This window comes from Bacillus sp. EU52, from assembly GCF_037964975.1.
Classification (GTDB): domain Bacteria; phylum Bacillota; class Bacilli; order Bacillales; family Bacillaceae; genus Bacillus; species Bacillus subtilis.
In genome coordinates this window covers 3,255,687-3,371,029 of the sequence record NZ_CP150177.1, presented here as the reverse complement: position 1 = coordinate 3,371,029, position 115,343 = coordinate 3,255,687, and the positions used below count along the sequence as shown (strand labels likewise).

Here is a 115,343-nt window from a genome sequence, read left to right as displayed (position 1 = left end):
GAAAATGGGCCGTTCAGCGCCGTTCATGCGCACACGGATTTCCAAACGGGTTTTATCGCCCTTGCGGCAAGGCTAGCCGGAGTGCCGGTCAGGGTATGCCACTCCCACAATACGTCTTGGAAGACCGGCTTCAACTGGAAGGATCGATTGCAGCTGCTCGTGTTCAGGCGGCTCATTTTGGCAAATGCGACAGCGCTGTGTGCCTGCGGAGAGGATGCGGGCAGGTTTTTATTTGGACAGTCCAATATGGAGCGGGAGCGTGTTCACCTTCTTCCTAACGGGATTGACCTTGAGTTGTTCGCCCCAAATGGGCAGGCGGCTGATGAAGAAAAAGCAGCACGCGGCATTGCAGCCGACCGGCTCATCATTGGCCATGTGGCCCGGTTTCATGAAGTGAAAAACCACGCGTTCCTGCTGAAGCTTGCCGCACATCTCAAGGAAAGAGGCGTTCGCTTTCAGCTCGTTCTGGCGGGAGACGGGCCGTTGCGCGGGGAGATAGAGGAGGAGGCGCGCCGGCAGAATCTGCTATCAGATGTTCTCTTTTTAGGCACTGAAGAACGGATCCATGAATTGATGCGCACATTTGATGTGTTTGTCATGCCGTCTCTGTACGAAGGCTTGCCGGTTGTGCTTGTGGAAGCGCAGGCGTCGGGGCTTCCATGCATCATTTCAGGCAGCATTACAGAAAAAGTCGACGCCGGTCTCGGGCTTGTCACAAGATTAAGTCTTTCTGAGCCGATCAGCGTCTGGGCTGAAACCATTGCAAGGGCGGCCGCCGCAGGCAGGCCGAAGCGTGAGTTCATCAAAGAAACACTCGCTCAACTTGGCTACGATGCACAGCAAAATGTAGGAGCGCTGCTGAATGTATACAACATCAGCACGGAAAAGGACCATAACCGATGATTGTATATGCCGTCAATATGGGGATTGTATTTATTTGGTCTTGGTTCGCTAAAATGTGCGGCGGCCGTGACGATTCGCTTGCCACGGGGTATCGGCCGAATAAGCTTTTGATCTGGATTCCGCTCGCTTCACTTGTGCTCGTGTCAGGTCTCCGCTATCGAGTCGGCACGGATTTTCAGACGTACACGCTGCTGTACGAATTGGCGGGCGATTATCAAAATGTGTGGCAGATATTCGGTTTCGGCACAGCGAAAACAGCGACCGATCCGGGGTTTACCGCACTCCTTTGGCTGATGAATTTCATCACGGAAGATCCTCAAATCATGTATTTTACGGTGGCGGTCGTGACCTACAGCTTTATTATGAAGACACTCGCCGACTATGGCAGGCCGTTTGAGCTGAGTGTCTTTTTGTTTTTGGGAACCTTTCATTACTACGCGTCTTTTAACGGCATCAGGCAATACATGGTCGCAGCTGCTTTGTTTTGGGCGATCCGTTATATCATCAGCGGGAACTGGAAGCGATATTTCCTGATTGTGCTGGTCAGCTCGCTCTTTCATTCGTCGGCGCTGATTATGATTCCGGTGTACTTTATTGTCAGAAGAAAAGCCTGGTCACCGGCGATATTCGGCCTATCCGCTTTATTTCTCGGCATGACATTTTTATATCAAAAATTTATTTCTGTGTTTGTCGTTGTACTTGAAAACAGCTCATACAGCCATTATGAAAAATGGCTCATGACGAACACAAATGGAATGAATGTGATCAAAATCGCTGTGTTGGTTCTGCCGCTGTTCCTTGCATTTTGCTATAAAGAACGATTGCGGAGTCTGTGGCCGCAAATCGATATTGTCGTCAATTTGTGCCTTCTTGGTTTTTTGTTCGGCCTTTTGGCCACAAAGGACGTGATTTTTGCCAGATTCAATATTTATTTCGGTCTGTATCAAATGATCTTAGTCCCTTATTTTGTCAGGATATTTGATGAAAAATCGAACGCCCTTATCTATATCGCTATCGTTGTTTGTTATTTTCTTTACAGTTATTTGCTTATGCCGGTTGATTCATCGGTTCTGCCTTACAGAACGATTTTTTCCCGGTAATTTATGCACGAGGAGCCGGTCATTATGGAAACACCTGCGGTTAGTCTGTTAGTCGCTGTTTATAACACAGAAACATATATCAGAACGTGTCTCGAATCACTGCGGAACCAGACAGTGGACAATATTGAAATCATCATTGTCAATGACGGTTCAGCTGACGCCAGCCCGGATATCGCAGAAGAATACGCCAAAATGGACAACAGGTTCAAGGTGATTCATCAGGAAAACCAGGGTCTCGGTGCGGTTCGGAATAAAGGCATTGAAGCTGCACGCGGCGAATTTATCGCGTTTATCGATTCAGACGATTGGATTGAGCCTGATTATTGCGAGCAGATGCTCCGGACAGCAGGCGATGAAACTGATCTGGTCATTTGCAATTACGCCGCAGAGTTTGAGGACACTGGCAAAACCATGGACTCTGACATTGCCCAAACCTATCAGGATCAGCCGAAGGAGCACTATATCAAGGCGTTATTCGAAGGGAAGGTCAGAGGGTTTTCATGGAACAAACTGTATAGAAGAAGCATGATTGAAGCCCATCGGCTGTCGTTTCCGCTCCGAGGCGAGCTGGAGCATGTCGAGGATCAGTTTTTCAGCTTCAGGGCTCATTTTTTCGCCCGCTCAGTATCCTACGTAAAAACGCCGCTCTATCATTACCGAATTCACCTTTCCTCCATTGTGCAGCGCTATCAGAAAAAATTGTTTGAATCAGGACTTGCGCTGTATGAGGCGAATGCGGCGTTTTTACAGGAGAACAACAAACTGGAGGAGTATCGCAAGGAGCTTGATACCTTTATCGTTCTTCACAGCAGCATCTGCATGCTGAATGAATGGAAAACGAGCGGCAGCCGCCGACTGTTTGAAAAGCTTAGAAATGTTGGCGTGATATGCGCGGATCCGGTGTTTCAAGAAAGTCTTTCAAAAACGGGTACTGCTCCTTTTGACGCAAAACGGTCATGCCTGCTTCTGATGGCGAAATACAGAATGATTCCGTTCGTCGCTATGGCATCGGCTGTGTATCAGCGGGTGATCGAGTACAAAATGAGAAACAGAGGGTGAGGACATGTCGTTACAATCGTTGAAAATCAATTTTGCAGAATGGCTGCTGCTAAAGGTCAAATATCCGTCCCAATATTGGCTGGGAGCGGCAGATCAACCGGTAAAGGCCGCAGCACATCAGAAAAAAATCATACTGACCCTGCTGCCGTCCCATGACAATTTGGGAGATCACGCAATTGCTTATGCCAGCAAGGCATTTCTTGAGCAAGAATACCCGGACTTTGACATCGTCGAGGTCGATATGAAGGACATTTACAAATCAGCAAAAAACCTGATCCGCTCGCGCCATCCGGAGGATATGGTCTTTATCATCGGCGGCGGAAATATGGGGGATTTATACCGTTATGAGGAGTGGACGCGCCGCTTCATCATTAAAACATTCCATGACTATCGGGTTGTCCAGCTTCCGGCAACGGCTCATTTTTCTGACACGAAAAAAGGGCGCAAAGAGCTGAAACGGGCACAGAAAATTTATAATGCGCACCCCGGCCTGTTGCTGATGGCGCGGGATGAAACAACGTATCAATTTATGAAACAGCATTTTCAAGAAAAAACAATTTTGAAGCAGCCGGACATGGTGCTGTATTTAGATAGAAGCAAGACCCCCGCAGAACGCGAAGGGGTTTATATGTGTTTGCGCGAGGATCAGGAAAGCGTGCTTCAGGAGGACCAGAGGAACCGGGTCAAGGCTGCGCTATGTGAGGAATTCGGCGAGATCAAATCCTTTACGACAACGATCGGCCGCCGGGTCAGCCGCGATACACGCGAACAAGAACTTGAAGCACTGTGGTCTAAGCTGCAAAGCGCAGAAGCCGTCGTCACTGACAGGCTTCATGGCATGATTTTTTGCGCGCTGACAGGAACGCCGTGTGTTGTCATTCGCTCCTTTGACCATAAGGTGATGGAGGGCTATCAATGGCTTAAAGACATCCCGTTCATGAAGCTGATAGAACATCCGGAGCCAGAGCGCGTAACAGCCGCAGTCAATGAGCTTTTAACAAAAGAAACATCCCGTGCAGGCTTTCCGAGAGATGTGTATTTTAAAGGTCTGCGTGACAAAATCAGCGGTGAAGCGCAATGACCCCGCTCGTCAGCATTATTGTCCCGATGTATAATGTTGAACCATTTATAGGGGAGTGCATTGATTCTTTGCTTCGTCAAACGCTTTCTGATATTGAAATCATCCTCGTGAATGACGGAACACCGGATCGTTCAGGCAAAATTGCAGAGGATTATGCAAAACGGGATGCGAGAATCCGGGTCATTCATCAGGCAAACGGCGGGCTTAGTTCAGCGCGAAATACGGGAATAAAGGCCGCGCGGGGCACTTACATCGGCTTTGTAGACGGAGACGATTATGTATTTTCCGCCATGTTCCAGAGGCTGGCTGAAGAAGCGGAGGAAAATCGGCTCGACATCGTCGGATGCGGTTTTTACAAACAGTCATCGGACAGGCGGACATATGTGCCGCCGCAGCTTGAGGCAAACCGCGTGCTGACAAAACGAGAAATGACTGAACGGCTTAAACATGCTCACGAAACGAGATTTATCTGGTATGTATGGCGTTATCTTTACCGCCGTGAGCTTTTTGATAGGGCGAATCTGATGTTTGATGAAGACATCCGTTTTGCTGAAGACTCTCCCTTCAATTTGTCCGCTTTTTGCGAAGCGGAGCGGGTGAAAATGCTGGATGAAGGATTGTACATTTATCGTGAAAATCCGAACAGCCTGACAGAAATCCCTTATAAGCCGGCGATGGATGAACATCTTCAAAAACAATATCAAGCTAAAATCGCATTCTACAATCACTATGGCTTAGCAGGCGCATGCCAAGAAGATTTGAATGTGTACATTTGCAGGCACCAGCTTCCGATGCTTTTGGCAAATGCCTGTGCTTCTCCGAATTCGCCGAAAGACATCAAAAAGAAGATCAGACAGATTTTATCCTATGACATGGTGCGGCAGGCTGTCAGACATACACCGTTTCAGCATGAGAAATTATTAAGAGGAGAGCGCTTGGTATTAGCACTGTGTAAATGGCGGCTCACTTTTCTCATCAAGCTGTTTTTCGAGCATCGGGGGATAATGAAAGGCAGTGCGAAGCAAGCATGAAATTCACAATAAACTTCAGCGCTAATCTCACGGCTTTTCTCTTGTCCGTTTTCCTATCGGTTTGGATGACGCCTTTTATTGTCAAAACGCTCGGTGTGGAAGCGTTTGGCTTTGTTCACTTGACACAAAATGTGATTAATTACTTTTCGATTATTACCGTGGCGCTCAGCTCGGTTGTCGTTCGATTCTTTTCTGTTGCTGCCCACAGGGGAGAGCGGGAGAAAGCAAATGCGTATATCAGCAATTATTTAGCGGCCTCTGTTTTGATTTCATTGCTGCTCTTGCTGCCGCTTGCGGGTTCGGCTTTTTTTATTGACCGCGTCATGAATGTGCCGCAAGCGCTTTTGGCTGATGTGCGTTTGTCGATTTTAATCGGCAGTTTGCTGTTTATTTTAACGTTTCTGATGGCGGGCTTCGGCGCTGCACCATTTTATGCCAACCGCCTTTATATCACCAGTTCCATTCAGGCGGTGCAAATGCTTATACGGGTGCTGTCTGTGCTGCTCCTGTTTGCATGCTTTGCGCCGAAAATCTGGCAGATCCAGCTTGCAGCTTTAGCTGGTGCTGTTATTGCGTCTGTGCTGTCTTTCTATTTCTTCAAAAAGCTGATTCCGTGGTTTTCGTTTCGTATGAAGGATCTTTCATTCCGTACAAGCAAGGAGCTGTTTCAAGCGGGCGCATGGAGCTCCGTCAATCAAATCGGCGTCCTGCTTTTTTTGCAGATTGATCTGTTAACCGCCAATTTGATGCTGGGGGCGTCTGCATCCGGGAAATACGCGGCGATTATCCAGTTTCCGCTGCTTTTGCGCAGCTTGGCCGGAACGGTCGCATCCCTGTTTGCGCCCATCATGACTTCATATTATTCAAAAGGCGATATGGAAGGATTGATGAATTACGCCAATAAGGCAGTAAGGCTCAATGGTCTTTTGCTTGCACTTCCTGCTGCCTTATTGGGCGGATTGGCGGGACCTTTTCTGACAATCTGGCTCGGACCGTCCTTTTCAACGATAGCACCGCTTTTATTTATTCATGCCGGATACTTGGTTGTCAGCCTCGCCTTTATGCCGCTGTTTTATATATGGACCGCTTTTAATCAACAAAAAACACCGGCGATTGTTACCCTGCTGTTAGGTGCGGTGAATGTGGTGCTGGCGGTCACGCTGAGCGGGCCGGCTCATCTCGGTCTGTACGGCATAACATTGGCAGGGGCCATTTCTCTTATTTTAAAAAATGCCATCTTTACGCCGCTTTACGTATCCCGCATTACAGGCTACAAAAAGCACGTGTTCTTTAAAGGCATAATCGGGCCTCTTTCAGCCGCTGTATTTGCCTGGACGGTCTGTAAGGCAATTCAGTTCATTGTGAAGATTGACAGCTGGCCGTCATTGATAGCGACGGGAGTGACAGTCAGCTTTTTCTACGCTGTTTTCGCTTTTATGCTCGTTTGTACAAAAGAGGAAAGACAGCTGGTATTAAAACGGTTTCGAAAAACGAAAGGAGCTGTGAATCTTTGATCCTGAAACGACTTTTTGATCTGACGGCCGCCATTTTTTTGTTGTGCTGTACGAGTGTGATCATTCTGTTCACCATCGCCGTTGTCAGGCTGAAAATAGGATCACCTGTCTTCTTTAAGCAAGTAAGGCCAGGCCTGCACGGCAAACCGTTCACCCTATATAAGTTCCGGACAATGACGGATGAACGGGACAGTGAGGGAAATCTGCTGCCAGATGAAGTCCGGCTGACGAAAACGGGCAGGCTGATCAGAAAGCTGAGCATTGATGAGCTTCCGCAGCTCCTGAATGTCCTGAAGGGCGATCTTAGCCTTGTCGGGCCACGGCCGCTTTTGATGGACTATCTGCCTCTTTATACAGAAAAACAGGCACGGCGCCATGAGGTGAAGCCGGGTATCACAGGCTGGGCGCAAATCAATGGCAGAAACGCGATTTCCTGGGAAAAGAAATTTGAATTAGATGTATGGTACGTTGACAACCGGTCATTTTTTCTCGATTTGAAAATTTTATGTTTGACGGTGCGAAAGGTCCTTGTTTCAGAAGGGATTCAGCAAACCAATCATGTGACCGCAGAACGGTTTACCGGAAGCGGAGATGTGTCCTCATGAAAAACGTGGCCATTGTGGGTGACGGCGGACACGGAAAGGTGATCAGAGAGCTGATAAACGCCCGCTCAGATACGCGCTTAGCCGCGGTGCTGGATGATAAATTCAAAACGTTCGAAGGCGGAAAAGAATGGTACACAGGACCGCCGGAAGCCGTTACTGAACTGCGCAGGCTCATTCCTGATGTGCTGTTTCTGATTGCTGTTGGGAAGAACAGTGTCAGAAAACAGCTGGCGGAGCGACTGGGACTGAGGAAAGATGATTTTATTACATTGATTCACCCGTCAGCCATCGTCAGCAAGTCGGCTGTCATCGGGGAAGGGACAGTGATTATGGCGGGCGCGATCATTCAGGCGGATGCGCGCATCGGCGCTCATTGCATCATCAATACGGGTGCAGTGGCAGAGCACGACAATCAAATCAGCGATTACGTTCATCTGTCCCCGCGTGTCACGCTGTCAGGAGCGGTTTCCGTTCAGGAAGGCGCTCACGTCGGAACTGGTGCATCCGTCATACCGCAGATCACAATCGGGGCTTGGAGCATTGTCGGCGCCGGCTCCGCGGTGATCCATCCCATACCGGACAGGGTAACGGCGGCCGGTGCTCCGGCACGCATCATTTCTTCCATTCAAACATCAAACAAAGGATGATTCTATGCATAAAAAAATCTACTTATCTCCCCCTCATATGAGCGGCAGGGAGCAGCACTATATTTCAGAAGCCTTTCGCTCAAACTGGATCGCGCCGCTTGGGCCGCTCGTGAATTCATTTGAAGAACAGCTGGCAGAACGAGTCGGTGTAAAAGCAGCAGCTGCGGTCGGCTCAGGAACGGCGGCGATTCATCTCGCCCTGCGTTTGCTTGAGGTAAAAGAAGGTGACAGCGTGTTTTGCCAGTCCTTCACATTTGTAGCAACCGCCAATCCGATTTTATATGAAAAAGCGGTGCCCGTTTTTATTGATTCTGAGCCTGATACGTGGAATATGTCGCCGACAGCCCTTGAAAGAGCATTGGAGGAAGCGAAAAGAAATGGAACACTGCCAAAAGCGGTTATTGCCGTCAATCTATATGGGCAGAGCGCGAAAATGGATGAAATCGTAAGCCTGTGCGATGCATACGGAGTTCCTGTCATTGAGGACGCAGCCGAATCTCTCGGAACAGTCTATAAAGGGAAGCAAAGCGGAACATTCGGGCGCTTCGGCATTTTTTCATTTAACGGGAACAAAATCATTACCACATCAGGGGGAGGGATGCTCGTTTCAAATGATGAAGCCGCAATTGAAAAAGCAAGATTTCTCGCTTCGCAGGCACGAGAGCCGGCTGTTCATTATCAGCACAGTCAAATTGGACATAATTACAGGCTGAGCAATATCTTAGCCGGCGTCGGCATTGCCCAGCTTGAGGTGCTGGATGAGCGAGTGGAGAAAAGAAGGACCATTTTCACGAGATACAAAAATGCGCTCGGTCACTTAGACGGCGTCCGCTTTATGCCAGAGTACGCAGCAGGCGTATCCAATCGCTGGCTCACCACGCTCACACTTGATAACGGGCTCAGCCCATATGACATAGTTCAACGTCTTGCTGAAGAAAACATTGAAGCCCGTCCGCTGTGGAAGCCGCTCCATACCCAGCCGCTGTTCAATCCGGCTTTATTTTATTCTCATGAAGATACAGGAAGCGTATGCGAAGATTTGTTCAAGCGAGGAATCTGTCTCCCATCGGGGTCCAATATGACAGAAGATGAGCAAGGCCGGGTCATTGAAGTGCTACTGCACTTATTCCAAACTGCCGAGGTGAAGAAATGGACAGCAAGCATTCGATGATCAGCCTGAAACAGAAACTGTCCGGGCTGCTCGACGTCATTCCGAAACAATCAGAGATTATATATGCTGACTATCCTCTATATGGGAATGTAGGGGATTTATTTATTATGAAAGGAACAGAAGCCTTCTTTAAAGAACACGGGATTCGGGTCAGAAAACGCTGGAATCCTGACAATTTCCCAATCGGGCGAAAGCTTGATCCGAATCTCATCATCGTCTGCCAGGGAGGCGGAAACTTCGGGGATCTGTATCCGTACTATCAAGGCTTTAGAGAGAAAATCGTTCAAACCTATCCGAACCACAAAATTGTGATCCTGCCGCAATCGATTTATTTTCAAAACAAAGACAACCTCAAACGGACGGCAGAGATATTTTCTAAGCATGCGAACCTTCACATCATGACAAGGGAAAAAGCCTCCTATGCTACGGCACAGGCCTATTTTACAACAAATCACATTCAGCTTCTGCCTGATATGGCTCATCAGCTGTTTCCCGTCATTCCCACGCAGCAGCCGTCCAATCAAAAGCTGAGATTTATCCGAACAGATCATGAAGCAAACCAGGCGCTTCAGGAACACGCAGAAGCGGAAAGCTACGACTGGCGCACGGTGCTGTCAGCTTCAGACCGCCGGACGATTGCTTTTCTCCAAACGCTGAACGTCTTGAATAAAAAAGCAGGCAACCCTTTGCCCATTGCGTATATATGGGAAAAATACTCGGATTATATCGTCCAAAAAGCGATTCGGTTTTTCAGCCGTTACGAATCGGTGGAAACATCAAGGCTGCACGGCCACATCCTGTCTTCTCTTCTTCAAAAAGAAAACACGGTCATTGATAATTCCTACGGGAAAAACGCCAATTACTTTCATACCTGGATGGAAGGCGTGCCAAGCACCCGTCTCATCCAGCACACCTCAAAGAAGGAAAACCTTCCTGCTCACATGTGAGCGGAAGGTTTATTTTGATTCTCCACGTTTGACTTTGTTGTATGCTTCATCTAAATGCTGAATCCGTTTCAGGACAACTGCGTTTTTCGTCAGCTGGTCCTGCACTAGTGTTGAGACGACGGAACGGTAGTAGCTGTTCATCGCGTGGATTTTATCCTCAGACTGATTCATTTCAATATGCTGTTTTAAATTCTCAATAAAATAAGGGACGGAAAAAAGTTCAGACATTTCTTTGGCAGCTCCTTTTTCATAAATGTATACGGTGTGATCTCAATCATGTACAATGAAGAAAGGGGAGTGAGCAAGATGGATATGAAACTTCAGCAAGTACAAGTATTAAAGCCTCAACTGACACAGGAGCTCAGGCAGGCCATCACGCTGCTTGGCTATCATTCGGCAGAACTCGCCGAGTACATTGATGAGCTCTCACTGGAAAACCCTCTTATTGAACGAAAGGAAACAGACACACCGCCACTATCTTACCATAAAACAAACAAAAACAGGATGAATGCACAGGAAGCGGGCCTTCAATTAAGTAATCCGCAAAAAACATTGCAGGATGCGTTAAAACAGCAGTCACTCGATATGAATCTGACCAACACTGAAAAAAAGATTTTTAATTATCTGATTCATTCGCTTGATTCAAACGGGTACTTGGAAGAAGATGTGGAGGAGGCAGCACGGCGCCTATCTGTATCGGCTAAGGAAGCGGAGGCTGTTTTGGCAAAACTCCAGTCATTAGAACCGGCTGGAATCGGTGCGAGATCTTTGCAGGAATGCATCCTTCTTCAATTACAGCGGCTGCCGAACAGAAATGAACAAGCGGAAATGCTGATTTCAGCTCATTTTGATGCTTTTGCGCAAAAAAAATGGAAAGCGCTTTCAGTAGAGACGGGAATTCCGCTCCATACCATTCAAGATATCTCAGATGATATCGCGGCTCTTCATCCTAGACCTGGCCTTCTGTTTGCCCGGCCAGAGCAAGATGTGTATATTGAGCCTGACATTTTTATCACCGTAAAAAACGGGCACATTGCAGCGGAACTGAATACCCGCTCGTTTCCCGAGATCGATCTGCATCCGCAGTACAGAACGCTTTTATCATCCGGCTCCTGTCAGGATACTGTCTCCTATTTATCTGCGAAATATCAGGAGTGGCGCTGGCTGAGCCGCGCGCTGCGGCAGCGAAAACAGACAATCACGAGAATTATCAATGAACTGATCACACGCCAAAAGGATTTCTTTCTGAAAGGGCGAAGCGCAATGAAGCCGCTGACTCTCAGAGAGGTGGCGGACTGTCTAAGCCTTCATGAATCAACTGTGAGCCGGGCCATTAAAGGGAAAACAATACAAACGCCTTACGGGCTGTTTGAGATGAAACTCTTTTTCTCAGCAAAAGCCGAGGCTTCAGGAGAGGGAGATGCGTCGAATTATGCAGTCAAAATGCATCTTGAAGACCTGATCAATCAAGAGGACAAAACAAAACCGCTTTCAGATCAAAAGCTTGTCGATTTGCTGTATGAACAACACGGCATCCAAATCTCGAGACGCACCGTGGCAAAATATCGCGATCAAATGAATATTCCTTCATCGGCAGCGAGAAAGCGATATAAATAAAATCCTCCCTAGACGGGAGGATTTTTTTAAGGAATCATCCAGCTGAATACGTGATGCTGCAAAAAGGTGATGATACAAACGAGCAGCAGCAAAAACAGACTGTGTTTAATGGTAAAGCGGAAAAGATCTGATTCCTTTCCGGCGAGTCCTACCGCGGCGCACGCCACCGCTATCGACTGCGGCGAAATCATTTTTCCTGTGACACCGCCTGAAGAGTTGGCGGCGACAGACAGAACAGGGTCCATACCGACCGATAACGCGGTGACTTTCTGCAGGTTGCCGAACAGCAGGTTGGCGGAAGTATCCGAGCCGGTAATGAAGACGCCGAGCCAGCCGAGGACGGGCGAAAAGAAGGTAAACATCGAACCTGTCAGCGCGAGTGTCATCCCGAGTGTCGTGCTCATTCCCGAGGAGTTGGTGACATAGGCAAAACCAACGACAGAAGCAATGGTCAAAATCGGAAGCTTCAATTCTTGGACTGTTTCTTTAAAAACGGTTCCCCAGTCTTTCCATGAAATCGCCGTGATGAACTTTGACAGCACTGCGGCAATCAATATCGCGGTGCCGGCTGAACCAAGCACCTCCAGCTTGTAAACCGCTTCAATCGGCGTACCGTCAGCATTGACAATCTGATTGTTCAAAAAAGGCACACCGGGGGCAAAAGTCAGTTTTTCTCCAACTGCATTGAGCCACTTCAAGAACACCGCAGAGCCTTCATAATGCCCGGTCAGTGCAGATTTGACAGATGGAATGCCCCATACGGAAATCATCGCCGTCAGCAGCAGAAATGGCGACCAAGCCTTAAAAATCTGTCCGCTGCTGTACGCAGGCGCCGCCGGATTTGTGCGCGCCGTTTCAATTGAGGCGGCCGACTCTTGTTCACCGGCAAACCGGAATGTTGTTTTCGGCTTCCACCATTTCAAAAACACAGCAAGTGCAGCCATTGAAACAAGAGCTGACAAAACATCGGGCAGCTCAGGTCCTAAAAAATTGGAACTGAGATATTGAACAACGGCAAAGGAAACACCGGATACGAGAATCGCCGGCCAGACCTCCAAGGCTCTCCTGAAACCGCTCATGATGATGATTAAATAAAGAGGAATAAATACGGATAAAAACGGCAGCTGCCGCCCGACCATTTGCGAAATCTCCATCGCCGGAATCCCTGTCGGCCCTTCTACGGCTGTAATTGGAATCCCAATCGCCCCAAAGGCAACCGGCGCCGTATTGGCGATCAAACAGATCCCCGCAGCATAAAGAGGATTAAAGCCGAGACCGACCAGCAGCGCGGCAGAAATGGCGACCGGCGCTCCGAAGCCTGCTGCCCCTTCTAAAAAAGCCCCGAATGAAAAAGCGATCAAGAGAGCTTGAAGCCGTCGGTCATCAGTAATCGAGAGAACAGAGCTGCGAATGACATCAAACTGTCCCGTTTTCACAGTGATTTTATACAAAAAAACAGACGTCACAATGATCCAGCCGATCGGCAACAATCCGTATACGGCTCCTTGTGTCGCGGACATCAGCGCTTTTTCCGCCGGCATCCGATAAACCAATACAGCAATGACAAGGGCGATCCCCAATGTGGCCAAGCCTGCTGTATACCCCTTCATCCGTTTAATCGCGAGTGCCCAAAAAAAGAAAATAATCGGTACAAGTGCGGCAAGCGCTGATAATAGCAAATTTCCCCCTATAGGCGTATATGCCTGTGTCCATTGCATCCCAAACCCCTCCTTGAAACATAAACTGGCGCCATATGTAAGCGGTTTCTATAGATGATATGATCATCTGATGACTGGGTAATAAGACCAGTTACCTAGCATTATATTTTGAAAAAAATCAAAGTACAAGACTTTTTGACAAAATAGTCAAAATCTTTTGGCGGCCCAAAAAACAGAGTATAATAGATCGTAAACAGCCAGACCTACAAGTTACGGGGTGAATTGCATTGAAATACAAACAGATTAAAACAAAAAAAATATATGAAGAAGTAGCGGATGCACTATTAGATATGATCAAAAACGGCGAATTGAAGCCGGGGGATAAACTGGACTCTGTTCAGGCGCTTGCTGAGAGCTTTCAAGTCAGCCGTTCAGCGGTTCGCGAGGCACTTTCTGCGCTAAAAGCGATGGGGCTTGTCGAAATGAAACAGGGAGAAGGCACGTATCTGAAGGAATTTGAGCTCAATCAAATTTCTCAGCCGCTCTCAGCCGCCCTTCTGATGAAAAAAGAGGACGTCAAGCAGCTGCTCGAGGTCAGAAAACTGCTTGAAATCGGCGTGGCTTCACTAGCGGCTGAAAAAAGGACAGAAGCAGATCTCGAAAGAATTCAGGATGCACTAAAGGAAATGGGCAGCATTGAAGCGGACGGGGAGCTGGGAGAGAAAGCAGACTTTGCATTTCATCTTGCGCTTGCGGACGCTTCTCAAAATGAACTTCTTAAACACTTGATGAATCACGTGTCATCATTGCTGCTGGAAACAATGAGGGAAACGAGGAAAATCTGGCTGTTTTCCAAGAAGACCTCCGTTCAGCGGCTGTATGAGGAGCACGAACGGATTTACAATGCTGTGGCTGCCGGGAACGGTGCACAGGCGGAAGCCGCCATGCTGGCGCATTTGACGAATGTGGAAGATGTACTTTCGGGATATTTCGATGAAAATGTGCAATAACCAACTCATTTCCCGGGCAATTCCGCCGGTTCCGAATGATACGAACAACTGAGACTGAGCCGCAAATGGTTCAGTCTTTTTACATGGCAGCCAGAGGGCTTTGTGCACTTGACATTTGCGAAAAAGAAAGTAAAATATTTTACTAAAACAATGCGAGCTGAATAATGGAGGCAGATGCAATGGCGACAATTAAAGATATCGCGCAGGAAGCGGGATTTTCAATCTCGACCGTTTCCCGCGTTTTAAATAACGATGAAAGCCTTTCTGTTCCTGATGAAACACGGGAGAAAATCTATGAAGCGGCGGAAAAGCTCAATTACCGCAAAAAAACAGTAAGGCCGCTGGTGAAACATATTGCGTTTTTATATTGGCTGACAGATAAAGAAGAATTAGAAGATGTCTATTTTAAAACGATGAGATTAGAAGTAGAGAAACTGGCGAAAGCATTCAATGTCGATATGACCACTTATAAAATAGCGGATGGAATCGAGAGCATTCCTGAACATACGGAAGGGTTTATTGCCGTCGGCACATTTTCAGATGAAGAGCTGGCTTTCCTCAGAAATCTCACTGAAAACGGCGTGTTCATCGATTCAACTCCTGATCCCGATCATTTTGACTCGGTAAGGCCCGATTTGGCACAAATGACAAGGAAGACGGTAAACATCCTGACTGAGAAGGGGCATAAGAGCATCGGTTTTATCGGCGGCACTTACAAAAATCCGAATACCAATCAGGATGAAATGGACATCCGTGAACAAACCTTCAGATCCTATATGAGGGAAAAAGCCATGCTGGACGAGCGCTATATTTTCTGTCATCGCGGATTCTCTGTAGAAAACGGCTACCGCCTGATGTCAGCAGCGATCGACACATTAGGCGATCAGCTTCCGACTGCTTTTATGATTGCAGCGGACCCGATTGCAGTGGGCTGTCTGCAGGCCCTGAACGAAAAAGGGATTGCCATACCAAACAGGGTAAGCATTGTGAGTATCAACAACATCAGCTTCGCGAAGTATGTCTCGCCTCCTCTGACGACGTTTCATATTGATATACATGAATTATGTAAAAATGCTGTTCAATTACTGCTTGAACAAGTGCAGGACAAGAGAAGAACGGTAAAAACATTATATGTGGGCGCAGAATTAATCGTCAGGAAGAGTATGAATTAAGGATGACTTAGGACACTAAGTCATTTTTTATTTGGGTAAAAAAATTTACTCTATGAAGTAAATAGTTTGTTTACACATTTTCTCAGGCGTGCTATATTATCTTTAAAGCGCTTTCATTCCTACCGAAAGGGTGACAATCAATGAAAATGGCAAAAAAGTGTTCCGTATTCATGCTCTGCGCAGCTGTCAGTTTATCCTTGGCGGCTTGCGGCCCAAAGGAAAGCAGCAGCGCCAAATCGAGTTCAAAAGGGTCAGAGCTTGTTGTATGGGAGGATAAAGAAAAGAGCAACGGCATTAAAGACGCTGTGGCTGCATTTGAAAAAGAGCATGATGTGAAGGTCAAAGTCGTTGAAAAACCGTATGCCAAGCAGATTGAAGATTTGCGAATGGATGGACCGGCCGGCACAGGCCCTGACGTGTTAACAATGCCAGGGGACCAAATCGGAACCGCTGTCACGGAAGGATTACTCAAGGAATTACATGTCAAAAAAGACGTTCAATCACTTTATACTGACGCTTCCATTCAGTCTCAAATGGTAGATCAAAAGCTTTATGGACTGCCAAAAGCGGTCGAAACGACTGTGCTTTTTTACAACAAAGATCTCATCACAGAAAAGGAATTGCCCAAAACGCTGGAAGAGTGGTACGACTATTCCAAAAAGACTGCTGACGGCAGCAAATTTGGCTTTTTAGCCCTATTCGATCAAATTTATTATGCAGAAAGTGTGATGAGCGGATATGGCGGATACATTTTTGGAAAGGCCAAAGATGGGAGCTATAATCCGTCAGACATTGGAATCAATAATGAAGGAGCTGTCAAAGGTGCGGCGCTGATTCAGAAGTTTTACAAAGATGGCCTGTTCCCAGCTGGCATTATTGGAGAACAAGGGATTAACGTATTGGAATCGCTGTTCACAGAAGGAAAAGCCGCCGCAATTATTTCTGGTCCATGGAATGTAGAAGCTTTTTCGAAAGCAGGAATCAATTATGGCATTACGAAACTGCCGAAGCTGGAAAATGGGAAAAACATGAGCTCCTTTATCGGCGTCAAAAGCTACAACGTTAGTGCATTTACAAAGAATGAAGAACTGGCGCAAGAATTAGCCGTTTTCCTGGCAAATGAAAAAAATTCTAAAACACGATATGAAGAAACGAAAGAAGTTCCTGCTGTGAAATCCCTAGCCAATGACCCGGCTATTATGAAAAGCGAGGCGGCACGGGCTGTTACTGAACAATCCCGTTTCTCAGAGCCAACACCAAATATTCCGGAAATGAATGAAATATGGACGCCGGCTGATTCAGCATTACAGACGGTTGCAACAGGGAAGGCGGATCCGAAACAAGCATTGGATCAAGCTGCTGAAACCGCCAAAGGACAAATTAAGGCAAAGCACAGCGGAAAATAAAGAGGAAGCTAGATTTGTATTGTAAGAGAGGTGAAAACGGTGCAGCATCGTCAAGTCGCTTTGTTGCTTTCTATCATCCCGGGGCTCGGGCAATTTTATAACAAGCAATGGATAAAAGGTATTGTCTTTCTTTTCTTAGGCGCATCGTTTTTTGCGGTCTTTGGAGATCTGCTCAATATGGGGTTTTGGGGAATCTTTACACTGGGAACAGAAGTGCCGCGGGATAATTCCGTTTTTCTGCTGGCGGAAGGAATTATCGCTGTCATCGTGACCTGCTTTGGCCTTGCGGTGTATTATGTGAATCTTCGCGATGCGTTCCAAAGCGGAAAACAGCGTGATGAAAATAAGCCATTAAGTTCCTTAAAGGAACAATACCAACATATCATTTCTGAGGGCTATCCTTATGTCGTCAGCGGCCCCTCTTTGTTTATTTTAATTTTCGCCGTGATCTTTCCTATCTTATTCAGCTTTGCATTAGCGTTTACAAACTATGATTTGTATCATTCTCCTCCTGCAAAATTAATTGATTGGGTCGGTTTTCAAACGTTCGCAAATATTTTCACAGTTGATATTTGGAGGTCGACTTTTTTTGATGTACTGGCTTGGACGGTGGTTTGGACACTTGCTGCATCCACACTGCAAGTCAGCTTGGGGATTTTTCTCGCGATCATTGTTAACCAGAAAGACCTTCGGTTTAAACGTTTTTTTCGGACGATTCTGATTTTGCCATGGGCCGTTCCCGGTTTTGTGACGATTTTAATTTTTGCGGGACTGTTTAATGATAGCTTCGGTGCGATGAATCACGACATCTTGGCTTTCTTCGGGATAGATCCGCTTCCGTGGATGACAGATGCCAATTGGTCGAGGCTTGCGTTGATTCTCATGCAGGGCTGGCTCGGATTTCCGTACATCTTTCTCGTCTCAACAGGCGTATTGCAATCCATCCCGGACGATCTGTATGAAGCAGCTACGATTGATGGCGCTTCTGTCTTTTCAAAGCTGAGATACATCACGCTTCCGATGGTGTTCATTGCAATGGCTCCGATTATCATTACCCAGTTTACGTTTAACTTTAATAACTTTAATATTATCTATCTATTCAATGGCGGAGGTCCGGCTGTAACCGGATCAACAGCCGGCGGGACAGATATCCTCGTTTCATGGATTTATAAATTGACAATGCAGTCCAGCCAATATTCTCTTGCTGCGGCTTTAACCATTTTATTATCTGTATTTGTTATCTCCATCGCATTGTGGCAATTCAGACAGACAAAGTCTTTTAAAGAGGGGGCATAAGGTATGCTGGCAGATATGAAAGTCAGAAAATATATCCGTCTCCTTTTCTCTTACTTGTTGCTAGCCTTTATGGCGGTCATCATTGTGTATCCTCTCCTTTGGACGGCAGGCGCAAGCTTTAACCCTGGCAACAGCTTAATCAGTACATCCATCATTCCGAAGCATCCGACATTCGACCATTACAAGGAATTATTTGCGGGCAAAGAAAGCCTTCAATATGTGCAGTGGTATGTCAACTCAATGAAGATCAGCCTGTTTACAATGGCAGGGTCTTTGCTCTGTGTGACATTTACAGCCTATGCGTTTTCGCGCTTTCGCTTCAAAGGCAGGAAATACGCTTTAACGCTCTTTTTATTGCTGCAGATGATTCCTCAGTTTTCAGCTTTAATTGCCTTGTTTGTGCTGGCGCAAATCTTGGGAATGATCAATAGCCATTGGCTGCTAATCTTGCTTTATATCGGCGGCCTGATCCCGATGAATACGTATTTGATGAAAGGGTACATGGATTCCATTCCGATGGATTTAGACGAAAGCGCCAAGATTGACGGAGCCAGCAGCACCAGAATTTTCTTCCAGATCATTCTGCCATTATCAAAACCGATGGCGGCAGTCGTGGCCATGAACGGCTTTACCGGTCCGCTCGGAGATTTTGTGCTGTCCTCAACCATATTGAGAACGCCTGAATCATATACATTGCCCGTCGGTCTATTCAATTTAGTGAATGATGTCATGGGGGCCAGCTATACGACATTTGCGGCCGGAGCCCTGCTTATCAGCATACCGGTGGCCATCATCTTTATCATGCTGCAAAAGAATTTTGTGTCCGGACTAACCGCAGGCGGAACGAAGGGCTAAGAGAAAAAGGAGGAGAATGTGATGTCAAAGCTTGAAAAAACGCACGTAACAAAAGCGAAATTTATGCTCCATGGGGGAGACTACAACCCCGATCAGTGGCTGGATCGGCCCGATATTTTAGCTGACGATATCAAACTGATGAAGCTTTCTCATACGAATACGTTTTCTGTCGGTATTTTTGCATGGAGCGCACTTGAGCCGGAGGAGGGCGTATATCAATTTGAATGGCTGGATGATATTTTTGAGCGGATTCACAGTATAGGCGGCCGGGTCATATTAGCAACGCCGAGCGGAGCCCGTCCGGCCTGGCTGTCGCAAACCTATCCGGAAGTTTTGCGCGTCAATGCCTCCCGCGTCAAACAGCTGCACGGCGGAAGGCACAACCACTGCCTCACATCTAAAGTCTACCGAGAAAAAACACGGCACATCAACCGCTTATTAGCAGAACGATACGGGCATCACCCGGCGCTGTTAATGTGGCACATTTCAAACGAATACGGGGGAGATTGCCACTGTGATTTATGCCAGCATGCTTTCCGGGAGTGGCTGAAATCGAAATATGACAACAGCCTCAAGGCATTGAACCATGCGTGGTGGACTCCTTTTTGGAGCCATACGTTCAATGACTGGTCACAAATTGAAAGCCCTTCGCCGATCGGTGAAAATGGCTTGCATGGCCTGAATTTAGATTGGCGCCGCTTCGTCACCGATCAAACGATTTCGTTTTATAAAAATGAAATCATTCCGCTGAAAGAACTGACGCCTGATATCCCTATCACAACGAATTTTATGGCTGACACAGCGGATTTGATCCCGTACCAGGGCCTCGACTACAGCAAATTTGCAAAGCATGTCGATGTCATCAGCTGGGACGCTTATCCTGTCTGGCACAATGACTGGGAAAGCACAGCTGATTTGGCGATGAAGGTCGGTTTTATCAACGATCTGTACCGAAGCTTGAAGCAGCAGTCTTTCTTATTAATGGAGTGTACGCCAAGCGCGGTCAATTGGCATAACGTCAACAAGGCAAAGCGCCCGGGCATGAATCTGCTGTCGTCCATGCAAATGATTGCCCACGGTTCGGACAGCGTTCTCTATTTCCAATACCGCAAATCACGGGGGTCATCAGAAAAATTACACGGAGCGGTTGTGGATCATGACAATAGCCCGAAGAACCGCGTCTTTCAAGAAGTGGCCAAGGTAGGCGAGACATTGGAACGGCTGTCCGAAGTTGTCGGAACGAAGAGGCCGGCTCAAACCGCAATTTTATATGACTGGGAAAATCATTGGGCGCTCGAGGATGCTCAGGGGTTTGCGAAGGCGACAAAACGTTATCCGCAAACGCTTCAGCAGCATTACCGCACATTCTGGGAACACGATATCCCTGTCGACGTCATTACGAAAGAACAAGACTTTTCACCATATAAACTGCTGATCGTCCCGATGCTGTATTTAATCAGCGAGGACACCATTTCCCGTTTGAAAGCGTTTACAGCTGACGGCGGCATCTTAGTCATGACGTATATCAGCGGGATTGTGAATGAGCATGACTTAACATACACAGGCGGATGGCATCCGGACCTTCAAGCTATATTTGGAGTTGAGCCTCTTGAAACGGACACCCTGTATCCGAAGGATCGAAACGCTGTCAGCTACCGCAGCCAAATATATGAAATGAAGGATTATGCAACCGTGATTGATGTAAAGACAGCTTCAGTGGAAGCGGTGTATCAAGAAGATTTTTATGCGCGCACGCCAGCGGTCACAAGCCATGAGTACCAGCAGGGCAAGGCGTATTTTATCGGCGCGCGTATGGAGGATCAATTTCAGCGTGATTTCTATGAGGGTCTGATCACAGACCTGTCTCTTTCTCCAGTTTTTCCGGTTCGGCACGGAAAAGGCGTCTCCGTACAAGCGAGGCAGGATCAGGACAATGATTATATTTTTGTCATGAATTTCACGGAAGAAAAACAGCTGGTCACGTTTGACCAGAGTGTGAAGGACATGATGACAGGAGACATATTGTCAGGCGACCTGACGATGGAAAAGTATGAAGTGAGAATTATCGTAAACACACATTAGGCTGATGCTCCGCTCGATATGGGCGGATTCTTTTTTCTATAGAATGAAACCGCTTACTAAGTCTTTGGGGGATGAAATCATGAAAAGCAAAGTGAAAATGTTCTTTGCGGCTGCCATCGTGTGGATTGCATGTAGTTCAACAGGATATGCCGCTGCCATTGAGAAGGAGAAGCACGTGTCAGAGCTTCGGGCAGAGGATCTTTTTGTTAAAAAAGTAGAGGGGATGAACAAGGATTTTATCAAAGGGGCAGATGTATCCAGCGTTATTGCTTTGGAAAACAGCGGTGTCATCTTTTATAATACAAGCGGAAAACGCCAGGACATCTTTACAACCTTAAAACAGGCTGGCGTCAACTATGTTCGCGTCCGCATCTGGAATCACCCGTATGATTCAAATGGCAATGGGTATGGCGGGGGAAACAATGATGTTCAAAAAGCCATCGAAATCGGAAAAAGAGCGACAGCGAACGGAATGAAGGTGCTGGCCGACTTTCACTACTCTGATTTCTGGGCCGATCCAGCGAAACAAAAGGTGCCCAAAGCCTGGGTGAATCTCAGCTTTGAAGCAAAAAAAGCAAAGCTCTATGAGTATACGAAACAAAGCCTGCAAAAGATGATCAAGGAAGGCGTTGACATCGGCATGGTCCAGGTCGGAAATGAAACAACAGGAGGATTTGCCGGTGAGACTGATTGGACGAAGATGTGCCAATTATTTAATGAAGGAAGCCGAGCGGTCAGGGAGACAAATTCAAATATTTTGGTCGCCCTGCATTTTACCAATCCTGAAACGGCTGGAAGGTATTCATTTATTGCGGAAACACTCAGCAAAAACAAAGTGGATTATGATGTGTTTGCGAGCTCCTATTATCCTTTCTGGCATGGCACATTACAAAATTTGACCTCCGTGCTGAAGGCTGTTGCCAATACGTACGGTAAAAAAGTCATGGTGGCGGAGACATCGTACACCTATACCGCTGAGGATGGAGATGGGCATGGAAATACAGCACCAAAAAGCGGGCAGACGCTGCCATATCCAATTTCTGTTCAAGGCCAGGCAACTGCAGTAAGAGATGTAATGGAGGCAGTGGCGAATACGGGCAAAGCAGGACTTGGTGTTTTCTACTGGGAGCCGGCGTGGATTCCAGTCGGACCGAAGACACAGATAGAGAAAAACAAAGTGTTATGGGAAACATACGGGTCAGGGTGGGCGTCCAGCTATGCTGCTGAATACGACCCTGAAGACGCCGGGAAGTGGTATGGGGGAAGTGCTGTAGATAATCAAGCTTTATTTGATTTTCATGGACACCCGCTGCCTTCCTTGCAGGTGTTTCAATATGCGGAGTCAGGACATATTCCAAAGAAACGCTGAAACAAAAAAATCCATGAGATGTAACAAATCATTGTTATGTCTCATGGATCATTTTATTTTACATCAACTAATATAAAACATTCGTCATCACTCTTATGATGAGCTTCCTTTTGATGCTGCAGTGATGTAAGGATTTTCTCCTTCAGGTCAGCGATCGGCGAAGCAGCCGGAAAGTAATATAAAGTTCAATAGATCTATCATAACACTCGGATGGTTTGAAGAGTGTATCTTTCTATGAATGTCACAGCAGTTTAAAAGAAAGAGGACATGGGAGATAGAAAAGATGGATGAATTGGAAGATGCAGGAGGAGGATTGCCTAGACACCGGGGTGAGAAAAAAATGACATTTGTCACTCCATCATCATGACACCCCATACTAACATCGTCTTCTCCGTCATTTTACAATCAATGTAAACGATCAGGAGGTGCTCATGTGATGAAAGAAGCAGTAACAGTAAGCAACGTGACAAAACATTTCCAGCGAAAAACCGCTGTAAACCACATCAGCTTCAGTATTGAAAAAGGAGAAATTGCAGCCATTCTCGGGCCAAATGGGGCAGGGAAGACGACCGTCGTCTCGATGATATTAGGATTGCTGAAACCGAGTGAGGGAGAAATCAAACTATTTAACCGGGTTCCCGATGATCAACAGGTTCGTGAAAAAATAGGTGTAATGCTTCAGGAAGTAAGTGTCATGCCGGGCCTTAAGGTGGATGAAATCCTTGAACTCTTCCGGAGCTATTATCCGAATCCATTGTCCATGAAAGAACTCGTTTCGTTAACAGCACTCACCAAAGAAGATTTGAAAACAAGAGCAGAAAAATTATCCGGCGGACAAAAACGCCGTTTGAGCTTTGCTTTGGCTCTTGCCGGGAACCCGGAGCTGCTTATACTTGATGAACCGACAGTCGGCATGGACACTTCATCAAGACACCGATTCTGGCAGACCATTCACGGACTGTCGGACCAAGGAAAAACGATTATTTTTTCAACTCATTATTTACAGGAAGCAGATGATGCCGCACAGCGAATCCTATTTTTTACTGAAGGACAGCTTGTTGCAGACGGCTCACCAATGCAAATCCGCTCAAGAATTCAAAAACAGTCTGTTTCCTTTACGCTTCATTCAAGTGAATCATTGGAAAGGCTGTCTTGTCACCCGGAAGTCGAGAGAGTGATCCACGAGCATGAGAGAACCATCATCCAGACATCAAATACAGACAAAGTGTTGGCGCTGATCTTTCAAGAAAACATACATGCACGGGATATTCGAATTGAGCAAGCAACGCTCGATGAGGCATTTCGCCAGCTGGCTGACGGCAACAGGGAGGCGATGTGAGTGAACGTGCTGCAAAAGCAAAGCATCGCTGAAATGAAAAGGGTGCTTAGGAACAAGTACTTTGTGCTTTGGTCTCTGATCATGCCGATTGCCTTTTATTATTTCTTTACAAATGTAGTGAATACCAACGTCCCTGATCAACGTGCATGGGAAGCCCATTACCTGATGTCGATGACAGTCTTCAGCGTGATGGGTTCCTCTATCATGACGCTTGGCATCCGAATGGTACAAGAACGGTCACAAGGCTGGGCCGCCTTTATCCGCCTTACGCCTCTTCCGGATCATATCTATTTATCAGCTCAGATGATCGGCCAAAGTGTCATTCACGTTTTATCAATTACCGTCATATTTCTGTTCGGCGCAATCATCAATGATATTGCCTTGTCACCGTTTGAATGGATGATGAGCGGACTGTGGATTTTGTTTGGCGCATTGCCTTTTTTAGCATTAGGCACACTAATCGGCCTCATGAGAAAAGTAGAAACAGCGGCCGGAATCAGTAATGTGCTTTATATGCTGCTGGCTTTAGGCGGAGGGATGTGGATGCCGTTTGAGGTCATGCCTGACATGATGCAGAGCATTGGCCAGTGGCTTCCGTCTTATCATTTCGGGAGCGGAGCGTGGGAACTTGTCCGGGGTGGGAGTCCGACTTGGAAAAATATTCTGATATTAATCGCTTATATGATGCTCTTCATGCTACTATCTAAATATATAAGAAGAAAACAAGAAGCGGTGTAATACATGAAAAAGGCAATATCTATTTTCCCGAAGGAATTCGGGTTTTTCCCTTATATCTTTCTGGTGTATACGATTATGCCGTTCCTCTCTTTATTAAAAGAATCAGGGGTCAAACAGGGGATCGGATATGGTATGCTGCTCCTTTTTGTAGCGGCATATCGCCAGTTATTCTGCAGCGTGGGCAAAGCTTCGTTTACATATTGGCTTATCGTGCAAATGGCGGTTATTTTGATGTATAGTGTGTTTTACAATATCACCTATATATACTTAGGTTTTTTTCCGGCAAACTTTGTTGGTTATTACAAAGAGAAAACGAATTTTAACCGTGCGTTCTGCGCTTTAATCTTTATACTGCTTTTTCCATGCCTATACCAATTTATCGCGAATTCGGTCTCGCTTCGGGAGCTTTTTTCTGTTCTCCCGTTTCTCGTCATTATGCTCATTTCTCCATTCGGCATTCGTTCTATGTTTCGGAGGATTGAGCTTGAAAATAAGCTTGCACAAGCCAACGAACAGATAAAAGAACTCTCTAAAAGAGAGGAGCGTGTTCGAATCGCCCGTGATCTTCACGATACCCTTGGCCACACCCTGTCGCTGCTTACATTAAAAAGCCAGCTCATTCAGCGGCTGGCTGCATCTGATCCAGAACGGACCAAGCTTGAGGCAAAAGAAATGGAAACCAGCTCACGCTCCGCACTCAAGCAAGTTCGAGAGCTGGTTTCTGATATGAGGACGGTCACGATAACAGAGGAGCTCGTAAACATTCAGCACATATTAAGAGCGGGGAACATTACCTTTCAATACGAAGGAGCCGACGACTTTTCAGCGATATCTCCCGTCACTCAAAATATTATCAGTATGTGTATGCGGGAAGCCGTGACTAACATTATCAAGCACAGCAAAGCAACCCACTGTGCCATCACCATTTCTCAATTTGCTGACAAAATGAGGATCGTAATACGGGATGACGGAAAGGGAGCGCCGAAGGAGAAAATGTTTGGGAATGGCCTGTGGGGAATGGAAGAACGGCTCATGCTCATTGAAGGGGGATTAACGGTTTCAGATCATAACGGAACGGTTGTGGCACTGACGATTCCGCTTATTAAAAAAGCAGAATGATTGGAGGACGAAAAGAATGATTCGTCTGTTTATTGCTGAGGACCAGCGCATGCTTTTAGGCGCTTTGGGATCTTTGCTTGATTTAGAAGAGGATATGACAGTCATCGGACAAGCATTAAACGGGGAAGAGGCGCTACATGCTATTTTGAAGCTGGAGCCGGATGTATGCATTATGGACATTGAAATGCCGGTTCGAAGCGGGCTGGATGTGGCAGAGGAATTAATGAAAAAAGGCTGCGTCAGCAAGGTCATTATTTTAACCACCTTTGCTCGCCCCGGATATTTTGAACGCGCCGTAAAGGCCGGTGCACATGGCTATCTGCTGAAAGACGGCGAAATTGACGATCTGGCCGATGCCATTCGAAAATGTGTAAAGGGAAAACGTGTCTTCAGCCCTGAGTTGACGTTTAATATGATGCGAGACGAAAATCCGCTAACCGTTAGAGAGCAAGAAATTCTGAGGCTTGCGGCTTTAGGCAAGACAACAAAAGACATTACGCTGGAGCTCTATTTATCTCAAGGCACAGTTCGAAACTATATCTCAGAAATCATCCAAAAGCTTAATGCGAAAAATCGGACAGAAGCCGCCAGCATCGCTGAGGAAAAAGGCTGGATCTAACCATATACTGCACTCCTGGGAGATCGGGAGTGTTTTTATATGCCACAAATGAAAATATCCCTAGAAAACCCTTCCCTTCCATTGTCAGAATAGTGTACGATATTCATATAGTTATTTTAACTCAGGTCATCAGATGACCTGATCATATATTGGGGATGAGAGAGGGGTTCATCATGAAAGTCTCACTTTTTGTCACTTGTCTTGTTGATATGTTTCAAACAAATGTCGGAAAAGCAACGGTTGAGCTGCTGGAGCGGCTTGGGTGTGAGGTTGATTTTCCGGAAGGGCAGATTTGCTGCGGGCAGCCGGCTTACAACAGCGGCTATGTAAATGACGCCAAAAAAGCAATGAAACGGATGATCGAAACGTTTCAGGATTCCGAATATGTTGTCAGTCCTTCCGGTTCCTGCACAACGATGTTCCGGGAGTATCCGCACCTGTTTCAGGATGATCCGAAATGGGCCGATAAAGCGCAAAAGCTGGCGGATAAAACGTATGAATTGACAGATTTTATTGTGAACGTACTTGGAGTAGAGGATGTCGGCGCGACCCTTCATACAAAAGCGACCTTACATACGTCGTGCCATATGACAAGGCTGCTGGGTGTTCGGGAGGAGCCGATGAAGCTGTTGAGCCATGTGAAGGGCCTGCAGTTTACAGAGCTTCCGGGCAAACATAACTGCTGCGGATTCGGAGGAACGTTCTCCGTCAAGATGGCGCAGATTTCTGAGCAGATGGTCGATGAAAAAGTCGAATGTGTGGAGGAAACGGGAGCAGAGGTGCTGATCGGTGCTGACTGCGGCTGTTTGATGAATATCGGGGGACGGCTTGGCCGAAAAGATAAGAATGTCAAAGTGATGCACATCGCCGAAGTGCTCAACAGCAGATAAAACTGGATTCAGAGGGGGAAAGGATCATGGCGATGAAAATTGGTACTGACGCTTTTAAAGAGCGGGTATCACAGGGGATTGATAATGAATTTATGAGAGGCGCTGTTTCGGGTGCACAGGAGCGTCTGCGGACGCGGCGCCTAGAGGCAGCAGAAGAACTGGGAAACTGGGAGGAGTGGCGCTCATTATCAGAGGAAATCAGGCAGCATGTCCTTGAAAACCTTGATTTCTATCTCGGACAGCTTGCCGAAAATGTGGCGAAAAGAGGCGGACATGTCTATTTCGCGGAAACAGCGGAAGAGGCGTCTTCCTATATTCGGGATGTCATTCAAAAGAAGAACGGGAAGAAAATTGTGAAATCTAAATCAATGGTCACAGAGGAAATCAATCTGAATGAGGTGCTGGAGAAGGAAGGCTGTGAAGTCGTAGAAACCGATCTCGGGGAGTATATTTTGCAGATTGATGATCACGATCCGCCGTCACATATCGTAGCGCCCGCCCTTCATAAAAATAAAGAGCAGATACGCGATGTGTTTAAAGAAAGACTGGACTATCAACATACAGAAAAACCGGAAGAGCTGGTGATGCATGCGCGCGCCATTCTCCGGAAAAAGTTTCTGGAAGCGGATATCGGCATTACCGGTTGTAACTTCGCCATCGCTGACACGGGTTCCGTCAGCCTTGTGACCAATGAAGGAAATGGACGGCTTGTGAGCACCTTGCCGAAAACACAAATTACCGTCATGGGAATGGAGCGGATTGTCCCGTCATTTTCTGAATTTGAAGTGCTAGTCAGCATGCTGACAAGAAGTGCTGTCGGACAGCGGCTGACAAGCTATATTACAGCTTTGACGGGTCCGAAGCTGGAAGGTGAAGTGGACGGTCCGGAAGAATTCCATCTTGTCATCGTTGACAATGGACGATCCAATATCCTTGGAACGGAATTCCAGTCTGTGCTGCAATGTATCCGCTGTGCCGCCTGTATCAATGTCTGTCCTGTGTACCGCCATGTCGGCGGACATTCATACGGCTCAATCTACTCGGGGCCGATCGGAGCGGTTTTATCGCCGTTGCTCGGCGGTTATGACGATTATAAGGAGCTGCCGTACGCATCTTCACTGTGCGCTGCTTGTTCAGAAGCCTGCCCGGTCAAAATCCCGCTTCATGAGCTGCTACTCAAGCATCGTCAGAATATCGTCGAAAAAGAAGGCAGGGCGCCGATCAGTGAAAAGCTTGCAATGAAAGCATTCGGACTTGGCGCATCCTCCTTATCGCTTTACAAAATGGGCTCAAAATGGGCGCCGGCCGCCATGACGCCTTTTACAGAGGACGAAAAAATTTCGAAGGGGCCCGGCCCGCTTAAAAATTGGACCCAGATCCGCGACTTCCCGGCACCGCATAAATCGAGATTCAGAGACTGGTTTGCGGACAGAGAAACAAGTGAACGCACGAAGGAGGAGCAGTGATGACGAAGGGAACCATTCAGAATCAAGAGAGCTTTTTAAACCGAATCGTATCCAGCCTGGGCCGTGAACGAAGAACAGGAGGCGTGGCAGTCCCTGAATGGGCGCATCAGCCGCAATATAAAACACTTGAAGGTTATTCAGCGGATGACTTAGTCACAGTGCTCAAAAACCATTGTGTCAAAATCCATACAGAGCTGATTGAAACGGATTCAACCGGCCTTTACGATGCCCTGCGCGAGCAAGTCAGCCGCTTTTCCGGAGGCCCTGTCATCATTCCGAAGGATCCCCGCTTTGAAGAATACGGACTGAAAAGCCTGCTCACCAAGGAATGGCCGAGTGAAGGAACGCCGGTCTGGGAGTGGGATGCTGACAAAGGCGAGGAAAATATCAAAAAAGCGGAGCAAGCCAATGTAGGGATTACATTCAGCGAAATTACATTGGCTGAGTCGGGGACGGTTGTCCTCTTCTCCTCAAAAGACATCGGCCGATCTGTCAGCCTTCTGCCGACGACTTATATTGCGATCGTGCCGAAATCAAGCATTGTACCGAGAATGACACAAGCCAGTGATATCATCCGCCAAAACATTGCGAACGGTGACACTGTTCCTTCATGTATCAACTACATTACCGGACCGAGCAACTCAGCAGACATTGAAATGGATTTAGTTGTGGGAGTGCACGGACCTGTAAAGGCAGCATATATTCTCGTCTCTGACCGCTGAACTCAGGAAGCCCGGCAGGCATATGCCGGGCTTTTTGCTTGAAAAAACTTCAACTTCCAATTTTTTGGCCGATGAGAAGAGTATGACTTGATACAGGAGGAAATGCGATGAAAAAATGGCTGATCATAGCGGTTTCACTGGCGATTGCGATTGTTCTGTTTATGTATACAAAAGGAGAAGCGAAGGCAGCCGGAATGACACTAGGCTACACGACTGGGGATACGGCTTCATACAATTCTCTTACGAAATATCATACATACATGAATGCCATCGCAACCGATACATTTGCGTTTGAAAAAAACGGACGAATCATTGGCGATGCCCCAAGCAAGCAGCTGACATATGCGAAAAAGAAAAAAATCAAGACATGGGCTGTCATTTCAAACTATAATGATGCCATTTATGATTTTGACGGAGATTTAGCGAGTCGAGTCATGAGTAATAAAACAGCGAAAAAACGATTCACAGATCAGTTAATTACACTGGCCAAAAAGCACTCATATTACGGAATTAATATCGATTTTGAAGCAGTAAATCCAGAAGACCGCGCTGCGTACTCGACCTTCATTCAATATGTCTCACAGGCTTTGAATAAGAAACATATTAAAACAATGGTATCCGTTCCGGCCAAAAGCGTCGATGATAAAAATGATGACTGGAGCTGGCCGTATGATTATGCGAAAATCGGCAAATATGCCGACTTCGTACAAGTCATGACCTACGACGAACATGGCATTTGGGGTGAGCCAGGGTCAGTGGCAAGCACAAACTGGATCAAAAGCTCTCTGCAGTTTTCAGTCAAAAAGATCAAAGCCAATAAAGTCATCATGGGAATCCCTGCGTACGGCTATGACTGGGATGTAAAAGACGGAAGTAACAGCACAATAAGGGAATGGAATGAGCTCAAATCCCTCATCAAAAAACAAAAAGCAAAGCCGGCATTCAACAAAAAATCAGGATCGATGACGTTTTCTTATGTTGACAAAAAGAAGCATAAACATGTCGTGTGGTATGAAAACGAAAAAACCGTTCAAACGAAAAGCCATCTGGCAAAGCAATATAAAATAGCAGGTGTTTCAGTTTACGCATTAGGAAACGAGTCAGAATCCTTTTGGAAAGCCATTCGAAAAGGGACAAAATAACAGTTTCTTTTTTCTCTGAAGTTATTGACAGTTAAAAGAGAAGCACGTATATTATGTTAATATATTCAGATCATAAAATTTGAGTTTTTCAGAAAACTAAAACACATAGATTGGGAGCAGTAAAAGAAAGTGATCAGAACAGAGAGCTGCGGGGTGGTGCGACGCAGCCTGATTCTTCTTTGAACTCGCCCGGGAGTGGTAAGACGGAACGGAATAGATTGAATATTCCCTATGTTTTAACGGCTAACCTTCGTTACAGGTCAAAAGCAGGATTCTTCATGAAGAATCAACAAGAGTGGTACCGCGGTCAGCCGAAGGCTCGTCGTCTCTTTATCTATTAGATTAGGTAGGAGATGGCGGGCTTTTTTGTTTTTAAAACGAGAAGGAGAGGTAGAAGAGGATGAAAAACGACAATCAAACGTTAAAACGCACGATGACGTCCCGCCATATTATGATGATGGCGCTGGGCGGAGCAATCGGCGCAGGTTTATTTAAGGGGAGCAGCTCAGCGATCGATGTGGCAGGGCCATCTGTCATTATCGCATATCTGCTCGGCGGGATTATTTTGCTGTTTATTATGCAGGGGCTGGCGGAAATGGCTGTTCGAAACCGTAACGCCAGAACCTTCCGTGATCTTGTCCAGCAGGTATTGGGAAATTACGCCGCTTACTTTTTGGACTGGATCTACTGGAAAATGTGGGTGCTTAACATTGCGGCTGAAGCTGTTGTAGCTGCGATTTTCATTCAATATTGGCTGCCGGGCTGCCCGATCTGGGTGTTGGCATTAGGAATTTCTCTTATCGTCACGATTGTAAACTTGCTTTCTGTTAAAATCTTCGCCGAAACCGAATATTGGCTGGCAATGATCAAGATTACCGTTATTATTATCTTTATTATTCTGGGATTGCTGCTCTTATTTGTATCATTCGGTGATCATACAGCATCCGGATTTTCAAATCTGACAGACCACGGCGGATTTTTCCCGCACGGCGGCACAGGGCTGATCACGGCGATGCTTGTCGTCATCTACTCTTACGGCGGTACAGAAATTATCGGTGTAACGCTTGCAGAGACAAAAAATCCGGAAAAGGTTGTCCCGAAAGCTGTCCGCAGCACACTGACACGGATTGTCGCGTTTTACCTGCTGCCGTTTTTCATCATCGTCAGCCTGATTCCATGGAACCAAGTCAATTCCGTTCCGGAAAGTCCTTTCGTGATGGTCTTTAAAATGGTAGGCATTCCGGGCGCGGATCATATCATGAATGCAGTCATCCTGCTGGCGATCATTTCTTCTATGAATTCAGGTTTATACGGATCATCACGCATTTTGTATACACAGGCAAGTGACGGAAGGCTTCCAAAGGTCTTCTCGAAGCTTTCATCGAAAAACGTACCGATGTTTGCGATTCTGATGTGCACTTCTTCTCTCTATATTGGCGTATTGATTTCTCTGTTCGCAGGAAGCCAAACATTTAATTATTTAATGGGATCATTGGGATATACCGTTTTATTCATTTGGCTGATCATCGGATTCGCTCATTTAAAATCGAGAAAACAGCAAACGGAAACACCGGCCTATTATGTAAAATGGTTCCCGTACACGACATGGTTTGCGATTGTGGCATTACTCGCCATTCTGATCGGGGTCATTATGACAACATCAATTGTCATTACCGGCATTACTGCGGCGATCTACCTTTTGATTACAGTTGCATATTTGGTCAAAGGACGCAAGCATCAGTAAATAAGAAACCCTCTTGCCGCATCCGGTAAGAGGGTTTTTATTATTGTGCAGCTTTCTCGTTTATACCAATCGCCGCAGCTTTCTGCGCTTTTGATTTTGTATTCACGAGACAGATGCTCGTGACAATCAGCAGCAGCCCTGCCAAGAGGCTAAGGGTGAGCGGTTCATGCAGGAAAATGGAGCTGGCCACGATTGATATGAGCGGAATCAAAAAAGTATAAGATGCGACCTTGCTTGCTTCTCCTGAACCGACAAGCGTAAAAAAGACAAGCCAGCCGAGCGCGATAACGAATACGGAGATGAACAGCAGGCTCGTGATAAACGGAGCTGTCCATTGGATCGCCGAAAAGCTTTCTGTCCAAAAGCCGGATATAAGCAGAAACACGCTTCCGATCGTCAGCTGCAGAGCGACCATCCAGATGGAATCGACGCGGCTGCCTGTTTTTTTCATATATACCGTCCCGAGCGCCCAGCTGACTGCGGAGCCGAGAGCCAGCAGAACCCCAATGACAGAAATATGCCCGCCAAAGCCCGCAGCACTAATGACGGCTACTCCCGCAAAACCGAGGATGAGGCCGATCACTTTCATTACAAACATGGATTCGCCGAGCCACAGCCAAGAAAATACACCCATCAGAACAGGCTGGAAGAAGACGATTGCAGAAAACAGGCCGGCCGGAAGATAATTCAGCCCGATCGTTTGCAGGCCGTAGAATAACGTAATATTTAAAAGAGCAGAAACAAGATAAATCGGCCACGTTTCTTTTAAGCGTAATTTATGAATACGCGGCAGTGCGACAATGACTAATAAAAGCCCGCCGATCAGCGTTCGGATGCCCGCGAACAATAATGGCGGAGAATAGGCGAGCGCGGCTTTGGACAGCGGCCAATTGACGCCCCACATGATGACGAGAAATGCGAGCAGGAGAGCTGTCCGCGTTTTTGAGAGCTGCTTCATTGTTCATTCACTCCTTGTAGAACTTTTCCATCATATGATACGGTAGAACATAAGATAAATAAAATGAATCTTTTTTATAAGGAGCATAAGTAAATTGTTATGACCATTACACAATTAAAGGTTTTTGTGAAAATAGCTGAAACGGGAAGCTTTACAAAAGCGGGTCAGGCGCTGAACATGACACAGCCGGCTGTCAGCCATGCGATTTCTGCGATCGAAGCTGAGCTTGATGTAAAGCTGATCATTCGTGACCGCCGCAATGGCCTGATGCTGACGGATACGGGAAAACAGATCTTAGTACACATTAGAGAAGTCTTAAAAGGCATTGAAAAAGTTGAGCAGGTAGCAGCAGCAGAAAAAGGGCTTGAACTGGGAACGATCCATATCGGCACATTCTCAACTGCCTCGGCTTATTTTATGCCGAAGCTGATCAGTGCATTTAAACAAAAATATCCGAAACTTGAGCTCGTGCTGCACGAGGGAACTGTAAATGAAGTCAAGGAGTGGCTTCATACGCGGATGATAGATGTCGGGATTCTTCTGTATCCAACAGAGGAGATGGAGTACATTCATTTGAAAAAAGACAAAATGGCTGTCGTGCTCAGGGACGATCACCCGCTTGCCAGTCATTCGGCCATTACGCTGAAAGATCTTGACCATGAACCGATGATCGTCTGTGACGGAGGCTATGAATCACCATTTGTCGATATGTTCAGGCAGGCGGGCGCTACGCTGCACCCAGCTTTCACGGTCTATAACATCAACACCTCGATCAGTATGATCAGAGAAGGACTGGGCCTGGCCATTTTATCAGAAATGTCCATGTCGGGGATGCCGCTGCCGGAGCATGTGGTGACCCGGGAATTGGACCCGCAGGTATACCGTGATGTGCAGCTTGCTGTTCCGTCGCTAAAGGAGGCTTCTCTGGCGGCTAAGCTCTTTATTGAGATGGCTAAGGAGTTGTTTGGAGCAGAATAATGTTCCAAACCGTTCGTTTTATATTGTTCGAATTTCATCGAATCAAATTCTTTTATTCCTGAATGCAGTTGTGTTATGGTGTGATAGAAGTTCTTTCAATCATGACCTGACAGCTTTGGGCTGTTTACTGATAACACATTTGCAAAGGAGAACAATATGTCTAACAACCAACGCAAAGATACCTTGCTTTCTGTCTTGAATTTATCTCCGGTTGTTCAGGGAGGAACGATTGCAGAATCATTCCGAAACAGTATGGACTTGGCGCGCCGGGCAGAGGAATGGGGCTATCACCGTTACTGGCTTGCTGAACATCATAATATAGAAGGTGTTGCAAGCTCTGCCACCGCAGTTTTGATTGGCCATATTGCCGGAGGCACGAAGAAAATCCGCGTCGGTTCCGGCGGCATTATGCTCCCGAACCACTCTTCATTAGTCATTGCTGAACAATTCGGCACACTGGAAACACTGTATCCCGGGCGGATTGATCTGGGGCTTGGACGTGCGCCGGGAACAGACCAGTTGACAGCCAGAGCACTCCGCAGAAACATCAACAGCGGGGAGGATTTTCCAGAACAATTAGAGGAACTGCGCAATTATTTTAAACCGTCAGGAAATGTGCGCAATCAAGTTCGCGCCATTCCCGGAGAGGGCATAGATGTGCCGATTTGGCTGCTGGGCTCAAGCGGCTTCAGCGCCCGTCTGGCAGGTGAATTAGGTCTTCCGTTTGCCTTTGCCGCTCATTTCTCACCGGCGAATACGGTTCCCGCTTTGGAGCTGTACCGCAATTCCTTCACGCCGTCAGACGTGCTCGACGAACCGTATGCGATGGTCGGTGTCACCATTATCGCGGCAGATACAAACGAGAAAGCGCAGCACCTTGCGACTTCGCATTATCAAAGGTTTCTTGATCTTGTCCGCGGTACGCCGAACCAGCTTAAACCGCCTGTTGAGGATATGGACCAAATCTGGAGCCCGTATGAAAAAGCGATGGTCAATGAGCAGCTGAGCTCCACGATTGTCGGAGGTCCGGAAGAAGTGAAGGCGAAGCTTGAAGATTTCGTCAAAACGACACAGGCTGACGAAATTATGGTTAACTCAGAAACCTTTGAACACGCAGACAGAATGCGTTCGTTTGAAATCATCGCTGACGTTTGGAAAAACAGATAACAGCTATAAAAAAAGCAATGTAGCGGGGAGACCCATACATTGCTTTTTTTATTCATTCAGTTTTCGTGCGGACTGGCGAATGATCAACTCAGGCTCAAATATGACATCCTCTTGCTTCGGCTTTTTATGCTCTAAGCAGTCAATGACATATTTGGCGGCTGCTTTTCCAAGCACTGATTTCGGATGTTTGACAGAGGTTAGTTTCACTTCTGAGATTTGGGCGAAATGTGAATCATCATACCCGACGATAGACATATCTTCCGGCACTTTAAGATCCATCTCCCTCAGCATATCAATCACCTTCAGCGCAATTTCATCGTTATAACAAAGAATGGCTGTCGGCATGTGCTTGCTGTTTTTCTCCAGTGTGGCTTTTACTTTCTCCAGAAGTTTTGATTCTTTTTCTTCCGTTGTAAATGTCACGATCATATCCGGAGAAGGAAACAACTCACGCTCCCGGTGCGCCTGTATAAATCCGTTCATCCGTTTCACGCCTTGTGTGTCATCAGCTTTAAAAATACCCATCATATGCGTGTGGCCGAGAGAAAGCAAATGCTCCGCCGCCATCATCCCGCCTTTCACATCATCCAAGGTAAAACTTGGCGCGGCAAGCTCGGCATATGACGCGTTAATCATCGCAAAAGGAATGCCGTTTTTCTCCAAGTTCAGATAATAGCCGATGTTTGGGGTTTGAAGGGCGCTTTTTGTCGGTTCTACGATGAGTCCGTCAATATGCTGGGACAGCAGGTTTTCTAAGCCTCTTCTTTCGTTGTCCGGGTTGTTGTTCGTGCTTGTCAAAAGCATAGAATACCCCTGCTCGCTTAAATAGGACTCGATTCCTCTGATGATGCTCGGGAAAATATAGTCTGATATGTAGGTTGTCAAAACACCGATCGTTTTATTGGAATGCAGCGCTGACTTAGCAGAGCGTGAAGCGACAAAGGTGCCTCCGCCTTGCACGCTGTACAGCAGACCTTGTGATACGAGGTCTCCGATCGCTTTGCGGATGGTATGCCGGCTGACGCCGAATTGCTGCATTAATTCGTTTTCGGTAGGGATTTTTTGATCGGGCAGTATTTTGCCTTGATTAATCCAAGAACTGATTTCTTCTTTTACTTGCGCGTATTTTGGTAACATATCCATTCCTCCAAAATGTATACGGACAAATTCCAGTATATCACAGCGTTCTTTGTAAGAAAACATTGACAGAAAATGCAAACAAGATTATTCTATATTTGTACGTACTAATTAAATGTAATTTTCGTTAAATTTTAATATAAGTACGTACAATTAAAAAGTATAATGTAAACGCTTTACTCAACATTCGGGAGGGCAGGGAAATGAAGAATACTCCAACTCAATTAGAACCAAATGTTCCTGTAACACGAAGCCATTCAATGGGATTTGTCATTTTGATCTCATGTGCGGCGGGGCTTGGCGGCTTATTGTATGGCTATGACACGGCAGTGATTTCTGGCGCCATCGGTTTTCTGAAAGATTTATACAGCCTGAGTCCGTTTATGGAGGGACTTGTCATTTCAAGCATTATGATTGGAGGAGTTGTGGGCGTCGGGATATCCGGATTTTTAAGTGACAGATTCGGCCGGAGAAAAATTTTAATGACAGCCGCTTTGTTATTTGCGATATCAGCAATCGTTTCAGCGCTTTCTCAAGACGTGTCCACCTTAATCATTGCAAGGATTATCGGGGGGCTGGGAATCGGGATGGGCTCATCGCTCTCTGTTACGTATATTACAGAAGCGGCACCGCCCGCCATACGCGGAAGTTTATCTTCCTTATATCAGCTCTTTACGATACTGGGGATTTCCGCAACATACTTTATTAATCTAGCTGTGCAGCGGTCCGGAACATACGAATGGGGTGTGCACACCGGCTGGAGATGGATGCTTGCTTATGGAATGGTGCCGTCCGTCATTTTTTTCCTTGTCCTGCTCGTCGTCCCGGAAAGTCCGAGATGGCTGGCGAAAGCGGGCAAAACAAATGAAGCTTTAAAGATACTGACACGTATTAATGGAGAAACTGTTGCAAAAGAAGAATTAAAGAACATTGAGAACTCTTTAAAAATAGAACAAATGGGGTCGCTCTCCCAGCTGTTTAAGCCGGGGCTCAGAAAGGCGCTTGTCATTGGAATCCTGCTGGCGCTGTTTAACCAAGTCATCGGCATGAACGCGATTACTTACTACGGGCCGGAAATCTTTAAAATGATGGGATTCGGGCAAAACGCCGGATTTGTGACGACTTGTATCGTCGGGGTTGTAGAAGTTATTTTTACCGTTATTGCGGTGTTGCTGATTGATAAAGTCGGACGAAAAAAACTGATGTCCATCGGTTCTGCTTTTATGGCTATTTTTATGATTTTAATCGGGACGTCGTTTTATTTTGAGTTAACAAGCGGGATCATGATGATCGTCCTTATATTAGGTTTTGTCGCTGCTTTCTGTGTCTCGGTCGGACCGATCACATGGATTATGATTTCTGAAATCTTCCCGAACCATCTGCGTGCGCGGGCCGCGGGCATTGCGACCATCTTTTTATGGGGAGCAAACTGGGCGATCGGACAGTTTGTGCCAATGATGATTGATTCTTTCGGGCTCGCCTATACATTTTGGATCTTTGCGGTGATTAACATCCTTTGTTTCCTGTTTGTCGTTACGATCTGTCCGGAAACGAAGAACAAATCGCTAGAAGAAATTGAAAAGCTTTGGATAAAATGAAAACGCTTTAATGAAACAGCCCTTTCTACGGGAAGGGCTGTTTATATTGGGATGCACCATTTGGCGCTTTCTGTATAAGATAAAGATATATAGGATAAAATATTGCTGGATAAAACGACGCGGCATGAAAACTCTGCGAATATTGTCGATGAATTGGCTCTTAACAGTTGAATAAACAATTCCACCCTGTTAAAATAATTAAAGAAAGCAGAAATGATTTTTTTTGGCTATGACGGGACGTTTTTTGTCATAGCGGGACATATAATGTCCAGCAAAAAAGGAAGGAACGTTTGAGTCATGAACCAGTTAATACAAGCTCAAAAAAAATTATTGCCTGATCTTCTGCTCGTTATGCAAAAGAGGTTTGAAATCTTGCAGTATATCAGGCTGACAGAACCCATCGGGCGAAGAAGCCTGTCTGCCAGTCTCGGAATCAGCGAGCGTGTGCTGAGGGGCGAGGTTCAGTTTTTAAAGGAACAGAACCTGGTCGATATTAAGACAAACGGCATGACATTGACAGAAGAGGGCTATGAACTGCTTTCTGTTTTGGAAGATACGATGAAAGATGTTTTAGGTTTGACTCTTTTGGAAAAGACATTAAAAGAACGTTTAAATCTAAAGGATGCCATTATCGTATCCGGAGACAGCGATCAATCCCCATGGGTCAAAAAAGAAATGGGAAGAGCGGCTGTCGCATGTATGAAAAAAAGATTTTCAGGCAAAAATATCGTCGCTGTAACTGGCGGTACGACAATTGAAGCTGTCGCCGAAATGATGACGCCGGATTCTAAAAACCGCGAGCTTTTGTTTGTGCCTGCAAGAGGCGGTTTAGGCGAAGACGTGAAAAACCAGGCGAACACCATATGCGCGCATATGGCGGAGAAGGCTTCAGGCACTTACCGGCTTTTGTTTGTTCCGGGACAGCTGTCACAAGGCGCCTATTCATCTATTATTGAAGAGCCTTCTGTCAAAGAGGTGCTGAACACCATTAAATCAGCGAGTATGCTGGTTCACGGAATCGGCGAAGCTAAAACTATGGCTCAGCGCAGAAACACGCCTTTAGAAGACTTAAAGAAAATAGATGATAACGACGCGGTGACGGAAGCGTTCGGCTACTATTTTAACGCGGACGGCGAAGTGGTTCACAAAGTGCATTCTGTCGGAATGCAGCTGGATGACATAGATGCCATTCCCGATATTATTGCGGTAGCGGGCGGATCATCAAAAGCCGAGGCGATCGAGGCTTACTTTAAAAAGCCACGCAACACGGTTCTCGTCACAGACGAAGGAGCCGCAAAGAAGTTATTAAGGGATGAATAATCCCTCAATATAAATATCTCTCACTTATTTAAAGGAGGAAACAATCATGGCAGTAAAAGTCGGTATTAACGGTTTTGGTCGTATTGGACGTAACGTATTCCGCGCAGCATTAAACAATCCTGAAGTTGAGGTAGTAGCGGTTAACGATTTAACAGATGCTAACATGCTGGCTCACCTTTTACAATATGATTCTGTACACGGAAAATTAGACGCTGAAGTTTCAGTTGACGGTAACAACCTTGTTGTTAACGGCAAAACAATTGAAGTTTCTGCAGAACGCGATCCTGCTAAACTTAGCTGGGGCAAACAAGGCGTTGAAATCGTAGTTGAATCTACTGGTTTCTTCACAAAACGCGCAGACGCTGCGAAACACTTAGAAGCTGGCGCGAAAAAAGTAATCATCTCTGCTCCTGCTAACGAAGAAGATATCACAATCGTTATGGGTGTTAACGAAGATAAATACGATGCGGCTAACCACGATGTTATCTCTAACGCATCTTGCACAACAAACTGCCTTGCGCCGTTTGCAAAAGTACTTAACGATAAATTCGGCATCAAACGCGGTATGATGACAACTGTTCACTCTTACACAAACGATCAGCAAATCCTTGATCTTCCGCACAAAGACTACCGTCGTGCGCGTGCAGCAGCTGAAAACATCATCCCAACATCAACTGGTGCTGCTAAAGCAGTTTCTCTAGTTCTTCCTGAACTAAAAGGCAAACTGAACGGTGGAGCAATGCGTGTTCCAACTCCAAACGTTTCTCTAGTTGACTTGGTTGCTGAACTGAACCAAGAAGTAACAGCTGAAGAAGTAAACGCAGCTCTTAAAGAAGCGGCTGAAGGCGACCTTAAAGGAATCCTTGGCTACAGCGAAGAGCCATTAGTTTCTGGCGACTACAACGGAAACAAAAACTCTTCTACAATCGATGCTCTTTCTACAATGGTTATGGAAGGCAGCATGGTAAAAGTAATCTCTTGGTACGATAACGAAAGCGGCTACTCTAACCGCGTTGTTGACCTTGCAGCTTACATCGCAAAAAAAGGTCTTTAATTTATAGCTGAAAAAGGACCTGACTTGGTTCTTTCGAATAGAAGCGCTATAATGAAAGCGGACAAGGGAAGGGGACGGACTCCCTTTCCCTTTTTCCATGAAGACCGGCTTTCAGAAAACGCTCTGTGATAGAGAAACGACCGCGTTTTAAGCAGCTTTGCCGGCGCTTTCGCCTAAGGCCGCTGCCCTGGCTTTTAGACGAACTGCCCTGTGCCGAAAAAGACTGCGATCTGCCCTAGCGGAGTTATCGCTTGAACAGACGGTTTCACGTTTTTCGTGCTGTATGCAAACCATTTTGAAGGAGGATCTCCTAGGCATGAATAAAAAAACTCTCAAAGACATCGACGTAAAAGGCAAAGTTGTATTCTGCCGCGTTGACTTTAACGTTCCAATGAAAGACGGGGAAGTAACAGACGATACACGTATCCGTGCTGCGCTTCCAACAATCAAACACCTTGCAGACCAAGGCGCAAAAGTCCTTCTTGCGAGCCACTTAGGCCGCCCGAAAGGCGAAGTGGTTGAGGAGCTTCGTTTAACTCCTGTCGCTGCACGTCTCGGCGAACTGCTTGGCAAAGAAGTGAAAAAAGCGGATGAAGCATACGGCGATGCTGTAAAAGCACAAATTTCTGAGATGAAGGACGGAGACGTTCTTGTATTGGAAAACGTACGTTTCTATCCTGGTGAAGAGAAAAATGACCCTGAGCTTGCAAAAGCATTTGCTGAGCTTGCAGATGTATATGTAAATGACGCATTCGGTGCTGCCCACCGTGCTCACGCATCTACAGCTGGAATTGCCGAGCATCTGCCAGCAGTTGCAGGTTTCTTAATGGAAAAAGAGCTTGATGTACTTGGAAAAGCGGTTTCCAATCCTGACCGCCCGTTCACAGCGATCATCGGCGGAGCGAAAGTAAAAGACAAAATCGGTGTAATCGAAAGTCTTCTTGATAAAGTAGACAACCTGATCATCGGCGGAGGTCTTGCTTATACTTTCGTAAAAGCGCTTGGCTATGAAGTCGGGAAATCTCTTCTTGAAGAGGATAAAATCGAGCTTGCGAAATCATTTATGGACCGCGCTAAAGAAAAAGGCGTTAACTTCTACATGCCTGAAGATGTACTCGTTGCAGATGATTTCTCTAACGATGCAAACGTGAAAATTGTGCCGATCTCTGAAATCCCTAGTGATTTAGAAGCAATCGACATTGGTACGAAAACACGCGAAACGTATGCTGACGTCATCAAAAACAGCAAACTTGTCGTGTGGAACGGACCAATGGGCGTATTCGAAATCGACTTGTTCGCTCAAGGAACAAAAGCGGTTGCGGAAGCATTGGCAGAGGCGAAAGATACATACTCTGTCATCGGCGGAGGAGACTCTGCGGCAGCGGTTGAAAAATTCGGCCTTGCTGACAAAATGAGCCACATCTCAACAGGCGGCGGCGCATCCCTTGAGTTTATGGAAGGCAAAGAGCTTCCAGGGGTAGCTGCACTGAACGATAAATAATCTCAAAACTGCTATAAGGAAGTGGAACAGATGAGAAAACCAATTATCGCCGGTAACTGGAAAATGAACAAAACACTCGGCGAAGCTGTCAGCTTCGTTGAAGAAGTGAAATCTTCCATTCCAGCAGCAGACAAAGCTGAAGCTGTTGTTTGCGCGCCAGCGCTTTTCTTAGAAAAGCTTGCTTCTGCTGTGAAAGGCACTGACCTAAAAGTCGGCGCTCAAAACATGCACTTCGAAGAAAGCGGCGCGTTCACAGGCGAAATCAGCCCGGTTGCTCTGAAAGACCTTGGCGTTGACTACTGCGTCATCGGCCACTCTGAGCGCCGTGAAATGTTCGCTGAAACTGATGAAACAGTTAACAAAAAAGCACACGCAGCTTTCAAACACGGCATTGTGCCGATCATCTGTGTAGGTGAAACGCTTGAAGAGCGTGAAGCCGGCAAAACAAATGATCTTGTTGCTGACCAAGTGAAAAAAGGCCTTGCTGGTCTTTCTGAAGAACAAGTTGCTGCTTCTGTTATTGCGTATGAGCCAATCTGGGCAATCGGAACAGGCAAATCTTCTACAGCGAAAGATGCGAATGACGTGTGTGCGCATATCCGTAAAACCGTCGCTGAAAGCTTCAGCCAAGAAGCTGCAGACAAGCTTCGCATCCAATATGGCGGAAGCGTAAAGCCTGCAAACATTAAAGAATATATGGCAGAGTCCGATATTGACGGTGCTTTGGTCGGCGGCGCGAGCCTTGAGCCACAGTCATTCGTTCAATTATTGGAGGAAGGTCAATATGAGTAAAAAACCAGCTGCACTCATCATTCTTGATGGGTTCGGATTACGTAACGAAACAGTAGGGAACGCAGTCGCTTTAGCGAAAAAACCGAATTTTGACCGCTATTGGAACCAGTATCCTCATCAAACATTGACTGCTTCAGGCGAGGCTGTAGGTCTTCCTGAAGGGCAAATGGGGAACTCCGAAGTAGGTCACTTAAATATCGGTGCGGGACGTATTGTGTACCAAAGCTTAACACGCGTAAATGTTGCCATTCGCGAAGGAGAGTTCGAACGCAATCAAACATTCCTTGACGCGATCAGCAACGCGAAAGAAAACAACAAAGCCTTGCACCTGTTCGGTCTTTTATCTGACGGAGGCGTGCACAGCCATATCAATCATTTATTCGCACTGTTAAAGCTTGCGAAAAAAGAAGGGCTGACAGAGGTTTATATCCATGGCTTCCTTGACGGTCGTGATGTAGGTCCGCAGACAGCGAAAACGTACATCAACCAGTTGAACGATCAAATCAAGGAAATCGGTGTAGGTGAAATCGCCAGCATTTCCGGACGTTACTACTCTATGGACCGCGACAAACGCTGGGACCGTGTAGAAAAAGCGTACCGCGCAATGGCGTACGGCGAAGGCCCATCTTACCGCAGCGCCCTGGATGTTGTTGATGATTCATATGCAAATGGTATCTACGATGAATTCGTGATTCCATCTGTCATCACAAAAGAAAACGGTGAGCCTGTTGCGAAAATCCAAGACGGCGATTCTGTGATTTTCTATAATTTCAGACCGGACCGCGCCATCCAGATTTCCAACACGTTCACAAACAAAGACTTCCGTGACTTCGACCGCGGCGAGAATTATCCAAAGAACCTGTATTTCGTCTGCCTGACTCACTTCAGTGAAACAGTTGACGGCTATGTAGCGTTTAAACCGATAAATCTTGATAACACAGTCGGAGAAGTATTATCTCAGCACGGGTTAAAACAGCTTCGAATTGCAGAAACTGAAAAGTATCCGCACGTCACGTTCTTTATGAGCGGAGGCCGTGAAGCTGAATTCCCGGGTGAAGAGCGTATTCTCATCAACTCGCCTAAAGTTGCAACGTATGACTTGAAGCCTGAAATGAGTGCGTATGAAGTGAAAGACGCGCTTGTCAAAGAAATTGAAGCTGACAAGCATGACGCGATCATTCTTAACTTCGCAAACCCTGATATGGTCGGCCACTCCGGAATGGTTGAACCAACAATTAAAGCAATTGAAGCAGTGGACGAATGCTTGGGCGAAGTCGTTGACGCGATTCTTGCTAAAGGCGGACATGCCATCATTACCGCTGATCACGGTAATGCTGACATTCTGATTACAGAATCAGGCGAACCGCACACTGCGCATACAACAAACCCAGTCCCTGTGATTGTAACGAAAGAAGGCATTACGCTGCGTGAAGGCGGAATCCTAGGCGACCTTGCACCAACGTTATTAGACCTTCTTGGTGTTGAAAAACCGAAAGAAATGACAGGAACATCTTTAATTCAAAAATAATTTGAAAATCAAAAGGAGAGACAAAACTCATGCCATACATTGTTGATGTTTATGCACGCGAAGTATTAGACTCCCGCGGCAACCCAACAGTTGAAGTTGAAGTATATACAGAAACAGGAGCTTTCGGCCGCGCATTAGTGCCAAGCGGAGCTTCTACAGGTGAATACGAAGCGGTTGAGCTTCGTGACGGCGACAAAGACCGTTACCTTGGAAAAGGCGTGTTAACAGCTGTTAACAACGTAAACGAAATCATTGCTCCAGAGCTTCTTGGCTTTGATGTAACTGAACAAAACGCAATCGATCAGCTTTTAATCGAGCTTGACGGTACTGAAAACAAAGGCAAACTTGGTGCGAACGCAATCCTTGGCGTATCTATGGCTTGTGCGCGTGCTGCTGCTGATTTCTTACAGATTCCTCTTTACCAATACCTTGGAGGATTCAACTCAAAAACGCTTCCTGTACCGATGATGAACATCGTAAACGGCGGAGAGCATGCTGATAACAACGTGGATATTCAAGAATTCATGATCATGCCTGTAGGTGCTCCTAACTTCCGTGAAGCACTTCGCATGGGCGCTCAAATCTTCCACAGCCTGAAATCAGTATTAAGCGCAAAAGGCTTAAACACTGCTGTAGGTGACGAAGGCGGATTCGCTCCAAACCTTGGTTCTAACGAAGAAGCGCTTCAAACAATCGTTGAAGCAATCGAAAAAGCCGGCTTCAAACCTGGCGAAGAAGTTAAACTTGCTATGGATGCTGCATCTTCTGAGTTCTACAACAAAGAAGACGGCAAATACCATCTGTCTGGCGAAGGCGTTGTGAAAACATCTGCTGAAATGGTTGACTGGTATGAAGAGCTTGTTTCTAAATACCCAATCATCTCTATCGAAGACGGACTTGACGAAAACGACTGGGAAGGCCACAAGCTTCTTACTGAGCGTCTTGGCAAAAAAGTTCAGCTTGTTGGTGACGACCTCTTCGTTACAAACACGAAAAAACTTTCTGAAGGTATTAAAAACGGCGTAGGCAACTCTATCCTGATCAAAGTAAACCAAATCGGTACATTGACTGAAACATTCGATGCGATCGAAATGGCGAAACGCGCAGGCTACACAGCTGTTATCTCTCACCGTTCTGGTGAAACGGAAGACAGCACAATCGCTGACATCGCTGTGGCAACAAACGCAGGACAAATCAAAACAGGTGCTCCGTCTCGTACGGACCGTGTTGCGAAATACAACCAGCTTCTTCGCATCGAAGATCAGTTGGCTGAAACTGCTCAATACCATGGTATCAACTCTTTCTACAACTTAAACAAGTAATAAAAAGACCGCCGGGATTTTCTCTCGGCGGCTTTTTTATGCTTTCAGAGATCCAAATAAAGCCTCACCATATCGCGGCATTGAATCCCGTTTTCAAAAATGTCCTCATCATAATGTCTGACAAAGAAATCGTGGTCGATCGCCTGAATGCGGAATCCGCATTTTTGATAGAGGGAAAGCTGATGAATGCTGGAATTCCCTGTGCCGATTTCAATCGTGTCCGCCCCCAGCTTCTTCGCTTTTTCGATGGCGTCAAGTACAAGCTGTTTGCCAAAGCCTTTCTTCTGAAGAGATTCTTTTACCGCAATATTTACAATTTCAACTGTTTGCGGCCTTGTTTTTAGCAATACATAAACCCCTGCAAGCTCATCACCGGCCCAAGCTGTGTAACATTCTCCCCTCTCAAGATATTCATCTACAATGTCTTTCGATGGATCGGCGAGCAGCAATAGATCATATAATTCGTCATTTGTTTCTTCTCCTAATTCAATCCTGAGCTTTTGCATATTCATTCCACCTTTTTAGTCTGATAGACATTTAATTTTTTCATTCGTTCCCAATTTCATTCTGTTTTATTATAAAATATGAAAAGCAGTAAATGTTATCAAATTAGTAGAATAGGAGGAAAGTCATGTTATTTTGTAAGAATTGCGGCTCCCAGAATAATGAAGGAGCCAAGTTTTGTAAACAATGCGGCACCCCGATCGGAGGGGGCAGCAAACAGGCAAATCAAGAAACAGCTAGCACTGCAGAAACGAGGCAGGCTCCGCGAAAACCGATCCCTAAGAAAACCATCATTTTATGGAGCAGCATTGCCGCGGCGTGCGTTATATTATTCGCCGCATATAAAACCGGAGCGTATTTTACTTCAAAGGATAGGTTAGTAGACAAGTTTGAACAGGCCGTAAATGATGGGGATCAGGACCAAATCGCGACTCTGCTTACACCGGTAAATGACAATCTTAAACTCACTAAAAATAATGTAAAACCGTTTCTTACATATTTGAAGGATCATCCAGACAAAAAAGATGAACTTTTTGCATCGCTCCGTGAGGAAACAGCCCAGAAGGATATCGTATACGCAGAAAAAGACGGAAAAAGCCTGCTGGTATTTGACCATTACGACTTAAAGGTAGCACCTGTTTATTTTGAAGTGAGCAGCAATTATAAAAATACCGATTTATATGTCAATAAAGAGGAAGCCGGATCTGTAAAGAAAGCAGATCAAGCACAAACCCTCGGTCCGTACATTCCCGGCGAATATACAGTCTCAGCCAAACTGAAAAACGATGTCGTTGACCTTGTGAAAAAGGAAGACATTCAGGCGGTTGGCGATAACAGCTTTCGTGTTGATCTCTCATTGGAAGCAGACGATGTGACATTCAGCTTAGCGGATGACATCAAGAGCGGGAAGGGAGATTTGCTGATTAACGGTAAATCAATTCATAAAGATCCGTTCAAATCCGTAACATATGGTCCGCTGCTGACAGATGGATCAATGGCAGCTTCAGTCGAGGCAGAATTTCCGTGGGGAAAAACAAAAACTGCCGGCGTTCCGATCGATGATAAAGAAATGGAGTTAACGTTAATTCCTGATCAAGACACACAGGAACAGATTATGAACACAATTGTCAAAACAACAAAACAATACTCCAAAGCTCTATCTGATGGGAATACAGCCCAGATGACAGAGGCAAGTGCCAATTGGAAGGCGGAGACGAAGGACACCGTCGATTCTATGAAAAGCGCGGATTCATACTTAAAAGATAGATACTTGGAAACTGATTTTGACCTGGACACATTTGCCCTCTCTCAGAAAAACGACGGAACGTGGCAGGTATCGGTAACAGGAAAAGAACTTCACCAGTCTTCTTCGTATAACGACTATACAAAATCTGAAATGACTGACGACAGTCCGAGTTATGAATATCTTCTTTCATATGATAAAAAACAGAAAAAGTGGATTTTCGAAGATGCAGAATCAACATTCGAATCTGCAGGCACAAATATAAAGAAAATCAAAAATGATAAACCAGAGACATACACTTCCGCCTGGGCTGGCTCGAAAAACAAAGGCAGTGAAAGCTCTGCAAGCGGCGATGTTACAGATGAACAAGTGACATTATTTATGGGCAGTTATCTGCAAAGTCAGGCAGATGCCGTGAATCAAAATAATTTCTCACTGATGGAAGACAGCCTTGAAAAAGGCAGTTCCCTTTATTCCGACCAGCAGCATCTCGTGTCGAAATTAAATAAAGAGGGGACAACAGAAGACTTTAATAACTATGAAGTGAAAAGCTGGAGCCAAAATGGGTCGGCTATCACGATTAAGACGTATGAAGAATTCTATATCACAAAATCAGGCGGCAGTCCAAAGCTCAGAACATATAACTGGACCTACACCGGCGTAGTGAAGAACGGAAGAATTTACTTAACGTCTATTCAATAAAACAACCCCATCACCAGCAGGTGATGGGGTTGTTTTTAAAAGAGCATATAACGGAAAATTTCTTTGACATAGTGTTCGATAATAAGCTGAAATGTAACGCAGATGATCAGATAAATCACAATCGTTGAGTAAATGACATCAACCTTCCCTTTATATGAATGCTGGTAACTGCTCAGCATCGCAGGAGGAATGGCGAAGAATGCACCGATTAAACCAACGGCTAATATGGTAAAGCAAATGTCTGTATGTAATAAAAAGAAGAAAAGGGCAAGAATCAAAATAGCCGTAAAAGGAATAAGAAATGCTCCGAATCTTGAGAATGAATCCTTGAAAGACACTTGGTTTCCCGCGATTTTCAGGGCGAAAAAGATGCATGCATGCAGGCCAAATAGAAATAAAATAAAATAAATGGTTGGCTCTAAGAAGATTGCTGTAAAGCTTACGCTTCCGGGACCGTCTGAAAAAAGAATATAAAACATCAAAGGGGTCAGCAAACTGAAAAGAACCATCGTAATGATTGCGCTGATCAGCTGTTCTCCGCCTGTTGCTTTACATTCCTGATAAGGGCGTTTCAGGACGGATAAGACAAATGAACCGAACTGTTTTGCTGCTTGCTTTGCAGCGGCTCCAGTTTGAGCTGCATGCTGGTGGCCTGATTGACCGGGGAGCGGTGATCCGCATTTCTCACAAAAATTTCCGCCATCTGTTTGATGGCCGCATTGAGGACAATACATAAAATAACTCCTTTATCTGTAATATAGGGAAAATAGACTAATAGTTTTATTATAAAAGAAAAAAGTTGTAAAGTAATCAATATTCATACAAAAAAAGACACGAGCACGATAGCAGCTGTGTCTTTTTTTATCTAGTTATTAATATATTTCTCAAATACATCCCCAAAATCCTTAATATGATACTGCGAGCGAACGGATGTCAGCCAAGTGAATCCGAATTCGGTCAGCTCTTTGTATTGCGTTTCAATATTGACGTGCTCAGGGCGGGTATGGTGAAGAATCGTCACTGCTTTATCTAAGCTTTGCTCCGCTTGATTGATTAAAATGTCATTTTCATAGGTTGTTTCAGCGATGCGAAGCAGTGCTTTATAAAGGTCTTTTAACTTTTCAATCTGGTCTTTGTGGACATCAATGTCGAATTGTTCACCGCCCAGCTTGAACTTAATTTCAACATCCAAATCCACTTTTCCGGCAGTTTCAAGAAAAACGTCAGAGATTTTATATTGCGAATAAGGATAGCGTTTCAACGTTCGTTTTGAGGAAGTGGCGCGTTCGCCGTCCACATGGATCAGGGCCAGGTTCGTAAAGCAATACTCGTCTGCTTTTGTTTTAATCAAGAAATAAATTTTCTCATTATCTTCATGCATGACATAGTCATCTGCGTCTGTTTTGTCATAGTCCTGAGGTTCGATAATTTTTCCGATATCAGATAAGCCCAAGGCATCTGCCGCAATTTTTTTGAACATCTGTATACGTCCTTCCTATTCAATTTGTCACTTCATTGTAGCATGGCGCGTTTCTGACAGGCTATAAAGGTTTACCGGGAAATCGCCTCCGGGTAAAAGGGTGGAGAATAATTCTATTTCCTGTGCAGAGACTATCAACAAGGAGGTATATGATGTTCTCATTTATCGTTCACGTCTTCATTTCTTTATTCGCAGTATCGAATCCGATCGGAAACGTACCGATATTTCTGACGCTGACAGAAGGCTATACTGCAGCGGAAAGAAAAGCGATTGCCCGGAAGGCAGCTATTTTATCCTTTTTTATTCTCGCAGCTTTTTTGGTTTTCGGTCATCTTATCTTTAAACTGTTTGATATCAACATTCACGCGCTCCGAGTGGCGGGCGGCATATTCATTTTCGGCATTGCCTATAATCTATTGAATGCGAAAGAATCGCACGTGCAATCTCTTCACCATGATGAACATAAGGAAAGCAAGGAAAAAGCGGATATATCAGTCACACCTTTATCCATTCCGATCATTGCTGGGCCCGGAACGATTGCAACAGTGATGAGCCTTTCCGCCGGACATAGCGGCATTGGTCATTATGTGGCTGTCATGATCGGCATAGCCGCCGTTATTGCCCTGACCTTTCTCTTTTTCCACTATTCTGCTTTTATCAGCAGCAAACTCGGAAAAACCGAGATGAATGTGATTACCAGACTGATGGGATTAATCTTAGCCGTGGTTGCGGTCGGGATGATTGGTGCCGGGCTGAAAGGCATGTTTCCGGTCTTAACCTCATGATGCAAAAAGCAGCTCTCTTATTTTAGAGAGCTGCATTCTTTTGTTTTCGGCACATACCGAAAGACTTCCTCACTCTCAAAAAATTCAATCAACCTGCTCAGCCAATCATAGTAATGAAGCCATTCTTTTAATTCATTCAGCAGCTGATTGACTTTCTCTTCCGCTTCCGGGGTAAGCCCGTCCCTTTGTAAAAGATCACTCAGCTCCCGGTTTAATTTTTTATACAGCACTTTGTTTTTGCTCACGACCTTTGTCCAATTCGCCGCAAATAAAGAAATGAAGGTTTGATAATAATCCTGCTCGACGTCATAAAGGTCTTTTCGTACGCCTTTTTCAAACACCTTTTCGGCGATATTGGCATCGATCATTTCCCGGACAACCTGGCTCATCCGTGTTTTGCTCATGCCCGTTGCCTCAGAGAGCTCGCTTAAGGTCATTGGTTTTCGATTCATATAAATAATTCCGAGCACACGTCCGACAGTTGAAGGCATTCCAAACGTATGCATATTTTCGGCAATCTTCTCAATGAGATGCTCTTCAGCATGTTCAATGATGTCGAGAGCGGTTTTTTTCACAGCTGATCATCCCTTCAAATGGCAATTGATGGTGTCAATATATCATATTTCTTCCTGGTGTTGAAAATAGCTGAATGCAGAGGAAGTGGGAGGTATCCGGCGTAATTGTAAGAACACCCTTTCCGTCTCGGTCATAACAATAAATAATCTATAAATAACATATAATTTCAACACATTGTAAACTTTTTATTTTACAAAGTTCAAACTATAATAAGGATTATACTTTTCAGAAAATTTAAAGGAAACCTGCGGAGGTGCACGGATTGCTGAAATTGGAACAAGTGTCAAAAGTATATAAAGGCGGCAAAAAAGCTGTGAACAGCATTGATTTAGATATTGCCAAAGGTGAATTTATCTGTTTTATCGGCCCGAGCGGCTGCGGAAAAACGACAACGATGAAGATGATCAACAGACTGATAGAACCATCGTCTGGAAGGATCTTTATCGACGGAGAAAATATTATGGAACAGGACCCGGTTGAGCTGAGGAGAAAAATCGGCTATGTGATTCAGCAGATTGGTTTGTTCCCCCATATGACCATCCAGCAGAACATCTCACTCGTACCAAAGCTGCTGAAATGGCCTGAGGAAAAACGGAAAGAACGGGCGCGCGAGCTGTTAAAGCTTGTGGATATGGGCCCGGAGTATTTAGACCGTTATCCGCATGAGCTCAGCGGCGGACAGCAGCAGAGAATCGGCGTGCTGCGCGCCCTGGCAGCGGAACCCCCTCTCATTTTAATGGATGAACCGTTCGGAGCGCTTGATCCGATTACGCGTGATTCCCTTCAGGAAGAATTCAAAAAACTGCAGAGAACCTTAAACAAAACGATTGTGTTTGTAACCCACGATATGGATGAAGCGATTAAGCTTGCCGACAGGATTGTGATATTAAAAGCGGGAGAAATCGTTCAAGTCGGCACACCTGATGAGATTCTTCGAAACCCGGAAAATGAGTTTGTTGAAGAATTTATCGGGAAAGAGCGCCTGATTCAATCAAGACCGGATATCGAGCGGGTAGAGCAAATGATGAACAGAACGCCGGTGACGGTATCTGCGGACAAAACGCTTTCTCAGGCGATTCAGCTGATGAGAGAAAAACGTGTTGACTCGCTGCTCGTTGTGGACCGGCAAAACGTGCTGAAGGGCTATGTTGATGTGGAAATGATTGATCAAAACCGCAAAAAAGCAAGCATCGTTGGCGACGTATACCGTTCAGATATATATACCGTTCAAAAAGGGGCGCTTCTTCGCGATACAGTCCGAAAAATTTTGAAGCAGGGGATCAAGTATGTTCCGGTCGTCGATGAACAGAACCATTTAGCAGGGATTGTGACAAGAGCGAGCCTTGTTGATATCGTGTACGACTCCATTTGGGGCGACGAGGAAAACCAGCTCATGACGATCTGACCAGGGGAGGAGCTCTTTTAAGATGAATCAAATGATGACTTTTTTGCAAACAAACGGCGGAGAGCTGCTGTATAAAACAGGAGAGCATTTATATATTTCACTCATAGCCGTTGTATTGGGCATTATCGTTGCAGTGCCGCTCGGCGTTGCTCTTACCAGAATGAAAAAAGGCGCAGGTGCGGTTATCGGTTTCGTAAACATTGTGCAAACCCTGCCGAGTCTGGCGATTTTAGCCTTTTTTATTCCGCTTCTCGGCGTAGGAAAAGTGCCTGCGATTGTCGCTTTATTTTTCTATTCGGTACTGCCGATCTTGCGCAATACGTATACCGGCATTAAAGGTGTAAATAAAAACCTCCTGGAATCGGGGAAAGGGATTGGCATGACAGGCTGGGAGCAGATTCGGCTCGTTGAAATTCCGCTGGCAATTCCCATCATCATGGCGGGGATCCGCACATCAACGATCTACCTAATTGGCTGGGCGACACTTGCGTCGTTTATCGGGGGAGGCGGCCTCGGGGACTATATTTTTATCGGCCTGAACCTATACCAGCCTGAATATATCATTGGCGGTGCCGTGCCTGTCACAATTCTGGCAATTATCATTGATTATGTCCTAGCCGTGACAGAACGAAAGGTGACGCCGAAAGGATTACAAGGGATGAAGGAAGTTTCGTAAGGAGTTGGCTCTGTTGAAAACGACAAAAATCAAATGGCTTGGCGCGTTTGCTCTCGTCTTTGTCATGCTGCTAGGCGGCTGCTCTCTGCCGGGTCTCGGCGGCGCTTCTGACGACACGATCAAAATCGGGGCGCAAAGCATGACAGAATCAGAAATTTTAGCGAATATGATCGCGCAGCTTATTGAACATGATACAGATTTGAATACCGCTTTAGTGAAAAACCTCGGCTCAAACTATGTTCAGCACCAAGCGATGCTGGGCGGTGACATTGATATTTCAGCCACGCGCTATTCCGGAACAGATTTAACAAGCACCCTCGGCAAGGAAGCGGAGAAAGATCCAAAAAAAGCGCTGAACATTGTGCAGAACGAGTTTCAAAAGCGCTTTTCTTATAAATGGTTTGATTCCTACGGCTTTGATAACACGTATGCCTTCACCGTAACAAAAAAGTTTGCGGAAAATGAGCATATTAACACCGTGTCCGACCTGAAAAAAAATGCCTCCCAATATAAATTAGGCGTCGACAATGCTTGGCTGAAACGAAAAGGTGACGGGTATAAAGGCTTTGTCAGCACATATGGCTTTGAATTCGGCACAACTTATCCAATGCAGATCGGGCTTGTCTATGACGCAGTCAAAAACGGGAAAATGGACGCCGTTCTGGCTTATTCAACGGATGGACGGATTAAAGCCTATGACTTGAAAATCTTAAAAGATGATAAGCGTTTCTTCCCGCCGTATGACTGTTCACCGGTGATTCCGGAAAAGGTGCTTAAGGCGCATCCGGAGCTTGAAGGTGTGATCAATAAGCTGATTGGGCAAATCGACACGGAAACGATGCAGGAACTTAATTATGAAGTGGATGGCAAGCTGAAGGAGCCGTCTGTCGTAGCAAAGGAATTTTTAGAGAAACATCATTATTTTGACTAAGAAAAGAGGTGGATCATATGGAAGTACTACAGCAGCTTGGCACATACTATTCGCAAAACGGCGGTTATGTGCTGCAGGAGTTTTACCGCCATTTTCTGATGTCGGTATACGGCGTTTTATTTGCCGCCATTGTTGGAATTCCGCTCGGCATCCTGATAGCCAGATACAGAAGATTAAGCGGATGGGTTTTTGCGGTCACGAACGTCATTCAGACGATCCCGGCTCTCGCCATGCTTGCCGTGCTGATGCTTGTCATGGGGCTGGGCGCTAATACAGTGATATTGTCATTATTTCTGTATTCTCTTCTGCCGATTATCAGAAATACGTATACAGGGATTATCAGTATTGAGCACGCCTATCTTGAATCCGGAAAAGCAATGGGGATGACAAAATTTCAAGTGCTGCGGATGGTCGAGCTTCCGCTTGCGCTTTCGGTCATAATGGCCGGCCTGCGCACCGCGCTTGTCATTGCCATCGGCATTACGGCCATCGGGACATTTGTCGGTGCAGGCGGTCTCGGGGACATCATCGTCAGGGGATCAAACGCCACAAACGGAACCGCGATTATATTAGCGGGAGCGATCCCCACAGCTCTGATGGCGGTGATTGCCGATTTGGTCATGGGCTGGCTTGAACGAGCATTAAGCCCGATTAAAAAGAAAAAAGGAAATTTTATTATAGCTGATAGAAAAACCACCTCTATTTAAATACAACGGAGGTGGTTTTTTTAAATGGGATTATCCAATTATTTGAATAAAATACAAAAACATATATTATAACCAATTGGAGGTTGTTTTTAAAAAAATTTCAAGTTATAATGGAAATAATACATTTATACAAATATCTAAATGTCTAAATGTTTTTTTGTAAAGGAGAAAACGCTATGAATAATGTTTTCAAAGCTATATCAGATCCAACAAGGAGAAAAATTTTGGATTTGTTAAAAGGAGGGGATATGACTGCGGGAGATATTGCTGAGCATTTTAATATCAGCAAACCGAGTATTTCGCACCACTTGAATATTTTAAAGCAAGCGGAAGTCATAAGTGACCATCGCAAAGGACAATTTATTTATTACTCTCTAAATACAACAGTACTTCAAGACTCAATAAATTGGATGCTTAACTTTATAAATAAAGGGGATAACGATTTATGAAGAAAAATATAATTTCCATAATTATTGTATGTTTGAGTTTCTTGACTTCAATTATATTATATCAATACCTTCCAGAAGAAATACCGATACAATGGTCAGGAAATAAACCGGCTGCAATTGTATCTAAACCTTTAACAATATTTATTATACCTGTTGTTATGCTTATTTATTATCTTACTTTTTATATGTTAACTATTAAGTCTACACAAAAAAATAAAGCATTGCTTTTCCTAGCTTCTAATAATATGTTAATCCTTTTATATATTTTACAACTCTCAACTCTATTGATAAGTTTAGGATACGAAGTGAATATTGATTTAATAATAGGGCTTGGTGTTGGTATCTTTTTAATTATTGGTGGAAATTCTATGCAGCTAGCAGAACAAAACCATCTTATTGGATTGAGGACACCTTGGACATTAAAAGATGAGACTGTTTGGAAACTGGGAAATCGCTTTGCCTCTAAAGTACTTGTATTGTGTGGTTTTATAATAGCTGTTCTTTCATTTTTTACAGGAGAATATATAATTCTTATTATGATTGTGCTAGTTCTTCTAGCATTAGTTATTTCAACACTAGCTTCATATCATTATTACAAAAAATTAAACGGTTCACGTTGAAAAAGTGTCTTGCGGAGCAATCCGCAAGACACTCAATTATAATGGATTATTGATGAATCAATTTTAGGGTTTTTGCAGCAGCCGCTTCTAAATCAGAATTATTAGAAGCTGAAGAGGAATATTTGGCAACGTATTTCCACACTGCAGTTGTTACTGCGGCAGCCGTTTGTAATGCAACTGCGTTAACGCCCACAACATATAAATATCCAGCTGCTACACAGACGGCATAAAGCCCACAAGATGGAGTAACTTTATTAGAAGAGTATTTTACGTTTTCATTTTTCTTAGCATATTTTTGGATAAGTTGGTCTGCTTTGGTCATATTTTCAATGAGTTTTTTAGGGTCTTTGCTGTCAATCGATTGTTTCAATTCATCCATATATTGTGGTTGATCTTTTTTTATAAATTTGACTACATCATTTACTAACTTTTTACCTTCTGTACTATTTGCCTCTTTTACGAGTTTAGGGTCCAAATCGTTTGAAATTAATTTACCAACTTCCCCTTGTCCAAATAAAAGTCCTCTAAAGTAATCTTCTCCAGAAAATGTATGGTTTTCTTTAGCAGATGTACTTGACTCCTTAGAGAGTCCTACTAATGAAAAAACCAATATCGTCACCATGGAAACAATCAATAGCCTAAGTAATTTACTTTTCAAATTATTATACCTCCATTAAGTTATTTCTCCATTATCTAAATGTTAGCTATGAAACAATTTTGTAAGAAACTTGACTGATTCACCTCCTATTCTTTTGAAATTTCTCTTTCCTTTTACATATATATATTTAAATAAAGGAGAACACCAATTCATAGTGATATTTTGTTGTACAGGATGCAGATATATAATTAATGCTGATATCATGATCAAGCCAAAACTTACAATACCAATGCTGAATATTATCCCAATATGAAATAATATTCCCAAAACAAGGGCAATTCTCTTTATTCTGATATTTGAAATTATGCTTGCTGCTAAGAACAACTCAAAAATAGTTACTAACCAAGTGATGACAACAATAAAATTGCTTTCAAGTAGTGGATTCATTAAGTTAAGTTGATATTCAGGTAATCCAAACACCGGATCAGAAAAGAAATAGTAAATTGCTGTTCCTTCTGCCCACTCTTTATTTTTCAATCGCTCTAAAGCTGCGTTTAAATAAATGATAAAAACTTGAATTTTAATTATTGTCATTATATAAAACAATACTGTCTTCTTTGTGAAAGATTCATTATTGTTTTTCTTTATATTCCAATGATTTCGCCTTGAATCTAATAATGTAACAGGTAATATAAGAAAAGAAAGAACAGTTGCAATTTGCTCTCCACCATCGATAGTTAAAGCTGAAGTTTGAATACTATAGCAAATATACCAGTGAAATAAACCGGTAAATCTAGGTCTCCACCCTATAACCACTAAGGTTAATATAAAAATCATTAAGTATCTTATAATCTCAAAATTGATACTATATTCTTTAGCAAAACAAAAAGCGGTAGGGATATAGACATTTTCACATGTGACATTATTTGCACTATAACTAAATAAAATATCAGTACTATTGAATAATAGTACTAGTAATGTTGAGAAACCAAGTAAACTTCTAAAAAGTGCATATGTATTTTTCCATGGATTATAGGTGTCAATATAACCTTCTAAACTATTTAATATCTTCATACTATTTTTATTTTTAGCACCTTTCTTTCAAAAGAGGTAGTTTGCTTAAAGTCTATCCAATACCATGAGAGTGGTTTTTGGCGATATATTAGGTATTCTCCTTTGCTAAGATGTATATAATCTTCATTTTTTATAACCTTAATAGGCTTTATTTGTTTCTCTAAATTTGTGCAGGAGTTGTTGTTTTCACAAGTTTTCCAATTCTTTGGATCGATATTCTCTACAATTTTGCCTAATTCTATTGCCTGAACTCTTCCTTCTCTTTTTATCCCAAAAAAATTATTGGGAAGTGCATTAGGTAACTTTAAATTTTCTTTTGTGTGAAATGAAATGTTTTCTTCTGTAGGGCTTTTACTATAAAAGCCAAAGCCTTGGGGAGACAATTGTTGCAAAAAATTTTTTTTGAACAGTGGATTCTGAGGTGAAATATTACTAAAGTAATAAGAAGAAAATAATAGGAAACATATAGTCATTACAGTTATAATTCCTTTTTTTTTGATATAGATTACCTCCTCTAAGCTAATATAATCATTTCAAAAAGATTATATAATAGCTAGTCAGAATAATCAACAAAAAATGGATAATGAATAAATTAATGTAAACTATGCATTATTTTGTTTGTTTTCTTGAAGTTTGATATTCAACCATTTGGATTGGACTTAAAAAAGTCCCCAGAATTGAATTTGGGAACTTTTTACGGCTTCGGCACATATTTAAAAATTTCTTCGCTCTCAAAAAACTCAATCAAACGGCTGAGCCAATTATAATAATCAAGCCATTCCTTTAATTCTTTCAGCAGTTCATTCACTTTTTCTTCCGCTTCAGGAGTAAGCTCTTCATCCAACACGCTAAGCAGCTCCCGATTGAGTTTTTTATGCATCATTTTGTTTTTGCTGACGACTTTGCTCCAGGTGGCAGAAAACAGCGTGATAAATGTTTGATAGTAGTCCTGCTCAACCTCATATAAATCTTTTCGCACGCCTTTTTCGAATACCTTCTCGGCAATGTTGGCATCAAGCATTTCCCGCACTACCTGGCTCATACGTGTTTTGCTCATGCCGGTGGCCTCAGATAATTCCGTAAGCGTCATCGGTTTTCGATTCATATAAATAATGCCCAGCACTCGTCCGACGGTAGAGGGCATTCCAAATGCATGCATGTTTTCCGCGATTCTTTCTATAAAATGGTCCTCGGCTTGTTCAATGATCGTTAACGGATCTTTCTCCAACGGTTTCATCCTTTCAGCTAACAATTCCGATGTCAATATACCACATTTTTGATACGGCGAAAATGCTGTCAAAAGAGAATTTGGCAGGAAATTGGAGCAATAAGGAGATCAACACACGTCAATGCGGGTAAATCAGCGTTTACACATACTTTATAAATAATATGAACAAATTGTAAACTTTTTATTTTATAAACTTTATTCTATAATGGGAAGCATTCAATTGTCTGAAAAATTAAATTTAAACTGAACGAATTGAATAAACTTAATTTTGGAGGTGCGATGTTTGCTGACATTAGAAAATGTCTCGAAAACATACAAGGGCGGCAAAAAAGCCGTGAACAACGTAAATCTTAAGATTGCAAAAGGCGAATTTATCTGCTTTATCGGGCCGAGCGGCTGCGGAAAAACGACAACAATGAAAATGATTAACCGATTAATTGAGCCTTCCGCCGGGAAGATTTTCATTGACGGCGAAAACATCATGGACCAGGATCCTGTAGAGCTCAGGCGCAAAATTGGCTATGTGATTCAGCAGATCGGCCTGTTTCCCCATATGACCATTCAGCAGAATATCTCACTCGTCCCAAAACTGCTGAAATGGCCGGAGCAGCAGCGGAAAGAGCGGGCGCGTGAGCTTTTAAAATTGGTCGATATGGGGCCAGAATATGTAGACCGTTACCCTCATGAATTAAGCGGGGGGCAGCAGCAGCGAATTGGTGTATTACGGGCACTTGCCGCGGAGCCGCCGCTTATCTTAATGGATGAACCGTTTGGGGCACTCGACCCGATTACGAGGGATTCCCTCCAGGAAGAATTTAAAAAACTGCAAAAAACCTTACATAAAACCATCGTATTTGTTACCCACGATATGGATGAAGCGATTAAGCTGGCAGACCGGATTGTGATTTTAAAAGCGGGAGAAATCGTTCAAGTAGGAACGCCCGATGACATTTTAAGAAATCCGGCAGACGAATTTGTTGAGGAATTTATCGGCAAGGAGCGGCTGATTCAGTCATCCAGCCCGGATGTTGAACGGGTTGACCAGATTATGAACACACAGCCTGTAACGATCACCGCGGATAAAACGCTTTCTGAGGCCATTCAGCTGATGAGGCAGGAACGGGTCGATTCATTGCTGGTCGTCGATGACGAGCGCGTTCTGCAAGGCTATGTCGATGTTGAAATCATTGATCAATGCCGGAAAAAGGCCAATCTCATAGGTGAGGTTTTACATGAAAATATATACACAGTACTGGGCGGCACACTGCTGCGCGACACGGTCCGCAAAATTTTAAAACGGGGTGTCAAATATGTTCCCGTTGTGGATGAAGACCGACGCCTGATCGGAATTGTGACGAGGGCAAGTCTGGTCGACATCGTGTATGACTCCCTCTGGGGAGAAGAAAAGCAGCTCGCAGCATTGTCATAGGGAGGGGCGATAAGTCATGCATCATATTGTTCAATTTTTGCAAACCAATGGGGGCGAGCTTCTTTATAAAACATACGAACATATTACGATATCGCTCATTGCTGTGATCTTAGGCGTGCTGGTTGCCGTCCCCCTCGGGGTTGTGCTTACCAGAATGAAAAAAGGAGCCGGCACCATTATCGGCATTGTCAATATCATTCAGACGCTGCCGAGTCTGGCCATCCTCGCTTTTTTTATCCCACCCCTTGGTGTAGGGAAGGTTCCGGCCATTGTGGCTTTGTTTTTCTATTCCGTATTGCCGATTCTTCGCAACACGTATACCGGCATTCGCGGCGTCAACAAAAATCTGCTCGAATCTGGTAAAGGCATAGGAATGACGCCGACTGAACAAGTCCGCTTGGTGGAGCTGCCGCTTGCCGCGCCAGTGATCATGGCGGGAATCAGAACATCGACGATTTACTTAATCGGCTGGGCCACGCTTGCTTCCTTTATCGGAGGCGGCGGATTGGGTGATTACATTTTTATCGGGCTGAATTTATATCAGCCGGAATATATCATCGGGGGCGCGGTACCTGTCACGATATTGGCAATTGTGATTGATTATGTGCTGGCAGTTGCTGGACGAAAACTGACACCTGCCGGCATGCAGAGATTGAATGAATTGTCATAAGGAGGCGGCTCATGAAAAGAAAATATCTCAAATTAATGATAGGTTTAGCACTTGCGGCAACGCTGACGCTGAGCGGCTGTTCGCTTCCTGGTCTCAGCGCTGCTGCAGACCAGACCATTAAAATCGGCGCGCAAAGCATGAGCGAATCAGAAATCATCGCCAGCATGCTTGGCCAGTTGATCGAACACCATACTGATCTCAAAACAACAACGATTAAAAATCTTGGCTCCAACGCGGTGCAGCAGCAGGCTTTAATGAACGGGGAAATCGACATTGCGGCCACAAGATATACGGGAGACGCGCTGACAGGCACGTTGAGAATGGAACCTGAAAAAGATCCGGACAAAGCGCTGGCGCTTACTCAGCGGGAGTTTAAAAAAAGATATGATTTAAAGTGGTATGACTCCTACGGGTTTGATAATACATATGCCTTTACAGTCAGCAAGGAGCTGGCCGACCAATACCATTTAGAGACCGTATCAGACGTTAAAAAATGGGCGCCGCAATTAAAGCTGGGCGTTGATAACTATTGGATGAAGCTCAAAGGAAACGGCTATCAGGATTTTACGAAAACCTACGGCATGACATTCGGCGGCACGTATCCGATGCAGATCGGCCTTGTGTACGACGCGGTGAAAAGCGGAAAAATGGACATTGTGCTTGCGTATTCAACCGATGGAAGAATCAAGTCCTATGGTCTCAAAATGCTAAAGGATGATAAACAATTTTTCCCGCCGTACGACTGCTCTCCGGTTGTTCCGGAAAAGGTGCTCAAAGAACATCCTGAGCTTGAAGGCATCATCAAGAAAATGCTCGGAAAAATCGACACAGCCACGATGCAGGAGCTTAACTATGAAGTCGACGGCAATCTCAAAGAACCGTCTGTCGTTGCCAAGGAATATTTAGAAAAACATCACTACTTCGAATCGTGAAAGGGGGAAGAGGTCAATGAACGTGCTTGAACAGTTAATGACGTATTACGCGCAGAATGGCAGTTACGTCATGGATGAATTCGGCCGCCACTTTCTCATGTCGGCTTACGGCGTTTTATTTGCCGCTGTCGTCGGGGTTCCGGCCGGAATCCTCATCGCGCATTTTCGCCGTTTGTCAGCCTGGGTGTTTGCCGTAACAAACGTTATTCAAACAATCCCGGCGCTCGCTATGCTGGCCGTCTTAATGCTTGTTATGGGGCTCGGCGCAAATACCGTGATTCTATCATTATTTCTGTATTCCCTGCTGCCGATTATTCGAAACACGTACACAGGCATTATCAGTATTGAACATGCCTACTTAGAATCGGGAAAAGCAATGGGCATGACGAAATTCCAAGTACTCAGAATGGTTGAGCTCCCGCTCGCACTTTCTGTCATTATGGCGGGCCTTCGCACGGCTCTCGTCATTGCCATCGGAATTACAGCGATCGGCACATTTGTCGGTGCCGGAGGCCTTGGGGACATGATTGTCCGCGGCTCAAACGCAACAAACGGAACTGCGATTATTCTAGCCGGAGCGATACCAACTGCGGTGATGGCGGTAGGGGCGGATTTGCTCATGGCTTGGCTGGAGCGGGCATTAAGTCCGGTGAAGAAAAAAAGAACCGGGGCGAAACATGTTCAATCAGCTGCATAGAATAGAAAAAGAGGCTGGAGTCCAGCCTCTTTTTTCTATTTAAATCGTAAACTGACCCATCTTCTCATTAAGCTCATTGGCCAGCTGCTCAAGCTCTTCAGCATTTAGAAGCACTTGATCCATCGAATGGGCGGATTGCTCAGTTATTGAAAATGTTTCTTCAATGCCGGCGGCCGACTCTTCGGATACAGAAGCGATATTTTCAATCGATTGATTGATAGTAATCGATTGGTTTGTTAACTGCTTCAGGCCATCCGTTACTTCCTTAATGCTGTCTGCAACATGAGTGACGGATTGCTTGATATGCCGCATAGCCTGCCCGGTGTCTGTCAGGTTTTCCGTTCCTTTTTCGACTTCTGTAAAGCTGCTTTCCAAGTACGTAATGACAGTGTGGATCTCCTCCTGTGTCCCGCCTACAATAAGGGTAATATCCTGCACGGAATCAGAAACGCCGTCAGCCAGCTTTCTGACCTCCTCTGCCACAACGGCGAAGCCTTTGCCGCTTTCTCCTGCGCGGGCAGCTTCAATCGCGGCGTTAAGGGACAGCAAATTCGTTTGCTCGGCAATTCCGTTGATGACTTGAACGAGCTTGTTGATATCCTGAGAATGCTGTTCCAGTGATCTCACTTTATGCACGGCTTCTTCAACAATATGATGGATGGTTTTCATTTGCTGTAATGACGTAGCCATATTTTCGTTTCCGCTTACCGCGAGTTCGAGAACGTTTTGAGACGTATCGCTGATGGTGATGCCGTGATTATAGGCTTTATCAATGCTTTCAGTGAACTCATTCATCGATTCGGCAATCGTCACGGCGTCTTGGGCCTGCTGTTCAGAGCCCTCAGCCATTTCGTTCATCGTCTCGGTAATATGTTTGCTGCCGGATCTTGTTTCATTCGTTGCGGTTGCAAGCACCTGTGAAGAAGAAAGAACCCGGCTTGATATGTCTTTAGAATATCCGACAATATCTCTCAGATTCCCTACCATTTTTTGCAGCGCTTCATTCAGATCACCCAGCTCGTCTTTTGAGTTGAGCGGCTCCATATCGTTCGACAGATCGCCTTCGGCAATATGATTGGCAGATTCCTTCATGCGAATGATAGGCTTTACAATGTTTCGCGTGATATAAAGCCAGATGAAAATGCTGATGAGGATCGAAGCTGCCACAAGCAAAGCAGTGTAAATGAGCCCTTTATGATAGACGGCCTTCGTTTCTTTTACCGCTGTGTTGCTGCCTTCTTGATTTAAGTCAACAAGCTGAGTGATTGTTTTTTTCATATCCTCAAAGCTGGCCTCAGTCTGAACCAATAAACCTCTTGCTTTGTCCATGTCATTCGTGCGGCCGCTTTCGATAATTTGCGCATGAATATCCATATAGGTGTTCACTTCAGTTTGAAGCTGCTCGAACAGTTTCTGCTCTTTATCAGTGGAGATCGTTTTTTCGTAGTTATCGAGCTTTTGGTTAATGTCTTCCATGATTTGATTCATTTCTTGATCAAGTGTATCCATTTTGCTTTTGTCTGTATAAATCAGAAAGTCCTTTTCTTTAGAAGACAGGTGCTCGGTTACATAATTAATTGAAGTGATTCCTTTGATGCCGTCAATCCATTTTGTGTTGATTTCATCTGTTTTTTGAATGATATGCTGCATATTAAGAACGCCTATTCCGCCTACAAGTAAATTGATCAGGATCAGTGTCAAAAATACCAGGCTGAATTTGCGGGAAATCGTCAGTCGCATATAGTGGTCTCCTTTAAAAACGTAATGTGTGGATGTACTATATATCGGCTGAGAAATCGTTTTTTTACCTGGGAAAAAATAAAAAACGGCTCTTTTCTCGTCTTTGAGATCAGAACCGTTTTAGCAATTAGTCAAGAAAGGAAGGGTCAATCCATTCAGTCGCCCATTTAGAAATCTCACCTAAAATGGGTGCCAGTGCCTTTCCTTTATCAGTCAATGAATATTCGATGCGAACCGGAGTTTCAGGGATGACATCCCGCTTCACTACTCCTTCAAGCTCAAGTTCTTTCAGCCGTTCTGACAGAACTCTGCCGCTTAGATTTGGAAGTGCTGCTTCAATTTCGCTAAATCGCTGAGACCCGTTCAAGAGCTGAAATACGATTAAAGCGACCCAGCGTTTACTTAAGATGTCGACTGCTTTTTCAAATCTAGGGCACATTTCTGATTGGTTCATACTTTTCACCTCGTCTGTCACTATTATAACGCAAATAACGAGGGAGGGTATGCAAGCGTGATTGATAAAATATAGAAAGAGAAACAGGGGATTATGAGGAAGAGGCGCGTTTTTTTGCTTCTGAAGACAAAAAATCGAAGTATTTGCTGAGATTTTCAATATCCTGCTTTGAGAGATGTTCCCATTTTTGACTATTGAAAATCGGGAGGTGCTCCGCTCCGCGCGTGACAGCCGTCTGGTAAATTTCATAAACGGATTGATAGCTTTCTGATGCTTCGCGGATTTCTTCAGGAAAGGCCTGAATATGGCCTGCGGCGGCCATTAGGTTTTCGTACGGCACTTTCAGGACGGCTGCCAGTTTTTTAATCGTGGCGGGTTTTGGCGTCCCGCGTTTGCCGTTTTCAATTTTTGAAATGGTGGCCGAGCTGATGCCTGAGTACACCGCAAGCTGATTCACTGTCAGTTTGCGGGCGCGGCGCAGCTCCCGTAATTGCTGTCCGAACGGTGACATGGTCTATCGCCTCACATTTCTATCAAGAGTCAGTCATCAGCAGACCGTTTTTTGGCTTCGTCTGAAATAAACGAAAAATAATGATCCAGCATGAGCAAATCTTCTTTATTGAGATATTGCCATTTTTCGTTCTCAAGAAGCGCAAGGTTTTTCAGGTCATAGGCCTCCGCTTTTTCGAGCAGCTTGCACTTCGTTTCGTAAGGGGCCTTGGCTTCATGCACTTCTTCGATGTAACCAGCCTTATACATAAGCCCCTCATAAGGAATTTTTAAGGCCTCTGCCAGTTTTTTGATGGTGGCAGGTTTGGGAACGCCCCGTTTTCCGTTTTCGATTCTGGAGATGCCGGCCGCGCTTACGCCTGAATAAGTCGCCAGCTGGTTGACTGTTAACTTTCTCTCTTCACGCAATGCCCGTAATTGTTCGCCAAAGCTTTCCATATATCTCACCCCGTCCCTCACTGTTACTCATATTTTAGTATGTTTATTGACTAAAGGGAATAGGTAGACTGGAAATGTATTGACAAAAGTTAACATAAGCCGTAATGTAAAAGTATAGAAAAAAGTTTTTCAGGAATGGAAGGTGAGGAAAGTGCCAGTAGAAAAGATACAGATTAGACGTGATTATGTCTTGCAGTATATGGTTAATAACGATTATTCCCTTAATCAGCTTGCGCTGGAAATCGGAGTCTCACCCGCCACACTGAGCCGCGTGCTGAATGGAGAAAGAAGGCCGGGGCAGCTTGTGATTGGTAAAATGCTTCACTATTTTAATTTGAAATTTGAGGATCTTTTTTACTATGATTTTGTTGACAAAAGTCAATAAAGTAACAAAAAACGCAAGGAAGCCAAGCGTTTTCTATTCCTATGAATGATGTGTCAGCACAAACCCTGTCACCAGCTCATTGCACGTTTTCCATTGTTTTGTCGGCAATTGATGTCCCTGATATTCCAATCTGAAAAATTCGGCATGTCTGCACGATCTTCGGTAATAGCCTGCGTTTGTAAAGGTCCAGTCCCGCAGGCCGCCATACATAAACAGCATTGGCATTTCTAGGCGGGGCAGCTGTTCAATGCAGTTGTAGCCAAGCGAATCCAGATAATACTGATGCCAATGGGCCAGGTCTGCTTTTTTCATATGGTCTGTTAATATGCTGCGAAGCTGTCTGTCTTTTGTGTGGCTGCCAGCGAGGATTTTCATGAGCAAACCGGGGTTTTTTTCAAGCAGATACATTCCCAGTTTGTGCAGCTTCTGGCCGATTACGTTATGAACAGCGGGGTAGGCGCCGGACAGAATAAGGTGTGACACTTTGTCGGGGCGGGTGAAGCCGGTATGCTGCGCGATTAAGCCTCCGGCAGAATACCCGAATAACACAGCTTTATCAATATCCAAAGCGTCCATGAATTGCGCGATCTCGTTTGCGTAATAGGAAATAGACGCTGGCTGATCGATATGATCACTATCACCGTGGCCGCTTAAATCGGGAAAAATCACCCTGAAATGCTTGGATAGAAGGCGCTGATAATAAAAAACCTTGCGTCCCATGCCCGGCGGGTGGATAAAAATGATAGGGATTCCCTGTCCATATTCTTCATAAAAAAGATGTTTCCTGCTGTCTATGCTGATAAGCGGCATCGCTTTTCTCCTTTGACCTTTTCATATGAATAGGGTAACCAAGATAAAACGTCTTATCCGGCCTTTTGGCGTCTGATACAGCGTGACATGCCAACCCTTTTCATGTAAAATAGAAGTAATGTAGCCAGTGAGTCTGGAGGTGTATGGGATGCACGCAGTTTTGATTACCTTGTTGGTTATCGTCAGCATTGCACTTATTATTGTCGTTTTGCTTCAATCCAGTAAAAGCGCCGGATTATCTGGTGCGATTTCAGGTGGAGCGGAGCAGCTCTTCGGGAAACAAAAAGCAAGAGGTCTTGATTTAATTTTGCACCGCATTACGGTAGTGCTGGCAGTCTTGTTTTTCGTGTTAACGATTGCGCTTGCTTATATCCTATAGGGCAATGTTTGTATAAGGTCTGATGTGAAGTCAGGCCTTTTTCACGTTTCTGGATGATATTCAAAACGTTTTTTTCTGATTAAACTGTGGAAAACTATAATGATCGTGCAGATAGAAAGGGAGACATGAGCATGAAAGTTGTGACACCAAAACCATTTACATTTAAAGGCGGAGACAAAGCGGTGCTTTTGCTGCACGGCTTTACAGGCAATACAGCGGATGTAAGGATGCTGGGACGATATTTGAATGAACGCGGCTATACGTGCCACGCGCCTCAATATGAAGGACATGGCGTCCCGCCTGAAGAACTTGTACATACGGGGCCCGAAGACTGGTGGAAAAACGTAATGGATGGCTATGAATACTTAAAATCTGAAGGCTATGAGAGCATTGCGGCCTGCGGACTGTCGCTTGGCGGGGTTTTTTCGCTGAAATTGGGTTACACTGTACCCATAAAGGGAATTGTCCCAATGTGCGCACCGATGCATATTAAGAGTGAAGAGGTCATGTATCAAGGCGTTCTTTCATACGCTCGCAATTACAAAAAGTTTGAGGGGAAAAGCCCGGAGCAAATTGAAGAGGAAATGAAAGAATTCGAAAAAACGCCGATGAATACCCTCAAGGCGCTGCAAGACTTAATTGCTGATGTGCGGAATAATGTCGATATGATTTATTCACCGACATTTGTGGTGCAGGCCCGTCATGACCACATGATTAATACCGAAAGCGCCAATATTATTTACAACGAAGTGGAAACTGATGATAAACAGCTGAAATGGTACGAGGAATCAGGGCATGTCATTACACTCGACAAAGAACGTGACCTCGTCCATCAGGATGTGTATGAATTTTTAGAGAAGCTCGATTGGTAATCAACAGGAGGTCGGATAATGGAAAAAGAAGCATTTATGGAAAAGCTTCTCTCGTTTATGAAGGAAGAGGCGTACAAACCTCTGACCGTTCAGGAACTTGAGGAGATGTTAAATATTACGGAAGCCGAGGAGTTTAAAGAGCTCGTCAAAGCGTTAGTCGCCTTGGAAGAAAAAGGGCTTATCGTACGGACGAGAAGCGACCGCTACGGCATTCCGGAGAAGATGAACTTAATAAAAGGAAAGATTTCAGCCCATGCGAAAGGATTCGCCTTTTTGCTGCCTGAGGATACGTCGTTAAGTGATGTGTTTATTCCGCCTAATGAGCTAAATACGGCAATGAACGGCGATATCGTCATGGTGCGTCTAAATTCACAGTCAAGCGGCTCCAGGCAGGAAGGAACCGTCATACGGATTTTAGAAAGAGCGATTCAGCGGGTTGTCGGCACGTATACAGAAACGAGAAACTTCGGCTTTGTCATTCCGGACGACAAAAAAATCACGAGTGACATCTTCATTCCGAAAAATGGGAAAAATGGAGCTGCGGAAGGGCATAAGGTTGTTGTCAAGCTGACGAGCTATCCTGAAGGCCGCATGAACGCAGAGGGTGAGGTTGAAACCATTCTCGGCCACAAAAACGACCCAGGCATTGATATTTTATCGGTCATTCATAAGCACGGCCTGCCGGGAGAATTTCCAGCTGACGCGATGGAACAGGCATCAAGTACGCCTGACACGATTGATGAAAAAGATCTGAAAGACCGCCGTGATCTCCGTGACCAGGTGATTGTCACCATTGATGGTGCGGATGCGAAGGATTTGGATGATGCAGTTACCGTGACGAAACTTGATGATGGAAGCTACAAGCTTGGCGTTCACATAGCTGATGTCAGCCATTACGTAACCGAAAACTCGCCGATTGACAAAGAAGCGCTTGAAAGAGGGACAAGTGTGTATCTGGTTGACCGTGTCATCCCGATGATTCCGCACAGATTGTCAAACGGCATCTGCTCCTTAAATCCAAAGGTTGACCGCCTGACGCTTTCTTGTGAAATGACAATTAACAGTCAGGGACAGGTGACAGAGCACGAGATCTTCCAAAGTGTCATCAAAACAACGGAAAGAATGACATATTCAGATGTGAATAAAATTCTTGTTGATGATGATGAAGAGCTGAAGCAAAAATACGAGCCTCTTGTTCCGATGTTCAAAGACATGGAGCGCCTGGCTCAAATTCTTCGCGATAAGCGGATGGACCGCGGCGCCGTTGACTTTGATTTCAAAGAAGCAAAGGTGCTTGTTGATGACGAAGGAGCGGTTAAAGACGTTGTGATCAGAGAACGCTCTGTCGCCGAGAAGCTGATTGAAGAATTTATGCTTGTGGCAAACGAAACAGTGGCGGAGCATTTCCATTGGATGAACGTCCCGTTTATATACCGGATTCACGAAGAGCCGAATGCTGAAAAGCTGCAAAAGTTTTTAGAATTTGTGACGACATTTGGCTATGTGGTGAAAGGAACGGCGGGGAATATTCATCCGCGCGCGCTGCAAAGCATTCTGGACGCTGTACGTGACAGACCAGAGGAAACGGTTATATCTACTGTTATGCTCCGTTCGATGAAACAGGCGAAATACGACCCGCAAAGCTTGGGGCACTTCGGTCTGTCAACGGAATTCTATACGCATTTCACATCGCCGATCCGCCGTTACCCGGACTTAATCGTTCACCGTCTGATCCGAACGTATTTGATCAACGGCAAAGTCGATGAAGCGACACAGGAAAAGTGGGCTGAACGCCTGCCGGATATCGCCGAACATACATCATCTATGGAGCGCCGTGCAGTTGACGCCGAGCGTGAGACGGATGACCTGAAAAAAGCGGAATACATGCTTGATAAAATCGGTGAAGAGTTTGACGGCATGATCAGCTCTGTGACAAACTTCGGAATGTTCGTCGAGCTGCCGAATACAATTGAAGGACTCGTCCATGTCAGCTTTATGACAGATGACTACTACCGCTTTGACGAACAGCATTTCGCAATGATTGGCGAGCGGACAGGCAACGTCTTCCGCATCGGGGATGAAATCACAGTCAAGGTTGTCGATGTCAATAAAGATGAGCGCAATATCGACTTTGAAATTGTCGGCATGAAGGGCACTCCGCGGCGTCCGAGAGAATTGGACAGCAGCCGGAGCAGAAAACGCGGAAAGCCTGCCAGAAAACGTGTTCAAAGCACCAATACACCTGTTTCTCCAGCTCCGTCTGAGGAAAAAGGGGAGTGGTTCACTAAGCCGAAGAAGAAAAAGAAAAAACGCGGCTTCCAGAATGCTCCGAAACAGAAACGGAAAAAGAAGAAATAGCAGCTCAACCAGCAAATAGGGCCGCAGCGCTCTATTTGCTTTCTTTCGGAAACAGCTTTTCATTGTAGCAGTACGTGACATTTGGTAAAATAGAGCGTATCGCAAAAGGTGGACAGTTTTTCCTTAGAGAGAGGAGGTTCTGGCATGCCAAAAGGGTCAGGAAAAGTATTATCTCAAAATAAGAAAGCCAATCACGATTATTTTATAGAAGAAACCTATGAAACAGGCATCGTTCTGCAAGGAACCGAAATCAAATCGATTCGCGCCGGCCGCGTAAACCTTAAGGATTCCTTCGCCAAAATCGAACGGGGAGAAGTGTTTCTCCACAATATGCACGTCAGCCCATATGAGCAGGGAAACCGCTATAACCACGATCCGCTTCGGACAAGAAAGCTGTTAATGCACCGCAAGGAGATTAATAAGCTGATCGGGTTAACAAAGGAAAAAGGCTATTCTCTCGTTCCGCTGAAGCTGTATTTAAAAAACGGCTTTGCCAAAGTGCTTCTCGGCCTTGGAAAAGGGAAGAAGAACTATGACAAACGGGAAGATCTGAAGCGCAAGGACGCGAAGCGGGAAATCGAAAGAGCGTTCAGAGACAGTCAAAAAGGCTTCTAAAGGCATAGTGCTTGATTCGAAAATCAGGCCTGTGCTATACTGTGTTCACGATCAGATCACGACGCCATTCATTTGAAGGATTTGACAATTGAAAAGAGCCGTGATCATGTTATAATAAGACTATAGCCAGTTTGAGTGAGAGCTTGATATTTTCTCCCGTATTTCCCTTATACCAAGGGGACGTTACGGATTCGACAGGGATGGATCGAGCTTGAGCTGCGAGCCGAGAGGCGATCTCGTAAACACGCACTTAAATATAACTGGCAAAACTAACAGTTTTAACCAAAACGTAGCATTAGCTGCCTAATAAGCGCAGCGAGCTCTTCCTGACATTGCCTATGTGTCTGTGAAGAGCACATCCAAGTAGGCTACGCTTGCGTTCCTGTCTGAGAACGTAAGAAGAGATGAACAGACTAGCTCTCGGAAGGCCCGCCCGCAGGCAAGAAGATGAGTGAAACCATAAATATGCAGGCTACGCTCGTAGACGCTTAAGTAATCGATGTTTCTGGACGTGGGTTCGACTCCCACCGTCTCCATACATACTGACAATAAAGCAGAACCTCTTAAGAGGTTCTGCTTTATTTTTTCTCCAAACCACAGGCACCAAAAAGTGCGTACTTCCATTTCAATCCCAGCTGTTTCATACTGATTGCAGAGCAGATGTTTCACCAATCAGATTTCTGTCAATAAATAAGAGGAATCAAAAACGGAGGGATGAATAATGAAGCTGAATTTACAAGGAAAAACCGCATTGGTGACCGGTTCGACATCAGGGATCGGAAAAGCTATTGCCTCTTCATTAGCTGAAGAAGGTGCGGCAGTGATCATTAACGGACGCCGGGAAGAGAAAGTGAATCAAACGATAGATGAACTGAAAACACAACATGCTGAAGCGGTTCTTTATCCGGCTGCATTTGATTTGGGAACAGAAGAAGGCTGCAATGAGCTGTTTCAGGCATATCCAGAGGTTGATATTTTGGTCAACAATTTAGGGATTTTTGAACCGGCGGAGTACTTTGATATTCCCGACGATGAATGGTTTCGTTTTTTTGAAGTGAATATTATGAGCGGTGTAAGGCTGACACGCAGGTATTTGCATAACATGATAGAGAAAAAAGAAGGGCGTGTGATTTTCATTGCCAGTGAAGCAGCGATTATGCCGTCACAGGAAATGGCCCATTACAGTGCGACAAAAACGATGCAGCTGTCCATTTCCCGCAGTTTGGCGGAGCTGGCAACCGGCACGAATGTCACAGTCAACACCGTCATGCCGGGCTCTACCTTAACAGAGGGTGTGGAAACCATGCTGAACTCGCTGTATCCTGGTGAAAACCTGACTGTTCAAGAAGCTGAGGCACGTTTTATGAAAGAAAACCGGCCGACATCTATTATTCAAAGACTGATCCGTCCGGAAGAAATCGCCCACTTCGTTACATTTTTAAGCAGCCCGCTTTCCTCTGCGATCAATGGTGCGGCACTTCGGGCAGACGGCGGTTTGGTCCGCAGTGTCTTTTAAACCTCTCCCAACAGGAGAGGTTTTTTATATATTGTTGATTTCCATAAATTTCTGCCGTATAATATTGGTACCGAAATAGTTTTATTGGTACCGGAAGTGGGGGATTAATGTGGAAAAAAGAATTATGGCGGAAACCATCCGGCTGATCAAGCAGAAAGGATTTTCATTTACGATGAATGATTTGGCGGCAGCGCTGGGAACGAGCAAGCGGACGCTCTATGCATATTATTCATCTAAAGATCAGCTTGTTGAGGCGGTTGTCGAACAATTTATAGCTGAAATGAAGCAAATAGAAAGAGACATCTATGAAAATGAAAGTTTAAATGTGCTCGAAAAGGTGAAAAAAATGCTGATCAGCCTTCCGCAGGGGATGGAACTGCTGAACATGGGATTATTAAATGAACTAAAGAAATACCATTACGATGCGTGGCTTACATTAGACGCGTTTATTAAGGAAGAATGGGCGATTGTCCTAGCATTATTAAACGAGTGCAAACAGCAAAAGAGAATCAGAAACATCAATCCGGACCTGTTTGTTCACATGTATATAGGGAGCATCAATCAAGTGTATGACCCTGAATATCCGCTGAAACATCAGTTCACGACAGGAGAGGTGCTTGAATCAATTGTAGATGTTTTGTTTAACGGTATAACAGCTGATGAGGAGGCTGATGCGACATGAATTGGGTGTTTCTATGCTCGGCGATTTTGTTTGAGGTTGCGGGAACGGTCAGCATGAAGCTATCGTCCGGTTTTACAAAGCTTATTCCCAGTTTGCTGTTGATTTTCTTTTATGGAGGGAGTCTTTTCTTTCTGACGCTTACGCTTAAATCCATTGATGTATCTGTTGCTTATGCTGTATGGTCAGGGATGGGAATTGTCCTGATTACAGTCGTTGGTTTTTTGTTTTTTCAAGAACATGTGAGTGTCATGAAAGTCATTTCAATTGGATTGATTATTGCCGGTGTTGTGTCTTTAAACCTGATCGAGCATGCTGCGGTGTCTGAGCCGGTACATAAAAGCGGGCAGTACAAATGAGATATATGAAGCTGTTTTTTCTCGTGACTGATATCGGTTTTATCTTGTACTGGCTGTCAGCCGGATTTTCGCTCATACCGGAAAGCTGGGCTTTTAAACATCATGACCATCCGTTTATGATCGCTTGGAACTGGTCTTTTTTTCCGCTGGATATCCTGATTTCTGTCACAGGGTTGTACAGCTTGTACCTACAGCGGGTGAATCGAGCTGACTGGAAGCTGATGGCGCTGATTTCTCTTGTGCTGACCTGTTGTTCAGGTCTGCAGGCGCTATCATTCTGGACATTCAGCAGTGACTTTGATCTTGTGTGGTGGCTGTTTAATGGGTATCTATTGATTTATCCTTTATTTTTTATTCACCTGCTCTTGAAGGAAGGCAGAAGGACAAAACAGTCCTGACAGGTGCCGCTTTTATAATAAACTGATGTAATGAAGCAGAGACGGTATAAGTCTCTGTTTTTTTATCGTGCGCACCAATTGAGAAGCTAACCGCGTTTTTGGGCATACTAAAGCGAAGAAACTGGAAAAGTTCTACACATTCATTGAAAAGGATTTTGTCAAATGAACAAAACTGCTGCGAACAATCAAAGAATCATGCCTATCGTGAAGGATGCCTTTCGCATTCATGCAAATCCATTTCCTTGGAAAAAGGCTATCGGATCAGGTTTCGCTTCAGGGTTTCCTGTGCTGGTCGGTGCATTGGCAGGTCACACGGATTACGGATTAATTGCAAGTATCGGAGGCTTTGTTTATTTATATGCGGGCGGTGAATCGTACAAAAAGCGCGCCTTGAAGCTGCTCTTGGTTTCTATTGGGATCGCCCTCTCATTTGGTTTAGGGACGCTTTTGTCCGGGATGCTTTGGATGATGGCGGCTGTTTTGGGGCTGATCGGTGCAGCGGCGATGTTTATTTTTAGCGCGCTCGGCATTCAAGGCCCTGCGCCGATGTTTTTTGTCCTTGCCTTTTTAGTCAGTTCCGGGCTGCCGGCCGATCCTTCACAAGCGCTGTTCAGAGCGGGACTGACGTTTCTCGGCGGCATTTTCGCCATGGGTATCGCTTTAATCGGCTGGTTATGGAACAAACATGGACCGGAGGGAGCGGTGCTGCAAAAAACATATCATCAGCTGGCTGCATGTCTTTCAGCCGTCGGAACGCCAGGTTTTCATAACGCACAGCATCAGACGGTGCTCATGCTTAGAACAGCCCGCCAAACGGTTCTTGGGAAAGGGAACAGACGGAAAAAATCGCGGCATGATGAACGATTTTTTCGCCTCCTTGAGAAAGCTGACGACATATTTATTGCCATTATTCATTTTTCAGCTGAAACGCCGGACAGAGAGACCGCGCAGATTGAAAAGGCACTTCGCCAAACCGGAGATATGCTTGCGAATGCACGGGTTTTCAATACGTTTCAGATTAATGAAAATGAATCTGAGCCTAGGCGGAAGCTGTTTGAAGAAATCAATGAGGTTTTGTATATCGCTTCAGGACGTTTTGATAAGCAGCTTGACGGGGAACCAAGCCGCCTGCCATCCTCTTTTTACTTTTTGAGAAATGCCTTTGACTGGAAGTCTCCAGTTTTGATTAGAGCGTTAAAGTACGGAATTGTTCTGTTTGCCGCCGATATGTTTGCCCTCGCATTCGGCTTTGCACGCTCCTATTGGATTCCGCTTTCGGCAGCAGCGGTCATGCTTGGCACTACTGTTGTTTTTACGCTTCACAGGGCTATTCAGCGTTCGGCCGGAACGGTGATCGGTGTTATACTGGCAGGCGCAATCCTGTTTTTTAAGCCGGGCGGTGTTTATATTGCGTTTTGTATTGCAGCGCTGCAATGTCTTCTTGAGATGCTGATCGTCCGCAATTATGCGCTGGCTGTTCCCTTTTTAACCGCAAATGCGCTTGTTATCACAGAAAGTATGCATGGCGGGGCGGGCGCCGGTTATTTTATGATAGCGAGGCTGACTGATGTAGCTGTCGGCAGCGTGATCGGGCTGTTGGGAACAATGCTTTTGTGGCGGCGGTTTTCAACCAAGCGGCTGCCAGAACTTGTGCGGAATGTCATCCGGCTGGAAGGGCAGTTTATGGAGAAACTGTTAACCGGGCAAATTGCCGACGAACACAAGTTAAGGGTGAGTCTTGTCAGGCTTCGGGATGCGTATGACAAGGCGCTTGGCGAGTTTCCTCACGCGAATGCGGATGCGCTCTGGCCTGCCATTTCCGGTGCTCAGCACTTAGGGTACTATTTGCTCTCGGCGCAAGCTCACCGCCGTCCGTCTGCTCCGTTTTCTGATGAAGAGATCAACCAGCTGCGGGCGTTTTTTGAACAGGCTGAGCAATCCTTTATCATGAAAAGGATGCCTGCGGATATTCAAGTGCCGCATGTCCCTCATTATCCTCGGATCAGTAAAGAATTGTCCGCGCTGTATTCCGGCTTGAGAACAGCTTTTGAAAAGTAAGCTGTTTGGGAAAGTTAAATAATCTTTAATTCGAGATGTTTTACTTGAAAGTAAATTTCTTTGTCTCTATAATAAAGTCTAAGAGAGACAGAATAATCATTATGCATCTGTATGATAATAATTGATGTGTGATTTTTAAAAACGAAAGGGCTGGTAAAAATGGCAAAAGTATTATATATCACTGCTCATCCACATGACGAAGCAACTTCGTACAGTATGGCAACAGGTAAAGCATTTATCGAATCTTACAAAGAAGCGAATCCAAATGATGAAGTTGTACATATCGATTTGTACAAAGAAAACATCCCGCATATTGACGCAGATGTATTCAGCGGATGGGGAAAGCTTCAGTCAGGTACAGGCTTTGAAGAGCTTTCTGAAAGCGAAAAAGCGAAAGTAGGCCGTTTGGGAGAGCTTAGCGATCAATTTGCATCAGCTGATAAGTACGTATTTGTTACTCCTTTATGGAACTTCTCATTCCCGCCAGTGATGAAAGCGTATCTCGATTCTGTTGCTGTTGCAGGAAAATCATTCAAATACACAGAACAAGGTCCTGTCGGCTTGTTAACTGATAAAAAAGCAATTCATATCCAAGCGCGCGGCGGCTACTATTCAGAAGGCCCTGCGGCTGAGATGGAAATGGGGCACCGCTACATCGGCATCATGATGAACTTCTTCGGCGTACCATCATTCGATGGCATTTTCGTAGAGGGACATAATGCGGAGCCTGATAAAGCACAGCAAATCAAAGAAGACGCGATTGCGCGTGCGAAAGAAGCAGGAAAAACATTCTAATGAAAAAGCCTCCCCTTATTTGGGGAGGCTTTTGTTTTAGTGCTCCAGCATAATGGTTCGTTTCTCTTTACTGCTTTCCATCGCGGCTTCAATGATGCGGATGACATTAATACCTTCCTCAGCAGTGACTGGCAGCGCAGCACCTTCTCGTATGCTTTCCGCTATTTTACGGTAATAAGTAAGGTAGGAGCCATTTACTGATGGAATCGTTTCTGTTTTTTTGCCGGAGCCACGAATGGTTGTAAGCTGTCCGTAAAACTCCGGATCATCTGCACCCCAGCTGTCATCCTCTGGTTTTCTTCCCGCTCTGAGTGCGTCTTCCTGTCCGTCAATTCCGTATTTGATAAAGCTGGAATCTTTTCCATGGATTTGATAACGAGGTCCGTTTGCCGGAACGATTGATCCTCCGTATAGAATGGCTTGAAGCTTGCCATAATCCAGGGTTAAATGAAAATAGTCAACCGTTTCGGCATTTTCCCGCTGGGCCATCACTTTTGCAGTCACGGCTTTAGGCATCCCAAACAAATGCAGGGTTTGGTCTATGATGTGGGAGCCGAGATCATACAGCGTACCAGTGGCAGTGCCTTCTTTTTCCCGCCACCGCGCTTGAACTTCAGGTCTGTAGCGGTTATAGGAAACTTGATATGTATTGATATCTTCAAGGGATCCCTCAGAGATCAGCTTTTTAATCGTTAAAAAATCGTTATCCCAGCGTCGGTTATGATATACGCTTAATAATACGCCTTTTTCATCGGCAGCCCTTTTTAATGTTTCCCCCTCTTCGGCCGTTGCTGTCATTGGTTTTTCCATCACAACATGTTTTCCGGCCTGTATGCATGCCATAGCATGCTCGTAATGAAGGCCGCTCGGGGTGGTGACAATGACAAGCTCAATGGCAGGGTCATTTGTGATTTCCTCAAGCTCATGTACAACCTCAGCATCTGGAAAATCCCGTTTCACTTCTTCTGTCCGAGATGTCATGATTTTGCTGATTTGATATTCATCCAGAACATCCAGCAGCGGCCCGTGAAAAACAGAACCGGACAATCCGTATCCTAATATCCCAACCTTGATCGTATCCACTTTTCTTCTCCCCTTTAAAAGCGTTATCAACAGAAGTATATACCCTCCTGATCAAATGGTAAAACCTAACTGATTCATTTTTTGCGTCGGCATGCTTAGACAACCGTTTGGACAATCAGTATAATGGGAATTAATATCATTAAACAGAGGTGTGCGCATGGAAAAGCATAACGAACATAAAACATTAAACCATAAAAGCTCGAAAGAAAAAGATCAGATTACAAACCGGCTTAAGCGGATTGAGGGTCAAGTCAGAGGCATTCAAAACATGGTGGAAAACGACAGATATTGTGTAGATATTCTTGTGCAAATTTCAGCTGTTCAGGCGGCAATGAAAAATGTGGCGCTTCATTTGCTTGAGGATCATGCCCATCATTGTGTTGCAGATGCCATCAAAAGCGGAGACGGGGAACAGGCCATTTCTGAGCTTTTGGACGTATTTAAAAAGTTCACAAAATCATAAAGCGTATTTTTATTGTAATACCCTACGGGGGTATGGTAGGATAAAAATACAAAGAATAAACAGGAGGAATTGATTATGGAACAAAAAACATTGCAAGTTGAAGGAATGTCCTGTCAGCACTGCGTCAAAGCAGTAGAAACAAGCGTAGGAGAACTGGACGGCGTCAGTGCCGTTCATGTCAATCTGGAAGCGGGTAAAGTCGATGTTTCGTTTGATGCTGACAAAGTATCAGTCAAAGATATTGCGGATGCGATAGAGGATCAGGGCTATGACGTAGCTGAGTGATTCAAGGTATCGCGCCTTTAGGGAGGCGCGATATTTCTTTCATTTTTATATACCCCCCAGGTGTATATAAAGGAGTGAGTATGTTGAGTGAACAAAAGGAAATCGCGATGCAGGTCTCTGGTATGACCTGTGCGGCATGTGCTGCCAGAATTGAAAAAGGCCTGAAGCGGATGCCCGGTGTCACGGATGCAAATGTTAATCTGGCAACGGAAACATCAAATGTAATCTACGATCCTGCTGAAACAGGGACTGCAGCGATTCAAGAAAAAATAGAAAAGCTGGGCTATCACGTCGTTACAGAAAAAGCTGAATTCGATATTGAAGGCATGACCTGTGCGGCTTGCGCCAATCGGATTGAAAAACGGCTTAACAAAATAGAAGGCGTCGCAAATGCTCCAGTAAACTTCGCTTTAGAAACAGTTACGGTCGAATACAATCCAAAAGAAGCGTCTGTCAGCGATTTGAAAGAAGCGGTAGATAAGCTTGGATATAAGCTAAAGTTGAAGGGTGAACAGGACAGTGAGGCTGCTGCTAAAAAGAAAGAAGAACGGAAGCAAACGGCGAGACTGATTTTTTCAGCTGTCCTGTCGTTTCCATTGCTTTGGGCGATGGTGAGCCATTTTACATTTACATCATTCATTTGGGTACCGGATATATTTCTCAATCCGTGGATGCAGTTTGCGCTGGCGACACCAGTCCAGTTTCTGATCGGCTGGCCGTTTTATGTGGGTGCTTATAAGGCGCTCAGAAATAAAAGCGCCAATATGGATGTATTGGTCGCCCTCGGTACGACGGCTGCTTACGCTTATAGTCTTTATCTTACTTTTCAAAGCCTTGGCTCTCACGGGCATACAGAAGGCCTTTACTATGAAACAAGCGCGATTTTGCTGACGCTGATTTTATTAGGCAAGTTGTTTGAAACAAAAGCAAAAGGCCGTTCCTCGGATGCGATTAAAAAGCTGATGAAGCTTCAAGCGAAAACAGCTACTGTTGTAAGAGACGGACAGGAGCAAATCATCCCGATCGACGAAGTGCTTGTTAATGACATTGTTTACGTCAAACCTGGCGAACGAATTCCTGTCGACGGAGAAGTGGTTGTAGGCCGTTCAGCGGTTGACGAATCGATGATTACAGGAGAAAGTCTTCCTGTTGACAAAAATCCTGGTGACAGCGTGACAGGTTCAACCGTTAACGCAAACGGCTTTCTGAAAATTAAAGCTGTCAACGTCGGAAAGGATACTGCGCTTTCTCATATCATCAAAATTGTTGAGGAAGCACAAGGGTCAAAAGCGCCGATCCAGCGTCTCGCTGACCAGATTTCAGGCATTTTTGTACCCATTGTATTGGGGATTGCCGTTCTCACTTTTCTCATTTGGTATCTTTGGGCGGCTCCTGGCGATTTTGCCGAAGCGATCAGCAAGTTCATTGCGGTTCTTGTCATTGCCTGTCCTTGCGCCCTCGGTCTTGCTACTCCGACGAGCATAATGGCTGGATCTGGACGCGCTGCTGAATTCGGGATTTTATTTAAAGGCGGCGAGCATTTAGAAAAAACACATCGTCTCGATACAATTGTTCTTGATAAAACCGGAACCGTGACAAACGGGAAGCCGCGTCTGACGGATGCCATTCCATTCGGCCGTTTTGAAGAAAAAGATTTGCTTCAATTTGCAGCGGCAGCGGAAACGGGATCAGAGCATCCGCTTGGCGAAGCGATTATTGCTGGCGTGAAAGATAAAGGGGTTGAGATACCGAAACTTACCCGCTTTGAAGCAAAAGTCGGCGCAGGCATTTTGGCTGAAGCCGGAGGAAAAAGCATTCTCGTCGGCACAAGAAAATTAATGGAAAGCGAACAGGTTGAGCATGGGACTCTTCTCGCCAAAATGGAAGAGCTAGAGGCAGAAGGAAAAACCGTTATGCTTGTTTCCATTGATGGAGAAGCAGCTGGGCTAGTAGCAGTTGCAGATACGATTAAGGATACGTCGCGGAAGGCTGTTGCCCGTCTGAAAGAGTTGGGTCTTGATGTCATCATGATGACAGGAGACAATCGCAGAACCGCAGAAGCCATCGCGAAGGAAGCGGGAATTGCGAATATCATTGCGGAAGTCCTTCCTGAACAAAAGGCGGAGGAAATCGCCCGCTTGCAAAAAGAAGGCCGCCAGACAGCAATGGTAGGCGACGGAATTAACGATGCGCCGGCGCTTGCCACAGCTGACATCGGCATGGCGATTGGAACTGGCACGGACATTGCCATGGAAACAGCAGACATTACACTTATTCGCGGCGATCTAAACAGCATTGCCGACGCAATCCGCATGAGCAGATTGACAATGAAAAACATTAAACAAAACTTATTCTGGGCGCTTGGCTATAACAGCCTCGGCATCCCAATCGCAGCACTTGGATTTTTAGCACCGTGGATAGCAGGAGCAGCAATGGCATTCAGCTCCGTTTCCGTTGTTCTGAATGCTCTTCGTCTGCAGAAAGTAAAATGAAAAACCGGCTATATGCCGGTTTTTGTTTTTCATTGACACTTTCTTGGAAAACAACATATAATAGGTGTAACTTATATATGAGTATATGCTCATATATATAAAATAAATACAATACTCATTGATACGCTTTGAAGAGGGAACCCTAAATCGGAAGGTAAGGTGAGACTAGTGAAACAGGAATACGTTCTGGACGGTTTGGATTGCAGCAATTGTGCCCGAAAAATCGAAAATGGAGTCAAAGGCATAAAAGGAATTGACGGATGCGCGGTAAATTTTGCGGCAAGCACCTTAACTGTCTCAGCCGATGGGAAAGAAGAGCAATGGGTCACGAATAAAGTAGAGAAAAAAGTGAAATCAATTGATCCGCATGTAACGGTTCGCCAAAAGCATATAAAGAAATCAGCTGATGATGGCTATCGTAATCGAATGGTCAATATGCTGATCAGAATGGCGGCGGCTGTCATTCTCGGCGCAGCGGCATATTTGGTTCACTCGGGAACCATTGAATTTTTCCTTTTCCTCGGTGCTTATTTGATTATCGGCGGTGACATTATGATCCGCGCAGTCAAAAACATCATCCGCGGTCAGGTGTTTGACGAACATTTCTTAATGGCCCTTGCCACAATCGGCGCTTTTCTGATTCAGCAATACCCTGAGGGGGTCGCCGTTATGCTGTTTTATCAAATCGGTGAGCTTTTTCAAGGAGCCGCGGTAAGCCGTTCCAGAAAATCAATTAGTGCGTTAATGGACATACGGCCTGATTACGCCAATCTCAAAACAAAGAACGGCATCGAACAGGTTTCCCCGGAGGACGTTCAGACAGGAGACATCATTGTGGTTAATCCGGGAGAAAGCATACCCCTGGACGGTAAGGTCGTGCAAGGGTCAGCAATGGTTGATACATCTGCTTTAACAGGTGAGTCCGTTCCGAGAAAAGCTGCGGAAGGACAAGATGTAATGTCAGGCTTTATCAATCAAAACGGCGTTCTGCATATTGAAGTCACAAAGGGCTATCAGGAATCAGCAGTATCAAAAATATTAGACTTGGTTCAGAATGCGAGCAGCCGTAAAGCCCGGACAGAAAACTTTATCACGAAGTTTGCCAAGTATTATACACCTGCTGTTGTGATCATTGCGGTATTGCTGGCTTTTGTCCCGCCGCTTGTTCTTTCTGGCGCCGCGCTTTCCGATTGGGTGTACCGCGCGCTTATCTTTTTAGTGATTTCTTGTCCTTGTGCGCTTGTTGTCTCTATTCCGCTCGGTTTCTTCGGCGGAATCGGAGCGGCCTCAAAGGCCGGAGTGCTTGTAAAGGGAAGCAATTATTTAGAAGCTTTGAATCAAGTCAAATACGCGGTGTTTGATAAAACGGGAACACTAACAAAAGGCAGCTTTGAAGTGACAGAAATCAAACCCGCGGAAGGTTTTACAAAGGATAGATTACTTGAAGCGGCGGCATACGCTGAGCTTCATTCACAGCATCCGATTGCTGAATCTGTGCGTAAAGCTTACGGGAAAATGCTTTCCTCCGATGAGATAGAGTCATACGAAGAAATCCCCGGTCACGGCATTTTTGCAAAGGTAAATGGAACTGAGATCCTTGCCGGGAATAAAAAGCTCATGGAAAGAGAACAAATTGAGGATGTCCCGGATGAAAATGCTGGAACAATCGTACACGTTGCTGTTGATCAACGCTATGCCGGAGCAATCATCATAGCGGATGAGATAAAGGAAGACGCAGCACAGGCGGTTGCTGATCTGAAGTCGCTTGGGATCAAACAGACAGCTATGCTGACGGGTGATTCGAAACAAACGGGAGAAGCCGTCGGAAAACAACTTGGGATTGGTGAGGTATATGCAGAGCTGCTGCCGCAAGATAAAGTCTCGCAGGTCGAAGCATTGGTAGCTAAGCTTTCACCTAATGAAAAACTCATTTTTGTCGGTGACGGTATCAATGATACGCCGGTGCTTGCCCGCGCAGATATAGGGATCGCGATGGGAGGCCTTGGCTCAGACGCCGCAGTAGAAGCCGCAGACATCGTGCTGATGACAGATCAGCCGTCAAAAATAGCGGAAGCGATTCGGATTGCGAAACGGACACGGCGAATCGTGTGGCAAAACATCGGCTTTGCTTTAGGTGTGAAAGCGATCTTTCTCATTCTTGGTGCATTTGGAATTGCGACCATGTGGGAAGCGGTTTTCTCAGATGTCGGCGTTACACTGCTTGCTGTGGCGAACGCCATGCGCGTCATGCGTCTCAAAAACAAATAAATTGTCGGAGAGAATTCATTTTTTCGGGGTTTTCTTATCAGCGCTTGTCTTGTTAAAATAAAGAAGTGGGTCAATTGCGATCCGCTTCTTTTTTAATTTTAAAACGATGAGGTGTCGGAGTGAAAAAGAAACAGCAGTCTTCTGCGAAATTCGCGGTCATCCTTACGGTTGTGGTTGTTGTATTGCTAGCAGCCATTGTCATCATTAATAACAAAACGGAACAAGGCAATGATGCGGTGTCCGGACAGCCGTCTATCAAAGGGCAGCCTGTGCTTGGCAAGGACGATGCACCGGTAACTGTAGTAGAATTCGGAGATTACAAATGTCCGTCTTGCAAGGTGTTTAACAGTGACATCTTTCCAAAAATACAAAAAGACTTTATTGATAAGGGCGATGTGAAATTTTCTTTCGTGAACGTCATGTTCCATGGAAAAGGTTCAAGGTTAGCGGCTCTTGCATCTGAAGAAGTATGGAAGGAAGACCCTGACTCTTTCTGGGATTTCCATGAAAAGCTGTTCGAAAAACAGCCAGATACGGAACAGGAATGGGTAACCCCAGGCCTCCTTGGTGATCTTGCAAAAAGCACCACAAAGATAAAACCTGAGACGCTCAAGGAAAATCTTGATAAGGAAACATTCGCTTCTCAAGTGGAAAAGGATTCTGACCTTAATCAAAAAATGAACATACAGGCAACACCGACGATTTACGTCAATGATAAAGTGATCAAAAATTTTGCGGATTATGATGAAATCAAAGAGACAATAGAAAAAGAGCTGAAAGGGAAGTAAAACGATATGAAAAATAGAATCATATTTTTATATGCTTCCTGGGTTGTGGCTCTTATCGCTATGCTGGGCAGCCTGTATTTCAGTGAAATTAGAAAGTTTATTCCATGTGAACTGTGCTGGTATCAGCGTATCCTCATGTATCCGCTCGTCCTGATTTTAGGCATCGCCACCTTTCAAGGGGACACACGAGTGAAAAAATTTGTGCTCCCGATGGCTATTATAGGGGCATTCATTTCGACCATGCATTATTTAGAGCAAAAAGTGCCCGGTTTTAGCGGCATTAAGCCATGTGTCAGCGGCGTGCCGTGCTCGGGCCAATATATTAACTGGTTTGGTTTTATTACGATTCCATTCCTGGCCCTGATTGCTTTTATCCTGATTATCATTTTTATGTGCCTGCTGAAAGGCGAAAAATCTGAATAACAAAAAAAGCGCCCGCGTATGCCGGGCGCTTTTTTAATTTCGCAAACTCATGTCCATCAGCAATAGCCGTATTCCCTCTAAATTTATCTTTTTTTCTCATAAAAATGTTATTGATTTTACGCTGGAGCGATTATAAAATCTAGAGGTCGTCAGAAAATTTAACAAACATAAAAGGGAGTCATCAGAATGGCTTGGGAGCTGCTTAGTGTGATTGGCATCATTGCGTTTGCAGTCAGCGGCGCAATTGTTGCGATGGAAGAGGAATATGATATTTTAGGAGTTTATATATTAGGGATTGTCACCGCTTTTGGAGGAGGAGCGATCCGCAATTTGCTGATCGGTGTTCCGGTGTCAGCGCTATGGGAGCAGGGAGCGTACTTTCAAATCGCGCTTTTATCTATTACAATTGTGTTTCTGTTTCCGAAGCTGCTGCTGAAGCATTGGAATAAGTGGGGCAATTTATCAGATGCGATCGGCCTCGCTGCCTTTGCTATCCAAGGCGCACTGTATGCTGTCAAAATGGGCCATCCGCTTAGTGCCGTGATCGTGGCTGCGGTGCTGACGGGAAGCGGGGGCGGAATCATCCGCGACCTTCTTGCCGGGCGCAAACCGCTTGTGCTGAAGGCAGAAATTTATGCAGTCTGGGCGGCTCTCGGCGGTTTAATCGTCGGCTTGGGCTGGCTGGGGAACTCGTTCGGCTTATACGTTCTGTTTTTCGTGCTCGTTGTTTGCCGGGTTTGTTCCTATATGTTTAATTGGAAGCTGCCAAACCGTTCTTTTCGCTTAGATAGTCAGTAAAATAAAAGAAACCTCTCCGTCATGGAGAGGTTTCTTTTATGGTAGCCTGCCGGGATCAAATAAAAAGTCCTTTTCGAATGCTGACCGCGCAGAGCAAAGCTATTGAAAATTAATAGGTAGCCCAAAAGGTATAGCTGATGGTTTTTTTAGTTCCTGTGTTAGTGAATTTGAATCTGTATTTTGTTTTGTAGCTTTTAGAAGCTTGTTTGTAACTTAAATTTGTAGAGCCTTTTTTCGTTGCATAAAAAGTTTTAACATTTTTCCAGCCTTTATTTGTCTTTTGTTGCAGAGTTGCTGTAATTTTCCCGCTGCCTGATCCGTTTGCTGTCATGTTGGCCCAAGTTCCTCGTCCTGGATAATAAATCTGAAATGTTGGCGAGTAAGTATAGTTTTTAAATGAGCCCGAATGGTAATGAGTACTCCATATTTGACCTTTTTTAACCCAATCTTTAGCTTCCGCTTTGTTGTTTACTAGGTCAATTGCCGTAAAACTTGTTACGGCTACGACGAATGCCAGCAACATCATAGATAGCTTTTTCTTCACTGAGTATTTCCTCCTAACTAATTCTGGTTCTTTCTTCATGTTCTTATCATAAACCGAGAGAAATAATGTAACATCGTCCTATTCTCCCAAATGAAAAACTTCAATTTGTTGAAATATGTCGAAATTGGATGAAAAATGACTATTTTACTGCGACTATAGATACGATAGCGAGGATGTAGTTGCTTTATGGAAGATGACAATAACAGCCAGTTTAGTCATTCTTCACGTTAGATGAACAGACAAACACGGTAAAGCTCTGCGGTGTTTTTAAAATGAAAAAGAAATATTATATCGAAGATTGAATGGAATAAGGAATCGATACTGATGAAAGAGAAGATTTGCAACCTAAGAAAAGCACCTCCAACAGTGATCAATGTGAAATCATAAGAGAAAAAACCGATTTCGAGTTGAAATCGGTTTTTTCTGCATATAAATAACCCAAACCTTGATTGGTATTGGGTGAATGTGCTAAGATAAATTGTATTTGCTAGTTTCATCATACATTCGATATATGTATCCAATTATATTTTACAGTATTTCATCTATGTTTGTCAACTATTTTCTGGAGGTGCCGTTCATGAATCAGCAGGATAAGGAATGGAAGGAAGAGCAGTCGAGAATAGATGAGGTGCTGCAGGAGCTCGAAAAAAAAGAGCGGTTTCTGGAAACGTCTGCGGGCGGGTTGAAGCATGATATCATCGGATTAAGAAAAAGCTTTTGGGAGGATGTTAAGGTTAATTTTGATGATGCCCATGAAGCGATTGAAACGATGGCAAGCATTAAGCAGCAGGCAGAGCTGCTGTCTGATCGGGAACACAATCATCGGCGCATGGATCAGCAGCTCAAACGAATTCATCAATTAAAAAAATCGCCTTATTTCGGCCGGATTGATTTTATTGAAAACGGCGAGGAGAAGGCAGAGCGAATTTATATCGGTTTAGCTTCCTGTTTGGATGAGAAGGAGGAACACTTTCTGATTTATGACTGGAGGGCGCCGATATCAAGTTTGTACTACAATTATTCCCCAGGAAAAGCGGAGTACGAGGTGCCCGGTGAAACGATAGAAGGGGAAATGGTGCTGAAACGCCAGTTTATGATCAAAAACGGCACTCTCAAGGCGATGTTTAATACCGATATGACGATTGGTGATGAAATGCTGCAAGAGGTATTAAGCCATCACTCCGATACCCAAATGAAAAACATCGTGTCTACGATTCAGAAAGAACAAAATCAGATTATCCGTAATGAAAAAAGCAAGATCCTGATCGTGCAGGGAGCGGCTGGCAGCGGGAAAACATCGGCTGCGCTTCAGCGTGTCGCTTATTTGTTATACAGGCACCGTGGCGTCATTGATGCCGGACAAATCGTTTTGTTTTCTCCCAACTTCTTATTTAACAGCTATGTCTCCTCTGTTTTGCCGGAGTTAGGAGAAGAGAATATGGAGCAGGCGACGTTTCAGGAATATATCGAGCATCGTCTTGGCCGCAGGTTCAAATGTGAAAGCCCCTTTGATCAGCTCGAATATTGCCTGACCGAAACAAAGGGAGGCGATTTTCCAACAAGGCTTGCGGGAATCACATGGAAGGCGGGTTTATCCTTTCAGCAATTCATTAATGAATACGTCACACGGCTTTCCTCTGACGGGATGATTTTTAAAAATATTATATTCCGCGGACAAAAGCTGATCACAAAGGAGCAAATTCAATCCTATTTTTACTCATTGGATCAAAATCACTCCATTCCGAATCGGATGGAGCAAACCGCGAAGTGGCTGCTGAGTGAGCTTAACAAGCTTGAGAAAAAGGAACGGCGAAAGGATTGGGTTGTTCATGAAGCTGAGCTGCTTGACAAAGAGGACTACCTGGACGTGTACAAAAAACTGCAGGAAAGGAAACGGTTCAGCGAGAGTACGTTTAACGATTATCAAAGAGAGCAGCAGCTGCTTGCCGCCATCATTGTGAAAAAAGCTTTCAAACCGCTCAAACAGGCAGTCAGGCTCCTTGCATTTCTTGATGTTACACAACTTTATTTGCAATTGTTTTCTGGCTGGGGAGGAAAATTTCAGCATGAGAAGATGGCCGCGATAGCTGAGCTGACCCGTTCGGCATTTTCGGATAATAAATTGCTCTATGAGGACGCGGCACCGTTTCTTTATATGCAGGATCTGATTGAGGGCAGAAAGAAAAATACGAAGATCAAACATCTATTTATTGACGAAGCCCAGGACTATTCACCGTTTCAGATGGCTTACATGAGAAGTATTTTTCCGGCTGCCAGCATGACAGTGCTCGGTGATATCAATCAGTCCATCTACGCGCATACCATACATGGGGATCAGCGTATGGATGCGTGCTTTGAGGATGAGCCTGCTGAGTATGTTCGTTTAAAGAGAACATACAGATCAACAAGGCAGATTGTCGAATTTACCAAAGCGATGCTTCAAGATGGAGCGGATATTGAGCCGTTTAATAGAAGCGGGGAAATGCCGCTCGTTGTCAAAACTGAAGGACATGAGAGCCTTTGCCAAAAGCTCGCGCAAGAAATTGGCCGGCTCAAGAAAAAAGGGCACGAAACAATAGCCGTCATCTGCAAGACAGCGCAGCAATGCATACAGGCGCACGCCCACATGAGTGAATATACAGATGTTCGCCTGATTCATAAAGAAAATCAACCATTCCAAAAGGGTGTTTGCGTGATTCCGGTGTATTTAGCAAAGGGAATTGAATTTGACGCAGTGCTTGTCTATGATGCATCTGAAGAACACTATCATACAGAGCACGACCGCAGGCTTTTATATACTGCGTGCACCCGTGCGATGCACATGCTGGCGGTATTTTATACAGGTGAAGCCAGTCCGTTTGTAACCGCTGTGCCGCCTCACTTATATCAGATGGCTGAATGAAGAGAAGGGAGTCCTTCTCTTTTTTCTATTTACATGAAGCATAGCCGTTTTATCATTAGGATTCTTAATAGTTATCATCATGTAAATATATTTTACTTAAGCCTAGTATTCCGGTAAAGTTCAATTAGATGCAATTTTCGATCAGTTTATAACTTTGTGAGGTGGATATGTTGCAACTTCAGGTAATGAACAGTCCGTTTAATCAGGAGCAGGCAGAGCTCCTTAACCGCCTTCTGCCGACCTTGACCGAATCCCAGAAAATCTGGCTGAGCGGATACTTATCCGCGCAATCTGTTTCCGCCCAAGAAACTGCGGGTGCGCCGGCGGCAGCTGTGTCTGCGGAAGCGGCGGCACCAGCTGTTTCAAAAGAAGTGACCGTTCTTTATGGTTCACAGACGGGAAACGCACAGGGGCTTGCAGAAAATGCCGGCAAGCAGCTTGAACAGAGCGGTTTTCAAGTGACCGTCTCATCCATGAGCGATTTTAAGCCGAATCAGCTGAAGAAGGTAACCAATCTTTTAATCGTCGTCAGTACGCATGGAGAAGGCGAGCCGCCTGATAACGCGCTGTCGTTTCATGAATTTCTGCACGGAAGACGGGCGCCTAAGCTTGAAGACCTGCGCTTTTCCGTTTTGGCGCTTGGTGACAGTTCGTACGAATTTTTCTGCCAGACAGGGAAAGAATTTGATCAGCGCTTAGAAGAACTCGGCGGAAAACGGATTTCTCCGCGCGTTGATTGCGATCTTGACTATGATGAACCGGCAGCCGAATGGCTTGAGGGTGTATTGAAAGGATTAAATGAAGCTGGGGGCGGAAGCGCCGCGCCTGCGCCGGCGGCTGCGTCACAAACCGGTGAGTCTTCGTATTCCAGAACAAACCCGTTTCGGGCTGAAGTGTTAGAAAATTTAAATTTAAACGGCAGAGGATCAAATAAAGAAACACGCCATGTGGAGCTGTCTCTTGAAGGATCTGGCCTAACTTACGAGCCTGGTGACAGCCTCGGCGTCTATCCGGAAAACGATCCGGAACTTGTCGAGCTGCTCCTTAAGGAAATGAATTGGGACCCGGAAGAAATTGTGACGCTTAATAAGCAAGGTGATGTCCGTCCGCTGAAAGAAGCGCTGATTTCTCACTATGAGATTACCGTTCTCACAAAACCGCTTCTTGAACAGGCAGCCCAGCTGACAGGGAACGATGAGCTTAGAGAGCTTTTAGCCCCGGGAAATGAGGAGAATGTAAAAGCCTATATTGAAGGTCGCGATTTGCTTGATCTCGTCCGTGACTATGGCCCATTTAGTGTATCTTCGCAGGAGTTTGTCTCGATTTTGCGAAAAATGCCTGCCCGCCTTTATTCGATTGCAAGCAGTTTATCCGCAAATCCGGATGAAGTGCATTTAACAATCGGCGCAGTCCGCTACGATGCGCACGGCCGTGAACGAAAAGGCGTCTGCTCGATTTTGTGCGCGGAACGTCTGCAGCCGGGTGACACACTGCCGGTTTATGTACAGCACAATCAAAACTTTAAGCTTCCGAAAGACCCTGAAACACCGATTATCATGGTGGGCCCTGGGACAGGCGTCGCACCTTTCCGTTCCTTTATGCAGGAGCGTGAGGAGACGGGAGCGGAAGGAAAGGCATGGATGTTCTTTGGCGATCAGCACTTTGTCACGGATTTCCTTTACCAGACAGAGTGGCAGAATTGGCTCAAAGACGGTGTGCTGACAAAAATGGATGTGGCGTTCTCACGTGATACGGAAGAAAAAGTATATGTGCAGCACCGCATGCTTGAACATAGCGCAGAATTGTTTGAATGGCTTCAAGAAGGAGCGGCTGTTTACATTTGTGGAGATGAAAAGCACATGGCGCATGACGTCCATAACACATTGCTTGAAATTATCGAAAAAGAAGGCAATATGAGCCGCGAAGAAGCGGAGGCTTATCTTGCCGATATGCAGCAGCAAAAACGCTATCAGCGTGATGTATACTGATTTGACTTGAAAGGAGTTTTTCAACATGGTGACCAAAATTCTAAAAGCACCGGACGGCTCTCCAAGTGATGTTGAACGCATTAAAAAAGAAAGTGATTATTTGCGCGGCACGCTGAAAGAAGTGATGCTCGATCGAATCAGTGCCGGAATTCCGGATGATGACAACCGCCTGATGAAACACCACGGCAGTTATTTGCAGGATGACCGCGACCTCCGAAATGAACGCCAAAAGCAGAAGCTTGAGCCCGCATATCAGTTCATGCTGCGCGTGCGTATGCCAGGGGGCGTCTCGACGCCTGAACAATGGCTTGTCATGGATGAGCTGTCCCAGAAATACGGGAACGGCACATTAAAATTGACGACACGTGAAACGTTCCAAATGCACGGGATTCTGAAATGGAACATGAAGAAAACCATTCAGACGATCCACTCAGCACTTTTGGATACGATCGCAGCCTGCGGAGACGTAAACCGTAACGTCATGTGTGCATCAAACCCTTATCAATCTGAAATCCACTCAGAGGTATACGAGTGGTCTAAAAAATTAAGTGATGATCTGCTGCCGCGGACGAGAGCATATCATGAAATTTGGCTTGATGAGGAAAGAGTTGCCGGCACGCCGGAGGAAGAAGTCGAGCCAATGTACGGACCGCTCTATCTGCCGCGGAAGTTTAAAATCGGTATTGCCGTTCCGCCGTCTAATGATATTGACGTCTTTTCACAAGATCTGGGATTCATTGCGATTGTCGAGGATGGCAAGCTGATCGGTTTTAACGTGGCAATCGGCGGCGGTATGGGAATGACGCATGGCGATACTGCGACATATCCGCAATTAGCCAAGGTGATCGGTTTCTGCCGGCCTGAGCAAATGTATGACGTTGCTGAAAAAACGATTACGATTCAGCGTGATTACGGCAACCGTTCTGTCCGTAAAAATGCGCGGTTCAAATACACAGTTGACCGCCTCGGTTTAGAAAACGTAAAAGAAGAATTGGAAAACCGTCTTGGCTGGAGCCTGGAAGAAGCGAAGCCGTATCATTTCGATCATAACGGCGACCGCTATGGCTGGGTGGAAGGCATCGAGGATAAATGGCATTTCACGCTGTTTGTCGAAGGCGGCCGTATAACGGATTACGATGATTATAAGCTGATGACTGGCTTGCGGGAAATCGCCAAAGTTCATACAGGTGAGTTCCGGCTGACAGCCAATCAGAACTTAATGATTGCGAACGTTTCAAGCGATAAAAAAGAAGAAATCAGTGCTTTAATTGAACAGTACGGACTAACTGACGGCAAGCACTATTCAGCACTTCGCCGCAGCTCGATGGCATGCGTCGCTCTTCCGACCTGCGGATTGGCAATGGCCGAAGCAGAACGTTATTTGCCGACCCTGTTAGATAAGATTGAAGAGATTATTGACGAAAACGGCCTTCGTGATCAGGAAATCACCATTCGCATGACAGGGTGTCCGAACGGCTGCGCACGTCATGCACTCGGTGAGATCGGATTTATCGGAAAGGCGCCGGGCAAATATAATATGTATCTTGGCGCTGCGTTTGACGGAAGCCGTTTAAGCAAAATGTACCGTGAAAACATCGGTGAAGCAGACATTTTAAGCGAGCTGCGCATCCTTCTTTCCCGCTATGCGAAAGAACGCGAGGAAGGCGAGCATTTCGGTGACTTTGTCATCCGCGCGGGCATTATCAAAGCAACAACTGACGGTACGAATTTTCATGATTGAGAAAGAAAGACGAGAGACAGGGAGTAGCTTCCTGTCTCTTTTTTCTGTAATTTGCTCTGCTGCAAAAAAGTTCACTGTGAGCATATCATGAGAAAAAATACCCTAAAAAGGGTACTATAAAAGAAGACAAGTGTGGAGAGAACTCCTGCGAAACCACATAGCGTATGCAAGGCCACCCTAGCTCAAGGGCTTTTAGACAAACAGATTTTTTGGCTCATCATGCCGACACACAACAGACGAAGGAGGTCATGCATTTGGACATATTTTTAGTTGTGCTCGTATTATTAACGATTATTGCGATTTCTAATATCGTGAACCGGTTTATTCCGTTTATTCCGGTGCCGCTGATTCAAGTGGCTCTTGGGATTCTTGCCGCCTCATTTCCACAGGGACTTCATTTTGAATTAAACACCGAATTGTTTTTTGTTCTTTTTATCGCGCCTCTGCTATTTAATGATGGAAAGAGGACACCGCGGGCAGAGCTTTGGAATTTAAGGGCTCCGATTTTATTGCTTGCACTCGGCCTTGTATTTGCGACTGTGATTGTAGGCGGCTACACGATTCACTGGATGATTCCTGCTATTCCGCTGGCAGCGGCCTTTGGACTTGCGGCCATTCTTTCACCGACTGATGTCGTCGCTGTCAGCGCATTATCAGGAAGAGTGAAAATGCCAAAAGGAATTCTTCGCCTGCTGGAAGGTGAGGGGCTGATGAATGACGCATCAGGTCTGGTGGCCTTTAAGTTTGCGATTGCAGCGGCAGTGACTGGTGCATTTTCATTAGCACAAGCGGCTGTCAGCTTTGTCTTTATTTCTCTCGGAGGCTTGCTGTGCGGGGTTGTCATTTCATTTTTGATTATTCGTTTTCGCCTATTTCTGCGCCGCCTTGGCATGCAGGATGTCACGATGCATATGCTGATTCAAATTCTGACGCCGTTTGTGATTTATTTGGCAGCTGAAGAAATCGGCGTTTCCGGCATTTTAGCTGTTGTGGCTGGCGGTATTACCCATGCGGTTGAACAGGATCGTCTGGAATCAACGATGATCAAGCTGCAAATTGTCTCCTCAAGTACGTGGAACATTATTTTATTTATTTTGAACGGCCTGGTCTTCGTTATTCTCGGCACGCAAATCCCTGATGTTATTTCTGTTATCTTTAACGACACTGCCATCAGCAACATGAAGGTGATCGGCTATATCCTAGTCATCACATTTACGTTAATGCTCCTGAGATTCCTGTGGGTGCTGTTCTTCTGGAACGGCAAATGGTTCTTTAATAAAGATCAGAACATCTATAAACCGGGTCTTCGTTCGACGCTGTTAATTTCGATTTCCGGTGTGCGTGGAGCAGTAACGCTTGCAGGTTCTTTTTCCATTCCGTATTTCCTGGAGGACGGCACGCCGTTTCCGGAAAGAAATCTGATTCTCTTTTTAGCAGCCGGCGTCATTTTATGCACGCTTGTCATTGCTACCGTTGTGCTGCCGATTCTGACTGAAAAAGAAGAAGAGGACGAGGAACGAAACAAGAAGCTGCTGACGGCGAGACGTAAATTGATCAAAACAGCCCTTCAAACGATTAAAGAGGACATGAATGAGACAAACAAAACGGCCTCTCTTGCGGTGATAGCTGAATACAATGAGAAAATGAAAAATCTTCGTTTTCAGCAATATACATCGTCTAATCGCATCAAAAAGCACGAGCGAAAAGTCCGTGCGCAAGGGGTTAAGGCAGAGCAAGAGGCGCTGATGAAAATGCTGGAGCGGGGAGACATCCCGGAAGAAACAGCAAATGTGCTGCAAGAACGATTTAACGAGTTGGAAATTTTGTATGCGAACCCGTTTAAAGTCGGATTATCAAAAACAAGGCTCAAGAGGCTGATGTATTGGATTTTCTTCGGTGAACATAAAAAGCCGGAGATGTCGATCTTAAATGAAGCGGGATTGATACGGGCAACAAGAGTGAAAACGGCAAAAGCAGCGATAGAATATCTGGAAAAACATAAGACGGATGAGCATAAAGAAGTGTTTTTATCTGTCATTACATTCTATAAGCAGTTAATTTTCAGGCTGGAGCACAGCCATCATGAGTTAAAATCAAGTGCCCATTTTGAAAATCAGAAGCTGGAAGTGAAGCTGAAGGCTGTGCAGGCGATCAGAAATGAAATTCAAACGCTCTTCGAAGAGAGGGAAATTTCCCGGGACATCTCCCATGAGCTTCGCCAATACATTAATGATGTCGAAGCCGCCATGCTTGAAGGCGGCGAATAAATGCAGAAAAAAAGCTGGCGTTAGAGCGCCAGCTTTTTTCTATATTAAGGGCGATGAAATGCGACAGTGCTGCCATCCCGGTCGAACCAGCCTCTGAAGGCCCAGTTGATCCAGCCGCCATCGCCTTTGTTTGTAAAGGTTCCATCTTCAAATACCCAAATGCCATACGTAATGCCGTCGTAAACGGCTGAGCCGTAAAATTGCACACCGTTCAAATGATCTTCATATTCCTGGCTTAAATTAAAGACCATGACATTATATTTTTGGCCGGATGCGTAGAAGGAAGACTCCATGAGGTTTTTCACAAACCCATCCCTGTTCTGTGCGGATTTGATGGCATCAGCGATCTGGTTGGCAATTCCAAGTACATCCAGATTGACGTTTAAACCTACATCAGCGGCAGTTGTTCCAGCAGCAGTTGTCTGCGACATCTTCGGAGCAGGATTTTCTTCAGCGGAAGCAAAGGACAAAGGGGCAATTGTCAAAGCGGCACCAAGAGCAAGTGTCATTGGGATACGAATACGTTTCAAGTTGTTTCCTCCTTTGTTTTCATTTGGTTACACTAAACGCATACCCTGCTCAATGTATTTGTAATCTCAATATTGTTAAAATAGGAAAAAAATAGTGTTTGGATTTGCCTGTGCTGTGAAAAAAGAAGCAAAAAGAGGGTCTTAAGCGTATTATTGGTATCGGCTGAGAGGAATGTGAGATAATATAGACGCTTACATTTCAGTGAAAGGGTGGATGTTCAAGTGCCAACAAGTTTAAAAGATACTGTAAAGTTACATAACGGAGTTGAAATGCCTTGGTTCGGTCTGGGTGTTTTTAAAGTAGAAAATGGTAATGAAGCGACTGAATCAGTGAAAGCGGCAATTAAAAATGGCTATCGCAGCATTGATACAGCAGCGATCTACAAAAATGAAGAAGGCGTTGGCATCGGGATTAAAGAATCCGGTGTGGCAAGAGAAGAGCTCTTCATCACATCAAAAGTGTGGAATGAAGATCAAGGCTACGAAACAACGCTTGCTGCCTTTGAAAAAAGCCTGGAAAGATTACAGCTTGATTACTTAGATTTATATTTGATCCATTGGCCTGGCAAAGATAAATATAAAGATACATGGCGCGCGCTTGAAAAGCTGTACAAAGACGGCAAAATTCGCGCGATCGGCGTCAGCAACTTCCAAGTTCATCATTTAGAAGAGCTGTTGAAAGATGCTGAAATCAAACCGATGGTGAACCAAGTTGAATTTCACCCTCGCTTGACGCAAAAAGAATTAAGAGATTACTGCAAAGCGCAAGGCATTCAGCTGGAAGCGTGGTCTCCGCTCATGCAGGGACAGCTTTTGGATAACGAAGTGCTGACACAGATTGCTGAAAAACACAATAAATCTGTGGCTCAAGTGATTTTGCGCTGGGATCTGCAACATGAAGTTGTAACCATTCCAAAATCCATTAAAGAACACCGTATCATCGAAAACGCTGATATTTTTGATTTCGAATTGTCTCAAGAAGACATGGACAAAATTGACGCATTAAATAAAGATGAGCGTGTCGGCCCAAATCCTGATGAGCTTCTGTTTTAATCAAAAAACTCCCCGTTATGGGGAGTTTTTTTAGTGCGTTTTTTTCTGTTGAATGAAAAACAGCATCAAAAAGGAAATGACAACAATACAGACGACCCACGCCCAAGCAAGAGTATTGTTGCCGGAATCCAATGCGACATATATCGCCGTCGGCAGGGTTTGCGTAACACCGGGGATGTTTCCTGCAAACATGAGTGTTGCGCCAAATTCTCCGAGCGCCCGCGCAAGGCTGAGGATGCTTCCGGTCAGCAAAGAAGGATAGGCAAGCGGGACGGAGATATGGATAAACACTTTCCATCTGCTAGCGCCGTCTACCATTGCCGCACCTTGTATATCGGGGTCAATGTCAGCAAATCCGGTTTTGGCTGATTGATACATAAGCGGAAAGGCTACAACAGCCGAGGCGATCACAGCGGCCCACCAGGTGAAAATGACAGGCTGCTGGAAAATCCACTCGATGGCTTGTCCGATGAAGCTGTGCTTTCCGAAAATGACGATCAGAATAAAACCGACAACAGTAGGCGGAAGAACGAGCGGAAGCATAAAACATGTTTCGAGTGCCGTTTTTCCGAAAAATGATGCCCGTGACATCCATGCTCCAGCAAGTGTTCCGAGAATAATGACAACAATTCCGGCAACTGCCGCCACCTGAAAGGAAAGCACAACGGGTGTGAAAAATTCTGAAGCGCCTATGCTACTCGGCAGTAAAGCCATATTTCTCAAATACTTTCATTGCTTCATCAGATTGCAGGTATTCGTAAAATTCCTTCGCTTCCTTACGGTGTTTTGTATCTTTTACGATTCCTAACGGATAGACAATTGGGCTGTGTGTATCTGCTTTTGCCTCGTCAACAATGTTGACCTTTTTCGAGACTAGGGCATCTGTTTTATAAACAACACCTGCGTCTACATTGCCGGTTTCAACATAAGAAAGAACTTGGCGAACGTCTTTTCCATACACAATTTTATCCTTCACTTTGTCCCATAAAGACAGCTTTGTCAGTGATTCTTTCCCATAAGCTCCTGCCGGTACGGATTCCGGAGTGCCAAGAGCGATTTTTTCTGATTCAGCCAGATTGCTGAAGCTTGTCACAGGTGAATCTCCGTTTTTCGGTACGACCAGCACAATTTCATTACCGACTAATTCAGTGCTGTCTTTTTTTGCGATATCTCCATCATCCACCAGCTTTTTAAATTTATCCTCAGCAGCTGAGAAGAACAGATCTGCTCCTGCTCCTTGAGAAATCTGTTTTTGCAAGGCGCCGGATGAGCCATAGTTATCTTGGATGGTTATATGTTGATGATCTTTTTCATAATTTTTTTGGATTTCCTCAAGTGCATCCTGCGCGCTGGCGGCAGCTGAGATGGTTAACGTTACTTTTTTCTCGCTGTCCGTTGAAGACTGGTTTGAAGAACAGCCTGCTACAAGCAGAAAAGCAGTTAAGGCTGCGATGAAAATAGAATACTTCTTAAACATGATTGCACCCCTTATCATTAGATATAACTAATTATAACTGATTATGTTTGGTTTATGTGGGTTTTTTTACATTCGGCGAAAAGGTATAATAAAATAGGAGAGTGATGATGATGAATGAAACCTCTTCCTATACGATAGAAGAAGTTGCAGGTCTGCTGAAGGTATCAAAGCTGACCGTTTATGACTTGATTAAAAAAGGCGTGCTGCCTGCTTACCGTGTCGGAAGGCAGATGCGTGTGGATGAAGAAGATTTAAAGCAATATAAAACGAATATGAGAATGTCTCAGCCCATCGCTGCAAAAGAAGCGCCGAAACAGGTGCAGGAGGCTGAGCCGGACGGCAGACCAAATGTCATGATCAGCGGACAGGACATTTCGATGGATATCCTCAGCAAGCATTTGGAGAATGCCATTCAGGAGACGCCGCTCCGTAAATACAAAGGAAGCTTAAACAGCCTGATTGATATGTATCAAGGCAAGTGTGACATTGTCAGCCTCCATTTGTACGATGCAGAAACGGGCCAGTATAACGCGCCTTATGTAAAACGGATTTTGACAGGTGAACCGTTTTGTCTCATCAATGTCGTTCTCCGCAAAGCAGGACTGTATGTGCAAAAAGGGAATCCGAAAAACATTCAAGGCTGGAAAGACTTGAAAAGAGCCGATATCCGGATCATCAACAGGGAAAAGGGTTCTGGCGCAAGGGTGCTCCTTGATGAACAGCTTGGCTTGCTTGGTGTGAATCCGGCTGATGTAGTGGGATATGGCGATATCGTGACTGATCATTACGCTGTCGCTTCACAAGTTTCAAGCGGACAGGCTGACGCGGGAATCGGGGCGCAGCACGCGGCACATATGGGCAGTGTTGATTTTATCCCGCTCATCGACGAACAATATGATATTGTCGTTTTGAAAAAACATGAGCAGCTGCTTAAGGCCGTGAAGGAGATTTTGAATTCTGAGGAATACAAGGGGAATTTGTCTCAATTAAACGGCTATGAAACGAAGCTGACTGGCAAGGTGATATTGGAAACGTAAAAAATCCCTCTTGATAGAGGGATTTTTTTCATTCGGAAAACCTGAGCAGGTCACCATTTAAAATTTTATCAGAGAAAGACAGTTCTTCGTTTGCTTTCTCCTTATAAGGGAGGCACGCATCCTGATCTTCCAGCACTTCACCTGTTTTTTGGCTATAGCACGTGTTCTTTGTGTATATATAATCGTTCGTAATAAAGCTGCCGTTTCGCAGAACGGCGAATGGGGTGCGGTCGCCCGACAGCAAATCATTGCCGAATTGGATATCGCCTTTTGTCTCAACGCCGAGCAAATGCATCAGCGTCGGCCTGACGTCGACCTGTCCCCCGGCATCAGGGATGGTTTCCGGCTTTTGATCGGTGATTCCCGGGATATGTATGATAAACGGCACCCGCTGGAGCTGAACGTTGTCATACGGTGTGATTTCGTCTTTCCCTAAAAACTCAGCCATTGCCTCGTTATGGGCTTCAGAAATGCCGTAATGATCTCCCATAAATACGATCATCGAATTTTCGTATAAGCCTTCGTCTTTCAGTTTTTTGATAAAATGCTTCAATGCTTCATCCTCATAGCGAACCGTGGTCACATAGCGGTTTAACAGATCACTGCTTGAATCGAATTCATCTATCAGCTGATCCTTTTCATCAATCTCAAACGGAAAATGATTCGTTAACGTGATAAAACTGCTGTAGAACGGCTGTGGCAGGCTTTTCAGCTTTTCGGCGGACTGCTCTAAAAATTCTTTGTCTTTTAAGCCCCAGCTTGTCGATGTCCCGGGAGTGACATGAAAATCATCAACATCAAAAAAGCGGTCAATGCCAAACGTATCGTACATGACATCTCTGTTCCAAAATGTTTTATGGTTAGCATGAAAGACGGCTGAATAATAATCGTGCTGTTTCAGCGATTTATACATCGTATGAAATTGATGGTCGCTTTTCGTGAAAAAGACGGCGCCGCTAAGGGAAGGATACAGTGAGTTAGCGACGATAAATTCTGAATCTGATGTTTTTCCTTGTTCTGTTTGCTGATAGAAATGATCAAAGGAATAGCTTTTTTTTATGAGATCATTCATAAATGGGGTAATTTCTTTTCCATTTACTTTTTCATTCAGAACAAAGCTTTGGGTCGATTCAAGTGTTACAAAGATGACATTGCGCCCCTTTGCAAGACCGAATTTGCTTTGATCAGGCTTGCTGTAATCAGCCTCTGTGTAGTTTTTAATGGCAGTTATACTGTCTTCATCGGCAAAAGCTTTCGCGCTGATATTAACAGTCTGAGAAATTGTATCGTAAATATGGAACTGAAACAGACCGATGCTTTTGACTAGCATTTCCCGGTCAAAAGAATGTGCCAAAAGCTTCGGCTGCTGTACTTCTGCAAGTGCCAGTGTGCATAAAAGCATGCCGCAGGAAGCTGCATAGTACCGTTTGATCGTGCGGGGAGCGGCTTTTGTCTGTGGGTGTTTGGTTTTTCTGGCGAACAGCAGCAGAAAAACCAAATCCACAAACAGGGCGATAAACAGAGGATGGAACAGTTCTTTTACACTGCTGCCCATATCGCTCATGTTGCTGGCCTGAAATAAAACCGGGATGGTAATAAAATCGATATAAAAGCCGTAAAAAATCGTATTAGAGATCAAGATAACAGTCAGAACCAAATTGGCGATCAGCAAAAAGGCCCGCTGCTTGTTTTCTTTTAGAAACAGGCCGATCCCGAATAAAGGAAGAATAAAGCTGAGCGGGTTGACCAGCAGCATTAGCTCCTCCAACAGAGTATCGATTTGCAAATCAAAGCCGAGTTTATATATCACATACGTTTTGATCCACATAAATAAGATCGAAAAACATAAAAACCGCTGATTGTGAAAAAAGGTTCCTTTCATCAATATGACTCCTCGCGTTTTCTTGATCATCTGCATGAAATGCTTCTTAAGTAAAACCTACTAAAAACAGCCGGTTCAGACAAGTCTCAGCACTCATGTTTAAAACATGCGCCCATGAAACAGCATATAAAAGTAGTAACATGAAGCAAGGGTCAGGCCAGCTAGCACGAGCTGCTCAGAAAAACTGCCTGTCTTCATATATAATGGAAGCCGAACGCGGATCGTTGAAGGGAATAATAATTTGATTCCGTTTACCGTCCAAGCGTCAAGAATCAAGTGGCTTGCCATTCCGATCATCAGGCCGGCTGATATGTTTTTATCTGGAATGTATGTAGAAGTGATAAAAAACATGATGAGCATAAACAGCAAGCTGTGTGTAAATGTACGATGGCCAAAAACGGAGCTGACCACTTTCGATAAAATAGGAAATTTTCTCCCGATTTTGCTTTGTGTGTGGCAGATATCGGGTATTAATGCTCCAACCGCGCCTGACGCAGCCATAAGCACTGGATCAAATCCATAATAATAAGCCGCTGCCGTACAAGAAGCGATGCCTCCCATGATGTGTGTTTTTCCTGTCATTTGCCGCTTCTCCTTTTATCTTTTGCAAAAAATCTCTGAATTACAAATATATCAAGAGAATGTATGTTTGATCAACAGGACTTTGGACGATAAAAAATATCCCGCATAATTTTTCATAAAAGAGGCATCTTAAACATGTACCTATTTTTTAAAAGAGGTGATACGAATGGGTTTCTTTAATAAAGATAAAGGAAAACGTTCCGAAAAAGAAAAAAACGTAATCCAAGGAGCTCTTGAAGATGCTGGTTCAGCTCTAAAAGATGATCCGCTTCAAGAAGCTGTGCAAAAAAAGAAAAATAATCGATAATCACATGCGGATAGGGCTTGGCCCTATCCGTATTTTCCATCTGTTCCCTTTGACAGATCATCCTTTCTTTGATAACCTTCTGGGAGTAACTGAATAATTAAATCCTCACTCTTTCTCAGTGAGGTAGAGGTTGCGCGGATGATAAGTCACACATGCCAGGCTGACAGGGGCTGTTAAACATGTGTAAAAGGCATCAGCGCCGAAGTGTGGAGAAAGCCGATCCTTCTCTATGCTGGGACTGTATCTGAATAAGTGCAGGACTGCCGCGTGCTTTTTCGCGGAGGGCTATCCGGAGATCAAGGGTGTGTGTTTCTTTAAGCATGGACTTTTGTTCAGGCTTTTTTTGCGTTTATATGATCTCGGGGTCTGGTCCGTACAAAGAATCATGGAGGTACTGGAATGGAACAGACAAAAAAATGGGGTTTTTGGTTATTAACGGCGTTTGTCGTTGGAAATATGGTTGGATCAGGAATTTTCTCCTTGCCGAGCTCGCTTGCTTCAATTGCGAGTCCGTTTGGAGCTACGTCCGCCTGGCTTTTGACAGGTGCCGGCGTGCTGATGATTGCACTTGTGTTCGGACACTTGTCCATTCGCAAGCCTGAACTGACAGCGGGACCGCAAAGTTATGCAAGAGCGCTGTTTTCTGACCCGAAAAAAGGCAACGCTGCCGGTTTCACAATGGTGTGGGGCTACTGGGTGGCGAGCTGGATCAGCAACGTGGCGATCATCACAAGTCTCGCCGGTTACTTGACTTCGTTCTTCCCGATCTTGGTTGATAAACGTGAGATGTTTTCGATCGGCGGGCAAGAGGTGACACTCGGCCAATTACTGACGTTTGCCGTATGTACGATCTTGTTATGGGGAACGCACGCGATTCTTGTTGCCAGCATTAACGGCGCAAGTAAATTAAACTTTGTCACAACGCTTTCTAAAGTATTAGGTTTTGTCTTCTTTATCGTTGCCGGTTTGTTTGTGTTTCAAACGACATTATTCGGTCATTTTTATTTCCCGGTTCAAGGAGAAAACGGCACAAGCATTGGAATTGGCGGCCAGGTTCATAACGCCGCGATTTCTACACTGTGGGCGTTTGTCGGAATTGAATCCGCGGTGATCCTGTCCGGCCGTGCGCGCTCTCAGCGTGATGTGAAACGTGCGACAATTACCGGCTTGCTGATTGCCTTGAGCATATATATTATTGTGACTTTAATTACGATGGGTGTTCTGCCGCATGATAAGCTTGTCGGCTCTGAAAAACCATTTGTTGATGTACTCTATGCGATTGTTGGAAACGCGGGAAGCGTGATTATGGCGCTTTTGGCTATCCTTTGTTTATTCGGAACGATGCTCGGCTGGATTTTGCTTGGCTCTGAGGTGCCATACCAAGCCGCTAAAGCAGGAGATTTCCCGGCATTTTTTGCAAAAACGAATAAAAAGGGAAGTCCGGTCATTGCACTCATTATTACAAACGTCATGTCACAGGTCTTCATTTTCTCGGTTATTTCCCGGACAATAAGTGACGCATTTACATTTTTAACGACAGCGGCTACACTCGCATATTTAATTCCGTATCTGGTATCTGCAATCTACAGCTTGAAGGTAGTCATCAAAGGTGAAACGTATGACCAGCTGAAAGGCTCCCGTGTAAGAGACGGATTGATCGCGATACTGGCGTGTGCATACTCCGTGTTTGTTATCGTAACAGGCACAGCAGATTTAACGACATTTATCCTCGGCATCGGTTTATTCTTTGTCGGCTTAATCGTTTATCCATTTGTGAGTAAAAAGTTCCAGAAAGAAAAACAAGCATAATGAAAAGACACCTGATTTGCTCAGGTGTCTTTTTTATAAAATCACAATTTCTTCTGTTAAGAATCCGTTCGTTAACCTAGCTGACAGGAAAGCTGAAATCGAAAGAAAAACTTTAAGGCACAATCGAATATGCAAAAAACGTTTTTCAGTCTCTCCAGCATAAAAAAACTGATCGCGATGAGGATGCAGCTTAATATGAATGGCTCAAAGAAAATATCTGATATGATTCAAATTGAGCTGTTCCTTATAAATTTGCAAAAGAGCCGCGGGCAGGCGGCTCTTTTGTTTATTTAGTCAAGCTTTCCGTAATAAACTTCAGTTGTCCTTCTAATGAAATCGGGTCAGAGAAATAGAAACCGATCGGATCCATCTTGTAGACATGGCCATTTTTAACGGCATTCAGGTTCTTCCAAATGGAGCTTTCAAAAACGCCGCCATCATCACCGCCTGATTGCCATGGGCCCGCGAAAATGTAATCCCCGGCAAAGTCAGGGAGCTTCTCTAATGAAATACTTGTATAACCTGGCCCCTGGTCAATGGCTTTTTCTTTTGTCAGCTTTGTAGCCTGCAGGCCAAGGTCTTTGTAAATGATGCTTCCGCCTCTTCCAAAGTCTTTACCGAATACGTAAATGTCTTTTCCGTTCGTTTGCATAATGGAAATGGTTTTGTCACCGACCGCTTTTTTGATTTTTGTTTTAGCGGCCGCAACTTTTTTATCCCACTTGGCCAGCCATTTTTCAGCTTTATCTTCAGTTCCCGTCATTTTTGCAAATTCTTTCAGCTGTTCGATGTTGTCGAGCTTATCGTATTTTACTGCGACAGTCGGCGCAATTTTTTCAAGCTTTTTAATATCAGCGCCCTGTGTTGTCCAGACGATAATCAGGTCAGGGTTCAAATCAATGACCTTTTCAACCGAAGTGCCGTCTCCGATGTTTTCAACGCCGTCGGTTTTTCCTTTGTAGTAAGGGTTTTTAAATACATTCTCAGGCGCACCGACAACGTTGATGCCGAGTGTTTTGAAGTAGCCGTAATAGCCGTCTGCCATGACAACCACCCGTTTAGGATGCTTCGGGATTTTTACATTTCCGTTTTCAGCCTTGTATGTAAAGGTTTCTGCGCCTTTTGAATCAGAGGCAGAACCTTTGCTTTCTGAGTTATTCCCGCAGGCTGCCAGCGCTGCAATCAATAACAGGGCAAAAAACGCGGCTCCGAGTTTCTTGTATATATGGGTCATATCTCATACCTTCTTTCTAAAAAATAGATGAAAAAGAGAATCATTATCATCTGTGATTATACCACTGCAAGTGCCGGTTGACACGATATTTTTGCAAATGCATTTTCATTTTTGTTCAAAACACTCTATTAAATCAGCTGAAAAAAGTGATATACTGAAACAGCAATTGATAATCATTATCAGTAACAGAAAGGAAGTACGGCAGTTGAGTCAACATAAAAATATACGGACTGCATCAGAAGAAATCCAATGGACGTCAAGGACATATGGCGCGGTCATCGTCCTTATTGCAGGTCTATGCCTGCTTTGCCTTGGCGCATTTTTATCCATATCCCTCGGTGCAGCGGATATTCATTTGCGCACTGTATGGGACGCCATTTTTCATTATCAGCCGACAAAGACATCTCACCAAATTATACATGATCTTCGGCTTCCGAGAACGGCGGCTGCCGCGCTTGTAGGCGCATTGTTGGCAGTGTCGGGAGCAATCATGCAGGGGATGACGAGAAACCCTTTGGCAGAGCCTTCGATTATGGGTGTGACATCAGGCTCTGCGTTTGCGGTTTCGATTGCGTTTGCCTTTTTTCCCGGACTTTCTGCAATGGGGCTTGTGCTATGGTCCTTTGCGGGAGCGGGGCTGGGGGCATCGACGGTAATGGGCATCGGCTTGTTTTCAAGGGGCGGACTTACGCCTGTAAAGCTTGCTCTGGCGGGTACGGCAGTTACTTATTTCTTTACCGGCATTTCAACTGCCATTGCAATCCGCTTTGATGTCGCTCAGGATATCAGCTTTTGGTACGCTGGCGGGGTAGCGGGTGTGAAATGGTCGGGGGTCCAGCTTTTGCTTATTGCAGGGGCTGTCGGTTTAACGCTCGCGTTTTTTATCGCCCGATCTGTGACAGTGTTAAGTCTCGGTGACGATCTGGCGAAAGGGCTTGGACAATATACATCAGCAGTGAAACTGGTGGGCATGCTTATTGTAGTAATTCTGACCGGAGCTGCGGTTTCCATTGCCGGCACCATTGCATTTATCGGGCTGATCATTCCGCATATTACCCGTTTTTTGGTCGGTGTGGATTATCGGTGGATCATTCCTTGCTCGGCGGTGCTCGGTGCTGTTTTGCTTGTTTTTGCTGACATAGCGGCCAGACTCGTAAATGCGCCCTTTGAAACGCCTGTCGGTGCGCTAACTTCTCTGATCGGCGTTCCCTTTTTCTTTTATTTGGCACGTCGTGAAAGGAGAGGGCTGTAATGAAAACAAAAACAAACAAACCGCTTATTGTAATGGCTGTGACCTTTTTGCTTATCGTGGTGGTCTTTTTTATCAGTCTCAATTTGGGCGTTATCAAAATTGCACCGCTTAAAACGCTTCAGGTCTTTTTCGGCCAAGGAACGGCGCGTGATGAACTTGTCTTATTTGAGTTCAGGCTGCCTCGGATCATCCTTTCTTTGCTTGTTGGAGCAGGGATCTCCGTAGCTGGAGCCATTTTGCAAAGCGTGTCTCAAAATGAACTTGCCGAGCCTGGTATTCTCGGAATTAACGCCGGCGGTTCACTTGCTGTAGTGCTTTTTATATACTTTTTTCAAGGGTCAGCTTCAGATCTCAGCTTTTTCGGAACATTTATGCTGCCATTCAGTGCTTTGGCAGGAGCAATCCTCGCTGCGTTTCTCATTTATATTCTGGCATGGAAAAAAGGCGTGACACCGATTCGGCTGATTTTAGTCGGCATAGGGGTGAATGCCGGATTCAATGCCCTGTTGCTGATTTTTCAGCTTAAGATGGACCCTCATGATTTTATGCAAGCCGCGGTTTGGATATCCGGCTCAATATGGGGGGCGAACTGGAATATGATCTGGGCGATTCTCCCTTGGATTGTGATCTTGCTTCTGTTTACTTTATATAAGGCACGCTATTTGAACATTATGCAGCTCGGAGACCAATTGGCGACCGGGCTGGGCACCGCTGTTGAAAAGGAAAGACGGATTCTTCTTCTGGCAGCGGTTACTCTTGCCGCTTCATGCGTGGCAGCTGCGGGGGGCATTGCGTTTCTCGGATTGATCGCGCCGCATGTGGCTAGAAGGCTGACCGGTCCACGTCACCAGACGCTGATACCGGTCTCCGCCTTCATCGGCTCATTCCTGTTTTTGCTTGCTGATACGCTGGCGAGAAATGTATTGGCACCATCAGAAATTCCGGTCGGACTTGTCATTTCCGTGCTAGGTGCGCCTTACTTTATTTATTTATTGATGAAAGCGAATTAGAGGAGGGGGCCGAATATGAATTCATTATCAACGGAACAGCTTGGAATCGGTTATGGCGACAGGGCGATTGTAGAGGATTTAAATATATCGATTCCTAAAGGGAAAATTACCACCTTAATTGGCCCGAACGGCTGCGGGAAATCAACGATTTTAAAAACAATGTCCAGAATTATGCGTTCACATGCAGGTGCCGTCTATTTAAACGGCAAAGCGATTCATAAAATGTCTACAAAGGACATTGCAAAAGATATGGCGATTCTTCCACAGACACCTGAAGCGCCGAGCGGCCTAACAGTGCACGAATTGGTGTCGTACGGCAGGTTTCCGCATCAATCAGGATTCGGCAGATTAAATGACGAAGACCGACGGATTATCAAATGGGCGCTTGAAGAAACAGGCATGGCTGAATATGCTGAACGGCCGATTGAGGCATTGTCAGGCGGACAGCGTCAACGCGTGTGGATTGCCATGGCGCTTGCGCAAGGGACGGAACTGCTTCTGCTGGATGAACCTACAACGTATCTTGATCTTGCACATCAGCTTGAAATTCTGCAGCTGCTTGACAGACTCAACAAAGAGCAAGGGCGGACGATTTTAATGGTCATTCATGATCTTAACCATGCAGCTCGTTTTTCTCATTATATGATCGCGCTCAAAAAAGGCACGGTCATCAAGGAAGGAACTGCTCTGGAGGTCATGACACCAGACATTTTGAAGCAGGTATTTCAGATTGATGCCGAAATCGTGACTGATCCCCGTACAAATAAACCTGTATGCTTGACATATGACTTGATTAAAAATGAAAAAGAGCTAGTTACTGTATGAAAAAATCCCGGTTTGAAGCCGGGATTTTTTTTATTCGGCTTGGAAAATACAATTTTTCTATTTGATTCCGTCATTTCAATAAAAGGATTGCAAGTCTTTTTGAATTAATAGATAATATTGGTTAGAATGTTTCGAAAATATTACATAGTTTACAGAAAGAGGAGATCGTTGTGTCCAAGAAGAAAAAATGGCTTATTGGCGGTGCGATATGTGCCGGTGTGCTTGTATTGGCTGGGATCGGCGCTGGCGGTTTTTACTTTTTTACTCACATGAACCAAGTTGCCGTATCATCGGAGCCCTATGCTGAATCGGTCGCGGTATACATGGGAGGAGATTCAGAATCAGGCCAAACGTTTTCTGGAAAGGTTGAACCTGAGAAACAGCAGAAAGTATACATAGATTCAGAAAAAGGCAGCATTAAAAAAACATACGTCAAAGAAGGCGATCAGGTTAAAAAGGGCGATAAGCTTTTTGAGTATGAGGGCGAGGATCATTCTGATGAAGTGGAGCAAGCCAATTTGCAAATTGAAATGACAAATCTGCAAATCAACCGTTTGCAAAAATCAATAACGGAAACGGAAAAGAAGCTGAAAGTTGCAGGGAAAGAAGAGAAAACCCAGCTTCAAGATGAACTTGACCAAGCCAATTTCGATTTGAAAACAAGCCAGCTTGAACTGAAGCAGCATCAAAAAGAACTGGCTGGCCTGACGAAAAACAAAGGTTCCAATGTCATTACAAGCAAGCATGACGGAATCGTTCAAAGCGTCAATCAGGATATCGCTGACGGTGCAACAGGCGACCAGGCAGCAGGCCCGTATATCCAGATTGTTTCGACAGGCAAATATCTGGTCAAAAGCCAAATCAATGAGCTGTTAATGGACACGATCAAAAAAGGCAGCAAAGTCAGGGTCACGCTGAAAACAGGCGGTGAGGGCGAGTGGAAAGGAAAGGTCACCTCGATCGGCAAGCTTCCAGCGGGAGCAGGCGAGGGTGAAGAATCAGAAAGCTTTGCTGATGAAGAAATGAATCCCCAGTCCTCTAACTATCCTTTCACCATTTTATTAGACAGCCATAAAGGTCTTGAAGTCGGCTATCATGTCAACATCGAAGTGATGAGTGATAATGCTGATGCGGACACGATCAAGCTGCCGTCCGACATGGTCATTCAGGATGACGGCGAACCGTACGTATGGAAAGCTGATGAGAATCACAAAGCGGTTAAGCAGCCTGTTGAAATCGGAGAGACTGATGAAAATGACATGGTGGAAATTAAGAGCGGCCTGACGCCGGAAGATTATGTGATCTATCCTGATCCCGCGGTCAAGGAAGGAAAGCAGGTTACAGTCAATGCTGACACTGAATAATATTTCGAAGTCGTACAAGCTGGGAAAAGAAGAAGTTCCAATCTTGAAACATATCAATCTGACTGTTCAGGCGGGGGAGTTTTTAGCTATTATGGGGCCTTCCGGTTCTGGAAAGTCAACGCTAATGAATATTATCGGCTGTTTGGACAGGCCAACCTCAGGAACCTATACGCTTGACCAGATCGATATATTGAAAGGGAAAGACGGGGCTTTAGCCGAAATTCGCAATGAATCAATCGGGTTTGTGTTTCAAACTTTCCATTTGCTGCCGCGTCTCACCGCGCTGCAAAATGTCGAGCTGCCGATGATCTACAATAAAGTGAAGAAAAAAGAGAGAAGGCAACGGGCATATGAAGCGCTGGAAAAGGTCGGATTAAAAGACAGGGTCTCCTACAAACCGCCTAAGCTGTCCGGCGGCCAAAAGCAGCGGGTGGCGATAGCGAGGGCCCTTGTCAATCAGCCGAGGTTTATTTTAGCTGATGAACCGACCGGGGCGCTTGATACCAAATCAAGTGAACAAATTTTGTCACTGTTTTCTGAACTGCATCGGGAAGGCAAGACCATTATTATGATAACCCACGACCCGGACGTCGCCAAAAAAGCTGACAGAACCGTTTTTATCAGAGACGGAGAGCTGGTATTAGATGAGAGAGGGGATATCAGCCATGCTTGAACATATTCGAATCTCCTTTCAATCCATTTTTTCTCATAAATTAAGATCGATTCTGACAATGCTCGGCGTGATTATCGGCATAGCGGCAATCATCGCGATTGTTTCAATGCTGAAGGGCCAAAGTGAGCAATTAAAGCAAAGTATGATCGGCATGGGAAACAACGCGATCAACGTTGTCTACCAGCCGTCTGGCGGAGAAGAGGAGAGCGGCGGCCCTCAGGTGTCGTATGCGTCCGCGCCGCCTGTAGCGGAAGAAACAGTAAAGGCGATCAAATCAGATCCGATGGTCAAAGGATTATCCTTATATTACTTGTCAGAAGGCGCGAGCGTTTTTCATTTAACAAACGTTTCGTATCCCCAAGTGTATGGAGTGGACGATGATTACTTCGACATGTTTCCAATCCGAATAACCGAAGGGAGAAAGCTGACGGAAAACGATTTAAACAGCACACACCAAGTAGTGATGATCAATGAAGCTGTCAGAGATGAACTGTTTCCAGACGGAGAAGCTCTGCATAAAAACATTGAGATGAATGGTGTGCCGTTTAAGGTCGTCGGTGTTTTTAAAGAAAAAAATCAACAGGAAAGCATGTTTGAAGGCGACTATGCGAACCCGGTTTTGTACGTGCCGAAAAAAGTGTGGCCGCTTATTGAAGGGTTTGACGCGCCAACACAGATTGCCGTGCAGGCTGATTCTTCTGAGCATATCCAAGAAGCGGGTGTAATGGCTGCAGATCTTTTAAATCAGGGACTGTCAGAAGCTGAGCTGGAAAAAGCAGAGTACAGTGTAATGGATCTTCAGGAGATCGCGCAGGAAGTGGAGTCCTTTAATCAGTCATTTGCATTGCTGCTTGGCGGAATCGCCAGTATTTCACTTTTGGTGGGCGGTATCGGCGTCATGAATATTATGCTCGTTTCCGTAACGGAGCGCACGAGGGAAATCGGAATTAAGAAAGCGCTCGGTGCTAAGCGGCGTGTGATTTTATTTCAATTTTTAACCGAGGCTGTCGTGCTGACAAGCATTGGCGGAATACTCGGTGTGCTGGCGGGCTTCGGCATCGCCAAGCTGCTGACGGTCATTTTTCCGATGCCTTTTATCGTCTCCATTCCAGCTGTTGTCGGAGCACTCATCTTTTCAATGGCAGTCGGCATTATCTTCGGCTTGCTTCCGTCTATCAAGGCTTCGAAGCTTCAGCCTGTAGACGCGCTTCGCTATGAATAAAAAGAACGCATCCAATTGGAATGCGTTCTTTTTTTAGCTGGGAAGAGCCGAGTTGCATTTGTCTAAAATCAAAAAAACGGCTGCGACAATCATTTCTTCTGTGGTGGACAGCCAGATGTCGCTGATCAATTGGTCTGTTGTATGAGCAGTCATCCACAAAAATAGCAGCTGTACGATGCCGGCAAGGAGAATGAATAGACGTTTTCCTGTCTTGAAAAATGTAAAGCTATGTATCATCAGCCTTTCAAATGGTTCAAAGCATAATCCGAGAACAAGAAATACCACGGCAAAAAGCAGGACATGAGCTGCTGAGCGGTAGCTCGTTCCCGCTAAAGAAAACAATATATAGATGACAGCAAAATAGGTCAACACCACTGCTGCTGCGGCCAGCAAGTACTTTATGGAGAGCCGCAATAAGCGTTTTGAAGGGTTTTGATGTTTCACTGGTTCAGCTCCTTATGAAGGCTTGCAGAGAACGAGTGCTCTCTGCAAGCCGCAAGTCTTTTATTTACTGCATTTCTTTTTCACTACTGGGTGCTTTTCTTTTGAAAGCACATCAGTAAAGTCTTTGCCCAAGTCAAGGTGCGCTTGAACAAATGTTTCAGGAAGCATGGCAAGCCATTGGTTTAAAGATACATCAGCATAATGGTCGTCTTTGAAGATTTCTAAAAAGACAAGCGGTTCATCCCCGATGTTTTCAACGTAATGACCCATTGCAAATGGTACATATCCGACATCACCGGCTTGGTAATTAAACGTTCTGGCATGGCCGTCAGATGCAAAAACGGTCATTCTAGCTTTACCGGAGATGTAGTATTGCCATTCGTGGGTATTCGGGTGCCAGTGCAGTTCTCTCATGGCGCCGGGTTCTACTGTTACGAGCGCTGATGCGATGGTTTTAGACACTTTGAAGTTTGTCGAATCTGCAATGTATACTTTTCCTCCCTCAGATTCGATCGGCTCTTGTTCAAGAAGGCGGTAAGTAAATGGATAAGGCACTTCGCCATTCGGCCCTTCCACAATATCATCTTTTAAACTGCCAGGAAGTTGGTTTTCAAATATATATTTTTCTTTGCCAGGCAAATTGGAAATCTCTTCTTTTGTCACGCCGAAGTTCGCAGCAATGACTTCTTTTGGAGTGTGGGCCAGCCAATCTGTCAGCTGGAACGTGCTGTTTTCAGAGAATGATCCATCGTCAAACACTAGCAGGAACTCAGCTCCCTCATCCAGCGCTTGGATGGAGTGCGGCAAGCCTGACGGGAAGTACCAAAGGTCTCCTTCACCTACATCGTCAATAAAGCTGCGCCCTTTTTCATCTACAATTGTGACTCTTGCACTTCCGTAAATCATATAAGCCCATTCTGCTTCTTTATGCCAGTGAAGCTCGCGAATGGCGCCTGGCTTCAGCCGCATATTTACGGATGCAAGGTTTTCTGAAATCGGCAATTCACGTACTGTCACTTCACGGGCATATCCGCCTTTTTCTAATCGGTTATGAGTATCAGAGAACGAAAACTTCATATTGCTGACGGTGCCATGATCGGTTTCAGGCGGAACGAGCATATCAGGGTTTTGCCGGTCTCTTTCAATATTGCGCGGGATTTTTACCGTTGCTCCTTTGTCTCCTCTAATTGGCTGCGGAATGTCATTTTGTTTTTTCATGAAATGTTTCCTCCTTACATTTAAATGTGATAGCAGAAAGAGAAGGTGAAAGGCCTTTCGTTTTCCCTTCTGTTTTGTTAAGTGAAAAAAACCAGTGAAAAGTCAACTTCGATTGAAAAATTATTTTTTTGCATGATCTTTCATTTCTGTCATTAGTTCTATTAGTTGATCAAACTTCTTTTCGAATCGGGTCAGCAGATACATTGCAATCAGCGCGGGAAACCCCAAATTGCCGATCTGTTTTACGACTTCCTCTATAAAAACCTGATCCATAGGAAAATACCTCCCTTCTTTTTCTGCAGTCATGTATGTAAGTGAGGAAAACCGATAAAACGTAAACTGCTGCAAAGTATTTTGGAAGACACTAGGCGGAAAGTAGTAGTTTACTTTTTTTTGCTTTCCTTCATTTAATTTAGTAGGGAGGCGGTTTGATGGACTATCAAAGTCTTTTACGGTCAAAATGTAAGGAGATAATGAAGCATCCCATCGTGAAGCATTTTTTGAGCAATCCTCAGCATTACCGTTTGTTCAAAAACGTAATGGAAAGCCCTAACGAAAAAGATGCAAGATCATTGGACGAGCTATTTAAGCAATTTTATAAAGAAATCCGCATCGTCAAGTATATGAATTCAATGATTCGCATCTTTTCTATTGATTTTGATAAGCGGGTTCGCAAAAACCAAAAACGGTATCCGCTGACGGTTGATCATCCGGAGGCGGGAGATCGGCTTCCTTCCGAAACAGGTAGCGATGCATTTGAAGAATTTTTAGACAGGCAGGATGATTTGAGCCAGCATGTACAGGATTACCAGCTCTACCAAGCGATCCAGAAGCTGACTGACAAACAAAAAAGTGTGCTGACGAAAGTCTATCTTCACGGTGCCACGATGCAGGAGATTGCAGATTCATTAGGGGAGTCCCGACAAAACATCTCCAACATTCATAAAAAGGGGCTGGAGAATATCAGAAAGCAGTTAGCGGCGCAAAAAAAGGGGGAAAAGTAAGCTGTGGACGGCCAGTTTGAACAAAAAAAGAAACAAAAAGACGAGACTTATGACATTGAGCACCTGATTGCATGCTTTTCACCGATGATCAGAAAAAAACTCAGCAATACGTCCTATCAAGAAAGAGAAGATTTAGAGCAAGAGCTGAAGATCAAAATGTTTGAAAAGGCTGATATGCTTTTATGTCAGGATGTACCGGGGTTTTGGGAGTTTATTTTGTACATGGTAGATGAGAACTCATAATATTTTCATATGAAAAAACATCAAAAGGGAGCGCTTGTTTGCTCCTTTTTTGCTGTTTTGATTTGCCAAGCTCCAATGTATTCAAAAATGTACCATAAATAAACGATATAATGATAAGATGAAAAAAACAGTGACAGAAAGGAACATAAAAGTGGAAAATGCGTCAATTTTAATCGTAGACGATGAGAAAGCGATTGTGGACATGATCAAACGCGTTCTCGAAAAAGAAGGTTATCGAAATATACTGGATGCGGCAAGCGCAGAAGAAGCGATTCCCGTTGTGAAGGCCAATAAGGTTGACTTGATTGTGCTGGATGTCATGATGGGCGGAATGTCCGGTTTTGAAGCCTGCACATTGATCAGAGAGTATTCAGACGCTCCGATTTTTTTCCTGACGGCAAGATCATCCGACGCGGACAAATTATCGGGCTTTGCGGTTGGAGCTGATGACTATATCACAAAACCATTTAATCCGCTGGAATTAGCGGCGCGGATCAGAGCGCATCTCAAGCGTACATATCAATCGAAAGAAACGAGTTCAAATCAAACCTACACATATGATTACTTTACTTTTTCTCCGCAAAATGCCGAGTTGATCGTAGGCGGGGAAGCCGTTGCCTGTTCAGCCCAGCTTCTGCAGCTTTTGCAGTATTTTTGTGAACACCCTAACGTGGTGCTTTCCAAAGATCAAATATATGAAAAAGTATGGGGCTATCCTTCCTACGGTGACAACAACACCGTCATGGTTCATATTCGCAAGCTTAGGGAGAAGATTGAGCGCGATCCGAGCAATCCGGAGTATATTGTAACCGTTCGAGGTCTCGGCTATCGTTTTATCCCAAATCCTGAAGGCAAGCGGTCATGAGGTTAAGATGGAAGTTTTTGTTTCACTTTTTCGGCCAGATGCTGATTGTGATCCTGCTGCTTACGGTTATGCTTGTTGCATCGTTTTTCTATTTAGACGCCCGTTTTAGCGATGCGGAATCCAATTCAGGGCTGACGAAAGCAACGACCGACACACTTGAGGCATATCTCGATGTAAACGAAGACGGGACATGGGAAGTGGATAATTTCCTGAAGAAATCTGTTGATAAACAGCACGGCTGGATGCAAATCATTGATTCGGAAGGAAACACTGATTATTCCTACGGCGTGCCAAAAGACGTGCCGGGCACCTATACCAAGAAAGAGCTTTTGTCTATTTATAAAACCAAAAAGCTTCATAACTATAAACTGAATTATTGGGCCATCAATATTGAAGATAAGTCGTATCTTCTATTGTCCGGCTGGAAATCAAAAAGTGAACAGCTCCTGACTTCCGTTGAAAAGCGTGAACAAAAGATAGACTCACTAGCGCACTATAAGTCTAGTACCATCGACTATATTAAACGGAAAAAAGGCGCCAT

112 protein-coding genes, 1 other RNA gene, 1 pseudogene, 1 riboswitch and 1 other annotated feature (2 of these 116 cut by a window edge) are annotated in these 115,343 nt (G+C 45.0%); of the genes and pseudogenes, 85 read left to right on the top strand and 29 right to left on the bottom strand.

Going from position 1 to position 115,343, the window contains the following annotated elements; genetic code table 11:
* The 10 genes in view from NSU05_RS17330 to NSU05_RS17285 are tightly spaced (at most 24 nt apart) and all read left to right on the top strand, a layout consistent with a single transcriptional unit that may run on beyond the window.
* Positions 1-903: the 3' portion of a glycosyltransferase family 1 protein gene (locus NSU05_RS17330; protein ID WP_029725956.1), read on the top strand. The gene continues 252 nt to the left of window position 1, outside the view; the window shows 903 of its 1,155 coding nt (coding positions 253-1,155); the start codon falls outside the window, past its left edge; the stop codon is at positions 901-903.
* Positions 900-2,003, top strand: a complete 1,104-nt coding sequence (gene epsG / locus NSU05_RS17325) for a biofilm exopolysaccharide biosynthesis protein EpsG (protein WP_015714749.1) — start codon at positions 900-902, stop codon at positions 2,001-2,003. Before NSU05_RS17330 ends, epsG begins: the two co-directional genes overlap by 4 nt.
* 24 nt (positions 2,004-2,027) lie before the next feature.
* A complete protein-coding gene (locus NSU05_RS17320; RefSeq protein ID WP_038429672.1) occupies positions 2,028-3,062 on the top strand; it encodes a glycosyltransferase in 1,035 nt (344 codons plus the stop codon).
* A 4-nt stretch (positions 3,063-3,066) separates the two neighbouring features.
* Positions 3,067-4,143 carry a polysaccharide pyruvyl transferase family protein gene (locus NSU05_RS17315; RefSeq protein WP_015714747.1) on the top strand — a complete coding sequence of 359 codons (1,077 nt, stop codon included), beginning with the start codon at positions 3,067-3,069 and terminating at the stop codon, positions 4,141-4,143.
* A complete protein-coding gene (locus NSU05_RS17310; protein ID WP_038429671.1) occupies positions 4,140-5,174 on the top strand; it encodes a glycosyltransferase in 1,035 nt (344 codons plus the stop codon). The genes NSU05_RS17315 and NSU05_RS17310 overlap by 4 nt, the downstream gene beginning before the upstream one ends.
* The gene (locus tag NSU05_RS17305) at positions 5,171-6,688 is read left to right on the top strand and encodes an MATE family efflux transporter (protein WP_029725955.1); all 1,518 of its coding nucleotides are present in this window, start codon (positions 5,171-5,173) and stop codon (positions 6,686-6,688) included. Before NSU05_RS17310 ends, NSU05_RS17305 begins: the two co-directional genes overlap by 4 nt.
* A complete protein-coding gene (locus NSU05_RS17300; RefSeq protein WP_014480945.1) occupies positions 6,685-7,293 on the top strand; it encodes a sugar transferase in 609 nt (202 codons plus the stop codon). Before NSU05_RS17305 ends, NSU05_RS17300 begins: the two co-directional genes overlap by 4 nt.
* Positions 7,290-7,940, top strand: a complete 651-nt coding sequence (locus NSU05_RS17295) for an acetyltransferase (protein ID WP_029725954.1) — start codon at positions 7,290-7,292, stop codon at positions 7,938-7,940. Before NSU05_RS17300 ends, NSU05_RS17295 begins: the two co-directional genes overlap by 4 nt.
* A gap of 4 nt (positions 7,941-7,944) precedes the next feature.
* Positions 7,945-9,111 carry an aminotransferase class I/II-fold pyridoxal phosphate-dependent enzyme gene (locus tag NSU05_RS17290; protein WP_029725953.1) on the top strand — a complete coding sequence of 389 codons (1,167 nt, stop codon included), beginning with the start codon at positions 7,945-7,947 and terminating at the stop codon, positions 9,109-9,111.
* Positions 9,090-10,058, top strand: a complete 969-nt coding sequence (locus tag NSU05_RS17285) for a polysaccharide pyruvyl transferase family protein (RefSeq protein ID WP_038429669.1) — start codon at positions 9,090-9,092, stop codon at positions 10,056-10,058. The genes NSU05_RS17290 and NSU05_RS17285 overlap by 22 nt, the downstream gene beginning before the upstream one ends.
* 9 nt (positions 10,059-10,067) lie before the next feature.
* On the opposite strand, the gene yvfG is transcribed toward NSU05_RS17285, so the two are convergent.
* The gene (gene yvfG / locus NSU05_RS17280; RefSeq protein ID WP_003219905.1) at positions 10,068-10,286 is read right to left on the bottom strand and encodes a protein YvfG; all 219 of its coding nucleotides are present in this window, start codon (positions 10,284-10,286) and stop codon (positions 10,068-10,070) included.
* Between the two features lie 78 nt (positions 10,287-10,364).
* On the opposite strand from yvfG, the gene rpoN reads away from it, so the two are divergent.
* A complete protein-coding gene (gene rpoN / locus NSU05_RS17275; protein WP_038429667.1) occupies positions 10,365-11,675 on the top strand; it encodes an RNA polymerase factor sigma-54 in 1,311 nt (436 codons plus the stop codon).
* Between the two features lie 26 nt (positions 11,676-11,701).
* On the opposite strand, the gene lutP is transcribed toward rpoN, so the two are convergent.
* Positions 11,702-13,393, bottom strand: coding sequence for an L-lactate permease LutP (gene lutP, locus NSU05_RS17270; RefSeq protein ID WP_038429665.1), 1,692 nt, complete (start codon positions 13,391-13,393; stop codon positions 11,702-11,704).
* A gap of 227 nt (positions 13,394-13,620) precedes the next feature.
* On the opposite strand from lutP, the gene lutR reads away from it, so the two are divergent.
* From lutR to ganB, 7 genes are all read left to right on the top strand, one after another.
* Positions 13,621-14,343, top strand: coding sequence for an L-lactate utilization/bacilysin biosynthesis transcriptional regulator LutR (gene lutR, locus NSU05_RS17265; protein ID WP_038429663.1), 723 nt, complete (start codon positions 13,621-13,623; stop codon positions 14,341-14,343).
* A gap of 179 nt (positions 14,344-14,522) precedes the next feature.
* Complete coding sequence (gene ganR, locus NSU05_RS17260; protein ID WP_003244199.1) at positions 14,523-15,515, top strand: galactan degradation operon transcriptional regulator GanR; 993 nt, start codon at positions 14,523-14,525, stop codon at positions 15,513-15,515.
* 140 nt (positions 15,516-15,655) lie between these two features.
* On the top strand, positions 15,656-16,921 hold the full coding sequence (ganS, locus tag NSU05_RS17255; protein WP_038427925.1) for an arabinogalactan oligomer ABC transporter substrate-binding protein GanS: 1,266 nt from the start codon (positions 15,656-15,658) through the stop codon (positions 16,919-16,921).
* A gap of 39 nt (positions 16,922-16,960) precedes the next feature.
* Positions 16,961-18,217: an arabinogalactan oligomer ABC transporter permease GanP gene (ganP, locus tag NSU05_RS17250; protein WP_015714738.1), complete on the top strand. Its 1,257-nt coding sequence runs from the start codon at positions 16,961-16,963 to the stop codon at positions 18,215-18,217.
* Positions 18,218-18,220: 3 nt separating this feature from the next.
* Complete coding sequence (ganQ, locus tag NSU05_RS17245) at positions 18,221-19,072, top strand: arabinogalactan oligomer ABC transporter permease GanQ (RefSeq protein WP_015714737.1); 852 nt, start codon at positions 18,221-18,223, stop codon at positions 19,070-19,072.
* A gap of 18 nt (positions 19,073-19,090) precedes the next feature.
* Positions 19,091-21,154: a beta-galactosidase GanA gene (ganA, locus tag NSU05_RS17240; protein ID WP_082098083.1), complete on the top strand. Its 2,064-nt coding sequence runs from the start codon at positions 19,091-19,093 to the stop codon at positions 21,152-21,154.
* A 79-nt stretch (positions 21,155-21,233) separates the two neighbouring features.
* Entirely contained in the window at positions 21,234-22,523 is a 1,290-nt protein-coding gene (ganB, locus tag NSU05_RS17235) for an arabinogalactan endo-beta-1,4-galactanase (RefSeq protein WP_038429659.1), read from the top strand.
* Between the two features lie 53 nt (positions 22,524-22,576).
* On the opposite strand, the pseudogene NSU05_RS17230 reads toward ganB, so the two are convergent.
* Positions 22,577-22,684 (bottom strand): annotated as a pseudogene (locus tag NSU05_RS17230) (hypothetical protein); the annotation flags it as partial.
* A gap of 272 nt (positions 22,685-22,956) precedes the next feature.
* Between NSU05_RS17230 and NSU05_RS17225 the strand changes: the two are divergent.
* The 9 genes from NSU05_RS17225 (at position 22,957) to NSU05_RS17185 (ending at position 32,302) form a co-directional block, all read left to right on the top strand.
* A complete protein-coding gene (locus tag NSU05_RS17225; protein WP_072692770.1) occupies positions 22,957-23,862 on the top strand; it encodes an ABC transporter ATP-binding protein in 906 nt (301 codons plus the stop codon).
* Positions 23,863-24,600, top strand: a complete 738-nt coding sequence (locus tag NSU05_RS17220) for an ABC transporter permease (protein WP_003228297.1) — start codon at positions 23,863-23,865, stop codon at positions 24,598-24,600.
* A gap of 3 nt (positions 24,601-24,603) precedes the next feature.
* Positions 24,604-25,719 carry a two-component system sensor histidine kinase YvfT gene (yvfT, locus tag NSU05_RS17215; protein ID WP_038429658.1) on the top strand — a complete coding sequence of 372 codons (1,116 nt, stop codon included), beginning with the start codon at positions 24,604-24,606 and terminating at the stop codon, positions 25,717-25,719.
* 16 nt (positions 25,720-25,735) lie between these two features.
* The gene (yvfU, locus tag NSU05_RS17210; RefSeq protein WP_015251201.1) at positions 25,736-26,338 is read left to right on the top strand and encodes a two-component system response regulator YvfU; all 603 of its coding nucleotides are present in this window, start codon (positions 25,736-25,738) and stop codon (positions 26,336-26,338) included.
* Positions 26,339-26,511: 173 nt separating this feature from the next.
* Positions 26,512-27,228: a lactate utilization iron-sulfur protein LutA gene (lutA, locus tag NSU05_RS17205; protein ID WP_024573483.1), complete on the top strand. Its 717-nt coding sequence runs from the start codon at positions 26,512-26,514 to the stop codon at positions 27,226-27,228.
* Between the two features lie 26 nt (positions 27,229-27,254).
* The gene (lutB, locus tag NSU05_RS17200; protein ID WP_014480926.1) at positions 27,255-28,694 is read left to right on the top strand and encodes a lactate utilization iron-sulfur protein LutB; all 1,440 of its coding nucleotides are present in this window, start codon (positions 27,255-27,257) and stop codon (positions 28,692-28,694) included.
* A complete protein-coding gene (gene lutC / locus NSU05_RS17195; protein ID WP_038429656.1) occupies positions 28,694-29,416 on the top strand; it encodes a lactate utilization protein LutC in 723 nt (240 codons plus the stop codon). Before lutB ends, lutC begins: the two co-directional genes overlap by 1 nt.
* Positions 29,417-29,523: 107 nt before the next feature.
* Positions 29,524-30,558, top strand: a complete 1,035-nt coding sequence (locus tag NSU05_RS17190; protein ID WP_038429654.1) for a glycoside hydrolase family 18 protein — start codon at positions 29,524-29,526, stop codon at positions 30,556-30,558.
* 97 nt (positions 30,559-30,655) lie between these two features.
* Positions 30,656-30,891, top strand: a binding site (T-box leader).
* Positions 30,892-30,958: 67 nt separating this feature from the next.
* Positions 30,959-32,302 carry an amino acid permease gene (locus NSU05_RS17185; protein ID WP_003228313.1) on the top strand — a complete coding sequence of 448 codons (1,344 nt, stop codon included), beginning with the start codon at positions 30,959-30,961 and terminating at the stop codon, positions 32,300-32,302.
* Between the two features lie 40 nt (positions 32,303-32,342).
* Here the strand turns inward: NSU05_RS17185 and NSU05_RS17180 are convergent, their stop codons facing one another.
* Entirely contained in the window at positions 32,343-33,260 is a 918-nt protein-coding gene (locus tag NSU05_RS17180) for a DMT family transporter (RefSeq protein ID WP_003228315.1), read from the bottom strand.
* Between the two features lie 99 nt (positions 33,261-33,359).
* Here NSU05_RS17180 and NSU05_RS17175 point away from each other — a divergent pair, with 99 nt between their 5' ends.
* Complete coding sequence (locus NSU05_RS17175; protein ID WP_038429652.1) at positions 33,360-34,238, top strand: LysR family transcriptional regulator; 879 nt, start codon at positions 33,360-33,362, stop codon at positions 34,236-34,238.
* Between the two features lie 156 nt (positions 34,239-34,394).
* On the top strand, positions 34,395-35,405 hold the full coding sequence (locus NSU05_RS17170) for an MsnO8 family LLM class oxidoreductase (RefSeq protein WP_003228318.1): 1,011 nt from the start codon (positions 34,395-34,397) through the stop codon (positions 35,403-35,405).
* Positions 35,406-35,453: 48 nt separating this feature from the next.
* On the opposite strand, the gene araR is transcribed toward NSU05_RS17170, so the two are convergent.
* On the bottom strand, positions 35,454-36,542 hold the full coding sequence (araR, locus tag NSU05_RS17165; RefSeq protein WP_003243070.1) for an arabinose utilization transcriptional regulator AraR: 1,089 nt from the start codon (positions 36,540-36,542) through the stop codon (positions 35,454-35,456).
* A 203-nt stretch (positions 36,543-36,745) separates the two neighbouring features.
* On the opposite strand from araR, the gene araE reads away from it, so the two are divergent.
* The 7 genes from araE to eno all read left to right on the top strand — a co-directional run bounded on the left by araE (position 36,746) and on the right by eno (position 45,657).
* Positions 36,746-38,140 carry an arabinose-proton symporter AraE gene (araE, locus tag NSU05_RS17160; RefSeq protein ID WP_003243899.1) on the top strand — a complete coding sequence of 465 codons (1,395 nt, stop codon included), beginning with the start codon at positions 36,746-36,748 and terminating at the stop codon, positions 38,138-38,140.
* 297 nt (positions 38,141-38,437) lie between these two features.
* Entirely contained in the window at positions 38,438-39,460 is a 1,023-nt protein-coding gene (gene cggR / locus NSU05_RS17155; RefSeq protein WP_009968188.1) for a gapA transcriptional regulator CggR, read from the top strand.
* A gap of 46 nt (positions 39,461-39,506) precedes the next feature.
* Positions 39,507-40,514 carry a type I glyceraldehyde-3-phosphate dehydrogenase gene (gene gap, locus NSU05_RS17150; protein WP_003219957.1) on the top strand — a complete coding sequence of 336 codons (1,008 nt, stop codon included), beginning with the start codon at positions 39,507-39,509 and terminating at the stop codon, positions 40,512-40,514.
* 316 nt (positions 40,515-40,830) lie between these two features.
* On the top strand, positions 40,831-42,015 hold the full coding sequence (locus NSU05_RS17145) for a phosphoglycerate kinase (RefSeq protein WP_003243051.1): 1,185 nt from the start codon (positions 40,831-40,833) through the stop codon (positions 42,013-42,015).
* A gap of 30 nt (positions 42,016-42,045) precedes the next feature.
* Positions 42,046-42,807, top strand: a complete 762-nt coding sequence (gene tpiA / locus NSU05_RS17140; RefSeq protein ID WP_003243394.1) for a triose-phosphate isomerase — start codon at positions 42,046-42,048, stop codon at positions 42,805-42,807.
* Entirely contained in the window at positions 42,800-44,335 is a 1,536-nt protein-coding gene (gene gpmI / locus NSU05_RS17135) for a 2,3-bisphosphoglycerate-independent phosphoglycerate mutase (RefSeq protein ID WP_014480918.1), read from the top strand. Before tpiA ends, gpmI begins: the two co-directional genes overlap by 8 nt.
* Positions 44,336-44,364: 29 nt before the next feature.
* Positions 44,365-45,657 carry a phosphopyruvate hydratase gene (gene eno, locus NSU05_RS17130; RefSeq protein WP_003228333.1) on the top strand — a complete coding sequence of 431 codons (1,293 nt, stop codon included), beginning with the start codon at positions 44,365-44,367 and terminating at the stop codon, positions 45,655-45,657.
* Between the two features lie 44 nt (positions 45,658-45,701).
* Here eno and NSU05_RS17125 read toward each other — a convergent pair whose 3' ends face one another.
* A complete protein-coding gene (locus NSU05_RS17125; RefSeq protein WP_072692768.1) occupies positions 45,702-46,169 on the bottom strand; it encodes a GNAT family N-acetyltransferase in 468 nt (155 codons plus the stop codon).
* A 119-nt stretch (positions 46,170-46,288) separates the two neighbouring features.
* On the opposite strand from NSU05_RS17125, the gene NSU05_RS17120 reads away from it, so the two are divergent.
* The gene (locus NSU05_RS17120) at positions 46,289-48,106 is read left to right on the top strand and encodes a zinc ribbon domain-containing protein (protein WP_038429650.1); all 1,818 of its coding nucleotides are present in this window, start codon (positions 46,289-46,291) and stop codon (positions 48,104-48,106) included.
* Positions 48,107-48,141: 35 nt separating this feature from the next.
* Here the strand turns inward: NSU05_RS17120 and NSU05_RS17115 are convergent, their stop codons facing one another.
* Entirely contained in the window at positions 48,142-48,840 is a 699-nt protein-coding gene (locus NSU05_RS17115) for a zinc ribbon domain-containing protein (protein WP_029318392.1), read from the bottom strand.
* Positions 48,841-48,971: 131 nt separating this feature from the next.
* Positions 48,972-49,586 (bottom strand): PH domain-containing protein, encoded by a 615-nt coding sequence (locus tag NSU05_RS17110; RefSeq protein ID WP_003243118.1) that lies wholly within the window; start codon positions 49,584-49,586, stop codon positions 48,972-48,974.
* Between the two features lie 149 nt (positions 49,587-49,735).
* On the opposite strand from NSU05_RS17110, the gene NSU05_RS17105 reads away from it, so the two are divergent.
* A complete protein-coding gene (locus NSU05_RS17105) occupies positions 49,736-50,371 on the top strand; it encodes an NAAT family transporter (RefSeq protein WP_080262594.1) in 636 nt (211 codons plus the stop codon).
* A gap of 17 nt (positions 50,372-50,388) precedes the next feature.
* Here NSU05_RS17105 and opcR read toward each other — a convergent pair whose 3' ends face one another.
* Positions 50,389-50,946, bottom strand: coding sequence for an opuC operon transcriptional regulator OpcR (gene opcR / locus NSU05_RS17100; RefSeq protein ID WP_003244093.1), 558 nt, complete (start codon positions 50,944-50,946; stop codon positions 50,389-50,391).
* Between the two features lie 263 nt (positions 50,947-51,209).
* Here opcR and opuCA point away from each other — a divergent pair, with 263 nt between their 5' ends.
* From opuCA to sdpI, 6 genes are all read left to right on the top strand, one after another.
* Complete coding sequence (gene opuCA, locus NSU05_RS17095; RefSeq protein ID WP_038429648.1) at positions 51,210-52,352, top strand: osmoprotectant ABC transporter ATP-binding protein OpuCA; 1,143 nt, start codon at positions 51,210-51,212, stop codon at positions 52,350-52,352.
* Positions 52,353-52,374: 22 nt separating this feature from the next.
* Positions 52,375-53,028 (top strand): glycine betaine/carnitine/choline/choline sulfate ABC transporter permease OpuCB, encoded by a 654-nt coding sequence (opuCB, locus tag NSU05_RS17090; protein ID WP_003228349.1) that lies wholly within the window; start codon positions 52,375-52,377, stop codon positions 53,026-53,028.
* Between the two features lie 64 nt (positions 53,029-53,092).
* Entirely contained in the window at positions 53,093-53,959 is an 867-nt protein-coding gene (gene opuCC, locus NSU05_RS17085) for an osmoprotectant ABC transporter substrate-binding lipoprotein OpuCC (protein ID WP_082201019.1), read from the top strand.
* Positions 53,960-53,976: 17 nt separating this feature from the next.
* Positions 53,977-54,666 carry a glycine betaine/carnitine/choline/choline sulfate ABC transporter permease OpuCD gene (gene opuCD / locus NSU05_RS17080; RefSeq protein WP_003244403.1) on the top strand — a complete coding sequence of 230 codons (690 nt, stop codon included), beginning with the start codon at positions 53,977-53,979 and terminating at the stop codon, positions 54,664-54,666.
* A gap of 176 nt (positions 54,667-54,842) precedes the next feature.
* Positions 54,843-55,115 carry a sporulation delaying system autorepressor SdpR gene (sdpR, locus tag NSU05_RS17075; protein WP_003243541.1) on the top strand — a complete coding sequence of 91 codons (273 nt, stop codon included), beginning with the start codon at positions 54,843-54,845 and terminating at the stop codon, positions 55,113-55,115.
* Positions 55,112-55,735, top strand: coding sequence for an immunity protein SdpI (gene sdpI, locus NSU05_RS17070; protein WP_038429645.1), 624 nt, complete (start codon positions 55,112-55,114; stop codon positions 55,733-55,735). Before sdpR ends, sdpI begins: the two co-directional genes overlap by 4 nt.
* A gap of 46 nt (positions 55,736-55,781) precedes the next feature.
* Here the strand turns inward: sdpI and sdpC are convergent, their stop codons facing one another.
* From sdpC to NSU05_RS17050, 4 genes are all read right to left on the bottom strand, one after another.
* A complete protein-coding gene (gene sdpC / locus NSU05_RS17065) occupies positions 55,782-56,393 on the bottom strand; it encodes a sporulation delaying protein SdpC (RefSeq protein WP_003243360.1) in 612 nt (203 codons plus the stop codon).
* Positions 56,394-56,435: 42 nt separating this feature from the next.
* Positions 56,436-57,407, bottom strand: coding sequence for a sporulation-delaying protein SdpB (gene sdpB / locus NSU05_RS17060; protein WP_003228363.1), 972 nt, complete (start codon positions 57,405-57,407; stop codon positions 56,436-56,438).
* The gene (gene sdpA, locus NSU05_RS17055; RefSeq protein WP_009968174.1) at positions 57,404-57,880 is read right to left on the bottom strand and encodes a sporulation-delaying system protein SdpA; all 477 of its coding nucleotides are present in this window, start codon (positions 57,878-57,880) and stop codon (positions 57,404-57,406) included. Before sdpA ends, sdpB begins: the two co-directional genes overlap by 4 nt.
* Before the next feature lie 221 nt (positions 57,881-58,101).
* A complete protein-coding gene (locus NSU05_RS17050) occupies positions 58,102-58,635 on the bottom strand; it encodes a GbsR/MarR family transcriptional regulator (RefSeq protein ID WP_014478002.1) in 534 nt (177 codons plus the stop codon).
* Positions 58,636-58,918: 283 nt separating this feature from the next.
* Here NSU05_RS17050 and opuBA point away from each other — a divergent pair, with 283 nt between their 5' ends.
* The 4 genes from opuBA to opuBD are packed head-to-tail and all read left to right on the top strand — an operon-like array spanning position 58,919 to position 62,363.
* On the top strand, positions 58,919-60,064 hold the full coding sequence (gene opuBA, locus NSU05_RS17045) for a choline ABC transporter ATP-binding protein OpuBA (protein ID WP_038429643.1): 1,146 nt from the start codon (positions 58,919-58,921) through the stop codon (positions 60,062-60,064).
* Between the two features lie 16 nt (positions 60,065-60,080).
* Positions 60,081-60,734, top strand: coding sequence for a choline ABC transporter permease OpuBB (gene opuBB / locus NSU05_RS17040; RefSeq protein ID WP_038429641.1), 654 nt, complete (start codon positions 60,081-60,083; stop codon positions 60,732-60,734).
* An 11-nt stretch (positions 60,735-60,745) separates the two neighbouring features.
* On the top strand, positions 60,746-61,666 hold the full coding sequence (opuBC, locus tag NSU05_RS17035; protein ID WP_038429639.1) for a choline ABC transporter substrate-binding lipoprotein OpuBC: 921 nt from the start codon (positions 60,746-60,748) through the stop codon (positions 61,664-61,666).
* Positions 61,667-61,682: 16 nt separating this feature from the next.
* Positions 61,683-62,363 (top strand): choline ABC transporter permease OpuBD, encoded by a 681-nt coding sequence (gene opuBD / locus NSU05_RS17030; RefSeq protein ID WP_003228374.1) that lies wholly within the window; start codon positions 61,683-61,685, stop codon positions 62,361-62,363.
* Positions 62,364-62,402: 39 nt separating this feature from the next.
* Here the strand turns inward: opuBD and NSU05_RS17025 are convergent, their stop codons facing one another.
* The 4 genes from NSU05_RS17025 to rghR form a co-directional block, all read right to left on the bottom strand.
* Positions 62,403-64,103 (bottom strand): methyl-accepting chemotaxis protein, encoded by a 1,701-nt coding sequence (locus tag NSU05_RS17025; protein ID WP_038429637.1) that lies wholly within the window; start codon positions 64,101-64,103, stop codon positions 62,403-62,405.
* Between the two features lie 127 nt (positions 64,104-64,230).
* A complete protein-coding gene (gene catR / locus NSU05_RS17020) occupies positions 64,231-64,557 on the bottom strand; it encodes a catDE operon transcriptional regulator CatR (RefSeq protein WP_003242888.1) in 327 nt (108 codons plus the stop codon).
* Positions 64,558-64,648: 91 nt separating this feature from the next.
* Positions 64,649-65,068, bottom strand: coding sequence for a helix-turn-helix transcriptional regulator (locus NSU05_RS17015; RefSeq protein WP_014480905.1), 420 nt, complete (start codon positions 65,066-65,068; stop codon positions 64,649-64,651).
* Positions 65,069-65,097: 29 nt separating this feature from the next.
* Positions 65,098-65,505: a transcriptional repressor RghR gene (gene rghR, locus NSU05_RS17010; protein WP_014665397.1), complete on the bottom strand. Its 408-nt coding sequence runs from the start codon at positions 65,503-65,505 to the stop codon at positions 65,098-65,100.
* A gap of 151 nt (positions 65,506-65,656) precedes the next feature.
* On the opposite strand from rghR, the gene NSU05_RS17005 reads away from it, so the two are divergent.
* Positions 65,657-65,890: a helix-turn-helix transcriptional regulator gene (locus NSU05_RS17005; RefSeq protein WP_009968172.1), complete on the top strand. Its 234-nt coding sequence runs from the start codon at positions 65,657-65,659 to the stop codon at positions 65,888-65,890.
* A gap of 39 nt (positions 65,891-65,929) precedes the next feature.
* Here NSU05_RS17005 and NSU05_RS17000 read toward each other — a convergent pair whose 3' ends face one another.
* Entirely contained in the window at positions 65,930-66,700 is a 771-nt protein-coding gene (locus tag NSU05_RS17000; protein ID WP_038429635.1) for an alpha/beta hydrolase, read from the bottom strand.
* A 148-nt stretch (positions 66,701-66,848) separates the two neighbouring features.
* Between NSU05_RS17000 and secG the strand changes: the two genes are divergently transcribed.
* The 11 genes from secG (at position 66,849) to azoRB (ending at position 76,729) form a co-directional block, all read left to right on the top strand.
* A complete protein-coding gene (secG, locus tag NSU05_RS16995; RefSeq protein ID WP_003220028.1) occupies positions 66,849-67,079 on the top strand; it encodes a preprotein translocase subunit SecG in 231 nt (76 codons plus the stop codon).
* Positions 67,080-67,210: 131 nt separating this feature from the next.
* Entirely contained in the window at positions 67,211-67,951 is a 741-nt protein-coding gene (locus NSU05_RS16990; protein WP_003242610.1) for a carboxylesterase, read from the top strand.
* A gap of 18 nt (positions 67,952-67,969) precedes the next feature.
* A complete protein-coding gene (gene rnr / locus NSU05_RS16985; protein WP_003228386.1) occupies positions 67,970-70,309 on the top strand; it encodes a ribonuclease R in 2,340 nt (779 codons plus the stop codon).
* 144 nt (positions 70,310-70,453) lie between these two features.
* Positions 70,454-70,924: an SsrA-binding protein gene (gene smpB / locus NSU05_RS16980; protein ID WP_003220025.1), complete on the top strand. Its 471-nt coding sequence runs from the start codon at positions 70,454-70,456 to the stop codon at positions 70,922-70,924.
* Positions 70,925-71,100: 176 nt separating this feature from the next.
* Positions 71,101-71,463, top strand: a transfer-messenger RNA (tmRNA) gene (gene ssrA / locus NSU05_RS16975).
* A 182-nt stretch (positions 71,464-71,645) separates the two neighbouring features.
* Entirely contained in the window at positions 71,646-72,440 is a 795-nt protein-coding gene (locus tag NSU05_RS16970) for an SDR family oxidoreductase (protein WP_003228388.1), read from the top strand.
* A gap of 109 nt (positions 72,441-72,549) precedes the next feature.
* Positions 72,550-73,122, top strand: a complete 573-nt coding sequence (locus tag NSU05_RS16965) for a TetR/AcrR family transcriptional regulator (protein WP_038429633.1) — start codon at positions 72,550-72,552, stop codon at positions 73,120-73,122.
* Positions 73,119-73,478 carry a multidrug efflux SMR transporter gene (locus NSU05_RS16960; protein WP_017695156.1) on the top strand — a complete coding sequence of 120 codons (360 nt, stop codon included), beginning with the start codon at positions 73,119-73,121 and terminating at the stop codon, positions 73,476-73,478. The genes NSU05_RS16965 and NSU05_RS16960 overlap by 4 nt, the downstream gene beginning before the upstream one ends.
* Complete coding sequence (locus tag NSU05_RS16955) at positions 73,475-73,876, top strand: YvaD family protein (RefSeq protein ID WP_003242541.1); 402 nt, start codon at positions 73,475-73,477, stop codon at positions 73,874-73,876. The genes NSU05_RS16960 and NSU05_RS16955 overlap by 4 nt, the downstream gene beginning before the upstream one ends.
* A 162-nt stretch (positions 73,877-74,038) precedes the next feature.
* Positions 74,039-75,934: an FUSC family protein gene (locus NSU05_RS16950; protein WP_003243180.1), complete on the top strand. Its 1,896-nt coding sequence runs from the start codon at positions 74,039-74,041 to the stop codon at positions 75,932-75,934.
* A gap of 159 nt (positions 75,935-76,093) precedes the next feature.
* Positions 76,094-76,729 (top strand): FMN-dependent NADH-azoreductase AzoRB, encoded by a 636-nt coding sequence (gene azoRB, locus NSU05_RS16945; protein WP_003243587.1) that lies wholly within the window; start codon positions 76,094-76,096, stop codon positions 76,727-76,729.
* A 36-nt stretch (positions 76,730-76,765) separates the two neighbouring features.
* Here azoRB and iolW read toward each other — a convergent pair whose 3' ends face one another.
* The gene (iolW, locus tag NSU05_RS16940; RefSeq protein WP_038429631.1) at positions 76,766-77,842 is read right to left on the bottom strand and encodes a scyllo-inositol 2-dehydrogenase; all 1,077 of its coding nucleotides are present in this window, start codon (positions 77,840-77,842) and stop codon (positions 76,766-76,768) included.
* Between the two features lie 127 nt (positions 77,843-77,969).
* Between iolW and csoR the strand changes: the two genes are divergently transcribed.
* The 7 genes from csoR to NSU05_RS16905 all read left to right on the top strand — a co-directional run bounded on the left by csoR (position 77,970) and on the right by NSU05_RS16905 (position 85,329).
* Positions 77,970-78,275 carry a copper-sensing transcriptional repressor CsoR gene (csoR, locus tag NSU05_RS16935; RefSeq protein ID WP_003228404.1) on the top strand — a complete coding sequence of 102 codons (306 nt, stop codon included), beginning with the start codon at positions 77,970-77,972 and terminating at the stop codon, positions 78,273-78,275.
* A 75-nt stretch (positions 78,276-78,350) separates the two neighbouring features.
* Positions 78,351-78,560, top strand: a complete 210-nt coding sequence (gene copZ / locus NSU05_RS16930; RefSeq protein WP_003228406.1) for a copper chaperone CopZ — start codon at positions 78,351-78,353, stop codon at positions 78,558-78,560.
* An 83-nt stretch (positions 78,561-78,643) separates the two neighbouring features.
* Positions 78,644-81,052 carry a copper-exporting P-type ATPase CopA gene (gene copA / locus NSU05_RS16925; RefSeq protein ID WP_339204166.1) on the top strand — a complete coding sequence of 803 codons (2,409 nt, stop codon included), beginning with the start codon at positions 78,644-78,646 and terminating at the stop codon, positions 81,050-81,052.
* Positions 81,053-81,211: 159 nt separating this feature from the next.
* A complete protein-coding gene (locus tag NSU05_RS16920) occupies positions 81,212-83,320 on the top strand; it encodes a heavy metal translocating P-type ATPase (protein ID WP_154231165.1) in 2,109 nt (702 codons plus the stop codon).
* Between the two features lie 119 nt (positions 83,321-83,439).
* Positions 83,440-84,108: a disulfide bond formation protein BdbD gene (gene bdbD, locus NSU05_RS16915; RefSeq protein ID WP_003228414.1), complete on the top strand. Its 669-nt coding sequence runs from the start codon at positions 83,440-83,442 to the stop codon at positions 84,106-84,108.
* 6 nt (positions 84,109-84,114) lie between these two features.
* Positions 84,115-84,531 (top strand): disulfide oxidoreductase, encoded by a 417-nt coding sequence (locus NSU05_RS16910; protein WP_038429625.1) that lies wholly within the window; start codon positions 84,115-84,117, stop codon positions 84,529-84,531.
* 186 nt (positions 84,532-84,717) lie between these two features.
* Positions 84,718-85,329: a trimeric intracellular cation channel family protein gene (locus NSU05_RS16905; protein WP_003228419.1), complete on the top strand. Its 612-nt coding sequence runs from the start codon at positions 84,718-84,720 to the stop codon at positions 85,327-85,329.
* Positions 85,330-85,438: 109 nt separating this feature from the next.
* Here the strand turns inward: NSU05_RS16905 and NSU05_RS16900 are convergent, their stop codons facing one another.
* Positions 85,439-85,873: a hypothetical protein gene (locus tag NSU05_RS16900; protein ID WP_014477979.1), complete on the bottom strand. Its 435-nt coding sequence runs from the start codon at positions 85,871-85,873 to the stop codon at positions 85,439-85,441.
* 577 nt (positions 85,874-86,450) lie between these two features.
* Between NSU05_RS16900 and helD the strand changes: the two genes are divergently transcribed.
* The 4 genes from helD to NSU05_RS16880 all read left to right on the top strand — a co-directional run bounded on the left by helD (position 86,451) and on the right by NSU05_RS16880 (position 94,771).
* Positions 86,451-88,775: a DNA helicase IV gene (gene helD / locus NSU05_RS16895; RefSeq protein ID WP_038429622.1), complete on the top strand. Its 2,325-nt coding sequence runs from the start codon at positions 86,451-86,453 to the stop codon at positions 88,773-88,775.
* 170 nt (positions 88,776-88,945) lie between these two features.
* Entirely contained in the window at positions 88,946-90,763 is a 1,818-nt protein-coding gene (locus NSU05_RS16890) for an assimilatory sulfite reductase (NADPH) flavoprotein subunit (RefSeq protein WP_038429620.1), read from the top strand.
* Between the two features lie 25 nt (positions 90,764-90,788).
* Entirely contained in the window at positions 90,789-92,504 is a 1,716-nt protein-coding gene (gene cysI / locus NSU05_RS16885) for an assimilatory sulfite reductase (NADPH) hemoprotein subunit (protein ID WP_038429618.1), read from the top strand.
* Between the two features lie 254 nt (positions 92,505-92,758).
* The gene (locus NSU05_RS16880; protein WP_003243269.1) at positions 92,759-94,771 is read left to right on the top strand and encodes a Na+/H+ antiporter; all 2,013 of its coding nucleotides are present in this window, start codon (positions 92,759-92,761) and stop codon (positions 94,769-94,771) included.
* Positions 94,772-94,815: 44 nt separating this feature from the next.
* On the opposite strand, the gene yvgO is transcribed toward NSU05_RS16880, so the two are convergent.
* Entirely contained in the window at positions 94,816-95,301 is a 486-nt protein-coding gene (gene yvgO, locus NSU05_RS16875) for a stress response protein YvgO (RefSeq protein ID WP_014480858.1), read from the bottom strand.
* Between the two features lie 222 nt (positions 95,302-95,523).
* On the opposite strand from yvgO, the gene pgoN reads away from it, so the two are divergent.
* Complete coding sequence (pgoN, locus tag NSU05_RS16870; RefSeq protein WP_015483687.1) at positions 95,524-96,354, top strand: glyoxal/methylglyoxal reductase; 831 nt, start codon at positions 95,524-95,526, stop codon at positions 96,352-96,354.
* Positions 96,355-96,384: 30 nt separating this feature from the next.
* On the opposite strand, the gene modB is transcribed toward pgoN, so the two are convergent.
* Together modB and modA are read right to left on the bottom strand one after the other, a co-directional pair.
* The gene (gene modB / locus NSU05_RS16865; RefSeq protein ID WP_119899754.1) at positions 96,385-97,077 is read right to left on the bottom strand and encodes a molybdate ABC transporter permease subunit; all 693 of its coding nucleotides are present in this window, start codon (positions 97,075-97,077) and stop codon (positions 96,385-96,387) included.
* Positions 97,049-97,831 (bottom strand): molybdate ABC transporter substrate-binding protein, encoded by a 783-nt coding sequence (gene modA / locus NSU05_RS16860; RefSeq protein WP_003243706.1) that lies wholly within the window; start codon positions 97,829-97,831, stop codon positions 97,049-97,051. Before modA ends, modB begins: the two co-directional genes overlap by 29 nt.
* Positions 97,832-97,941: 110 nt before the next feature.
* Between modA and NSU05_RS16855 the strand changes: the two genes are divergently transcribed.
* On the top strand, positions 97,942-98,868 hold the full coding sequence (locus NSU05_RS16855) for a substrate-binding domain-containing protein (RefSeq protein WP_038430048.1): 927 nt from the start codon (positions 97,942-97,944) through the stop codon (positions 98,866-98,868).
* Positions 98,869-98,896: 28 nt separating this feature from the next.
* Here NSU05_RS16855 and NSU05_RS16850 read toward each other — a convergent pair whose 3' ends face one another.
* Together NSU05_RS16850 and NSU05_RS16845 are read right to left on the bottom strand one after the other, a co-directional pair.
* A complete protein-coding gene (locus NSU05_RS16850; protein WP_038429615.1) occupies positions 98,897-100,750 on the bottom strand; it encodes an LTA synthase family protein in 1,854 nt (617 codons plus the stop codon).
* A gap of 99 nt (positions 100,751-100,849) precedes the next feature.
* Complete coding sequence (locus NSU05_RS16845) at positions 100,850-101,332, bottom strand: metal-dependent hydrolase (protein WP_003228444.1); 483 nt, start codon at positions 101,330-101,332, stop codon at positions 100,850-100,852.
* A 166-nt stretch (positions 101,333-101,498) separates the two neighbouring features.
* Here NSU05_RS16845 and sspJ point away from each other — a divergent pair, with 166 nt between their 5' ends.
* Both sspJ and NSU05_RS16835 read left to right on the top strand, forming a co-directional pair.
* Positions 101,499-101,639 carry a small acid-soluble spore protein SspJ gene (sspJ, locus tag NSU05_RS16840; RefSeq protein WP_003221612.1) on the top strand — a complete coding sequence of 47 codons (141 nt, stop codon included), beginning with the start codon at positions 101,499-101,501 and terminating at the stop codon, positions 101,637-101,639.
* 116 nt (positions 101,640-101,755) lie between these two features.
* Positions 101,756-101,935, top strand: a riboswitch (Lysine riboswitch).
* Between the two features lie 103 nt (positions 101,936-102,038).
* A complete protein-coding gene (locus tag NSU05_RS16835; RefSeq protein WP_021480593.1) occupies positions 102,039-103,448 on the top strand; it encodes an amino acid permease in 1,410 nt (469 codons plus the stop codon).
* A 286-nt stretch (positions 103,449-103,734) separates the two neighbouring features.
* Here NSU05_RS16835 and NSU05_RS16830 read toward each other — a convergent pair whose 3' ends face one another.
* The gene (locus NSU05_RS16830; RefSeq protein WP_038429613.1) at positions 103,735-104,682 is read right to left on the bottom strand and encodes an iron-hydroxamate ABC transporter substrate-binding protein; all 948 of its coding nucleotides are present in this window, start codon (positions 104,680-104,682) and stop codon (positions 103,735-103,737) included.
* Positions 104,683-104,887: 205 nt separating this feature from the next.
* On the opposite strand from NSU05_RS16830, the gene NSU05_RS16825 reads away from it, so the two are divergent.
* The 6 genes from NSU05_RS16825 to NSU05_RS16800 all read left to right on the top strand — a co-directional run bounded on the left by NSU05_RS16825 (position 104,888) and on the right by NSU05_RS16800 (position 111,028).
* The gene (locus NSU05_RS16825; RefSeq protein ID WP_032677074.1) at positions 104,888-105,934 is read left to right on the top strand and encodes an iron ABC transporter permease; all 1,047 of its coding nucleotides are present in this window, start codon (positions 104,888-104,890) and stop codon (positions 105,932-105,934) included.
* Positions 105,934-106,944: an iron chelate uptake ABC transporter family permease subunit gene (locus NSU05_RS16820; RefSeq protein ID WP_003244298.1), complete on the top strand. Its 1,011-nt coding sequence runs from the start codon at positions 105,934-105,936 to the stop codon at positions 106,942-106,944. Before NSU05_RS16825 ends, NSU05_RS16820 begins: the two co-directional genes overlap by 1 nt.
* Before the next feature lie 15 nt (positions 106,945-106,959).
* Positions 106,960-107,769, top strand: a complete 810-nt coding sequence (locus NSU05_RS16815; RefSeq protein WP_038429611.1) for an ABC transporter ATP-binding protein — start codon at positions 106,960-106,962, stop codon at positions 107,767-107,769.
* Between the two features lie 170 nt (positions 107,770-107,939).
* Entirely contained in the window at positions 107,940-109,133 is a 1,194-nt protein-coding gene (locus tag NSU05_RS16810) for an efflux RND transporter periplasmic adaptor subunit (protein ID WP_021480587.1), read from the top strand.
* A complete protein-coding gene (locus NSU05_RS16805) occupies positions 109,117-109,806 on the top strand; it encodes an ABC transporter ATP-binding protein (RefSeq protein WP_014480848.1) in 690 nt (229 codons plus the stop codon). Before NSU05_RS16810 ends, NSU05_RS16805 begins: the two co-directional genes overlap by 17 nt.
* Complete coding sequence (locus NSU05_RS16800; protein ID WP_014480847.1) at positions 109,799-111,028, top strand: ABC transporter permease; 1,230 nt, start codon at positions 109,799-109,801, stop codon at positions 111,026-111,028. Before NSU05_RS16805 ends, NSU05_RS16800 begins: the two co-directional genes overlap by 8 nt.
* A 33-nt stretch (positions 111,029-111,061) precedes the next feature.
* Here NSU05_RS16800 and rsiO read toward each other — a convergent pair whose 3' ends face one another.
* The 3 genes from rsiO to NSU05_RS16785 all read right to left on the bottom strand — a co-directional run bounded on the left by rsiO (position 111,062) and on the right by NSU05_RS16785 (position 112,963).
* Positions 111,062-111,472, bottom strand: coding sequence for an acid stress-sensitive anti sigma factor RsiO (gene rsiO / locus NSU05_RS16795; protein WP_003243579.1), 411 nt, complete (start codon positions 111,470-111,472; stop codon positions 111,062-111,064).
* 60 nt (positions 111,473-111,532) lie between these two features.
* Positions 111,533-112,690: an oxalate decarboxylase gene (gene oxdC / locus NSU05_RS16790; RefSeq protein WP_033884879.1), complete on the bottom strand. Its 1,158-nt coding sequence runs from the start codon at positions 112,688-112,690 to the stop codon at positions 111,533-111,535.
* A 120-nt stretch (positions 112,691-112,810) separates the two neighbouring features.
* Complete coding sequence (locus NSU05_RS16785) at positions 112,811-112,963, bottom strand: YvrJ family protein (RefSeq protein WP_038429609.1); 153 nt, start codon at positions 112,961-112,963, stop codon at positions 112,811-112,813.
* A 200-nt stretch (positions 112,964-113,163) separates the two neighbouring features.
* Here NSU05_RS16785 and sigO point away from each other — a divergent pair, with 200 nt between their 5' ends.
* The 4 genes from sigO to yvrG all read left to right on the top strand — a co-directional run.
* Positions 113,164-113,694, top strand: coding sequence for an RNA polymerase sigma factor SigO (sigO, locus tag NSU05_RS16780; RefSeq protein ID WP_072692766.1), 531 nt, complete (start codon positions 113,164-113,166; stop codon positions 113,692-113,694).
* A gap of 3 nt (positions 113,695-113,697) precedes the next feature.
* The gene (rsoA, locus tag NSU05_RS16775) at positions 113,698-113,937 is read left to right on the top strand and encodes a sigma-O factor regulator RsoA (protein ID WP_003228484.1); all 240 of its coding nucleotides are present in this window, start codon (positions 113,698-113,700) and stop codon (positions 113,935-113,937) included.
* Positions 113,938-114,088: 151 nt separating this feature from the next.
* Positions 114,089-114,802: a two-component system response regulator YvrH gene (gene yvrH, locus NSU05_RS16770; RefSeq protein ID WP_003243545.1), complete on the top strand. Its 714-nt coding sequence runs from the start codon at positions 114,089-114,091 to the stop codon at positions 114,800-114,802.
* Positions 114,799-115,343: the beginning of a two-component system sensor histidine kinase YvrG gene (yvrG, locus tag NSU05_RS16765; RefSeq protein ID WP_032726840.1), read on the top strand. Its footprint extends 1,198 nt past the window's final position; the window shows 545 of its 1,743 coding nt (coding positions 1-545); it begins with the start codon at positions 114,799-114,801; the stop codon falls past the right edge of the window. Before yvrH ends, yvrG begins: the two co-directional genes overlap by 4 nt.

Excerpts from the sequence above, each read along its gene's own strand:
- NSU05_RS16990 (WP_003242610.1), top strand. The coding sequence starts at position 67,211 with ATGAAAGTTGTGACACCAAAACCATTTACATTTAAAGGCGGAGACAAA.
- helD (WP_038429622.1), top strand. The coding sequence starts at position 86,451 with ATGAATCAGCAGGATAAGGAATGGAAGGAAGAGCAGTCGAGAATAGAT.
- NSU05_RS16850 (WP_038429615.1), bottom strand. The coding sequence starts at position 100,750 with ATGAAAGGAACCTTTTTTCACAATCAGCGGTTTTTATGTTTTTCGATC.
- NSU05_RS17115 (WP_029318392.1), bottom strand. The coding sequence starts at position 48,840 with ATGTATTGTCCTCAATGCGGCCATCAAACAGATGGCGGAAATTTTTGT.
- yvfU (WP_015251201.1), top strand. The coding sequence starts at position 25,736 with ATGATTCGTCTGTTTATTGCTGAGGACCAGCGCATGCTTTTAGGCGCT.
- csoR (WP_003228404.1), top strand. The coding sequence starts at position 77,970 with ATGGAAAAGCATAACGAACATAAAACATTAAACCATAAAAGCTCGAAA.
- epsG (WP_015714749.1), top strand. The coding sequence starts at position 900 with ATGATTGTATATGCCGTCAATATGGGGATTGTATTTATTTGGTCTTGG.
- NSU05_RS17170 (WP_003228318.1), top strand. The coding sequence starts at position 34,395 with ATGTCTAACAACCAACGCAAAGATACCTTGCTTTCTGTCTTGAATTTA.
- ganR (WP_003244199.1), top strand. The coding sequence starts at position 14,523 with ATGGCGACAATTAAAGATATCGCGCAGGAAGCGGGATTTTCAATCTCG.
- catR (WP_003242888.1), bottom strand. The coding sequence starts at position 64,557 with ATGAACCAATCAGAAATGTGCCCTAGATTTGAAAAAGCAGTCGACATC.
- ganQ (WP_015714737.1), top strand. The coding sequence starts at position 18,221 with ATGCTGGCAGATATGAAAGTCAGAAAATATATCCGTCTCCTTTTCTCT.
- rnr (WP_003228386.1), top strand. The coding sequence starts at position 67,970 with ATGGAAAAAGAAGCATTTATGGAAAAGCTTCTCTCGTTTATGAAGGAA.
- NSU05_RS16910 (WP_038429625.1), top strand. The coding sequence starts at position 84,115 with ATGAAAAATAGAATCATATTTTTATATGCTTCCTGGGTTGTGGCTCTT.
- eno (WP_003228333.1), top strand. The coding sequence starts at position 44,365 with ATGCCATACATTGTTGATGTTTATGCACGCGAAGTATTAGACTCCCGC.
- NSU05_RS17025 (WP_038429637.1), bottom strand. The coding sequence starts at position 64,103 with ATGCGACTGACGATTTCCCGCAAATTCAGCCTGGTATTTTTGACACTG.
- NSU05_RS16805 (WP_014480848.1), top strand. The coding sequence starts at position 109,117 with ATGCTGACACTGAATAATATTTCGAAGTCGTACAAGCTGGGAAAAGAA.
- NSU05_RS17105 (WP_080262594.1), top strand. The coding sequence starts at position 49,736 with ATGATGTTCTCATTTATCGTTCACGTCTTCATTTCTTTATTCGCAGTA.
- modA (WP_003243706.1), bottom strand. The coding sequence starts at position 97,831 with ATGTTTAAGAAGTATTCTATTTTCATCGCAGCCTTAACTGCTTTTCTG.
- sigO (WP_072692766.1), top strand. The coding sequence starts at position 113,164 with ATGAAGCATCCCATCGTGAAGCATTTTTTGAGCAATCCTCAGCATTAC.
- sdpR (WP_003243541.1), top strand. The coding sequence starts at position 54,843 with ATGAATAATGTTTTCAAAGCTATATCAGATCCAACAAGGAGAAAAATT.
- NSU05_RS17125 (WP_072692768.1), bottom strand. The coding sequence starts at position 46,169 with ATGAATATGCAAAAGCTCAGGATTGAATTAGGAGAAGAAACAAATGAC.
- cysI (WP_038429618.1), top strand. The coding sequence starts at position 90,789 with ATGGTGACCAAAATTCTAAAAGCACCGGACGGCTCTCCAAGTGATGTT.
- NSU05_RS16835 (WP_021480593.1), top strand. The coding sequence starts at position 102,039 with ATGGAACAGACAAAAAAATGGGGTTTTTGGTTATTAACGGCGTTTGTC.
- NSU05_RS17315 (WP_015714747.1), top strand. The coding sequence starts at position 3,067 with ATGTCGTTACAATCGTTGAAAATCAATTTTGCAGAATGGCTGCTGCTA.
- ganS (WP_038427925.1), top strand. The coding sequence starts at position 15,656 with ATGAAAATGGCAAAAAAGTGTTCCGTATTCATGCTCTGCGCAGCTGTC.
- NSU05_RS17185 (WP_003228313.1), top strand. The coding sequence starts at position 30,959 with ATGAAAAACGACAATCAAACGTTAAAACGCACGATGACGTCCCGCCAT.
- NSU05_RS17305 (WP_029725955.1), top strand. The coding sequence starts at position 5,171 with ATGAAATTCACAATAAACTTCAGCGCTAATCTCACGGCTTTTCTCTTG.
- gpmI (WP_014480918.1), top strand. The coding sequence starts at position 42,800 with ATGAGTAAAAAACCAGCTGCACTCATCATTCTTGATGGGTTCGGATTA.
- NSU05_RS17290 (WP_029725953.1), top strand. The coding sequence starts at position 7,945 with ATGCATAAAAAAATCTACTTATCTCCCCCTCATATGAGCGGCAGGGAG.
- NSU05_RS16855 (WP_038430048.1), top strand. The coding sequence starts at position 97,942 with ATGAATGAAACCTCTTCCTATACGATAGAAGAAGTTGCAGGTCTGCTG.
- araE (WP_003243899.1), top strand. The coding sequence starts at position 36,746 with ATGAAGAATACTCCAACTCAATTAGAACCAAATGTTCCTGTAACACGA.
- NSU05_RS17295 (WP_029725954.1), top strand. The coding sequence starts at position 7,290 with ATGAAAAACGTGGCCATTGTGGGTGACGGCGGACACGGAAAGGTGATC.
- lutP (WP_038429665.1), bottom strand. The coding sequence starts at position 13,393 with ATGCAATGGACACAGGCATATACGCCTATAGGGGGAAATTTGCTATTA.
- NSU05_RS17190 (WP_038429654.1), top strand. The coding sequence starts at position 29,524 with ATGAAAAAATGGCTGATCATAGCGGTTTCACTGGCGATTGCGATTGTT.
- NSU05_RS16820 (WP_003244298.1), top strand. The coding sequence starts at position 105,934 with ATGAAAACAAAAACAAACAAACCGCTTATTGTAATGGCTGTGACCTTT.
- smpB (WP_003220025.1), top strand. The coding sequence starts at position 70,454 with ATGCCAAAAGGGTCAGGAAAAGTATTATCTCAAAATAAGAAAGCCAAT.
- ganB (WP_038429659.1), top strand. The coding sequence starts at position 21,234 with ATGAAAAGCAAAGTGAAAATGTTCTTTGCGGCTGCCATCGTGTGGATT.
- opuBC (WP_038429639.1), top strand. The coding sequence starts at position 60,746 with ATGAAAAGAAAATATCTCAAATTAATGATAGGTTTAGCACTTGCGGCA.
- araR (WP_003243070.1), bottom strand. The coding sequence starts at position 36,542 with ATGTTACCAAAATACGCGCAAGTAAAAGAAGAAATCAGTTCTTGGATT.
- opuCC (WP_082201019.1), top strand. The coding sequence starts at position 53,093 with ATGCTGCTAGGCGGCTGCTCTCTGCCGGGTCTCGGCGGCGCTTCTGAC.
- azoRB (WP_003243587.1), top strand. The coding sequence starts at position 76,094 with ATGGCAAAAGTATTATATATCACTGCTCATCCACATGACGAAGCAACT.
- NSU05_RS17015 (WP_014480905.1), bottom strand. The coding sequence starts at position 65,068 with ATGTCACCGTTCGGACAGCAATTACGGGAGCTGCGCCGCGCCCGCAAA.
- NSU05_RS16955 (WP_003242541.1), top strand. The coding sequence starts at position 73,475 with ATGAGATATATGAAGCTGTTTTTTCTCGTGACTGATATCGGTTTTATC.
- lutA (WP_024573483.1), top strand. The coding sequence starts at position 26,512 with ATGAAAGTCTCACTTTTTGTCACTTGTCTTGTTGATATGTTTCAAACA.
- opuCD (WP_003244403.1), top strand. The coding sequence starts at position 53,977 with ATGGAAGTACTACAGCAGCTTGGCACATACTATTCGCAAAACGGCGGT.
- lutB (WP_014480926.1), top strand. The coding sequence starts at position 27,255 with ATGGCGATGAAAATTGGTACTGACGCTTTTAAAGAGCGGGTATCACAG.
- NSU05_RS16845 (WP_003228444.1), bottom strand. The coding sequence starts at position 101,332 with ATGACAGGAAAAACACACATCATGGGAGGCATCGCTTCTTGTACGGCA.
- NSU05_RS17175 (WP_038429652.1), top strand. The coding sequence starts at position 33,360 with ATGACCATTACACAATTAAAGGTTTTTGTGAAAATAGCTGAAACGGGA.
- NSU05_RS17285 (WP_038429669.1), top strand. The coding sequence starts at position 9,090 with ATGGACAGCAAGCATTCGATGATCAGCCTGAAACAGAAACTGTCCGGG.
- NSU05_RS17120 (WP_038429650.1), top strand. The coding sequence starts at position 46,289 with ATGTTATTTTGTAAGAATTGCGGCTCCCAGAATAATGAAGGAGCCAAG.
- NSU05_RS16785 (WP_038429609.1), bottom strand. The coding sequence starts at position 112,963 with ATGGATCAGGTTTTTATAGAGGAAGTCGTAAAACAGATCGGCAATTTG.
- NSU05_RS17320 (WP_038429672.1), top strand. The coding sequence starts at position 2,028 with ATGGAAACACCTGCGGTTAGTCTGTTAGTCGCTGTTTATAACACAGAA.
- rghR (WP_014665397.1), bottom strand. The coding sequence starts at position 65,505 with ATGGAAAGCTTTGGCGAACAATTACGGGCATTGCGTGAAGAGAGAAAG.
- NSU05_RS16815 (WP_038429611.1), top strand. The coding sequence starts at position 106,960 with ATGAATTCATTATCAACGGAACAGCTTGGAATCGGTTATGGCGACAGG.
- sspJ (WP_003221612.1), top strand. The coding sequence starts at position 101,499 with ATGGGTTTCTTTAATAAAGATAAAGGAAAACGTTCCGAAAAAGAAAAA.
- NSU05_RS17145 (WP_003243051.1), top strand. The coding sequence starts at position 40,831 with ATGAATAAAAAAACTCTCAAAGACATCGACGTAAAAGGCAAAGTTGTA.
- NSU05_RS16905 (WP_003228419.1), top strand. The coding sequence starts at position 84,718 with ATGGCTTGGGAGCTGCTTAGTGTGATTGGCATCATTGCGTTTGCAGTC.
- NSU05_RS16970 (WP_003228388.1), top strand. The coding sequence starts at position 71,646 with ATGAAGCTGAATTTACAAGGAAAAACCGCATTGGTGACCGGTTCGACA.
- NSU05_RS17110 (WP_003243118.1), bottom strand. The coding sequence starts at position 49,586 with ATGTTCAAAAAAATTGCGGCAGATGCCTTGGGCTTATCTGATATCGGA.
- NSU05_RS16950 (WP_003243180.1), top strand. The coding sequence starts at position 74,039 with ATGAACAAAACTGCTGCGAACAATCAAAGAATCATGCCTATCGTGAAG.
- NSU05_RS17180 (WP_003228315.1), bottom strand. The coding sequence starts at position 33,260 with ATGAAGCAGCTCTCAAAAACGCGGACAGCTCTCCTGCTCGCATTTCTC.
- NSU05_RS16960 (WP_017695156.1), top strand. The coding sequence starts at position 73,119 with ATGAATTGGGTGTTTCTATGCTCGGCGATTTTGTTTGAGGTTGCGGGA.
- yvfT (WP_038429658.1), top strand. The coding sequence starts at position 24,604 with ATGAAAAAGGCAATATCTATTTTCCCGAAGGAATTCGGGTTTTTCCCT.
- copZ (WP_003228406.1), top strand. The coding sequence starts at position 78,351 with ATGGAACAAAAAACATTGCAAGTTGAAGGAATGTCCTGTCAGCACTGC.
- sdpA (WP_009968174.1), bottom strand. The coding sequence starts at position 57,880 with ATGACTATATGTTTCCTATTATTTTCTTCTTATTACTTTAGTAATATT.
- cggR (WP_009968188.1), top strand. The coding sequence starts at position 38,438 with ATGAACCAGTTAATACAAGCTCAAAAAAAATTATTGCCTGATCTTCTG.
- rpoN (WP_038429667.1), top strand. The coding sequence starts at position 10,365 with ATGGATATGAAACTTCAGCAAGTACAAGTATTAAAGCCTCAACTGACA.
- opuCB (WP_003228349.1), top strand. The coding sequence starts at position 52,375 with ATGAATCAAATGATGACTTTTTTGCAAACAAACGGCGGAGAGCTGCTG.
- NSU05_RS16800 (WP_014480847.1), top strand. The coding sequence starts at position 109,799 with ATGCTTGAACATATTCGAATCTCCTTTCAATCCATTTTTTCTCATAAA.
- yvfG (WP_003219905.1), bottom strand. The coding sequence starts at position 10,286 with ATGTCTGAACTTTTTTCCGTCCCTTATTTTATTGAGAATTTAAAACAG.
- oxdC (WP_033884879.1), bottom strand. The coding sequence starts at position 112,690 with ATGAAAAAACAAAATGACATTCCGCAGCCAATTAGAGGAGACAAAGGA.
- opuBD (WP_003228374.1), top strand. The coding sequence starts at position 61,683 with ATGAACGTGCTTGAACAGTTAATGACGTATTACGCGCAGAATGGCAGT.
- opuBB (WP_038429641.1), top strand. The coding sequence starts at position 60,081 with ATGCATCATATTGTTCAATTTTTGCAAACCAATGGGGGCGAGCTTCTT.
- lutC (WP_038429656.1), top strand. The coding sequence starts at position 28,694 with ATGACGAAGGGAACCATTCAGAATCAAGAGAGCTTTTTAAACCGAATC.
- NSU05_RS17310 (WP_038429671.1), top strand. The coding sequence starts at position 4,140 with ATGACCCCGCTCGTCAGCATTATTGTCCCGATGTATAATGTTGAACCA.
- sdpB (WP_003228363.1), bottom strand. The coding sequence starts at position 57,407 with ATGAAGATATTAAATAGTTTAGAAGGTTATATTGACACCTATAATCCA.
- NSU05_RS17000 (WP_038429635.1), bottom strand. The coding sequence starts at position 66,700 with ATGCCGCTTATCAGCATAGACAGCAGGAAACATCTTTTTTATGAAGAA.
- NSU05_RS16830 (WP_038429613.1), bottom strand. The coding sequence starts at position 104,682 with ATGACCCATATATACAAGAAACTCGGAGCCGCGTTTTTTGCCCTGTTA.
- secG (WP_003220028.1), top strand. The coding sequence starts at position 66,849 with ATGCACGCAGTTTTGATTACCTTGTTGGTTATCGTCAGCATTGCACTT.
- tpiA (WP_003243394.1), top strand. The coding sequence starts at position 42,046 with ATGAGAAAACCAATTATCGCCGGTAACTGGAAAATGAACAAAACACTC.
- gap (WP_003219957.1), top strand. The coding sequence starts at position 39,507 with ATGGCAGTAAAAGTCGGTATTAACGGTTTTGGTCGTATTGGACGTAAC.
- sdpI (WP_038429645.1), top strand. The coding sequence starts at position 55,112 with ATGAAGAAAAATATAATTTCCATAATTATTGTATGTTTGAGTTTCTTG.